Here is a 115,343-nt window from a genome sequence, read left to right as displayed (position 1 = left end):
GAACGAGCAGCTCAGCGAGCCGAGGCCGTTCGTGGTGCTCTCGCTCCGCGAAGTGTGCTCAGGGTCGAGCGGGCCGTACGCCTCTTCGAAGACGCTGAAGTCGAACGCGTCGCAGGCCTCGGACTTGAGCTCGGTGACTTGGGCGCCGCCGTCACCGTCGTCGCCGCCGTCGTCCCCGCCATCGTCGCCGCCGTCGTCCCCGGTGTTGTCGCCGCCTTCTTCGCCGGTCGTGGTCGTGCCGCCGCCGCCCTCGGTGCTGTTCGAGTTGTGAGTGCGCTGCACCACGAGCAGGATCACGGTCATGATGATGACGAGGACCGTGAGTACTGCCCCGCCGATCAGCCACAGGTTGTTCTGCTGCTGCGGCTGCGGGGACTGGCCGCCGTACTGCGGCGTCGGGTAGCCCGGCTGCGAGGGGTAGGTCATCTGGTCGGCTCCATGGGGATCGTTCGTGCGTCGCCCTCACTCTAACGCCGGTCGTCCAGGCCTGTTCGCCCGGAGTTTGCCAGCGGCGGCGGCCTCGATTCGGCCTCCGGTGCCTAGACTGGGCGCATATATGGCCCTTACAACCTCGATTGGTCCACTATGGCGAATGTCTTCCACGTGCACCTCAATGAGCTCAACGAGCTCCTGGTCGAGATGGCCCGCAGGGTCGGCGACGCGGTCGAGCAGGCCTCGGCGGCGCTGCTCGAGACCGACGTCGCCGCGGCCGAAGCCGTGGTGGCCGCGGACGACCAGGTGAACGCGCTGCAGTTCCGGGTGGACGACCGGATCGTGGAGCTGATGACCCAGTACGACCCGGTCGCGACGGACCTGCGGTTCGTGCTGGGGGCCGTGCGGATCTCGGTGGACCTGGAGCGGATGGGCGACCTGGCGAAGCACGTGGCGAAGTCGGTGCTGCTGCGCGCGCCCGTGCCGGTGATCCCCGATTCACTGCGGGCGGACTTCTCGGCGATGGGCGCGGCGGCCGTGCACCTCTCGCAGAAGCTGGTGACGGTCCTGGAAGAGCGCGACCACCTGCTGGCCTCGCAGATGGGCCTGGACGACGACGAGCTCGACGCGATCCAGCAGCGCATTCATGCGCAGCTCCCGAGCCTCGGCTACGGGCCGCAGACGGCGGTCGACGTCGCCCTGCTGGCGCGGTTCTTCGAGCGGTTCGGCGACCACGCGGTGCGCATCGCGCATCAGGTGGTGTACCTCGTGACAGGGGATGTTCACCTCGACCGTTCATAACGGTCCGGTCACAGGCTGGCCGACGTCCGATTAAACTCGCAGCTCACGGGCCTACGGTTTCCTGGAGTCGCGACATCGTTGCGAATCGCGCTCAGTCGTTCACCTTGAGTTCAACTACACGTCAGCGGGTGAACACCGGATGCCACTTACATAGGTCTCGAACAGTGAAGCAGTGACCCGGGCCGCGTCCGGGAGACGGAGTAGAGACCAGCTGTGAACATGAAACTGAACCGCCGGACGATTTTCGGCACGCTGACTGCGGGCGCCCTGGCCATGAGCATGGCGGCCTGTGGCGGCGGCAGCGATGACAACGGCGCCGACGGCGAGATGGTCTCTGGTGAGATCACCGGCTCTGGCGCCAGCTTCCCGGACGCGTTCTACGCGGCCGCCATCGAGGCCTACGCCGAGGTGAACCCCGATCTGATCGTGACCTACAACGCCGTCGGCTCCGGCACCGGCAAGTCCGAGTTCGGCGAGGGCCTGAACGACTTCGCGGGCAGCGACTCGCTGGTGAAGGATGACGACGGCCCCGAGGCCGGTTCGTTCCAGTACATCCCGACCGTGGCCGCCCCGATCACCGTGTCCTATAACCTGCCGGGCGTCGAAGGCCTGCAGTTGGACCAGGAGACGCTGGCGAACATCTTCCAGGGCGCCATCACCGCCTGGAACGACCCTGCGATCGCCGCCACGAACGAGGGCGTCACCCTGCCCGACACCGCGATCACGGTCGCGCACCGCTCGGACGGCTCCGGCACCACCTCGAACTTCACCAAGTTCCTCGACGAGGCCACCGACGCTTGGACGCTCGGCTCGGGTGACGAGGTCACCTGGCCCGAAGGCTCCATCGGCGGCGAGAAGAACACCGGTGTCGCCCAGGTCATCACCCAGACCGAGGGCGCGATCGGCTACGTCGACCTGGCCGACGCCACCGAGACGAAGCTGGTGACCGCCGCCATCGAGAACGCCGACGGCGCCTTCATCCAGCCGACCCTGGAGGCCACCACCGCGGCCCTCGACGGCGCCGAAGTGGCCGACGACCTGTCGTACAACCCGCTGAACGCGGCCGGGGCCGAGACCTACCCGATCGTCGCGCCGACCTACATCCTCCTCCGCACCGACTACGAGGACGAGGAGGTCGCCGCCGGCGTCAAGGAGTTCGTGAACTACCTGCTCACGGACGGCCAGGACATCGCGACCGACAACTACTTCGCGCCGCTGCCCGCAGGTCTGCAGGAGCAGGCCCTCGCCGCGCTGAACGAGACTATTGCGTAAGCATCCCGGATCCGATGACCCCAGCGGCCGCAACGCCGATGGGGTCTTCGGCCGTGCCGACGACGAAACCGGAGAGACGAACGTGACCGCTACGGCACCTCCCGAAGCGCCCCCCGAGATCGATCTCGGAGGCGAAGCCCGCTCCCGCCGCACCGACAGGGGATTCACCGGCCTGGTGGCCCTGGCCGGGCTCACCGTTCTCATCGTGCTGGGACTGATCCTGGTCACGACCTCGGTCCAGGCCTGGCCCGCCATCGCCGCAGACCCGATCGAGTTCCTCACCGGGACCACCTGGGATCCGAACGAAGAGATCTTCGGGACGCTCGGGTTCCTCTACGGCACCCTGGTGACCTCGCTCATCGCGATGATCATCGCGGTGCCGGTGTCGATCGGCATCGCGCTGTTCATCACCGAGGTGGCGCACCGCCGCAGCCGCAAGTACATCGTCACGATCGTCGACCTCCTCGCGACCGTCCCCTCGGTGGTGTTCGGCCTGGTGGGCAGCATCGTGCTGATTCCGTGGGTGCAGCCGATCTACCAGTGGTGGGCCGGCGTCGTGGCGCCCGTCCCGGGTCTGAACGTGATCTTCGACGAGACCAACACGGGCCGCAACTACTTCACCGCGGGGCTGATCCTCGCGGTCATGTGCATCCCGATCATCACCTCGATCTCGCGGGAGGTGTTCGCGACCGTCCCCGACATCGACAAGCAGGGCGCGTACGCGCTGGGCGCCACCCGCTGGGAGATGATCAAGGGCGCGATCCTCCCCCACTCGTTCGGTGGGCTCGTGGGCGCGTCGATGCTCGGCCTCGGCCGGGCCATGGGCGAGACGATCGCCGTGGCGCTGGTCATCGGCGGCGCGATCGGCGTCAACACCAACCTGTTCGCGCCCGGCAACACCATGGCCGCCGTCATCGCCCAGCAGTGGGGCGAGTCGGGCGGACTCCACACCGACGCGCTCATCGGGATCGGCGTCGTGCTGTTCGCCATCACCGTCCTGATCAACTTCCTGGCCCGCGTGGTGGTCCGCCGGGCGGAGATCCAGATGAAGGGTGCCCACTCATGACGACCCTCCAAAGCGGCGGCCCGACACCGCCCGACCTCTCCGGTCGCAACCTCTCGCTGCGGCGCTCGATCGCCGACCGCGGGGCCACGGTCCTCATCGGCTTGTGCGTCCTCATCGCCGCCCTGCCGCTGGCCCTGGTGGCCTGGCAGGTCGTCTCCCGGGGAGCCTCGTCGTGGAGCCTGGACTGGTTCATCGAGGAGATCCCGCGGAACTACCGCACGGCGGGCCCTGGCATGGGTCCGGCGATCCTCGGCACCCTCGCGATCACCGGCATGGCGGCGCTGCTTTCGATCCCGATCGGCGTGCTCGGCGCCGTCTACCTCAACGAGTACGGCAAGAACAAGCCGTTGGCGCGGTTCATCCGGACCATGGCGGACGTCATGACCGGAGTGCCGTCGATCATGATGGGCCTGTTCATCTACGTCGGCTACGTGATCGTCATCGGCGACAAGACCGGCTTCGGCGGGGCGCTCGCCCTGGCCTGCCTGATGCTGCCGATCGTGATCCGCTCGACCGAGGAGATGCTGCGACTCGTCCCCGACGAGCTTCGGCAGGCGTCTTCGGGCCTCGGCGCGCGCAAGTGGCGCACGGTCATGGGCGTGGTGCTCCCCGCGGCGTCGTCGGGCATCACCTCGGGTTCGCTCCTGGCGGTCGCTCGTGCGGCCGGTGAGACCGCACCGATCATCGTCACCGTGGGTCTGACGTACGTCTACAAGCCGGACCTGTTCGACGGTCAGAACACGACGCTCGCCGCGCAGATCTTCCGCAACGCGAGCCAGCCGTTCGCGGCCTCGCAGGACCGCGCCTGGGGTGCGGCCCTGACCCTGATCGCGATCGTCTTCCTGTTCACGATCGTGTCGCGCATCATCGCGTCGCGGTTCGCGATCGACAAGCGCTGATACCGCTCGGTCTCACTCCTCGGCCCCGCACCGGACGGTGCGGGGCCGTTCTACTCACTGCAAAGGCGAAGGGCCCCACCGTTCGGTGGGGCCCTTCGCGGTGTCCATCAGCCGAAACGGCCGGTGACGTAGTTCTCGGTGCGCTCGTCGGAGGGCGTGGTGAAGATCCGCTGGGTGTCGTCGAATTCGACGAGGACGCCGGTGCGGGTATCGCTCTGCTCGTTGACTTCGGTGGAGAAGAACGCGGTCTTGTCGGAGACGCGCGCGGCCTGCTGCATGTTGTGCGTGACGATCACGATCGTGAACTGCTTGGCCAGGTCGACCATGAGCTCTTCGATGCGGGCCGTGGCGATGGGGTCGAGGGCCGAGCAGGGCTCGTCCATGAGGACCACTTCGGGTGCCAGCGCGATGGTGCGGGCGATGCAGAGGCGCTGCTGCTGGCCGCCGGAGAGGGCGAGGGCGCTCTGCTTGAGCTTGTCCTTGACCTCGTCCCAGAGGGCGGCCTTCTTGAGGGAGTCCTCGACGATGGCCTCGCGTTCGGCGCGGGGGACGCCGTGGATCCTGGGGCCGTAGGCGACGTTGTCGAAGATGGACTTGGGGAAGGGGTTGGCCTTCTGGAAGACCATGCCGATGCGGCGGCGGACTTCGACGGGGTCGACGTCGGCGGCGTAGACGTCCTTGCCGTGGTAGGCGACCGTGCCTTCGACGCGGGCGCCGGGGATGAGGTCGTTCATCCGGTTGAGGGAGCGGAGCAGGGTGGACTTGCCGCAGCCCGAGGGGCCGATGAGCGCGGTGATCTCGTTCTTGGCGACGGTGAAGTCGACGTCTTTGACGGCGTTGTAGGCGCCGTAGTAGACGTTGACGCCGCGAATGTCGAAGACGGTGGGGGCGCCGTGGCCGGTCGGCGCGTGCTGGGCGGCGGGAGCGGTGTTCGCACCGATGCGACGGGGGTCGACGGTGCGGCCGAGCGCCGAGTACGACGGGTCGCTCATGGTCTCTCCTTCTGCGCGGGGCAGGTGTGGAAGCGAAGCGGGGGCTGCCGCGACTGTAGGCCGGGAGGGTGGCGTCGGGTTCGATCTTGGGTGAACCGGGGGTGAATCCGGGGGCCCGGGTCGGTCTCGCCGGTGTCGGGTGGTCTCTTCCCGTCTCGGCGGAAACTGGACGCGGGGTCGTTGCGGCGGCGATACTGGCCGGATGATGAGATTTCTGGTGCGTCTGGTCCTGACGGCGCTGGCGCTGTGGCTGGCGACCGCGATCGTCGGGGGCATTCACCTGTACGGCGATTCGGTGCTGGAGCGGTTCTTGTCGCTCGTGCTGGTGGCGTTGGTGTTCACGCTGGTGAACACGTTCGTGAAGCCGATCATCATGGCGGTCGGCTGCGCGTTGTACGTGTTGACGCTGGGCCTGTTCGGGCTGGTGGTGAACGCTTTGATGTTCTGGCTGACCGGCTGGGTCTCGGAGCAGCTGTCGCTGGGGTTCTTCGTGGACGGTTTCTGGCCGGCGTTCTGGGGCGCGATCATCGTGTCGCTGGCGATGTGGGTGATGGATCTGCTGTCGCCGCGGAAGCCGGTCGCGGAGTAGCGGGCACGAAGCACGGGGGCGGCCGTCGGCCGCCCCCGTGTTTCGTGCGTTTGAGTTAGAAGGGCAGTCCTGTGGACGGTCCTGTGGGGACGTCCCGGACGTTGTCGTCGCGCTTGGCGGCCTTGTTCGTGCCCGCGGTGTTGAAGGGCATGGGGCCCTGCGGTCCGGGGGCCTTGCCGAGGCGGCGGCGCATGATGTTCAGGTTGTGCAGGCCGGCGAGCGCGTAGGTGCGGATGCGCGCGAACTGCTTGGTCTTCTTGGCGGTCTTGAGTCGCTCGACCGCTTTGTAGTGGAGTTTCCTGGCGCGGTCGAGGGCCGCGGCGGCTTCGGTGTCGCCCACGGAGACGGGGGCGATCTTGAGCTGGCTGCCGAGGAGTTCGGTCCAGGCTTCGGCGTCGGCTTTGGCCCGGGCTTTTCGACGGCGCTTGGTCTCGATGGCGGATCGCAGGCCGAGGACGGCTGCGAAGACGAGGACGATCGCGACGATTGCGAAGAACGCGATGGTCGAGGTTTCAATGGCGTCTTTCATCGTCACCCCCGTGACCAGTGCTGATGATGTTGGTACGAATATTATTCCATTGCTGCCCCGCATTTGTGAAAGTCCCCCTGGTTCCGGCGTTTCTTTGGGCACCGCACGGAAATGCCGCGGATCGGGCACATCGCGCGACGGGTCTTCGACCCGGGTTGCCGTGGAACGCCGAGGCGAATCGGCCCCGTACCTTAATATGCAATAGTGCGCATGTTAGCATTCAAAGGCGGCGGGGATCCCACCGCCGAGGCCCGGATCGCCGCGCCGCCAGCAACGAAGGAGACCGCTCTCCATGGGCCACGACCACTCGCACGCAGGAGCCGCCTCACTCGGCGCGCGACACCGGAGCCGCCTCTGGCTCGCCCTCGGCCTCGCCCTCGCGGTGATGGCCGCCGAGGCGATCGCCTCCTGGTACACCCACTCGCTCGCGCTGCTCTCGGACGCCGGCCACGTCGCCGGCGACGCCCTGGGGATCGCCATGGCGCTGGCGGCGATCATCGCGGTGAGCCGCGCGGGCGGGCGGCCTCGCCGCACCTACGGGATGTACCGGCTGGAAGTGCTGGCGGCCCTGGCGAACACGGCGCTGCTGTTCGGTGTCGCCGGGTTCGTCATCGTGCAGGCCGTGCGCCGCCTCGGCGATCAGCCCGAGGTGCAGTCCGGCCCGATGCTCGCCGTCGCCGTCTTCGGCCTCGCCGCGAACGTCGCCTCCCTGCTCCTGCTCCGCTCGGCCGCCACCGAATCCATCAATGTGCGCGGCGCCTACGTCGAGGTCCTCGGCGACGCGATCGCCTCGCTCGGCGTCATCGCCGCCGCCACGGTCATCGCCCTCACCGACTGGTACGCGATCGACAGCGTGATCGCCGTCGGCGTGGGCCTGTTCATCCTGCCCCGCGCCTACCGGCTGGGACGCGACGCGCTGCGCATCCTCCTCCAGCACGCGCCCGTCGGCGTCGACCCGGGCGCGGTCGAACACGCGCTCGGCACACTCGATGGAGTGAAAGAAGTCCACGATCTCCATCTGTGGACTTTGACTTCGGGTATGGAGGTCGCGACCGTCCATCTCGCAGTCGACTCGGGCGCCGACCCCGGAATCGTCCTCGGCGACGCGCAGCGGACGCTGGCAGAACAATTCGACATCGCGCACGCGACGGTCCAAATCGAGCCCGGCAGCGCGGAGGCCTCCTGCGGCACACCGCATTGGTGAAGCACGGCAGTCGTACTGTCCGGAACCTGATACTGACGGATAGTCGACGTTCGCCTTGTTGCGCAATGGTTAAGCTCGACACCGTCCTGGGGACTCGAATGCTCCTTGGAAGGAGGAGATCCATGTTGACCCACACATGGAGGAAGAGCAGCAGGTCAGGCCCGAACGGGGCCTGTGTGGAGGCCAGGCTCGCGGAAGCGGCCGTGGAGATCAGGGACACCAAGCTGACGGTGAGCCCGATCCTGCGCGCCAGCCGAGCCGACTGGCGTTCGCTGCTGCGGACATCCGGCAGGTAAGAAGGACGGGTAAGGGGGCGGACGCGGCGACATGCCGCATCCGCCCCCTTGCGTCTGCAGGTATACGGGCCCTAGAGCGACTTGAGGTACTCGGCCTGCTGCTCGATGAACTCCAGACTCCGGCCCGGGTCGAGCGCCGCCGAGCGGAGGTAGCCGAAGATCTCGTGGAACGGCTGCACGTCGGCGCCCTCCTCGTAGACGTCGCCGTTGTGGCCCTCGATGTAGACCACGTCCGGGTGACGGTAGCCGGGGTCGACCTCGCCTTCGAGCGGCCCGAAGCCGAGGATCGTGAACGAGGAGAGCATCCCCGGGTAGGCGCCGCCCTCGAAGGGCAGCACCTGGAGGTGCACGTTCGGGAGCGAACCGAGGTCGAGCAGGTTCTGCAGCTGGGCGATCATGACCTCCGGCCCGCCGAGGACGCGGCGGATGGCGGCCTCGTCGATGACGTTCCAGATCTTCAGGTCGCCGCGCAGCCGCTGCTGGCGCTCCATGCGCAGCTCGATCCGCTCGCTCATGAACCGCTGCGACTGCTCCGGGACCATCCCGAAGGTGGCCTTCGCGTACTCGCGGGTCTGCAAGAGCCCGTTGATGATCAGGCCGTCGTACACGTTCAGGCTGGAGGCGTCCTGCTCCAGCCCGATGTAGGTGGCGTACGGCGGGGAGATGGTGTCGGAGTATCGGGCCCACCAGCCGCGCTTGCGGCCGTCGCGGGCCAGGCGCACGAGCTCGTCGACGAGATCGGAGTCCTCGACCCCGTAGACCTCGACCAGGGCCTGGACGTCGCGCGGCTTGATCCCGACCCGGCCGAGCTCCATCCGGTAGATCGTGGAGCTGGTGACCTCGAGGGCCGCGGCGGCGTCGTTGGCGTCCTTACCGGACTTCTCCCGCAGGTCACGGAGGATCTTCCCGGCGCGGCGGCGGCGGACGGTGGGGCTGCCCGTCGAAGGCATCGCCTTGCCTCCCAACTTCTTCGGCAGATCGCTCTCAGCGTTGTCGTTCGATGTACCCATTTGACACCCTGATCTCTCCGGATTCGGTGAGGACGCACCGGGAGGGGGAGGACTTCTGGGCCGCTCACCCGGTAACGTCAGCTGTTCTCAAGTGCGGCCCGCCGGCGTGGCCGAGACCGATCGTCCGAGTCTCGCCTGCGCGGCCGCGGGGCGGGAGGAATCGCCACCCGATCCGGTTATACCTCTTGCATCCAAATTCTGCATGTGCAATTCTACTGTACGGAGGGGCTATCCGCCTCCCCCGACTGTACCGATTCGACACCGCGACTCGGCATCGACCAGGTCACACTGGATCGTGACGCCCGAATACCAAGGGCCGCAATCGATTCCAACCCAACCGAAAGACTCGGAAAGGCAGCCCGCGTTGCGAAGTCCGTACACACTCGACAACCCCCCGCCGGATGAGCCCCCCAGCGACGTGCTGGTGCCCAGCCTCTGGCGGGTGCAGGCGCGCTGGTGGAAGCGCCACACCCCCGCCCTCGACCAGCGCGGCGCCAAGCACCCCGTGTGCGGGCACTGCGGACAGTCCTGGCCCTGCCACTCGTGGGCGTGCTGGGATGGCCAGCTCGGCCAGGCCGTCGGCAGTCCGGCCTCCGCCCGAGCGCTCACCGAGCCCGGCCGCGCGACTCCGGTCCGCGCCGTCGCCGCAGCCGTGAAGTCCTAGCGCCCGGCGCGTGCGTCCGCACGACGCCGAGAATCCTTCGATCGGGCCGAAGTTCGCCCGAGCCAACGCGTAGCCTCAGCCGCCGCCGTTCGTTAGACCCTGAGAACTGGTCCGACACATGACGAACTGATGGCTCGCAAGCTTCGCAAGCTGCGATTCCACAGCTCGCGAGCTTCGCCAAGGCTGCGAATCCGCGGCTTGCGAGCTTCGCCGAGAAGGGGAAAGCCGCCGGATGCTGAGCACTCGCAACCTCAAGGCAGGCGTTGTCCTGGACGGGCGGTACCGGCTTGAACGCCGTATCGGCGGGGGCGGCATGGGCGACGTCTGGGAGGGCGTCGACACCATCCTCTGGCGCACGGTCGCCATCAAGGTCCTCCTCGCCGACCTCGTCGACGACCGCGGCTTCCGTGAGCGTTTCCGCCGCGAGGCGCGCGCGATCGCCGTCATGCAGGGGCCCGGCGTCGTCGAGGTCTACGACTACGGCGAGATCGAGGATGAGGACGCGCAGCTCGCGTACCTGATCATGGAGTACGTGGACGGCAAGCCGCTCTCGCGGCTGCTCGGCCTGTGGGGCAAGCTGAGCCCGGCCGATTCGCTGCGGGTCATCGGCGGGGTCGCCGAGGCGCTGCAGGTGGCGCACACGGCCGGGATCGTGCACCGGGACATCAAGCCCGGCAACATCCTCGTGCGCTCGGACGGCTCGGTAGTCCTGGTGGACTTCGGGATCGCCCGCGTCAGCCACAACCTGACCCTCACGACCACCGGGGTCGTGCTCGGCACGGTAACCTACATGTCCCCTGAGCAGGCTGCGGGCGAGAACCTCACGGCCGCTTCGGATCTGTACTCGCTCGGGGTGGTCGCGCACCAGTGCCTCGCCGGGTCGCCCCCGTTCAAGGCCGACACCCCGCTCGGGGTGCTCTCGGCCCACTTGCGCAACGCGCCGCCGCCGCTGCCCACCGCGGTCCCGTACGAAGTCGCCGAGATCGTGCGGCGTTCGCTGCAGAAGGATCCGTCGGCACGCTGGAACGACGCGGCCGAGCTCGCCGAGGCCTGCCGCGAGACGCGTGCCGCGCTGCTCGCCAACCGCGCCCCGGCGATGGCCCGGACCCGGGTGCAGCCGCGGTCGATCGCGGCGGGCACGGCCGGGACCGGCGGTGTGGTCGGCTCGCCTTCGGGCGCGCACCGGCGGCCGGAAGCGGCGGGCGACACGGGTCCGCGTTCCGGACATCAGTCGGTGCATCAGACGGGGCCGCAACCGGTCCGGCGTGCGTTGCCGCAGTCGCCGCCCGAGCCGCACCCGTCCGCGCCTCCGACACCGCTCACGGACGGGCACACGCTGCCGCCGTTGACCGGTTCGCACACCGGGGCGCACCTGGCGACCCCGCCGTCCGGTCCGACGGGTTCGGCACCGGTTCGCGGGGACGAGGCCCCGCGCGCCCGGCCGCGTCGGCGCGGTCTGTGGCTCTCGCTCGCCGGAACCCTCGCGGCGGTGGCCGCGATCAGCGCGTTCGCGATCACCTGGCCGTGGAACGAGAACGAGCGGCCCACGACCCTGCCGACGGGCGAGACCCTCGCTGACGGCGCCGAGGTCCAGGGGCAGGACGGCGACGGCGGCTTCTGGGACGACGGCGGCCACGCCGAGGAGGAAGCGGAGTCGTCGGCCGATCCGAGCGAGACGACCTCGGACGCGGGGGCGTCCCGGCCCGAGGACGGTACGGCCTCAGCGGGTCCCTCGCTGACGCCGAGCGGGTCGCCGAGCGCCTCCGAGAGCCCGTCCCCGCCGCCCGCGACGACGGCGGTGCCGAACGTGGTCACGCAGTCAGAAGCCGACGCCCGCTCGCGGATCGAGGAGTCGGGCCTGACTCCCGCCGTGGAATACGAGGGCGAGGGCGAGGCCCGCTGCGGCGTGGTGCGCCAGTCCCCCGGCGCGGGCAGCGAAGTCGAGCAGGGATCCACGGTGCAGTTGACCGTGAAGCGCGCGGCGGACGCGGAATCGTGCAAGCCGGAGTCGGACCAGACGGAAACGCCCGTGGAAGTGCCCTGAGCGGTACGGCGTAAAAGGCGCAGCTCAGGCGGCGCGGGGCGGAACGCCGCCGCAACCGCCGTCCACAAACCCCCACCCACCACAAGAGGGGAAAGCAGGGTCCGCCGCGAATATCCCGCCCGGGTCCGACAAGAACCGGGGTCGCGGGAGCAGGTGTCACCCGAAAGAGGCACGAGCTTCAGGGCACCGAACGGATCACGAGCTGCGTGCGTTCGGGGGAGGCGAAAGGGCCATGAGACGAAACGGCGCCCGGCGACCGAATGGTCGCCGGGCGCTCTTCGCCGCACTTATGGGCACAGCGCTTGCGGGGCAGTGCCCTTACTGGCCCGCGGCCTCCCGCGCCGCGGCGAGCTCATCGAGCGCCGCCAGCAGCGCGTCCAAGGCCGCGCCCTCCTGCTCGTTCGAGCCGGAGGCCTGCGCCTCCTCGTAGGCCGCCTGCGCTTCGAGGACCTTCGTGATCGCGGCCTCGACCTCAGGCGGATCGGCCGGTGCCTCGGTCGTGGGCGTCTCGCTCGGCGTCTCCGACGGCGTCGTGGTCGGTTCCTCGCCGTCCGTCTCGCCCTCGTTCTGCTCGGCCTCGCTCGGCGCACCGGACACGTACTTCTCGACCACCATCTCCACGGCCTCTTCGAACGTCGGCGCGAAGCCCACGTACCCGCCGTAGCTGATCGCGACGTTCGTCAGCCGCGGCAGGTCCTCGCCCTGGCCGCCCGCCTGCCGACGCAGGTACATCGGTTCGAGGTAAAGGATGCCGTCGCCCACCGGCAGCGCGAGCAGGTTGCCCCACTCCACGGTGGTCCCGGCCTGCGTGGCGTCGCGGAGCGTCGTCACCACTTCCGATGTGGAGGTGATGATCTGGTGTATCTGCCGCACGGACTGGTCGTCGCCGCCCACCACGTCGTAGATCTGCAGCTTCGGATCGCCGTTCTCGTCGTAGTAGCCCGACATGAGGCTCGCCAGCGCGTTCTCGCGGTTTCTCGGCGTGAAGGTGCTGGTGAGCTGGAAGTACGGCTGGGTCTGCTCCGGGTAGGTCGCGTACACGTAGTAGGCCGGCTGGATGACCGGCGACTGCTGCGACGGGTCCTCGGGGGTCGCCCAGGCCTCGCTGCCCTCGATGAAGGTGCGCGACTCGTCGACGTGGTAGCGCTGGAGCAGGCTGCGCTGGATCTTGAACAGGTCCTGCGGGTAGCGGAAGTGCGCTTCGAGGGCCTCGGGGGTCTCGTCCTTCGGCGTGATGAGGTCGCCGCCGTAGATCTCGTTCCAGGCCTTGAGGATCGGGTCCTCCTCGTCGAACTCGTAGAGCTTGACCGAGCCGTCGTAGGCGTTGACCACGGCCTTGACCGAGGAGCGGATGTAGTTGATCTCCTCGGAGGACTGGTTCGCGACGCCCTGGCCGGAGTAGGTGTCGTTCGTCGCCTCGGCGAGGTTGACCCGGTCGGAGTAGGGGAAGTCGTTGGTGGTGGTGTAGCCGTCGACGATCCAGACGATCTCGCCGTCGACGACGGCCGGGTACGGGTCGGCCTCGACGGTGAGGAACGGGGCGACCTGCTGGACGCGGTCGCGCACGTTCCGGTTGTAGAGCAGCTGCGACTCGTCGTTGATCTGGTCGGAGAGCAGGAAGCGGGGCTCCTGGAACTCCCAGGCGTAGAGGAGTCGGCGGCTGATGGAGCCGATGGCGATGCCGCCTTCGCCTTCGAACGTGGTGTACCGGTCGGAGCCGATCTCCTCGGCGTCCTCTTCGGTGGAGTCCTCGTCGCTGACGGCGACGTCGATCGGCCGGTCGTACTCCCGGGGCGTCTCTTCTTCGGGGATGCCGACGATCGCGTACTCGTTGTTCAAGAGCCCGTAGTAGATCTGGGGCTTGTCGACGTCGATGATGTCGTTGCCGATCCGGCAGTTGCCCGGGTCGTCGGAGAGGACGCCGGAGGTGAAGCAGGGGGCGCCGCTGTCGCTCTCGGTGGTGGAGGCGGAGACGAAGCCCCAGCCGTGGGTGTAGACGGTGTGGGCGACGGTCCAGTCCTGCTGTTCGTCGGCGAGCTGGCTGGGGTTGAGTTCGCGCAGGCCCACCACGAAGTCCTGCGTGACTTCCTGGCCGTTCTCGTCGGTGTAGGTGTAGCGGTCGATGTCGAGCTTCTCGTTGAAGTCGTAGAAGCTTCGCGGCTGCTGGGCCTGGGTGAAGGCGTCGGAGACGACGAACGGGTCGATGAGGCGCACGAACGGGACCGTGGACTGGTCGGAGGCCATGGTCTCGGCGTTGGGTTGGGAGGCGACCGGGTAGGTGGTGGTCTCCAGGTTCTCCATGCCGAAGGCGTAGCGGGTGCCGTCGATGGTGTGCTGGGCGTAGGGCCCTTCGCGCTGGGGGCGGTTGGGCTCGACCTGGAAGTTGCGGACGACGGCGGGGTAGATGCCGCCGGCGGCGATCGCGGTGACCACGACGAGGCCGAGGGCCGCGGCGGGAAGGACGAGTGACCTTGTGAAGCCCCAGGAGAAGACGAGGATGACGACGGCCGCGATGAGGGAGACCCAGATGAGCGCGTTCTTGGCGTTCATGAGGGCGGTCATCTCGGTGTAGCCGCCGCCGACGATGCCGGTGACCTGGTTGTCCTGGGTGGTGAAGTCGAAGCGGTCGAAGTAGTAGGCGACGGCCTTGAGTCCCAGGAAGAGCGCCACGAGCACCGAGAGGTGGATGCGGGCGACGTTGGTCATCCGGTCGCCCTGGCCGGAGAAGCGCAGTGCGCCGTAGAGGTAGTAGGCGCTGAGGGAGGCGAGGATGCCGACGACGACGGCGGCGAAGCCGAAGCCGATGAGGAACTGCCAGAACGGGAGTTCGAAGACGTAGAAGCCGGCGTCCATGTGCAGGACGGGGTCCTTCTCGCCGAAGTCGCCGCCTTGGCGGAAGAGCAGCCAGGTCTCCCAGCGGCTCTGCGCGGACATGCCGGCGAAGATGCCGACGATGAGGGCGACGCCGCCGATCCACCATCCGGCCTTGGGCGAGATGAGTTCGCGGTAGCGCTCCAGGCCCTCTTGTTCGCTGGTGGCGGGCCACGTGTCGGGCCGGAACCGGTAGGCGAGATAGAGGTTGAGGCCTGTCCATGCGGCCATCGCCAGGGCGAAGACCCCGAAGAGGACCAGGCGGGTCCACATCATGGTCGCGAAGACCGAGGTGTAGCCGACCGAGTCGTACCAGAGGTAGTCGGTGCGCAGGCCGACGAGCCAGCCGAGCACCGACAGGAGGACTATCGCGCCCACCAGGAGTATCAGGACGTAGCGTCCTCGCCTGCTCATCCGTGGGGGGGTGGGCGTCCGGTTCGCCACTGCAGCAACTCCTTCAGGTCTTGCGGTGCGGGTTCGGCGCGGCTCATGTACGGCTTGCAAGCTTCGCCGAGGCTGCTCGGTCACTGCTCGCAAACGTCGCCGAGGCCGCTTGCGAGCCGTGGGTCGACAGGGTCAGCAGGTCGTGACTTCCCCGCCGGTCGCTAGGGACTCAAGCGCCGAGACCGCGTCTGCGAGCGTCTCGACTCTGACAATAGTCATGTCGTCATGGGGAACGGTGACGGCGTCCGAACAGTTCGCAGCCGGGGCGAGGAAGACCTCGGCACCGAGCTCGACTGAAGCGGTCACCTTCTGCTGGATGCCGCCGATGCCGCCGACGTTGCCTTCGGGGTCGATCTCACCGGTGCCGGCGATGACCATGCCGTCGGTCAGATCGCCCTCGGTGACCCGGTCGACGATGCCGAGCGCGAAGATCAGGCCGGCTGAGGGGCCGCCGATGTCGAGGGCTTCGGTGTCGATCTCGATGCCGTACGGATCGTCGTGGGTGGACTGGAGATCGGCGTCGCCGAGGACCACGCCGGGGACTGCTACGGGGGCTCCGGCTCGGGTCACGGTGACCGTGGTTTCGCTCTCGGCGTAATCGGCGAGGTCTTGGAGCGAGGTGACGGCGGTTCCGTCGATCGCGGTGACGACGTCGCCGGCGAGGAGGCCCCCGGAGTCGGCCACGACCTCGATCACGGCGGGCTCGCCGAGGTAGCCGAGGGCGGCCTGCTCGGCGTTCGACTGGGACTCGGCCCAGTCGGCCTCCTGCTCTTCGGCGATGTCCTCCTCGGATTCGCCGGGCGGGTAGACCAGGTCGCGCGGCACGATCGCGTACTCATTGGAGGTCCAGTAGCGCAGGGCCTGCACGAGGGTCACCGACTGCTTGACGCGCACGGTGGTGAGGCGCAGCTGGCCTTCCGAGGGGTATTCGGTGTCGGCGCTGATGATCTGGTGTTCGACGCCGTCGATCTCGTCGGCGCCGAGGACGTCCTCGGTGGGGCCGGGGCTGAAGACCACGTAGGCGACGTCCATCGTCAGCGCCTGCCAGGTCAGCAGCGCCACCAGGACCGCACCCAACAGGACGGTGATTCCTCGCCTTCGCATGCGCGGAAGCCTACATGCCCTAGCCCACAGGCGTGTTCGGCCCGCAGCGAACAGGGCGCCTCCAGTTCGGCGGGCCGTGGCCCGGGACCCCCACTCTGACGTACGGTTGGCCCATGGGCTCCGACATTCCATTCGGCTTCGGCAATCTGGGCGGCGACCTGCCCGACCCGAACGATCCGCGGGTGCAGCAGATGATGCAGCAGCTGCAGCAGATGATGGCGCAGTCGCTGTCGTCCGGTCCGGTCAACTGGCAGCTGGCCAAGCAGCTCGCCGAGTCTGAACTGCAGGCCGAGAACACGGTCGGCCCCGCCGAGCAGGCGCAGGTCGCCGAGGCCGTGCGCCTCGCCGATCTCTGGCTCGACTCCGCCGTGAACTGGCCTTCGGGCGTCACGGCCACCGACGCGTGGACCCGCAAGCAGTGGATCTCGCAGACCGAGGACTCCTGGAAGCAGCTCGCCGAGCCGCTCGCCGCCCAGATGGGCGAGGCGATGCAGACGCTCGTGCCCGAGGAGATGGCCGGGATGCTCGGCCCGATGGCCGACGTCATGAAGGGGGTCGGCTCGGCCCTGTTCGGGGCGCAGATGGGGCAGGCGCTCGCGAAGCTCGCCGGGGAGGTGCTGTCCTCCTCCGAGGTCGGTCTGCCGCTTGGCAAGACGGGCGTGGCCGCGCTGCTGCCGGGGAATCTCAACGCCTACGCGGAGGGCTTGGAGCTGCCCGTCGAGGAGGTGCGGCTGTACGTCGCGCTGCGCGAGGCCGCGACGCACCGGCTGTTCACGCACGCGCCGTGGCTGCGCTCGCACCTGCTGGGGGCGCTGGAGGCGTACGCGCGGGAGATCCGCATCGACGAGTCCGCGATCGAGGAGGCCATGTCGGGCATGGACCCGATGGACCCCGAGGCGGCGGCGACCCTGGACCTGAGCGAGGTCTTCAAGACCGAGGACACGGCGCAGCAGAAGGCGGCGCTGTCGCGGCTGGGCACGACGCTGGCGCTCATCGCCGGCTGGGTGAGCACGGTCGTGGCCGAGGCCGTGGGCGACCGGCTGCCGACGATCGACCGGCTCATGGAGGCCGCGCGGCGGCGCCGGGCCACCGGCGGTCCCGCCGAGCAGACCTTCGAGGCCTTGGTCGGTCTCGAACTCGACCCGGCGAAGGTGCGCGCGGCGACGCGGCTGTGGCGCTCGCTCACCGAGGCCCGCGGCATCGAGGGCCGCGAAGCGGTCTGGGCGCACCCCGACCTCATGCCGAGCGCGGGCGACCTGGAGCACCCCGAGGGCTTCGCGTCCGTCTCCGAGGCGCTCGAAGACCTCGACATGTCGATGTTCGACCAGCTCGCGGTCAACGACCCGAAGGACGAGGACGACGAGGAGCCCGGGGAGAAGTAACCCCCCGGTCTGCGACCGCCGATCGTTCGGCTACTGCCGTTCGCTCGCCTCGGCGTCCGCGATGCCCTCGAGATAGCCGCGGGCCCGCTCGGCTTTGGTGTAGCGGGCCACCATGTCCCAGAACGGGCGCGAATGGTCGGGGTGGACCAGGTGCGCGAGTTCGTGGAGCAGGACGTAGTCGATCACCCATGAGGGCATCATCATGATCCGGCGGGAGATCCGGATCGTGCCGTCCGAAGGCGTGCAGGAGCCCCAGCGGCGCTGCTGGTTGTCGACCCAGCGCACGCTTCTCGGGGTGGCGCATTCGGGGTGTTCGGGGTAAAACCGGCGGGCGAGCCTGATGGCCCGCTCTCGGAGTGCGGTGTCGGACGCACGGCCGTCTCGGGCCTCGCGACTCTTGAGCCTCGCGAGCATGTGGTCGATCCACTCGCGCTCCTCGGTCTCCGAGAAGGCGTCGGGGATCATGACGACCACGCGGCCTCGTTCTTCATAGGCCGCCACGGTTGCGCGTCGCCGGGGAGAGCGCCGCACTTCAACGGGGGGATGGACTTTGCGCGCCATGAACGCACACTAAACCCGAGGGGTGACAATCGCATAACGCGGATGTCGCGATTGCGCTGATAGCAATGGAATGCCAAGAAAATCCCCTCGCCGATGTCCCGCAGAATGGGATCAGACGAGGGGCTGGGGCCGTCCGGCCCCGAGGTCACGATTCCTTGCCGAGAATCCGGTTCATCTTGGTGCCGCACACCGGGCACGTGCCCTTCGCCATCCGGCGACCCGAGTCCGAGACCACCACGGTGCCCTCGAAGTCGCGCTTCTCGCGGCACTTGACGCAGTAGCCGGTGTAGGTCTTCGTCGCTTGAGCCACTGGTTTCCCCCTGTTGTGCGCGGGCCGGTCGTGCGGGCCCTGTTGCAACGATCACTCTGTGCGACCGTTCGGCCTCAGAATGCCACAGATTTCACGCCTGTAAGCCCCGCCGCGCCGCTTCACCCGTAGGGGTGACATAGGCGGGGTCAAGCCGCCGACAGGGGTAAGGGGCTTCCGGGCCCTTACGTGTCCTCCAGGCGGGGCCGACGACGGGCCGACATGGCGTGCCCGTGCCGTCGCCGACTACCGCTTCGCCGTGAGAGCATTGGGAACGTGAGCGACAGGCATGGACCCGCCCATTCGGGTGACGACCTCCCGCGCCGGGCGATCGTACGGGGAATGAAACTCGCCTCCCTGCCTTTGGGGCTGGCGGGCCGGGCGACCGTGGGGCTGGGCAAGCGCGTGACCGGGCTGGCCGACGAGATCCTGAGCGAGCAGGCGCAGCGGCGCACCGCCGAGCACGTGTTCAGCGTGCTCGGGCAGCTCAAGGGCGGCGCGATGAAGCTCGGCCAGGCGCTGTCGATCTTCGAGGCGGCCCTGCCCGAGCATCTGGCCGCGCCGTACCGGCAGGCGCTGACGAAACTCCAGAACGCCGCTCCCCCGCTGCCGGTGGCCAGCGTCCACGGGGTGCTCGAGCGCCAGATGGGCGCGGACTGGCGCGAACGCTTCCTCGAATTCGACGACGCCCCGTCAGCGGCGGCGAGCATCGGCCAGGTCCACCGCGCGGTGTGGAAGGACGGGCGGCAGGTCGCCGTCAAGATCCAGTACCCGGGCGCGGGCGACGCGCTCCGCTCCGACCTGCGGCACCTTTCGCGCATGGCCCCGATGTTCAAGGTGCTGCAACCGAACTTCGACGTCAAGAAGATCACCGTGGAGCTGCGCGAACGGCTGCTCGAGGAGCTCGACTACGAACTGGAGGCGGCGACGCAGCGGCAGTTCGCCGAGGCCTTCCGCGACGACCCGCTCATCGTGGTGCCCGAGGTGGTGCACGCGAGCGGCGAAGTGCTGGTCACCGAGTGGATCGCCGGCAGGCCCCTGTCGGAGGTCATCACCGAGGGCACGCAGGAGGAGCGCGACGCGGCCGGGCTGCGCCTGTGCACCCTGCACTTCTCGGCGCCCAAACGCGCCGGCCTGCTGCACGCCGACCCGCACCCGGGGAACTTCGCGATCGGCGATGACGGGCGCCTGATCGTGTACGACTTCGGCGCGGCCTCGCGCCTGCCGGGCGGGATGCCGGTGCAGGTGGGCCGCTTGACCCGGTTGACGTTGGACGGCAAAGCCGATGACGTGGTGGCGGGTCTGCGCGGCGAGGGCTTCGTGCCGCCGGGGCTGCAGATCGACGCGAAGGCGATGCTCGACCTGCTGCAGCCGATGCTCGAGCCGATCGCGGGCGAGGAGTTCCAGTTCTCGCGCGAGTGGCTCCGCAAGGAGAGCACGCGGCTGACGAGCCAGGGCTCGGAAGCGGCCAAGCTGAACAAGCAGCTGAGCTTCCCGCCCTCCTATCTGCTGATCCACCGCGTCACGATGGGCTCGATCGGCGTCCTGTGTCAACTCGGCGCGACGGCCGAGTGGCGCTCGATCCTGGAGGAGTGGCTCCCGGGCTTCGCCGACCCCGAAGGCACCGACCCGAGCCGCTGAGCCGAATCGGAGCACCGTTCGCGCTCGCGCATATTGCCGGACCCGCGAGACACGCTTGATTCGGGGCGCCCCAGAGTGTCCGAATTGCACGGACACTCCCGACCCCGCCTTTCTCGACCCTGCCCGGGCATCACAAAAGGGGCCCATCCCCACTCAGGGATGGACCCCTTCAGCCAACGCGGTTAGTGCGTCGTCAAAGTCGGCCCCGGCGGCGGTGCCGTCCGGTGTGTCGCGGCGTCCGGGCGTAGCCGGCTTCCTTCCACAGGCTCCGCATCCGGAGGCGTCCGATCCCGCTGAACAGCGAGTTCGTCTGCAGCGGTCGGGCCGCCTCGATCTCCCCGCCCATCAGCACCTCGAGATCCTTCACGCCGACGTCCTGCTTGAGATGGCGGCTCAGATGGTCGACCGTCATGACACCGTCACCCCCGCGAGCGCGAGTTCACGGGTCCGCTCGGCGAGCTCCTTCTGGGCGGCCTGCTCGATGAGCGCGGCGTCCTTCCGGGGCCGGCCGCGGGGCCGCTTGCGGGCGACGACGTTGCCCTTCTCGAAGATCTCGCCGCCCCACACGCCCCAGGGCTCGTGGCGCTCGAGGGCTCCGGCCAGGCAGGCCAGTCGCACCGGGCAGTCGGCGCACAGGGACTTGGCGAACTCCAGTTCGGTGGGCTGCTCCGAGAACCACAGGTCCGCGTCGTACTCGCGGCAGGCCAGGTCGCCGCCGGTCTCGCGGGCCTGGTCTCGCAGCTCGGGTCCGATGAGGGTGTCGGTCATGAACTCGGTCTCCTCTCTCATCTCGATGGTCTTCTCGACGTTCGGTCGCATCAGTGCTGTCTGAGGACGCAATTGCTTCGCAATCTGTCTCGTCTGTCTTCTACTGGTGGGCCGCGACCTTGCCGATTTCTGACTCGCCGTCGTGCTGACGGGCGTTTCAGCCATACAAAAAGGCCGCGATCCCTGGAGCGGGATTCGCGGCCTCGAGAGTTCCGAGCGGGCTTAGCTGTAAGCCCTTTCGATGTTCTCGAGGCGGTCTCCCGCGGGTGGCGCCGTGACGCTTCTCGGAGCCGTTGACCGGCTGCCAACCGAGGCCTGCGAATGCACGGCCGCGTCCGACAGTGGTGGTGCCGAGGACGGCATTGGCGCCCATATCGGTGTTGTCAATGGTCTTCACGGTGCTCAGCGTCGTGATCTGGACGGCGCCGGGCAGAGTGGTGCCACGAACCGGGGCGGAGACGGGCGCGATGTGCCGATAGACGGCGACCGGTTCATGCGTCGCGCCGAGCGGCGTGGTGCTCTGGGTTTCGCTGAGCAGCGTCATCGTCTGTCCCCTCCCTTCGGGTTTCGTGGTCAACATTGGTCTTCATCTCCTCGTGCCGTGCCAACTCACGGCTCGCAGGCCATGGCTGTCCTGAGGCGCACACCTCACTCCGGCTTGAGCAACGCTACGCCCGTCTCGCTCGGGAGCGCAACGTCTTTTTCTGCGAGTCTCGCGAGAAAGTTTTTGCCGTGAGATTTACCGGTCAAGTACCGGTCAGGACTCGCCCTTGCACATCGCGATGGCGTCCGTCACTTCCCCGCCGTTGACCAGGTGCAATACCGCCGGGCCGTATTTGTCGAGTTTGGACTTGCCGATGCCGTGGAGCGACGCGAGCTCACTGTCGGATCCTGGACAGCGCTCGGCAATAGCGATCAAGGTCACATCTGTGAAGACCGTGAAAGCCGGCTTGCCGTCCTGTTTGGCGACACTGACCCTCCACTCGCGCAGCCGCTCGAACAGACCCTCGTCCATAGTGGCTGGACAATCCTCGCAATGTCCCAGCTTGCGGTCCCGGGCGTCGGTGAGCGGCTTGCCGCAGCCGGAGCAGTCGAGGACCTTGGCCTTCTTGCGCTCGCGCGGCTTCGGCGCCGCCGCACCGGGATCGGACGGGCGCGGGAAGCCGCTGAGCCCGAGCGGCGCGAGGAATCGGCAGAGCCGCCGCTCACGCCCGCCCGCGTTGCGGGCGAGCCCGTAGGAGAGCTGCAGGCGCTCGCGCGCGCGGGTGATGCCGACGTACAGCAGGCGGCGCTCCTCCTCGAGCGCGGTCTCGGTGCGGGCGAACGTGGTCGGCAGCGTGCCGTCGGCCAGGCCGACCAGGAACACCGCGTCCCACTCCAGGCCCTTGGCCGCGTGGAGGCTCGCGAGGGTGACGCCCTCGACGGCCGGCGCGTGCTGCTCGGCGGCCCGCCGGGAGAGCTCGGCGCAGAACGCCTCGAGGTCCGGATCGGGGCCGTCCTCGTCCGGGTTGGCCCGGTGGTGCTCCAAGAACTGCTCCGAAAGCGCCGCGATCGCGGCGACCGCTTCGTAGGCTTCGCGTTGCGCGCCTCCGGAAGGCGCGGCGTCAGGACGCCAACCCACGGCCTCGAGGGCGGCGGGCACCGCCTCGGACAGCGGCATCGAGCCGATCTCGGTCTTCGCGGCCGAGCGCAGCGCGACCACGGCCTGGCGCACTTCGGGCCGGTCGAAGAAGCGCGCGGCGCCGGTGACCACCGTGGGCACCCCGTAGGAGGCCAGGGCCTCTTCATAGGCCTGCGACTGGGCGTTGGTGCGGTAGAGGACCGCGATCTCCGAAGGGCTCGTGCCGTCGGCGATGAGCTTGGAGCAGCGACGGGCGATCATGTCCGCCTCCTCGGCCTCGTCGGCGAAGACCTCGGCGGTGACGGCGGGGCCGTCGGGCCGCTGGCCGATGAGTTCGAGGCGCATCTTCGCCTCGCGCCCTTTGGATTCGCCGATGATCTGGTTGGCGAGGCCGACCACCTGCGGGGTGGAGCGGTAGTCACGCACGAGCCGCACGAGCGAGGCGTTCCGGTGGCGGCGGGTGAAGTCGAGCAGGTTCCGCGAGCTGGCGCCGGTGAAGGAGTAGATGGTCTGGCTGGCGTCGCCCACGACGGTGATGTCGTCGCGGTCGCCGAGCCAGGCGTCGAGCAGCCGCTGCTGGAGCGGGGTCACGTCCTGGTACTCGTCGACCACGAAGAACCGGTACTGGCTGCGGATCTGGTCGGCGGTCGCGGCGTGGTCGGTGATGAGGTCGGCCGTGTACGCGAGCACGTCGGCGAAGTCCATGACCCCGGCGCGGCGCTTGGCCTCGATGTAGGCGGCGTAGACCTTCGCCACGTCCTCGGGGGCGGCGGGCGCGTCGCGCCCGAGCGCGGCGATGGCGCTCACGTAGTCGTCGGGGCCGATGAGCGACGAAGCGGCCCATTCGATCTCGGTGGTGAGGTCGAAGTTCTTGGCCCGCGAGGTCTGCAGCCCCGCGCGGGCGGCGGCGATGGCCGTGAACTTCAAGGCCGAGTCGACGAGCTCGGGGAGCTGACCGCCGAAGCGGCGGGTGCCGAAGTAGCGGAGCTGGCGCAGCGCCGCGGAGTGGAAGGTGCGGGCGTTCACGCCGGAGACGCCGAGACCGCGGAGGCGGTCGCGCATCTCCCCCGCCGCACGGGCGGTGAAGGTGACGGCCGTGACGTGCTGGCCGCGCATGTCGCCGCGCAGCACCCGCCAGGCGATGCGGTGGGTCACCGCGCGGGTCTTGCCGGTGCCGGCGCCCGCGAGGATGCAGACCGGCCCGGGCGGCGCGGTCACCGCCTCGCGCTGTTCAGGGTCGAGTCCGGAGAGGAGCTGTTCGATGGCCTGATCGCGTGCGGTCATCCGACCAGTGTCCCAGAAGCGTCCGACGGGAACGGCCGGGCCGTTGCCCGGAAAGCGGTGAACGTGAGGACCGCCACCATGATCTGCGCCCGGAAGGAATGCCCCTGAGCGGTATCGCGTTAGTGTCGAGGACGAAGGAGGATCGATGATCACCATGTACAGCACCACTTGGTGCGGCTACTGCAAGCGGCTGAAGTTCGCGTTCGACCGCGAGGGTGTGCTCTTCAAGGAGGTCGACATCGAACAGGACCCCGAGGCCGCCGAGTTCGTCATGGGGGTCAACGGCGGCAACATGACCGTCCCGACCGTGCTCTTCGAGGACGGCAGCGCCCTCACCAATCCCTCTCTCGCGCAGGTGAAAGCGAAGATCGGCGCTTGACCTGTGCCACATACCGAGACTATGGTCACGTTTAGGACACAAAGCCGGTACGATGCCCTATAGTTGACTCGTCAAGCTTGCTTAGCGACTTCGAGGGGTGGTCGCTAAGCATTCAGGCCCGGGATGGATCCGTCCCGGGCCTTTTCTGTGCCCGGTCCTCTTGTGCGCTGTCGTGAGCAATGGAGCCCATATGTCGTCACCCCGCGCCGCCCTCGGCGTCACCCTCGTCCTGGCCGCTTCGCTGTTCTTCGGCGTATGCGGCCCCTTCGGCAAAGTCGTGATCCAGGCCGGACTCACCCCGATCCAGGTCACCTGGCTGCGCATCTGCGGCGTCGGGCTCATCGCGATCGCGGCCGCCGTCGTGCCGCTCCTGCGGCTGCGCGGCAAGGACGAACGCCTGCCGTGGGGCGGGCTGGTCCTGTTCGGCCTCACCGCCATCGCCGCGGTGCAGGCCTTCTACTTCATCGCGGTCGAGCGCCTGCCCGTCGGCATCGCGCTCCTGCTGGAGTTCATGGGCCCCATCGTGGTCGTCGCCTGGGTGCGCTTCGTGCGCCGCACCGTGCTGCCGCGCGCCGCCGTGATCGGCACCCTCCTGAGCATCGCGGGCCTGTGCATCGTGGTCGAGGCCTGGTCGGGTCTGCGGCTCGACGCGGTGGGCCTCGTCGCGGGCTCGGCCGCGGCCGCCTGCCAGGCCACGTACTTCCTCTCCGGCGAACGGCTCACCGCGAAGGTCGACGTGCGGGTGCTGCTCGCGATCGGCTTCGCGGTCGGCGCGATCGCCTTGGCGCCCTTCGCGGCCCCGTGGGCGCTGGACTGGGCGGCGCTGTCCTCTGAGGTCACGCTCGGCGGCGTGTCGACCACCGGCATGGTCAGCGTGATCCTGCTCATCGGCTGCACCGCGCTCGCCTACGGCCTGGGCCTCAGCGGCCTGCGGTTCATCACGGCCCCGGTCGCCGGCGGGATCGGGTACGCCGAGGTCGTGGTCGCCTCGCTCTCCGCCTGGGCGCTGCTCGGCGAGGCGCTGACGGTGCCGCAGATCATCGGCGGCGTCGTCGTCATCGCCGGCGTGTTCACCGCGCAGCGCGCCGTCGCGACCGAGACCGCCGCACTGGACGAGACCGCCGAAGCGGCCGTCGCTCGTCTGAACTTATGGCTCGCAAGCAGCCTCGGCGAAGCTTGCGCGCCGTACATGAGCGATGTCGAGGACGGTCTTATGCGGCGGCCAGCCAACCGTCGATGAGGAAGCGCGCGATGGAGATCCGCACGGCGCTCGGCGTCGAGTCCTCGGTCTCGACCCACATCCGCCGCACCTCGTCGCGGGTGAACCAGCGCGCGTCGGCGATCTCCTCGGCCTGCAGCACCAGCGGCTGCGCCGGGTCGGCGGTGGCGCGGTAGCCGAGCATGAGCGAACGCGGGTAGGGCCACGGCTGGCTCGACACGTACTCGAGCCGGTCGATCTTGATCCCGATCTCCTCGCCCACCTCGCGATGCACGGCGGCCTCCGCCGACTCCCCCGGCTCGACGAACCCGGCGATGCACGCGTAGCGGTTGCCTCTGGGCACCGCGGCGGGCCCGGTCTTCGGCGCGCCCGAGTAGCGGCGGTGCTGAGCGAGCAGCACGCGGTCGGCGCCGTCGTCGATGAGGACGATCACGGCCGGGTCGGTGCGCGGGAACACCGGGCGGCCCGACACGGCCTCCAACTCCCAGCCCCCTTGACGGGACTGCAGCGGCTCGCCCGTCGTCGGGTGGAACCGGTAGGTCGCGTGCCAGTGGCCTATCGCGATGGCCTGCACGGCGATCGCGAGGTCCCGGCGGTCCCAGTCCGGTTTGATCCAGCGCCCCGGCAGGCCGTCGGGCAGGTCGGCGAGGACGGTGAACACGGGCGGGTGCTCGCCGCCGAGGTAGACGCGCAGGCCCTCCGGCGCGGTGTCCGCGTCGAAGTAGTGCAGGCCGTCCTCGTCCGCCGCGATGCGCTCGTTCACCGGGTCGCAGACGACGACCTGCGCCTGTTCCCAAGCGGCCGTGAGCCATTCGTCGTCGCTACGGCGGTCCCCGAACCGGTCGAGCACGTCGATCGCCAAGGGCGGGTGGCTCATGCGGACTCGATCTCCCCGAACCCGGCGAGCGTCTCACGGATCGCCCCGCCATCGCCGAGGACGACCGTGACGGCGCGCCCGGGGTCGAGCCGCTGCGCCGCGACCCGCTGGATGTCGGCGGGCGTGACCTCGCGGAGGCGTTCGGAGTGCTCCGCGAGCCACGCGAGCGGGAGGCCCGCGGCGGCGAGCACGGAGATGTAGTTGGCGACCCCGGCCTGGGTGGCGGTGGCGAGCTTGACGGAGCCGAGCGCGTAGCGGCGGGCCAGGTCGAGTTCCTCCGCGGTGGGCGGGCGCTCGGACATGCCGCGCAGTTCGGCGCGAACCTCTTCGAGCGCGGGGCCGGTGACCTCGGTGGCGACGTCGACGGCGGCGAGCTGGATCGAGCCGGCCGGAGCGTGGTCCACTCTGGAGCGCGGTGAGTAGCCGTAGCCCTTGGTCTCGCGCAGGTTCATCACCAGGCGCGAGGAGAAGTAGCCGCCGAAGACCAGGTTCGCGAGGTGCTGCGCGGCGTTGTCCGGGTGGGTGCGCTCGACCGCCGGGTAGGCGACGCGGATCGCGGACTGGACCGAGCCGGGCCGGTCCACGAGGACGAGCGGCCCCGAGACGAGCGCGGGCAGCGGCTCCATGTGGCGCGGTTCGCCGGCGCCGTTCCAGTCGCCGAGGGCCTTCTCGACGGCGGCGAACGCCGAGTCGGTGTCGATGTCCCCCACGATGATCAGCCGCGCGCCGACCGGGTGGACGCGGGCGGCGTGCAGCGCCAGGACCGCGTCGCGTTCGACGGCCGCGACCTCGGCCGCGGTGGGCTGCTGGTGGCCGTACGGGTGGTCGCCCCACAGGCGCGCGTCGAGGACGCGGTTGACCTGGAAGTCGGGCTGCTGCTCGGCCACCGAGAGGCCGTCGATGATGCGGGAGCGCTCGACCGCGAGCGGGCCCTCCGGGTACTCGGCGGCCTTGAGGAGGTCGCCGAGGACCTCCAGGAGTTCGGGCAGGCCGGTCGCGAGGCTGTTGCCGGACACGGCGATCCGGTCCGGGTCGGCCCCGGCGCCGAGCGCGCCGCCGACGCCCTGGAGGCGCTGGGCGATCTCGGTCATCGAATTGGTCTCGGTCCCGGAGAACAGCGCGGAGGAGAGCAGGTCGGCCGCGGCGAGGTCGGCGTGCGCGGCCGGGATCGACAGGCGCACCTCGGCGAGCGGGACGCCGGGACGGCGCGTGAGCAGCACCCGGAGCCCGTTCGGGAGGGTCCGCTCGACCGGGACCGGCAGGGACAGCGGGACTTCCGGCGCGAGACCGGGAATGACGTTGCTCACTGGGCTCCTCCGGGAATGACTTCGAGAACGGCGCGGCGGTTCGGCGTCAGGGCGGCCGCCGCCTGCGCGACGGCCTCGGCGGTGACCTCGCCGAGCAGGGCCGGGAAGCGCACGGACATCGACGCGTCGCCGTGGAAGATCTCGGCGGTCGCGAAGCGGCGCGAGCGTCCCATCACCGAGTCGTCGCCGCGCAGCAGCTGGGCGGCGACGCGGGCCTTGACGCGGTCGAGTTCGGCCTCGTCGACGCCTTCGGCGATGCGCGCCAGCTCTTCCTGCACGGTGTCGAGCACCGTGTCCACGACGGTGCCGGGCGGCAGGAACGACTGCACGAGCATCACCGTCGGTCCGCGCGAGGCGAAGGGCTCGGCCATGAACGTGGTGTGCGCGGCGACCGCGGTGGCGGTCTGGTCGGTGTGGATGAGCCGCTCGACCAGGCGCGAGGCGTCGCCGTCGGTGAGCAGTTCGCCGAGGACCACGTACGGCAGGAAGTCGTCGAGCTGCGTCACGGGATCGGGGACGCGCCAGGCGACCGCGACGGCCGGGAGGGTCGCGCGCTCGTCGGTGTAAGCGACGCGGCGTTCAGCGCTCAGGTCGGGTTCGTCGAACGACGGGTGCACCGGCGCGGGCCGGGCCTCGACGCTGCCGAAGTGGCGCTCGACGAGCTCGCGGGCCTCGGCCAGGTCGAAGTCGCCCGCGACCGAGAGGACCGCGTTCGAGGCCGGGTAGTAGGCGTTGAAGAACGACTTTGCGTCTTCCACGGTGGCGGCGTCGAGGTCGACGAACGAGCCGTAGCCGTCATGCGCGTTCGGGAAGGTGTCGAACATGACCGGCGGGAGCTTGATCCAGGGGAAGCCGCCGTAGGGGCGGTTGAGGACGTTGACCCGGATCTCCTCCTTCACCACGGAGACCTGGTTCGCAAGGTTCTCCTCGGTGATCGCCGGGCCGCGCATGCGGTCGGCCTCGAGGAACAGCGCGAGCTCCAGGCCGTTCGAGGGCAGGAGGTTGAAGTAGTCGGTGTAGTCGATGTGGGTCGAGCCGTTGAAGGTGCCGCCCGCGGACTGCACGTGCCGCATGTGCTCGGCCTTGCCGACGTTGTGGGAGCCCTGGAACATCATGTGCTCGAACAGGTGGGCGAAGCCGGTCCGGCCCTCGGGCTCGGAGCGCATCCCGACGTCGTACACCACGGCGACGCCGACCACGGGAGCCCCGGGGTCCGGCGCGAGGACCACCCGCAGCCCGTTGGCGAGCTTGAACCGCTCGATCGCGAACGCCGGAGCGGGAATCGTCGCAACTGTCATGGCCGAACCCTATCTCAGCGACGGGCAATCACTGTGCCAGCGACGGTCCGCGAACTTCACCGCGACCGTCGCGGCGTTCGTCACAGATCGTTGGCGTTCCGGAGTTCACCTGCTTGACTTGCCGCTTGTGAACGGCCAGCACCAGGACATCATCAGCGACGCGACCCGCGCCGCGATGCCGTGCTGCCGAATGTGCGCCTGCTGAGGGTCCCTGCAGCGCCGCGCCCCGAAGCGGCGAACTCCCACAGCGAAAGCGATCTTCCCTCCTCATGGAACCAAGACCCGGTATCCGCCTGTCCGGCGTGACCAAGAACTTCGGTGACCTGGTCGCCCTCGACGGCGTGGACCTCGACGTCGCCCCCGGCGAGATCTTCGGCATCCTCGGCCGCTCCGGCGCCGGCAAGTCGACGCTCCTGCGCACCGTCAACCTCCTCACCAGGCCCGACTCGGGCACGGTCGAAGTCGACGGCATCGAGCTCACTTCGCTGCGCGGACGTGAGCTGCGGGCCTCGCGGGCCAAGACCGCGATGATCTTCCAGCACTTCAACCTCCTGTCCAACCGCAATGCGGCGTCCAATGTGGCCTTGCCATTGAGGTTCCGCGGGGTTCCCCGCGCCGTGCGGCGCGAACGCGCACTCGAACTGCTCGACCTCGTGGGCCTCTCCGACAAGGCGAAGGCCTACCCCGGGCAGCTCTCCGGCGGCCAGCGCCAGCGCCTCGCGATCGCCCGCGCATTGTCAGCCGCTCCTGCCGTGCTCCTTTCCGACGAGGCCACCAGCGCACTCGACACCGACACCACGGACGAGATTCTGGACCTGCTCGCGCGGCTCAACCGCGAACTCGGGCTCACGATCCTGCTCATCACGCACGAACTTGAGGTGATCACGCGCATCTGCCACCGTGCCGCGGTGATGGAGGAGGGCCGGTTCGTCGAGATCGGCGCCGTTCCCGAACTCCTCGCGGACCCGGACTCGCGCCTCGGCGGCCAGGCCCGGCGTCTCGCGGCCCGCCTGCTCGGCGAAGAGGTGGCCCGATGACGGACCGGCTCGTCGAACTCCTGACCGAGGCGTTCTGGGAGACGCTGCACATCGTGGCGGCCTCGGGCGCGTGGACGCTGCTGGGCGGGCTGCTGCTGGGGACGGTCCTCTACATCACGTCCAAGCCCGGCCCGAAGCCGATCGCGGCGGTGAACGCGCCGATCGGCCTGATCGTGAACATCGGGCGGAGCGCGCCGTTCGTGCTGCTCATGGTCGCTGTAGTACCCCTCACCCGCCTCATCACGGGCACGAGCATCGGCACCGAGGCGGCGATCGTGCCGCTCACGGTCGCGTCGATCCCGTTCTTCGCGCGCCTCGTCGAAGGCGCGCTCCTCGAAGTCCAGCCGGGCCTCATCGAGGCGGCCCGCTCGATGGGCGCGGGGACTCCCGCGCTCGTGTGGCGGGTCGTGCTCCCCGAGGCAACGCCGGGGTTGATCCGGGGCTTCACCGTGACGCTCGTCGCGATCGTCTCGTACTCCGCGATGGCGGGGATCGTGGGCGGCGGCGGTCTGGGCGACCTCGCCTACCGCTACGGCTACCAGCGCTTCGAGACCGAGTACATGATCTGGCCGCTGGTCATCCTCGTCGTGCTCGTGCAGCTCTTCCAGATCCTCGGCGACCGGTGCGCCCGCACCCTCGACCGCCGCTGAAGTTATTTCCCTACCTTCCTTAGGAGAACACCATGTTCAATCGCCGTGCCCTCGTGGGCGCATCCGTAGCGACCGCAGCCGCTTTGACCCTGGCCGCTTGCGGCAACGACGGCGGCTCGGAGGCCACTGAGACCGACGGCACGGTCGTCGTCGCCGCGACCTCCGTCCCGCACGCCCAGATCCTGCAGTTCGTGCAGGACGAGCTGGCCGAGGACGCGGGGTTGACGATCGAGATCGAGGAGTTCAGCGACTACCTCCAGATCAACCCGTCGACCGCCGACGGCTCGACCGACGCGAACTTCTTCCAGCACCTGCCGTATCTGGAGGAGGACAACGCGGCGAAGGGCACCGACCTGGTCGAGATCGCCCCCGTCCACATCGAGCCGCTGGCCCTGTACGCCAACACCGCGACCTCGGTCGAGGAGATCGGCGACGGCGCCCAGATCGCGATTCCGGCCGACCCGTCCAACGGCGGCCGCGCGCTGGCGCTGCTGCAGGACGCGGGTCTGATCACCCTCGCCGACGGGGTCGACGTCACCACCGCTACGGAGGACGACATCGCCGACAACCCGCGTGACCTGGAGTTCGTAGCCGTCGAAGCGGCTCAGCTCCCCCGCACCCTCGAGGACGTCGACGCCGCCGTCATCAACGGCAACTATGCCCTCGAAGCGGAACTGAGCCCGGCGGAGGACGCCATCGCGAGCGAGTCCGCCAAGAACAACCCGTACGCGAACTACCTGGTCACCACGGCCGCGAACGCGGGCAACGAGGACATCAAGAAGCTCGGCGAGCTCCTGCAGTCTGACGAGGTCAAGCAGTACATCCTCGACACCTGGACCGACGGCTCCGTCATCCCGGCCTCCTAACCTGCGACAACACCGCCGTCCACCCGGTTGCACCGGCCGATCCGCAACACGTAAGATAGTTGCGGCCAGGCCGGGCAACCGGACGGGCGAAGGAGTGTGGCGCAATTGGTAGCGCATCGGTCTCCAAAACCGAGGGTTGCAGGTTCGAGTCCTGTCACTCCTGCAAGATCATTACCAGCGGATACAGTCCCTGACCTGCATCAAGACAGGTCAGGGACTGTTCTTTTTGGACGTCCGGCCATGTCCCGCCAGAGCTGCCAAATCCGGCTAAATCCGGCTGGTTTTTCCAAATACGTTCCAAAGTTCTCCTGACTTCCGCGCGCAGAAGCTCCTGCCTGATCCATTGACAGCGATGTTCGTCACATACCCCTGATGTACCCGGATCTGTCCCGTTGGTTCGAAGGTCTTCGCATCGGACACAGCGATAGGCGCCGCCGTCTTGCTTTCAGCACCTGAGGATCAGCGCTTCTCGCCTGGACCAGATCCGGTTCGGCTGGTGTCCAGGAGCCATTGCAGGGTTTGGCGGGTGTCGAGGTACAGCTCGTTCGATCTGGCTCGGACGAGCGCTCGGAGCTCGTTGCGGAGTTCATCGTCCAGGGGTGCGCTGACGGAAGCGAGCTGGTAACGGCACAGGTAGTCCAGGCTCGTCAGGCCCTCGATCGACATCCATTGGTCAGCGTCGCGGTACAGGACCAGGCCCACCCAGATGCGATGCCAGACCCCGTGCGCGCGGAGCAGTGCCACCGCCGACCGACGGACGTGAGGCGGATGCGGGCCCTGGATGAGTTCACGCAAGACCGCGACCGGGGGCAGCATGCGTCGATCCGAAAGGTAGTGGGCCACGGCGCGGGTCACCACTGGCGCGGAATCGTCGAGGAGCCGGGATAGGTCACGGTCGGTGCCCAGACTCCTGAGCGCTTCTACCGCGGCAGCTCGGGTCTTCGGTCGTGGGTCGACGAGGAAGGGTTCAACGAGGTCGGCATCGGCTGCCTGGCCGCAGTCTCCCAATCCCTGGATCGCTGTTCTGGGCGCGGGCATCGGGCGTTGGAGCAGCGCTCGGTAGTAAGAGGCGGGATCGCGGCCGGCGCGGCGCAAACCCCACTGCGCAGTGGCGCGCACGGGCGCACTGCGATCGGTCAGGAACTCCTCGAGCCCGTGGAACTGCGCGAGCCTGACCAGTCCGGTGAGCGCGGCAGTCCGGACACGTCCCGATGGCGCTTTGGCCAAGGGCTGCAGCAGATCGGGGCGGTCACGTGTCAAGGCGCGGGCCGCCAGGGCGTCGGCGCATAGCTCCTGCAGGCGATCGTCGAACCGCCCAAGCGCGATGGCCGCCAGCAACGGCACCGCCAAGCGATCTCGCTCGATCAGTGTCTTCGCCGTCCAACGGGCTGATCGCCCATCGGCCGCTGCGAGGGCAGCCAGGAGTTCCTCGTCCGAGGCGCTACCGAGTTTGTCCAGAACCAGGTCGAGCATCGGTTCGGCATGTCTGCGTTCCCGGAGACGATAGGAGACGGTGAGCACCGCCCCGAAGATCTCGTGATCATGGGCTGAGATGAGACGGGCGAGCAGGCCGAGGGCGATCTTGCGGATCGGTTCCACATGGTCGACCGCCCGGACGAGCACCAGCGGATACAACTGCGGATAGGCCGCGACGCTCGAGTGGCGTAGTGCTTCGGCGCGCCGATGTCCGTCTCCCGAGGCCATCGCGAGCGCGAACCCGAGCGCCGTCTCGGGAAGTGGCACACCAACCTTGGCGATGTCAATGCCGGTGTTTCGGTACCGCGTCCAGGTCCGGGTCGCGTCATCGAATGCCAGCCATGACCGTGGGTCTGGAACGAGAAGGTCGTCGAGCGTAGCCTGAGCGCTGTCCGCCGCAGCGGCGGCCTCGAAGAGCTGGGCCATCGTAGGTGCTGTGAACCGATTCCGCACACCGCCGGGTAGGCCTATAGAGGGCACGAATGCCGCGAGCGCCTTCGTGTCACGACCAGACCGGTCCATCGCGGCTGGCCAACCCGACGGAGTTCTAGGGCGAGGCGAGGCCACTCCATTGACAGCAAATACCAAAGTGATGACCACCGCAACCACGAAGTGAAAGCCACTGGCAAGTCCAGAGGCGGTAAGTCCGATCACGGCCGAGACGACCAACGCTGCGACAAACAAGGAGGCCACACCGAACCGCCGCTTCTTCTGGCCAGAGCTCGTTCGTGAGCGCGGCAGCCCGAATCGCCTGGATACAGATGAGAAGGGCATCGACACGGCTCCGGGAAGTCATTAGTGGCTCGGTCGTTGTCTTGCTGCGGCTGATGAACTCACGGTTGATACGCGCAGGCACTCGCCGAAGCAGCGGTACGTCACTTACTTCGCGAGCCGCATTTGGATCGGCAACTTCTTCCAACTCGCCGTCCCAAGGTCTCTCGACGCGACCGTCACAGCGCAGACGCTCACAAGACCGAATCTTGCCATGAATCAGACAGACATCAACAATTTAGTCACGAGGAAGTCAATTCGCTCCACGGCACACCAGCCATAGTCGCTCATTCGATCACTAGGTGCGCCATCACTTACTCGAAATACCTCAATAACAACAAGGTCAGCCGATATATTTGTCATTCCCGAAATTCATGGATCATTTTGTCATTCGGGTCAGCAAGGCTGAAAGTAAGCCTCTCGACGCTCGGAAGAACGCTACGATCTTCAGCGAAGTCCGTGTATTCAATACCGGATATATACCCTGCGCTCAATATGATCCAAACAATCCCTAGCAACTGCCCATCTTCACCTATCTCGTCAATATTCACAGGCATAATTCCATCACGCAACGATATTATTGGCAGGTTCCCCACGACCCGCAATCCAATATCGGCATACGATGGATCGTAATCCACCTCGACTGCGTCGATCTGCAAACAGAAATGATCAAGATCGGGAAGCCCATCAACCGCCGCCCCACGGAGGATCGCTCTCTCATTTTCAGTGAGAGGCCTTGCGGCATCCGTCATCGCACACCCCTAACTGCATCCCAAGCCCCACTGATCCTTGGAACTCCGTTCACCATCATACCCGTGATCCGAATCCGTTGGCCCAAAATCATTCGGTCGACTTGGAAGAATCCCCTAGAGTCGGTCGAGATACTACCTCTATACAATGCACTAGTTATGCGTCCAATTGCCCGGCGCTCCCCGCCTGCCCTGCTAATAAACGATTCGAGATAATGCTTACTCCTTTTGGAGCCATACAAAATATGCCGAATCTTATTCGGCTGTAGCGCATCCTTAAGCGTAGTTGAAATTCTTGAGCCATTGATCGCGCTCGTAGAACCAGATGACGTACCGGAAGTGCCGCCACTGCGAGGCGAGCTAGAACCGTCGGGGAGGAGGTCGTCGGCGGCTTGGCCGGCTTTGCTTGCGATTGCTCGCTCGATGAGTGCTCCGGCGCCGTAGCCGACTCCTCCTGCAAGGCCGCCCATGACGGTGTCTCTTGCGACGGTCTCGGCGTCGTTGCCGTTTTCGGATGACGTGTATGCGGCGCCAAGCGCTCCTGCGCCGACCGCGCAAATTGCCGCACCAACCCCGACGGTTGCAACGCCGATTGCGACGCATCCGGTGATGACCGCCGCAGTGACGAGGATGCCGCCAATTTCGGCGTTGTACTCCCCATCTTTGAGGTTAGAACCGAACTCCTTGGTTGCTTCCCAGAAGTCGCCAGCGGCTTCCTTAACTCCGCCGAAGGGATTAGCAAGCGCATCAAAGTTGGGTTCGAGACCCCAGAGGAGTCCGGTGGGGTCGGCGAGGGTAATGGGGTTGTTGGCGGCGTAGACGTAGCCGGTGAGTTGCTGTTTGTCGTTGGCGTCAAGGAGCGGATCGACCTTGATGAAGCGCCCGAAGAGCGGGTCGTAGGTGCGGGCACCCATTTGGAGGAGGCCGGTGGGGTCTTCGGTGGCGCCGACATAGCTTTGCTGGCCGTACCATTCGCCGGAGCGTTCGCCTCGGGTGAGGCCGAAGGGGTCGAAGTAGCGGACGTTCTCACCGGAGTGCGAGACGGCGTTGACGGAGTGGGTGGCAGTGCCGTGGGGGTCTGCGCCGACCCATCGCCACAGGCTCATCGAGGTGCCCTTGCAGGTGGCGATGACGTCACCGGCGTGGCTGATGTAGCGGGTGGTGTCGAGGGTGTTCGCCTGCTTGTTCCAGACGATTTCGGTGTCGGGCAGGTAGAGGGTGGCTTTGTCGCCGTCGTCGCGGACGATGCGGCTGCCCTCTGCGTCGTAGACCATGCGGGTTTGCAGGTCGCCTTGACTGATGGCGGTGTTGTGGCCTTCGGCGTTCCACTCGAAAAGGGTGATGGATCCGCCGACGTCGCGCGAAAGCAGGTTCCCGGCGTCGTCGTAGGTGAAGAAGCTGTTGGTGCCGTCTTCGGATTGGACCTTGGTCGGCGCGTGCGCCTGGTCACTGCCCGCGGTCGGGTAGGTGTAGGTACGAGTCTCGCCGCCGTGGCCCGCCAGTAGCAGCGAGTCGGTGGCGCGGTTGCCGGCGGCATCGTAGCCGTAGGTGTTGTGGTACATCGCAGGGCCGCCGAGAACCGTGGTCTCACCGGTGGCGTTACAGGCACTATCGCCTGCTTGGGCCCAGGCTTCGGTCAGGCGCTGCTGGCCGTCGTAGTTGAAACACTGGGTCTCCCACCGGTTGGGGTTGTCGGCGGGGAGATCGGCAACGGATTGGATGTTTCCGGCGTCGTCGTAGGTGTAGCGGACGTCGGCGACGGTGGGGGCAGTGGTCTGGTGGTCGAAGGTGAACCGCTGGAGGCGGCGGGTGGTCTCCTCGTACTGATAGCCCTGGTAGGCAAATTTGTTGTTGTAGCTGGAGTTGAGACGTCGAGTCTGGATCTCGCCGTAGGGGGTGTAGGTCGCGGCGTCGACCACGGCGACCGAGTCGCCGCCGATGTCAGACAAGAGCGAAGTCTGGTTGCCGACGTTGTCGTAGTAATAGGACAGCTGCTGGGTACCGATCGAGCCCATCGCGTCGTAGCCGCGCCCCGAGACTTGGCCGTTGTCGTGGTAGGCCTGGTAGACGTAGTAGGTGCCCGCGAGTGCGCCTTCGCTCTCGGGGATGGTGATCTCGGTTTCCCCGGCCCGGCCGCCCTCGTCGTAGTAGGTGATGGTCTCTGAGTAGGTGTCGTCGCCGACGTGACGGGTGGTGGTGGCGGGGAGTCCGATCCCTTCGTAGGCGGTGTCGTAGGTCCAGGAGGCGAGGAGCGCGCCGGTGCCATCGCGGCGTTCCGTCAGTCGGCCGAGGTTGTCGTAGGCGAGCGTTACGGATTGGGTGCGGGCGTCGGTGATCGCGGTGATCTGTCCGGCGTCGTTGTAGTCGATGTGGGTGGTGCCGGAGTCGGGGTGGGTGGAGGTGGTGGTGCGTCCTTGGAGGTCGTACTGCCATGACCACGTGTTGCCGACGCCGTCGCCGACTTGGGTGATCTTGCCGAGCGGGCTGTAGGTGTAGGTCAGGGTGTCGAAGTCGCCGGAGGGGGCGCCGGAGTGGAAGGTGCGGATTTCGGCGGTGCGGTCGAAGGCGTCTTCGATGGTCGCGGTCGCGGTGCCGCCCTCGGGTGGGGTAACGCTGATCTGGTAGCCAGCGGTGGAGCCTCCGTAGGCGGTGGCGGTGCGCCACAGTTCATCCTGGCCGCGGAACTGGACTTGGAGCGTGGTGCGCCCGGCGGCGTCGAATGTCGATTCGACACGATTGGTCGAGGCGCCGCGTTCGACGACGGCGAGGACGTTGGAGGGGGTGCCGCTGACGTAGTCGGGGCCGCGGGTTTCTTCAACTCGGCCGTGTGTGTCGTAGCGGTTGAGGCTGACCAGGCGGCCGCCGTTGATCGTGTCGGTCTGGGTCTGGCGAGGACGCAGCAGCGAGTCATACAACTCGATCGTGGTGATGTAGTTGCCGTTCGCGCCGAGTTCCTTGGTGGTGACCGTGGACGGTGCGGTGGCCGAGAGGTTGTAGGCGAAGGTGCGGGAGGCGGATTCCGTGGCCCGGGTCCGGCCGGGCTCCCACACCGAGACCGTGCGTCCGAGCGCGTCGTAGGCGATTTCGGTAACGCGGTTGTTGGGGTCGACGATCTTCGTCTGGACACCCCAAGCGGGGTCGAGCGTGGTGACGGTGGCGTGTCCGGCGTTGTTCGTGGTGGTCTGCTGCGTGACCGGGCCAGCCCCTGTCGGGGTGTAGGCGGTCGCCGTGACATGTCCGGCGGGGTCGACGGTGCGGGTGACGCGGCCGATCGCGTCGTAGGTGTTCTGTGTGGTGTTGACGTAGCGGGCGGTACCGCCGACCGGCCAGGACTCCAGGATGGCAGTGCGGGTCAGCTGTCCCTTGGTGGGGTCGTCGTCGAGCCCGGTGTGGTAGTCGTAGTAGTAGCGGTTGGCGCCGAGAATGTCGCTGGCGCTGCTCGTAGTGGTGTCGCAGAGATGGTCGACGGTTTCGTCGCGGGAGGGCAGGTTGTAGATGTCGGCCGCAGCCGAGTCGGTGTACCAGGTGCGTTGGCAGGTCTCGTCGCCGCTCTTGGCGGTGTCGCCGTGGCTGGAGACGGCCGTGGGGCGGCCGAGGGTGTCGTAGGTGGTGTCGGTACGGGTGCGCTGCCACGTGGTGCCGGTCAGCCACCGGCGAGTCTCCTCCCGGGAGGGACCGGTTCGCCAGGCGTCGTAGGAGCCGCCGTCGTGGCTTTGGCTGGCGGGCTTGGCGGTCCAGTACCGGGTGAGTGCGCCTTGGAGGATCTGGGTGCCGTTGTAGGTGACCTCTTCGAACACCTCGCCCGAGAGCGCCTCATGGTCAGTGACCGCGGTGCCTTCGGTGCTGGTGAGCGTGACCGACCGCGTTCCGCTGTTGGGCAGCGGCTGGCCATCGAGGCCCCGGTAGTAGCGGGACTGAGCTACCTCTTGAGCTCCAGCGACAGCGTCGCCGACGCGGGTGGTGACCTGGGCGTAGCCGCGCCACTGGTTGTAGGTGCGTTCCGGTTTGCGGGTGTGGGCCGAGTCGTCCCACGCCCACAACACGCCGGTGCTGGAACCGGTGGTGGCGTAGTCGTAGAAGGTCGAGACCGATGGGGATTCGGTGATCGGGTCGGTCTGGGTGACTTCGGTGACGACGTACTTGTGGAACCAGTCTTCGACGGTCTCGGCCTGGCCTCTTGGTTTGGACAGGACCGGGAAGCACCGGCGCGTGTTCTCGGTCTTTGACGGCAGGCTCGCGCAGTCGGGTGCGGAGTAGCCGATGGAGATGACTGCGCCGGACTCGGTCTTGATCGAGGACATTCTCCAGCGCCACAGCTGGATCCGACCTGCGGCCTCGACCCGGTTTTCGAGGGCGTAGCCGCCGAATTCGATCTTGGGCAGGGCGATGTCGGTGCCGGTCTTGCCGGTCTGCTGGATCGACTTGAGCCACAGGACGACCTGGTTCTCCGACCCGTAGGTCTTGAACTCGTAGTCGAGGGTCCACTGGTCGACGTCGCGCCAGGTGGTGCCGGTGCGGACTTGCGTGGTGATGCCGGTGAGCCGCTTGGTGTCGAAGAAGACCGGGGCGAACTGCGTGGTGCAGGGCGCGGTGTGGCAGTTGAGGTCCCAGGGGGTCTCGGGCCAGGCGGTCTCGACCGGTTTGCTGTTGGCGTCGTAGCAGCCGGAGTTGCACCGGTCCGTGACGGTGAAGTTGATGCGGCCCGTGGCAAGGACCGAGGTGTCGCCTTCGCGCAGCCCGTATTCGATGCGGGAGAGGTAGGCCTCGCGGCCGTAGGAGGTGCGGTTGGCTTCGTCGCCGGCAGCGCCGTAGAAGCCGGTCTTGGTGGTGTAGGTGTAGCGGGCCATGTTGCCGGTGGTGTCGACGGCTTTGTCGATCAGCCACCGGTAGGCCTGGGCGCAGTCGGAGTCTTTGAACGCGGTGGCGTGGCAAGCTTCACCGGTGTGGTTGCCGAACACCGGGACAGTCAGGCGTGAGGCTGCGGCCGACCCGAAGTAGTAGGCGCTGCCGTCTTCGGTGGTGATCTTCCACGACTCGCTGGTTGCGGTCGAGGCGGTTGCGGTGGTGCCGAGCGGCTCGATCTTCCATGCCTGCCCGGAGTCGACGTACCACTTGCCTGAGGCGTCGTCCTTCAACAGGGTGGCGTTGACGCCGTTGAGGGAGACGGTGATGTGGTTGGACTTGCCGTCCCAGCACTGGTCGGCGGTGAAGTCGTTCTCGCCGTTGTTCGCGCCCGAGCCGAGGTCGTCGTAGCAGGCGGTGTAGGTGCGTTCGATGTAGCCCGGCTCGTAGGTCCAGCCGTCGCCGACCCAGGAGGCCTGGTTGTTCTTGCCCGAGGTGCGTCCGTCGTGCAGGGCGGAACTGTAGTTGAGCGCGATCTCGGGGACCGGGCCCGCGGTAGGTGGCACGCTGATCGGGACGGAGTAGGTGAACGCCCCGGTGTTCGACCCGGCTTCCCAGGAGCCGATCGATTCCAGCTTCGTGGCCGAGAAGTCCCCTGCGGAAGTGTCGGAGGCGGAGGTCGCAGCGACGGCCAGCAGCATCGGCTCGGCCGTGCTCACGGTCGCATCAGATGTGCCTGCGGCCCTTTTCAGGTCGACCGTGACGGTGTCGGCTTCGGGGTCGATATCGGACTCGATGACCTCGGTATCCAAACACCCGTCTGTGCCGGGGGTGGTGATGGCACAGGCGGGCAGGCGGATCACGGCTGCCCGGGTGTCCCAACCAGGTCCGAAGGCGGCCTCGGCATCGGCATAGTCCACGGCGAGCGCGCCGTTGGTACCGGTGTCGGTGACCGCTATGAGGAACCCGCTGATGCCGATGGCTTCGGCAGCAGCATCTTGGAGTACCGCGGCCGCACCCCCACCAGTGGTATCCAGCTTGACTGACGCGGCCACCTGGTCCGTGCCTTCGGCAGGTTCCCACCGCTGCCCGGCCGACGGGTCGGTCCATTCGGTCTCGCCCGGCTCCCAGTCCTCGGCGGCGACGGGGTCGTCACCGTCGATCTCAGCGGTCGGCGACCCGAAGTCGGGCATCAGCGGCGCCACAGCGAGCAAGCCCGCGCCAAGGGCACCGATCGCGGTGAACGCGATCGCCGATTGGGTAATCAGCCGCAGGCTCGGGCGCGGGGTGTGCAGCCAGGAACCGTCAGAGGCCAGGGAAGGCCGGGAGGCAGTCATTGCGAATAACTCCAGAATGGGGTGGGGGTCAGGAGCCGTTGGTGCGGGACATGTCGCCGATGCGGTCAGGATCGACCGTGGACGTCCACACTTGGACGTCGTCGATCCGTCCCCTGAGCTGCTGGGCTGGGGCGACGTTCACTCGCCCATGTGCACCAAGGTAGAACGGGCCTGTGGCGTTCCAGGGCGTGGAGGTGCCCGTACCGGTAGCGGCCTTGTCACCATCGATGTACATCGTCATGGTCCCTGCGGGGATGTCGACAACCACGGCGACGTGGTACCACTGCCCGGTCACGATCGGCACGGACGCTTCGACCTTGTGCCAGGTCACCGTGCTCCCCGTGTCCACCGAGGGCATTGCGAACTGGAAGCGCCGCTCACCGGTCGCGGCGTAGTAGTGCGAGTTCAGGTTGAACCCGACCCGGTCATTGCCGGCTTGCGACATGATCGTCTGCCACTCAGGTTCAGGGTCGGTGGCTTTTCTCGCGTCGATCCACACCCGGGTCGCGATGGTGAACGACGCGTCCGTGCGCACTACCGGCCCTGTGGTTTGGGCCCATGCGTTGTCGCTCATGAGCTGGAGCGAGCAGGTGGAGCAGCCGTATTTGTTCTGGCCCCACCGGTAGTCGGTGTTGCGGGTGCCGTTCACCGTAAGGTTGTGGCCACCTTCGGAATCAATTGTTCCCATGTTTCGGTCGAACGGCCAGTTCCCTTGCCGGTCGGCCGCGGGGTTGCCGCCGTATGCTTCGGCAACTTGTTCAGCAGTAATAGCGCCACGCCACAGCTGTGCTGTCGAGATCGCGCCATCGAAGTAGCCGCCTCCCGCGCTCCCCGAAGCGTTGCCGCGGCAGCCGATATTGAGCTTCCCGAACCCGTCCCAAGGCGTGAAGGTGACCGTCCGAGAGGCGACGGAGACGCCGTTGACGAAGAGGTTCATGGTGGAGTTCACCGCGTCGTACACGGCGGCCAGATGCGTCCATTCGCCGAGCGTGGCGACCGTCGGCGCGGTGACGTTCTGGGTGCCGGTACCGGTGGGCCCGGTGCCCAAGCTGACACCCCACTTGCCGTCAGTCCACATGCGCAGCTTGAACTTGTAGTACTCGCCGCCACCTTCACCGAAGACGATCTGCTCGCTCGTCGTGTTCACTGTGTCGGGACGCACCCATGCGGCTACCGAGAACGAAGCGTCAGAGTGGTTCTGTGCGGCGTCGCCTGCGGTGACGCAGGAGGTGCCGTCAAGGTTGATCGCCGAGTTCTTGCGACCCCACTGGTCGTCCTGGCTCCAGTCGGCGCCCGCGGGGACGGTCAAGTGGTTGGCCTGCATGGAGGAATCGTCGGCGTCACCGCGCATGAGCCACTCCCCGGCGAGGCCCGCCGGGAGGTCGCCGGCCATGACTGTCTTCACGTTCGCGTCGGTGAGCAGCCCGGTCCAGATGCCGACGTGCTGGATCGCGCCCTTGAAGTGCCCATTCTGGTAATTGGTGTCGGTGCGACTGTTGCAGCCGATATTGACCGGGCCGGTGGCGTTCCACGCCTCATGTTCGAAGGACCGGGTTGCCTGGAGGGCGCCGTCGACCCACAACTGGATCACTTTCGAACCGGGGTCGACGGTCGCCGCCAAGTGCGTCCAGTCGCCCAGGACCGGGGCCGTGGTCGAGGAAGCGCGCACGACCGAGCTGGTGTCGGCGGTGTCGCTCGGGTTGAGCATCAGGTCCCACTGCTGCGAGGCACCGCGGTAGCGGAGCGCGAACCCCGTCATGTGCTCACCGGACTGCGACAGGATCGTGCGGATGTTCGTATCGGTGGTGTCGGTCCGCACCCAGGCGGCCACGGTGTACGGCGTGCTGGTGTCGATGACCGCGCCTTCAGTGGATACGCAGTCGGTACCGCCGAAGAGCATCGCCTGGCCCGGAGGGGTCTCGGCACCCGAGTCGACCCACCCTGAGGTGCGGCCCATGTTCAGGTCGTGGTTGGTACCTGAGTCGGTGCCGGTGTTGTCGCCCAAGACCCAGGCGTCGTCGAATCCGTCGCCATCGAGGCGCCAGGCCGCGGCGGGCGCGGGCGCGACCGTGCGGGGGGCATAGAAGTCGGCTTGGGTGCGCTGTGCTTTGTTCCCGGCTTTGTCCTCGGCCCACACGTACAGCCAGACACGGCCGCCACTTGCGGGTGCGGTCACCTTGATGGTCGCCGAACCGTTGCTGGCGGGCTCATATTTTGCGGGGACTTCGGCGTCGAGCCCGTAGCGGAAGCCGGCAAGGCCCGAATGGGCGTCACGGGAGGTGACTTTGAATGTCACTTCCTGGCCAGCCTGCGGGTTGGCGGGGCTGACCAGCTCTACCGTCGCGGGGACCGGGGAGGTCGTGTCGATCCGGAAGTAGCACCAGTAGTCGGTGTAGTTGTCCGATCCGGACGCGTAATTGTCGAGCGACTGCATCCGCCACCGGTATTCGCCGGACGGCAGCGCTTGGTTCTTCGGCACAACCCAGGTCTGGCGGGCCCCGTCGGTTTGGTTGCGGGTGGTCGACCATGTCCGGACGTTGTTGGTCGATCCTTTCTGACGGATTTCGATCCGCGCGCCGACCTTCCCGTCGGCGTCATGCGGGATACCCGAGAGTGAAGGATGGATCTCCGTCGTCCAAGGTGCGCTCGTGTAGCCGGCGGTGTTGCAGTCTTTCCCGTTGGTTTTCAGGCTCGTCGGGTTCCCTGCATGGGTGTTGTAGGTGACCTGCAGTTCGACGGATTTGATGTCGATGCGCCGCCACGCGTACGGATCGCCCTCATCGGAGGATCGCACCATGAACGACATCCAAGAAGTGCCGGCGTTCACCCGCGATTGCAGCCGCGACTTGATCTCACCGGTGTCGAAGTTAATGTCCCGGTCAGGGTAGTTCGTCGAGCATCCCGTCGCATTCGAGGAGGCGACCGACTTCGTCTGCAAATGCTCCTGCGATGCAGAGGTGATCGAGTTCCACGTGGTCCCGTTGGAGAGCTTCCGGTTGACGTCGTAGAGCGCCAGGTCCGCCGAGCCGCAACCGCCGGAGTGCGTCTGCGTCATCGCGACCTTCGCGGTCAGGATGTCCTTGTTGTCGAGCTTGTCGATGTCGAACCGGACCGCGGAACGCCACAGCCCGCACGCGTCAGGGGCGCACGAGGCCCAGATGTTCAAGCCGACGCGCATGCCACCCTGCCGAGGCCAGTCTTTGTCATTGGTCCACGACGAGGACGGCCTGCTCTTGAAGATGTTCGCCCACGCCAGACGGCTGCCGACGAACGGCGGGTCGATGGTGATCGGGAACTGCGCGTCCGGGTCTGACAAGACCGCAGGGTCGGGAGTAACCGTGAGCGTCCCGTCGGTCAGGGCCACATCGACATCGGCGTACAGGCCCGGCATCGCGTCATCCGGTCCCAGCTCACTGACCGGTTCGCTCTCAGCGGCTGCGGCGAAGGCCTCGGGTGCAGCACCGTCGGGGTCGAGCGAGGCGTCCCACATGAACGCGCCCGGCGCGGTGAACACCGTCTCGCCAGCGGCGTCGGTCGCGACGACCGCGCCGTTCGCGTCCTGTGCCACGGTCAGTCCCTCGGAGCTGATGCCGATGTCGATCGACGCCAAGGCAGGGTTATCCCGGGCTTCGGCGTTCTTGACGATCAACGCGTAGGTGAAGCCGTCGACGTTTGAGGTCACCTGCAGGTCGACCCCCGCGAGCACTTCCGCGTAGGTGGCGGTGTCTCCGGCGATGACCGGCACGGGAAGCGTTCCCGGCCAGGTCAGAGCCACGGTGCCGCCCTCGGGTGAGGTGGCGGTCACGAACGGGCCGTCGCCTCCTGTGGAAACGGTGATGTCGGAGACCGCGGCGACGGTCGTGATCGCGCCCTCGGCGGTCTCGGTGAAACTGGTGTCGACCTCGACCCAGTCCCCTGAAGCGTCGGGCGCCCATGCCGGTACGGTCTCGACCTCGGCGGTCAAGAACCCTGCCGGATCGGCAGTGACCTGGGTGTCGTAGTCGGCCATGCCGGTCACCGTGACGGGCACACCGCAGGCCTCGGCCAGCAACAGCGCCCCGCCCTCGCTGAAGGACTCGGGCACCTCGCCAGCAGCCAAGTCGTACGGGCACTCCAACGAGGTCGTCGCGACGGTCTCGAGCGTATCCATAGTCGAGTCGACTTCGAACGCACACCATGTCGTATAACGTGCCGACACGCCGTCCGTGGTGTTGGCTCGGGCGCGAACCTCGTAGACACCGTCCGTGAGTTCGGTCTCCGCCTGCCATTCGTACGGCATGCCCGAGGGAACCGTGGTGGGGCTGATGTGCTCGGCGACCGTGGTTCCGGCTGCGTTCCTCACCCAGAAGCTCATGTTCGCTTCGCCGTCACTGGAAGTCGGCACCGCCGAGAACGTCGGCAGCGTCCCCGAGACCCGGGCACCGGCGGGGGCGAGGCAGTTCGTCCCGTTGACTGTCAGATCCGAGGGGACCGCCATCGTCGGCTGGTAGGACAACGTCAGATGCGCTGTCGCGACGTCGGCGCGAACCCATTGCTCCCGGTTGGCCTCATCGGCCGTTTTGAGGCCCAGCGTGATCGACTGGTACGGGACGTTCGCGTGCCGGTTGACATGGTAGGTGAGGTCCTCAGAAGCGAAGTTCACCTCGCGGGTCGGGTTGACCACGGAACAACCGCCAGCGGCATTCGCGCTCGCGACCGTCTTCGTGTCCAGCGGGGCGCCGTGCAGCCACTTGCCGGCGGTGGAGTTCCAAGAGGTCGGCGTGGTGCCCTTGCTGATGATGTTGGTCTGCCACAACTCCAGCGGGTAGGAATCGCAGCCACCGGTGTGTTTGAGGGTGAGCGACATGGTAGCGGCGCTGACCGTAGCGTAGTTGAGCTTCGATAGGTCGAAGCGGATCATGGAGCGCCAGACGCCGTAGCCTTCCTCACCGGGGGCCGCCCAGCCGTTGAAGCCCATGCGCAGCCCGCCCGAACGCGGCCAGGCCGCGTCGTCCCACCAGGTCGAGTCCGCGTACTGGCCACTGCCGACCGTCGCCCAGGCGTTGATCGTGGATTCGAAGGACGGGTCGATGACGATCGGGAACACCGTCGCCGGATCGGTCAGCATCCCCGCATCAGGGGTGATCGCCAGGGTCTTGCCGTCCAAGCGGACGTCCATTTCCTCAACCCGGCCTGGGTCTCCAGGGTCGATGTCCGAACCCGTGTCCGTCTCCGCCAACGCCGCAGCGAAGCCCTGGGTGGGTCCTGCAGCAGGGATGTCCGCGGAGGCCGGAATCGAGGAGTCCCACATGAGGGCGTTGTTCGCCGCCAACACCACTTCGCCGGTGGCGGGATCGATCGCCGCAAGCGCATCAGTGGCCGCGTCCTGGGTGACTTCGAGAGTGCCACCGAGTTCGACGTCAATCTGGGCCAGCTCGGGGTTGCCAGCAGCCTCGGGGGTCTTGACCTCGAGTTGGTAGGCAAACCCGGTCGCACTGGCCTCGACCAGGAGGTCCACCCCGTCGAAGACCTCGCCGTAGCGGGCGAGGGCGCCGTCCAGGACCGGTTCGGGCAGCGGCTGAGGCCACCACAGATCCAGCGTTCCCCCGTCTTCGGTCGTTAGGCTGGCCAGAGGCTGCGCGTCTCCGCCCGAGGACACGGTCACGCCTCCAGGTACCGCGGCGGCGCTGATGAGGCCGTTCTCGTCGGTGATCAATCCTGGGTTGATGTCAACCCACGTACCCGCATCATCGGTAGTCCACTGCGGCGTCGCATACACCGCGGCAGTGACAGTGCCGTCAACCTCGGCGGTGAACTTCGCGTCTGCCTCCCGCAGCGCGTCAACTTCAACACCGCGGCCGCATTCCGCCGCCAGATCCAGCCCTGTGGTCTCGGAATCGACCACGAAGGCGGGGTCATCGATGGCCGCGCAATCGACGCCGTCAGATGATGGCTCCTCCGCTTCCGCCCGACCGGCCAAACCCACGGAGGCCGCTACCGCGGCAACGAGCGCGAACACGCCCGCGTGACGCGACCGCGTACGAAGCGCGCTGTGCAACGATCGATCAAAGAGGAAACGAGGGGTATGGAGCATGTGGACATCACATTCAGTTAGACAGCCGGGAAGCTGATCACGTACACGAAGCGGGACGAGACCGAGCGTCACGCTAACGAACCCGAGTCACCCTCGTCAACCGTCTGCAATCGATCCACAACTAACTGAAGAGACAATTTGGACTTCTAGCCGACTCCAAACCGGATTGCCCCTCTAGCGAATCTTAGAAGATTCCATGGCAACCGCATGCAAACCCACAGTAAGGGCACGATACGCGGGCCGGATGTTCGAGACTCCGATCGTCCATTTGTCTACAATGCTTCCACCGAGATCACAGTTTCATAACCATTCGAACTCTGAGGTGGGTCCTCCAGATGGACCACGCGCTCGGACTCTCGAGGGGCGGCTGGACCACCGGTATCCGCTTCGATGCCTATGCCGACCGTGCTCAACCTCAAGCTCACCGCCGGGCAGCGGCGCGACTCGCCACAGTTCGCTCTGGTCCTAGACCAGATCAGTGTGCCCCGGCTCGGACCCGACCGCCACAAATCCAGTCCACGGAAGGTCTTGGCCGACAAGCCCTCGCGCCACTGGCCGTGAATGAAGCACTTTGAGCTATTCAGGGCGGTCGATCCCAAGCAGCTTGATGCGGGTCGGCCTCCCGAACATCCGGACCTCCCGCTCCTCCCCTATGGCCATGTCGATCACGAAGATTCCCGGAGAATTGACGATGGAGATCCGGTGATGGTTGTCCTCGCCCCGCTCGTCGCGGACGAGGCGGGGACGGATGACCGAGCCGTTCGGGAGTTCCAGGGCGACCGTGTCGCCGGCTTGCGGGCGCATTGCCTTCTCAGGTGCGGCTTTCGGCTCGGATTCGCTCTCGGCTTGCCATGGGAACCGGAAAGCGGAGCCTCGAGGCTGCGGTTTGGGAGCGGGTTCGGCCCGGTACGTTGGTGCTCTTGGGGTAGCAGTAGAACACCTGCGTCCCTGCCACCAGGGGCCAAGCCCACCGTGGGCCAGGCCCCCGAGACGGCGTCGGCGCTTGGGCCGCTTCTATCGTTTGACCTGCCTCGACCTTTTGCCCCTGCAGATCAGGTGGAGGGCATCTCCGGCGCGCCGGAGATGCCCTCCACTTTTTATTGTCGAGTACCGCGACCAGGCTCGGAGCAGTGGTGCCCCGCCCCGCGGCGCTGTAGACGAATCTCTTGTTGCAGTAACAGATTCGCCGAATCCATAACCGTGGTTTCGCCGGAACTCGAACCTCGGGCGCTGGCGAATGTCGGCGCCCACAGGCCATCGATGTGCTGTCGGGGGTCAAATCGCCACGCCGACGACGGAGTCGCCGGTCCGCGTGACCGAGTATTCGAGGATCTCGCCGCTCCAGAAGTGGAACGTCAAGATGACCTCCTCGCCCTCGCGGACGTCTTGGAAGAACCGCGGCTTGAGCCAGATGTCGCCGTCGGCGTAGTCGGGCGAGAAGGCCTCCTCGAACTCCTTGAACGAGGTCCAATCGTGCGGACCAGCGTTCCCGCCCTCGGCGTACACGGCCTCCATGGTGGCCAGTTGGTCGCCGTTGAACGCCGTCGGGATACGGAAGTCCTCAGTGGCGCCCTCCAGGTCGTCGAGGACCGGTACCTCGAAGGTGATGACGTGGAACTTCCACGGCACGCCCTTCGAGAATCGCGCTTGGATGACGGCCTGCTCGCCGTGCCCGCCGCCGGCGACGAGCCCTTCAAGGAACGCGGCTGAGAACGTCAGTTGATCGCCGCTGAGGGTGTAGTCCCTGCCCGCCTTGAGCTTCTTGCCGTCGAGACGGAGGTCCTTGAACTTGAGACCGTTGTGGTTGAGCGTGACGGTCTGCGCGGTCACCGGCTCGTCCGAACGGATGTAGATCTGGTCGGACGAGGCCGTGCCGGACCGAGTGGTCCAGCTCGAGGCGATGTGCGCGAACAGGTCCGGGTCGTTCCACTCGAAGGTGCTGCGGTTGAAGTGCTGGCCGTTGTCCCACCACATGGTGGTGATCTGCTTCTGCTGCGCGTAGTAGTTGAAGTGCTCGAAGAACTTCAGCTTCTCGCCCTGCTGGACGGTGCCGGTGTGGCGGTCGAAGCCGAGCAGGCCGTACTCGCCGAGGATGACCGGGATGCCGCGCGCGATGAAGGTGTCGTGGACGCGGTCGAAGTTGTCCTCGGTCCACTGGCGCACCTCGTCGTCGAAGCGGGTGAACCCGGCGACGTTGACGCTGAACGGCCAGAACCCGTAGTCGTGGACCGTGGCGACGAGGTTCGGGTCGTCGAGTCCGAGGATGGTCTCCAGCACCGGGTCCATGCGCTCGGAGGTGGAGCTGGTGTGCATCGTGGGAATGACGAGGGCGCGATCGCCGTTGTTGCCGCCGGAGGCGCGGACGATCTCGTGGAACGACACGTTGAGCTCGTGTAGGGCCGCGGCCTGCGCCTCGAAGTCGACGTTGCGGAACTGCGGCTCGTTGATGCTCTCGAACAGCAGCTGGTGCGGGTGGTCTTTGAACCGCTCGGCGATCTGGGTCCAGATGGCGTCGTACTCGGCGCGGACGTTCTCGGGGTCGGTGCCCATGTCCCAGATCCACATCCACGAGTCGTGGTGGGTGTTGAGCAGGACGTACAGGTCCTCCTCGAGCGACCAGTCGACGATCTCCTCGACGCGGTCCATATAGGCGGGATCGATGTCGTACGGCGCGGTTCCGTCGGTGCCGCGCCCGCGCCAGGTTACCGGGATGCGGATGCTGTTGAAGCCCTGGTCCTTGATGAACGCGATCTGTTCGCGCGTCACCATCGGGTTGCCCCAGGCGGTCTCGTCGTCGCCGAGGGCGTCGAGGGTGTTGCCGAGATTCCAGCCCGGATGCATGGCGGCGACGGTGGCCTGGACGGGTGTCAGTGCGGGCGGCTTCGGTTCCGGAGCGGCGTCGGCGGCGGCGGGAACGGCCGTCGCCACGATCACGACCGCCAACGCGGCGAGGAGTTTCGTTTTCAGACGGTGCAAAGCAGATTGCCCTTCTTCATCGCGCAGCGCGTTCTCGAGCGCGTTTCGGCACGGCGTGTGCTGCGGTGTCGGACGGGCGCCGGTGGAGGGATGCACCCCCGGCGCTTCCTGACCAGGATCGCCGACGCGATCGGCTCATGTCAATAGTTGCTTGAGAAAACAAACTAACTTCCTGCTGGTAAACGCCTTCACGACGCCCGATCCTTCATGCGGCTACGAACGAAGATGCCAGCCGGGTCGTCTCGGCTGTAGCGACCGCAATCGGGCCGCGCAGACCGCCCGCCGTCACCGTCAGGCCTTCAACGCATCGGCGGGCGAGTTCATTGCCGGGGTTCGGTAAGGCCGAGGTCGTCGGCTTGTGCAGTGACGCCGTCGATGACCTGGGCGCCGCCGGTCAGGGCCGGGTCGTTGTGGCTGTAAGCCTCGACTTCTATGAGGGTGACCTGGACTCCGGTGGCCTGCGCGGTTTCGGCGACTGCCTTGCTTTGGCCTGCGGGGATGATCTCGTCATATTCGCTGTAGATCACGGTCACCGGCGCGCGGTTGGAGGCGAGGTCGTCGATGATGGGGAAGCGGTCTCGGAGCAGGAGCCTCACTGGTAGTAGCGGATAGTGCTCTTGGCCGACGTCGGCGAGGCTCGTGAACGGTGAGCGCAGTATGAGGCCGGCAGGATCGATCTCTGTGGAGAGTCCGGTGACGACGCCTGCTCCGATGCTCTCGCCGAAGAGGAGGATGCGGCCCGGCTCGAAGCGGTCGTTCAGGTGGTCCCAAGCGGCCCGGGCGTCGGCGTAGAGGCCCGTTTCGCTCGGCGAACCGGGGTTGCCGCCGTAGCCGCGGTAGTCGAGGAGCAGGACGGTGAAGCCTTCGGCGGCCAGTGCGGTGGCGAGCGGTGTGCGCCCGGCGCGGTTGCCGGCGTTGCCGGGTGCCACGAGGACGGCCGCGTCGCGGTCAGTGGTGGGGTCGGGGGCGAACTCCCAGGCCGTCAGGTCGAGGCCGTCGGCGGTGCGCAGCTCGATTGCAACGGCCCCATGAGGAACGGAGGGTTGGGCGGTGTCGGGGAAGTAGATCAACTCCCGCTGCCAGATCCAGACCGCGAGGATCACCAGGGCTCCTGCGATCACGATGATGATGCAGACGCGGAGCAGCCCGGTCCAAGACATACGAGCATTATGCAGGGAAACGGCGGCTCTCACGTCGCTCGCCTAATTGTTGTCCGTCCTCGCGGGGATCACGCTGGTTTCCAGGCCGTCCAGGAGCGTCTTCAGCGCGAAGTCGAACAGCGCGTCGAAGTCGACGACCATCGACTCCGGTCCGAAGTGCTCGGACAGGAACGGGAAGTCGCCCAGGAGGTCTGCGAGTTCCTCTCCCCTGTGCGACCACCATTCCTCCATGGTCTGGCCGGTGGCGGCGCGCTCGGTCTCCTCGGCTGCGGGGAGCAGGGCGAGGCCCTGGACGAGACCGGAGACCGCCAGGTACACCGACAGCAGTCGTTCCGGGCCGACGCCGGGCTGTTCGATGCCCGTGAGGATGCGTTCGGCGGCCGAAAGGAGCCCCCGGCCGATCGGCGGGCGACTGCTGGCGATCGCGGGCAGTACCCAGGGGTGACGCCGGTAAAGACCCCATTCCTCACGGGCCTCGTGCTCCAGCCGGGATCGCCAGTCGGCCAGGTGGCCGCCGGGAGGTTCGACCTCATCGAGGACGGCATCGGTCATGGCGACGACGAGCGCGTCCCGGGAAGGGAAGTGGCGGTAGAGACTCATGGTGGCGATGCCGAGTTCGGTGGCCAGGCGGCGCATGGTGAGTCCCGCGAACCCGGTGCGGTCGGCCAGCGCGATCGCGGCGGTGGCGATGCGGCCGGAGGTGAGCGTTCGGGGCCGGGCGACGCGTTCCACCGGTGGGGCGGCGGCGCGGGCGCGGTAGGCGCGCGCCTGGCAGGAGCGGGAGCAGTAGCGGCGGCGGCGCCCGCGCTCTGGCTGGTCGATCTCGGTGCCGCATTGGGAGCAGCGGTCCACGGCGGTTCCATTTCGTCACAAGGCTCATCGTGTGACGAAATCATAGACCTTCCTGGCAGCGAGGGATAGTTTCGTGATGTCGATACGACGTACATTTTCGAGGAGGCATCATGAGTGCGATCACGATCCGCAGGGCCGGCGGAGCCGACTTGGAGGCCCTGGTGCCCGCTTACGCGGCGGCGACCGCCGACGAAGCGACCAATGCGTGGGTGGCGTCGGCCGGGCCGGTACCGGAGGACGCGTATGCGCAGTACCTGACCGAGTCACTTCGGGACCACCTGACCGACGACGAGGTGTGGGTCGCCGAGCGGGACGGGGACATCGCGGGCATCTCGGTGTGGCGGCAGGTGGTCTCGGCCGATCAGCTCAAGCTCGAGGCCGACCGGGCCGCGGCTCTGGCCGAGTCTACCGGCTTGGCGGTCCTGCGCCGGGCCGAGACGGCGTTGCGCGCCACCGGCGCGGCGCATCCCGACCGGTTCCCGCACCTGTACCTGTACCTGATCGCCGTGGCGCCCGAGCATCGCGGGGCCGGCGCGGGCGGGGCGATGCTCCGCGAGCGGCTGGCGGTGGCCGACCGCGAGCGGACGCCCGCATATCTGGAGGCGAGCACCGAGGACTCGGCGCGCCTGTACAAGCGGTGCGGGTTCGAGGAGACCGGCGAGCGCATCCAGCTGCCCGAGAGCGGACCTCGGCTGATTCCGATGTGGCGTGAGCCTGCCGGATCGTGAGAGCGCGGACCGGGCGTGCCCGTCATCGACCTTGAGCTTGGGGTACCGCTTGCGGCGAGGTTCGGTAGACGCTCGGCCGGGATCTCCCGGCCGAGCGTATCGCCTGGAGTACCTCGGCGGTGCCCCGGCCGACGAGCCGGTTGCACGTCTTGGCCACCGGTACACCCGCCGTCTCCTCGTTCCCTCGGTTCGACGCGCCGGATCGCAGCAACGGCGGGTGCGCTCCTTGCCGCTGCGTTGGGACTCCAGCGCTCTCAGCGTCGGCGCTTCGGGCGCTTCTTCTTGCGCTTCAGGTGCTTGGCCCGGTTGCGGGCATCCTCCAGGCCGGCCCGGCGGCGCGCTCCCGGACCGGCCATGAGCGGCACGATCTCCGCAGCGAACAAGTCGACCAGCCATTGGTCGGGGTGGCCGCTCTCGGCGATCAGTCGCGCCATTCCCTCCCGCGCTTCGCGCGGCATGTCCTCCATAGACTCGACGTACCCCTCCGGCCCGAGGGTTTCGACCATTTCCAGGATCTGCTCGGCGATGCCGAGCGCCGACTGGGCACGCTCGGCCTCGGTTCCCGCCATCAGCGCTTCAAGATCGACGCGTCCCCGGAGACCGTTGAGCATCAGTGCGATCGGCGCCAGACGACGGTCCTGTCCTGCGCGGTCGAGCAGCTCCGGGCCGACCGCGTCCGCGGCGGCGCCCAACATGGCGCTCTGGCGGGAGCGGAACGGGTTCGCGGCGATCCCTTCCAGCAGTGGGGCCGGATCGTCGCCGTTCGCGGCGAGCCAGCGTCGGATCTCCTCGACGCCGGTGTCCTCGTCGTAGTAATCGACGACGTTCACCAGCATCACCGCCGCCGGGCACCCGGTCAACTCCCCTACGACCGGGGCGGTCAGACCAGCCTCGCGCCATTTGGCCCACACCAGGGCGCGACCGAGTTCGGTGAGCCGGACCGACACCTCCTCGTCCGGGTCGGTGAGGCCGAACTCGTCGGGTGCCCATTCCCCGTCGAATCCGACCGCGCCGAGCCGGTGCACCACGGTGAGAACGTGGTCGATCTCCGGGTGGAGTGTCAATGAAACGGCCAGGCGGCGGAGACCGTCGGGACCGTCGTCGCCGCCGGAGGCTGCCGCACCGATCCGTTCCTTCACCTCGGCGACCGGAAGCGCCACGTTCGTCCCGAGCAGCGCTTCGATGAGCATTCGGAGGAAGGAATAGTGCTCTTCCGAACGCGACGGCGCGAGCAGGCCAGGTTGCCGGGGCCGCCACAGCGGCTCGGCCTCCCATGCCGCCAGCAGCAGCGCGTGCGGGTCGCGGGCGAGCCGCGCGTTCTTGGCGACGGGCACGAGACGCTGCTTGACGCGCCGTACCAGACCGGTGCCGAGCAGGAGTTCCACGTACCAGTTCAGGACCGGCAGGTCCGTTGCGCTGGTGAAACTCTCGGTGTCGTCGCCGGTGCCGATGAGCTGGACGAGCGCGACCGCGTCCGCCTTGCGGAGGTTGCCGCGCTGGGTGATGGCTCGGCCTTCGCCGAGCCAGTCGAGGAAGGCCGCCGCGCCGCGGACGGCTGCGGCGTCGCCCGCGAGCGCGGGAATTCGTTGAGGCTCAGGCAGTTCGGCCGCGGGAAGTGCGGGCATGCGTTCGTTGCGGACCTGCCGGGCGGCCTGCCGGGCTATGGCGGTTGCGCTCGCTACGCGGTCGTAGCGGACGTTCTCGTCCATCATGAAGGCGTTGAACCGCTCGAAACCGCCTGGCGAGGCCGGGTCGATGCCGGACCTGAGCGCGGCTTCCGCCGCGATCCGCGCCGGTCCCCAGTTGCCGGGGTCGGTGAACGCGGACGGGAAGTCTTCGGCGCATTCGTCCACGGCCGCTTCCAGAGCGTCCGCGCTCGACCCGAGCGGGTGGAGCGCGGCGGCGTATTCGAGGAACCGCAGCCAGGTGCGCAGCGCCTCGGGGACGTGCGCGTAGTGCTCGATGCCGCCGGTGAAGCGCTCGGGGACGATCTCGGTCAGGAACTCCCGCACCAGGTCCGGGGTCCAGTACCCGAGGCGGCCGTCGCGGCTCTCGTGGCGGAATTTGAGCGCCTCCCGCGTCATACCCGGGTCGAAGACGCGGCCGTTGGCATCTGCCCAGACCTCGGCCCGTCTGAGGCGCATCTCGATCGTCTGCTCGAACTCGTCGGCGTCGCCACCGGGGTAGTACCACTGCATGGGCCCAGTATCGCGCTTCCGCGAGCCCCGGCCAGGTCGGTACCCCGGGGTTGGACCGGGCGAGACGCTCCTACCCGGAGACCGGCCGCGAGACCGCTTCGAGGGACGGACGTAGCATGAGGACAGAGAGCACCGGAAGCCGAAAGGTTGGCTCGTGATCGACCCCTCGACAAGCAATGTCCTGATCCCGGCCCGCGACGACGACAGCGTTCGCGCGGTCGGCCGTGCCTACATCGACCTCGGCTTCGGCCAAGGGGAGTCGCTGTTTGCCCCAGGTAGACCGCTGTGGAACCTCCGTACGGTCAGCGAACTCCACCGCTGCTACAACCAGCGGCCCGACGAAGGCAGCGACAGGTTCCACGAGAAACTCGAACGCCAGCTCGCCGATGCTTCGGACGACGCCAAGCTCCTCATGGCGGAACTGCTGGCGCTGCAAGCGCTGCCGCTGAGCAAGGGCAACCTCAAACCGAGCAGCAAGGTCGACCGAGTGGAGCCGGTGCTCCGCTGGATGCACAACCGTGTCGAGCTGCCCGACCAGGTCTTGGCGGCATTCCAAGAGGGGACTTGGAACGGCGGCACCGGAGCGCACACGATGCTCTGGAAGTGGCTGTCCGACGCAGTGGAACTGCTCATGGGCTGGTTTCAGCTGCCAGAGGATCAGCGGTTGCACATCATCGCAGATCCTTGGGAGTGGCGCGATTGGGTTCGTACCGCCGGAGGCATGCCCTCCCTGACCGAAGCGTTGCTCTATCTCGGCTTCCCTGAGCAGTTCCTCCCGATCGTCAACGTCGAGCACAAACGGAAGATCCGCGCCGCCTTCAATCGCCTGCTCCCCGACGAGGTGGCAACCGAAGATCTCGACCGAGACCTCTTCGCGATCACGCTGCGACTGCAACAGCAGTACGGGGATCGGATCGACTTCTACAAGCGCCCGTTCAAGGACGATTGGCGGACGGCGATACGTCCCAGCGGGGAACGGCGAGCCTGGTTCCTACGTCCACCCCAGGGCAGCGACACGGAACCTTCGCGTTGGACGGACCAGGGCATAGTCACCCTCCCTGGCGGCCGCCTCGGTCCACTTCAGATGACAACGGACCGGGCGGTGATCAGGAACGCGGTCGAAAGCGGCTACGGCCACCTCGACTACGCGGAGCGCGCCGCGCTGACCACGGAGATCCATTCGTTCTGGTCGCTGATGCAACCGGACGACTTGGTGGCGACCGCCGTCGGCGACCAGGTCTGGATCGGTGTGCTCAAGAGCGATCCGACGATCGACACCGGGTCTGGCTCGGAGCTGCGGCGCGAGGTCGACTGGTACAGCAAGAAGCCGACCGCATTGCCCAACCTCCCGCAATCGCTGCGGGTCGAGCTCCAACGCTCGGACAGGATCGCCGACATCTCAGGTGAGCTGACCGAGCTGTCGCAGCTGCTGGGTGTCGAAGCCGACTCGGCAGAGGAGGAGCAGGAGAAGACACCGGAGGTCGACCCTCTCGATCCTCAACTGCTGCAACGGCTTTCCGGACGCCTTCATTTCGATGCGGCGTGGCTGCGGGACCTGATTTCACTGCTCCAGAGCCGCAAGCAGGTCGTGCTCTACGGACCGCCGGGGACCGGCAAGACCTTTCTCGCTCAGGAACTGGCCGAGCATCTCACCGATCGTGACGCGGTGACACTGGTCCAGTTCCACCCCTCCTATGCCTATGAGGACTTCGTCGAAGGCTTCCGGCCGGCTCCTGCCGAGGAGGGATCGGTCGGGTTCGTCCTGACTCCCGGCCCGCTTCGCGACCTGGTCCGCAAGGCCCGCAATGACCCGCGTCCGCACGTGCTCATCATCGACGAGATGAACCGCGCCCATCTGGCCAAGGTGTTCGGGGAGCTCTATTTCCTGCTGGAGTACCGGGACCGCTCGGTCCGCCTCCAGTATTCGCCCGGTGAGTCTTTCTCGCTGCCGGAGAACATCTACGTCATCGGCACCATGAACACCGCCGACCGGTCGATCGCACTGCTCGACGCCGCGATCCGGCGACGGTTTGCGTTCGAGGAGATGCACCCCGAAGTGCCGCCCGTACGGGAGCTGCTCAGTCGATGGCTGGGACCGAACGGTTCCGGAGATCCCCGTCCCGCGCTGTTGCAGGCCCTGAATGCGGCGATCCCCGAGTCGGACCACGATTTCAAGATCGGTCCTTCGTATCTCATGCGCTCCGATGCCGGAACCGACGCCGGGCTCGAGAGGATATGGCGGCATGATCTGCTGCCGCTGCTGGAGGAGCATTTCCACGGCAGGTTCAGCCGCGCCGACATTCACGACCGGTTCGGGCTCGAAACCATCAGGCGAACAGCCGGTGTGGCGGTGCGCCCCGACGCGGCCGAGGAGCGTCCTTCGACGTGACCGAACCCGTGGTGCTGGGCGAATTCCAGAAGGAGCCCGTGGTCCGCGCCATCGATCACGGCACCGCTGCCGCGCTTTCGGCAACCGGACTCGTCAAGATCGCACCCGAGTCGGGTGGACGGTGGCGGCTGAGCGGCACCGGCAAGGTGGGCGCGGTTCGCATCGGCGACCTGGACGTCCAAGTGAAGCCGAAGATGGGCATCTCGCGGCTGCTGTTCCTGCTCGGGTACGCCAAGAACCCAAATTTCCTTCCCGAGGACGCACCCGGCACTGCTGAGGACGATCTCTGGCCTGCACTGGCCGAGTCGCTGGTCCGGTACTCGGAGCGCGCGCTGGCTCGCGGACCGATCCGGGGCTATGCGGCCGTCGACTCCACATTGCCGCTGGTCCGGGGCCGCCTGAGGGTGGCCGACCAGATCGCCGCCCGTCCCGGGCAGTCGTTCCCCTTGGAAGTGCGACACGACGAGTACTCGACCGACGTGTTCGAGAATCGGTTGCTCAAGACCGCGTTGCGGAGCATGGCCCGCGTCCCGAGGCTTCCCGACGGGATTCCGGCGCGGATCGCCCGTCTCGATGCGCGCCTTCGTGAGGCCAGCTACCTGGCCGGCGTGACGTCGGACCAGGCCTGGTCGCCCACGCGACTCAACGCCCATTACACCGATGCGCTCCGGATCGCGGAAATCGTGCTTCGCCACCAATCCTCAGAGACCAGCTCGGGCGGTTTGAACGTGGCGTCGTTCGTGGTCCCGGTGCACCAGGTCTTCGAGGAGTTCGTGACCGTAGCGCTGCGAGAGTCGTTCGCTCGCTTCCGAGGTCGGGTCGACGACCAGTTCAACGGCCACCTCGATGATCAGCGGACCGTCCGAATCAGAGCTGACATGGTCGTCTCCGTCGACGGAGCACCGAATGCGGTCGTCGACGCCAAGTACAAGTTCCAGGACAGGCGAGGAACGAACGGCGATCACTTCCAGATCGTGTCGTACTGCACCGCGCTCGGTGCGACGACCGGTTGCCTGGTGTACGCCCACGGCTTGCAGGATCCCGAATGGCTGAGCATCCGGAACTCCCCCATCCGCATCTTCCGGTTCCCGCTCGATCTCGCCGCCCCGCCGACAGCGATCCTTCGAACGATCGCCCAGCTCGCCGTGGAACTGCTCGACCGTTCCTCAAGGGCCGCTTCCACCACCAGGGCAAACGCTAGAGCATCCGGTGTCTTATTGGTCCGGAAGGATCTCGAGCGCGGGAAGCGCGTCGACGATCTTCATGGTCTCCAGGCTCACGGTCACTATCCTTTTGAGCAGGTCGATGATGTAGCGCGGATCCTCGGACCAGTCGTTGGGGTCGTTGACGATGCCGCTCGCCTTGTCGGTCCGGACGTAGTAGCGGTCCATGATCCACTCGACGGCCGAACGCGAGCCGATCTGGTAGCGGTAAGCGGCTTCCGGGATGTCGGCAAGTGTGACGTGGGAGTTGTAGACGATCCGGGTGCGATCCTGCCTGGACGCGAATCGCATCTTGCGGTCGACGCGATAGAGGTCCCCAGGGTCGACCGTGGCGGTCGCACTTACGATCTCCCGGATGCGAGAGCACGGTTCGACCGTCTCGTAAGCGAGGTGCAGCCTCATGAGCCGACTGCCCAAGCGGGCGAACTCGTGGAACCGCATGACTTTGGGAATTCTGGGCAGCGACTTTCGAAGGTCCGCTTCGAACTCCGACCGGTAGCTCGGCGAGTGCAGGATGCCGTAGACGTAGTGGAAGATGTCGTCCTTCGAGATCGAAACGTCTCGGTAGGTCTCCCGGTAGTCCCTGAGAGCGGCATCGGTGATGTTGTCCGTCCGCACGTGACCCTCGCAGCTATCGGCAAGTATCAGGGTGTCGGGATCTACACGGTGATAGGTGTAGCGGGCGAAGAGAGGGCCGACGCTCTTGGTCCCCACCGCATGAAGATCTGGGACTGCATCGACGGCAAGTACCGAGAACGGCTCCTCAGAGCCTGCGCCGGTGATGTAGAAGCCGCAATTCTGGTGCGAAATGCCCGGGAACACTTGCGGCAGCTGTCCGACTCGATGGTTGAGGTCGTGGTTGAAGTAGACGACCTGCCTGTTGAACGGACGGTAGATCCCCACGTTAACGTTTCTTGAGTCAAACTCGAGTCCTTTTCCCTGCACCGCCTTTGTGAGCAGGCTGGAAGACCAGCTGATTCGTCTGGAATTCCCGTCGACCAGATCAGCGGCTCGCGGCGCCCGTTCTGCCGTCGAATCGTCATGCGTAGGCATAAGATTCGTAAGTCTTGTGGTTTCGCTGTTGTAGAAGTCAATCATCGATCGAACGTTTTCTACGATCTTCCCTTCGGAGTAGCCGTATACCCATGAGTCTCGGTTTGTCTGCAGCCCCGGAGTGATCGTTTGGAAGATAGGTGTCGCGTCTTCCACGGCGGCCCTGCTTCCGGCAGGCCGGAATGTCCGGAACCGCTTATCCCTCTGATTGATCCAGTCACCGACCTCGTCTGCTTCGATTAGTTGCCAATCCAGCGCGTCCAGCCCTCTGTAGCTGAGACGGGTGACCTCGTGTTCGAGTATCTCAAGCTTCCGACCTCGACTGTGGTAGTCGCCCACGTCCCTGTAGAAGATGCGGCACGCTTCGCCTTCAGCCGCACTGCCGCCTTTGACGAGCAGGAGCACCGCGATTCCCGCCCGGCTGCTCGAACCGAAGATCTTGCCGCCCTCCTTCTTCGAGAGCTCGCCGGCGGTCCGCTGATTTCCTCGGAGGTTGAAGCAGTAGATCGCGTCGAACTCCTCGGTGAGGGTGCGGCGCAGCCCTGCGGCGGTGTTCCCGTCGATGAACCCGTTGTTCAGGACGAGGCAGATCACGCCGTCGTCCTCGATCCGGTCGCTCGCCCAGCGCAGCGCGCGCACGTACGAGTCATAGAGCGAGTTCTTGTTGGTGGCGGTCGACCTGGCCACGTATGTCTCGCGGATGCGCCGGTCGAGCTCGGGGTACTTCAGGTTCTGGTTGCGGTCGTTCTGGTTGTTCTGGCCGACGGAGTACGGCGGATTGCCGATGACGACGATGATGCGGACGCTCTGCTGGCGCACCGCGCGTTCGGTGTTGCCGCCGAGCACACCCTCCGCAGCCTCAGGCCGGCTCTCGTAGAGCTGGAACGTGTCGGTCAAGACCATGCCGTCGAACGGCCGGTACCCCGCTTCCGCGGACCTGCTGTGGAACGCCTCCTCGATGTTGACGGCGGCGATGTAGTAGGCGAGCAGGACGATCTCGTTCGCGTGCAGTTCACTGCCGTACTTCCTGACGAGATCCTCGGGGCGGACGAGCCCCGACTGGAGCAGCCTGACGAGGAATGAGCCGGTGCCCGCGAACGGATCGATGACCTGGACCCCTTCGTCGCTCAGTGAGGCGCCGAGGTACTTCCGCAGGGCTTGATCGGTGAGGTGGAGGATGAAATCCACGACTTCGACCGGGGTGTAGACGATGCCGAGTCGATCGGACACCTCCGGCATGGCGCTCTTGAAGAACTGCTCGTAGAGCTCCAGCAGGATCTTCTGACGCCCCTCAGGGTTGTTGATGCCTTCGATGCGAGCCCGGACTTGCTCGTAGAACCTTTTGAGCGTGTCGCGCTCGGAGTCCAGGGCCTGGTCGTCCAAAGCTTCGAGCACGGTCTCCATGGCCGCGGAGACCGGGTTGTGGGCTGCGAACTCGTACTGGTCGAAAAGGGCGTCGAAGACCGGTTTCGTGATCAGATGCTGAGCCAGCATTTCGATTGCATCAAGCTCTGAGATGGAGGGGTTGAGGTTCGAGCGCAGTGCTGCGACGAACGAGTCGAACACCCCTCGCTTGCCCGGGAGGTCGAGGGCGTTTCGGATGCGGGTCATGTGGCTGCCCGCGATGGCCGCTATGTCCTTGGCCCATTCCTTCCAATATGCCCGCGTGCCGACCTTCTGCACGATTCGCGCGTAGATGGCGTTGCGCCACTCTTCGACCGACGGGATGCCGTCCCGGGCCACCCGCACGAGATTCCCGAGGTCGCCCGAGTCGTGGTCGTCGGCGATGTGGCCGATCTTGATCCGATCGGAACGGGACTTGCCGAGTCCGATCCGGTTGACTTCGGCGTTGAATCGATCGTCATGGGAGCGAAGGGCGTTGAGAACTTGCCACACGGTCCGGTAGCGCTCGTTGTCGTCGAGGGCCTCGTTCGGAGGAATGCCTTCCGGAACGGCGACGGGGAGGATGATGTAGCCGTACTCCTTCCCTGAAGCTCGCCTCATGACGCGGCCCACGGCCTGGATGATATCGATGACCGAGTTGCGCGGGTGTAGGAACAGGACCGCGTCGAGCGCCGGGACGTCCACTCCTTCGGACAGGCATCGGGCGTTGGAGAGGATCCGGGCGGTCCCCTCGCCGGGGTCGGACTTCAGCCATTCGAGTGCCCTACCGCGTTCCAGGGCGTTCATCGTTCCGTCGACATGCTCGATTTCGCAACGCAGACCGCCCTCGGGCGACGCGCCGAGCCGCTCGGTCACCTGCGGGAAGACTTCGGTCAGGTGCTTCGACGCGGCGATGTTCCGCGCGAAGGCGACGGCGCGCCGCATGGGCGCCTCGCCGGGTCGGAACCCGTTCTCCTCGATCGAGGGTCCGAGGCGCTTGCGCAGGCCGTTCCAGACTCCGATGATCTTGGCGGCGTCGGCGACGTTGAGTTCCATGTTGTCGTCCGCGAGCTCCGCCTGCATGGTCCTGGCCGCGTAGCCCGCATCGACGCCCAGCACCAGGACCTTGTAGTCCGCGAGGAGTCCGGCTTCGACCGCTTCCCCGAAGCCCAGCTTGTGGAACTCGGGTCCGAATCTCGCCTCGTCGTCCATCGAGCAGAGCTCGGCGCTCCTCCGTTGGGCCTCGACTTTGGCGGGCTCCGTGTAGATCCGCGGTGTAGCGGTCATGTAGAGGCGCCGTTCGGCCGCGATGTAGGCCGGATCGTGGATTCGGATGAAGTTGGATTCGTCCCGATCGGTCAGGGCGGCACCGGTGGTGCGGTGCGCCTCGTCGCAGACGACGAGGTCGAACGCGTCAAATCCGGCGGCTTGGGCTGCGGCGATGGTCGGCAGGGACTGGTAGGTGCAGAAGACCGCTGTCATGCCGGGCCCGTAATCGCCGCCGCGGATCCGATCGACGAGCTTCGCGGCGCTCGTCGTGGCAGGCAGGGCGAGGTCGTGCACCGACTGGTCTCCGGAGTCGGTCTGCTTGGCGTGCTTGGAGACCTTCGGGTCCGAGCAGACCGCGAACGGCCGCAGGGCGGTCTCGGCCTCGGAGACCCATTCACGGATGCTCTGGGACAGCAGGGAGATCGAGGGCACCAGGACCAGCACGCTGAGCGGCTCCTCCTGCGTGGAGGCGAGTCGTTCGGCGATCTTGAGCGCGGTCAGTGTCTTGCCGGTGCCGCAGGCCATGGTGAGTCGGCCACGGTCGTGCGTCTCGAACCCGCTGAGAACTGCTTCGATCGCCTCCTCTTGATGCGGCATGGGCGCTTTCTTGGCGTGCAGGTACTGCGGGCCGAGGCGCGCTCCCTCGGCCCATGCGTACTCGGAGGCGACCTTGTCCCAGTCGATCGGGCTCGTGTCGAGCTGGGACATCCCGACTCTGGTCACCTCGATCTGCTGGTCCACAAGAGCGGCTTCGGCGTTCGGGCCCCACTTGTCGGTGCTCGAGACGATGATGCGGCGGTTGATACCCCTCTTTCCCGAGGCGGTGAAGAAGGAGTCGAGGTCGGCCTTGCGGATGACCTTGTCCGGTCCGTAGAACTTGCACTGGATCGCGCAGTACGCTTCGGATCCCGCTTCGCGGGCGACGAGGTCGATACCGGTGTCGGTGGCGTTGTGCTCGGCGAGAGGGGAATCGGCCCACATCCACACTTCGGAGAACTGCTGTCTCCATTGCGGATCAGTACGGAAGAAGGCGAGCATGAGCTGCTCGAATCGACGGCCGCGCTCCGCGTTGCTCTGCGAGGTCTCGCGAATGTTGTCGAGGATGTCTCGGACGGTTCCGGCCATGGCGCTGCCTCCCAGGGGAAGGAACGGCGTCAGACTTGCCCACCACTTTGCGTAACGCCTTCAATACATGAGGGACGTTAGCGTATTGCGCTTCTGTCTACAACCCTCAAACTCGGAGCCGAACTGCCAAGGGGCGGTGGACGAGCCCGCGCTACACCGGCCGGGGAACCGCTCGACCGAATCCGCATGTGATCAGCCCTCGCAGTCACGGAACAGGCGCTCTTTCCTGCGCCACAGGTCGATCGCGTGATCCAGGACGGCTCGGGTGCGGACCGGGTCGTCTTGACCCAGCCAGGCGAGGTTGTCGGGGGCGGCGGCCAAGCGCGGGAGGCAGTCGAGGTGGGTGACGTGGCCGATGAGGGGCGGGTCATCCTCGGTGAAGGTCACGCGGAGCACCGGTTCATGCCAGTTCCAGACGAAGGTCAGGGATCGGTTGTCAAGTTCGAGGTAGCCGAGGACGGGGAGGCCGTCGATGAAGCGGAGGGTCATCCTTCGACCTCCGCTTCGTGGCGGGCGGCGTGGTGCCAGATCGCGGTGGCCTTTTCCTTGGCGACTCGGCGGAGCGCGGCGGGCCATTCTGCCCGGTAGAGGTGGAGGCGGGCGAACGGGGAGCCGATGCGGTTGATATAGCCGAGGTCGACGGCCGGTTCGGGTGCGATGCGCCGCAGGCGAACGGAGGTGGTGGAGCCTCCGGCGAGTTGGTAGACCTCGATGCGGCGGTGTTCGAGGGTGAAGCGGCCCAGGACGATGCGTTCGGGGTTCATGCCGCACCGCCCCAGGAGAAGCCGATGAGGGTGGTGAGCACGTCGCGGAGCGAGTCGGAGTTGATGTTCGCGGCGAGCAACTTGACCGCGCTGCGGCGTTTGGGGCATCCGTGGGCGCCCCACTTGTGGTGGCACCATTCGCACCGCAGGCGGCCGAGACCGAACCAGGTGCGGTACGGCTTGTGGAGTTCGAGGTCGATTTTGACCGAGGCTGGGACCGGGTCATAGCGTAGGCTGGAGCGGACCACGGGAGGTTTCCTCTCTGGTAAGGGGCGGGCCGCCGGATTTCTGCCAAGGCCTCAGGCGGCCCGCCGCGTTTCTATTCAGTTGGTTCTCTGGGACGCGTGATACACGCGTGCTGAAACTGTTCCACGTCCTTTCGTCGTTTTCAAGGCACGACACGCCGTCTAGACGAAAGCGTCTAGTTCGGGCGGTCGTAATACGCCTGACGGAGCTCCTTCTCCGCCAACGCAGTAGGCGGAATCACACTCGCAAGCCGTTGAGGAGCGAGCTCGTGTCGCCGCTGCGGACGAGCACGAGCCGACCGCGAGCCCTTGCGGCGGAGCCGAACAGAAGCGATCGCGCCCGCTGTTCCTCACGGGCGCAGGGTCGCCTTGTCATCACTCGGCCGGACACGGGTATAGAGCGGGGAGTGCTCGGCTTCGAGTCCGGAGCGGCGCCTACTCCGCGTTTATGAACGCCGCGAACGCGGTCCAATCGCCGTACTCCGCGGCGATGTCATCAGGCGCTCCAGTAGGAGGTGACCAGATCGGTTCAAGGTGGCGCATCCAGAGCCCGTATGCGCGTGCCATGGCCGAGGCGGTTCGATCGATCGCTGCGAGCGCCTCCACGACTTGGCCTGTATTGCCGACACTGGCGGCCCATCTGAGATGGCCGCCCTGGTCCTCAAGGTAGGACAGCTGATTCTCAAGGACGTGGTGGCACCTGCCAACCCGATCCCTGCAGACTTCGTCAGGGTCGCGTTCCTCCTCGGTGATCTCGTCGATCCCTTCGAAGGGGTATTCCTTCTCGAGCTCTGCGAGCGTCAGCACCGGGGCTTCAACGATGTTCGAGTCCGCTGATCCGACACCATCGCGCAGGGCGACCAGCTCGGCCCAGGCAATTGCGCGTGCGTGGAAGTCGATCGTCGCGAGTGATTCGACCCAGCTGATCCACTCGCCTACGATGGCGGGCTTCTGTTCGGACAGGTAGTCGCCAAGAGTCCAGGCGTTGATCGTCCAGCCATAGGATTCGGTCGCAGCTTCGAGCGCCCTCTTGATGTCATCTTCAGCGAATGCGATCGCATCATCAATGCGCTCAGCCAGGTCGGGTTCGTTCGTGGGGTTCATGAGGATGTCCGTTCTCGGTGGGGTACAGCGCCCAGGGGCACAACGTTCGAATCGGGCAGATCATCGACATTGTATGTGGTGCAATGCTTTTGCGGGAAACTCTCGAAGGAGGCCGCTCCTCAGGACGTGGGGTCGGTCGACCATTCGTTGGCGAAGTGCTCCATCTGGCGCAGCACCAGCTTGATCGCGTCCTCGGACTGCTCGGGCGGGTAGCCGTGGCGGGCGAGGAGGCGCTTGATGGTCGAGCGGAGGTTGGCGCGGATCGGTTCGCGGGAGATCCAGTCCGGCTTGAGGTTCTTTCGGACCTGGACGACCAGGTCCCGGGCGATACCTGAGAGGACTTCGTCGCCCATCAGTTCTCGGGCGCTGCCGAGATCGGCGACGGCGTCGTAGAAGGCGAGTTCGTCATTGCTCAGCGGCGGGGTCAACTGCTCGCCGCGGCGGGCGTCCTCGGCGATCTGCTTCGCCATCTCGACTAGGCCGGCGATGATCTCGGCGCTGGTGAGCTGCTGGCGCATGTATACAACGGGCCCATGCGTGAGGTGCCGGCTGATCGACTCGTCCAGGATGCGGCTGCTCTCGAACAGTTGCTTCGCTGACGGCGGCCGGACCGGAACGCGGAACCCGTCGTTCAGCGCCACGTCACGGAGTTACCAGGGCGCGTGCGAACCGTCGGGCAGCAGGCATGATCCGTGATCGGCGGGGCCGAGTCGCTCGATGAGGTCGACCACGCCGGGGATCGCCTCCTCCAGCGGGGTGGCCTTCTCGGCATGGCCTGTCATATCGGTCTGCAGGTAGCCGGGCCACAGGGCCGCCACGATCGGTCCGGTGTCGGCCACTTCGACGGCGATCATCTTCGTCAGCGCGTTGAGCGCGTATCGGCTGGCGACGAACGCGTGGTTCTCCGTGCGGGTGAGGCTGCCGATCGGTCTGGTGGGCATCGTGAGGTTCACCAGCCGAGCGTCCGGGCGCAGCAGGTCGAGGAACCGCTGGGCCATCAGCATCGGCCCGACCGTGTTGACGCGCAACACTTCGAGCATCCGCGGCCCGTCGACTTCGGCGAGCCCGGAGCTCGGCTCGAAAACCCCTGCGTTGTTGACGAGGCGATCGAGTCCGCCGTGGGACGCGATGACATCCGCGGCGTCCTCGATGTCTCGCTGTGACCGGACGTCGAGAGGCACGATCACGAGTTCGTCTGCGGCCAAGGCGTGCAAGGCCGACGCGTTCTCGGGGTCACGGACACCCGCGAATACTCGAGCACCCCGCTTCAGATACTCGCGGGTCAGCGCAAATCCGATACCGCGGCTCGCTCCGGTGATCAGAACATCGGCCACAACGGCATGTTATGTGCTCAATGCTCGCCTGCGTCCGCCCGCGTTTCGTCCCGCCGATCGGCTGAGATGCGGCAGGCCGCCGAGCGGACCGCTTATCGGGTCGGCCATCCACCATAGGGGACGGTGATCAGCTCCAGGTTGTGGCCATTGGGATCGAGGAAGTACACGCCGCGGCCGCCGTCGTTGCGGTTGATCTCGCCTTCGCGCCGGTGCCCCGGGTCGGCCCAGTAGGTGATGCCCCGCTCCCTGATCTTGACGAAGGCTACGTCGAACTCCTCGTCGGAGACCAGGAAGGCGTAGTGCTGCGGGGCGATGCCGCCCTTCGGCGCGGTCGCGAAGACGGCTCTTCCACAGGATAGGCGCCATCCCTGCGTGACCAAGCCGGAAGCGGCCCGGCCAGGGGAAGCCTGTGTGACCATGTCCAGATGAACAGGCAGGCAGCAGGGCGAGGCACCGTCGTCATGCGGTTGATCGGCTGACGGCCATGGGTGCGTGGTTCAGCGACCGGATCATCGACGCAGGGCGACTGCCGTTGTTCTGCTTCTTCTCCGGCATCGTGGTCGGGTTCCTGTTCATCCGCCTGTCGGTCCGCATGATCAGGGCCGACGTGCGCTGGTGGCCGGGCAATGTCACGCCCGGAGGCATGCACCTCCACCATATGGTGTTCGGACTCGGATTCATGGTCGTCGGCGGAGTCGCCGGGCTGGCCGTCCCCGACGAGCTCGAGGGATGGACGGCGGCCGCCGCCGCGCTCTTCGGCATAGGCACCGCGCTCGTGATCGACGAGTTCGCCCTGATCCTCCATCTCGACGATGTCTACTGGTCCGAACAGGGCCGGATCTCGGTGGACGCCGTGTTCGGGATCATCGCGGTCACCGCGTTGCTGCTCTTGGGCCTGCATCCGTTCTTCGGGTTCGAACCCGACGAGAACCTCTCGGGCGTCTGGCAGGCGTGGCCCCTGCTGATCGGGCTCGGCCTGGCCGTGATCACCGTGCTCAAGGGCAAGATCTGGACCGCGGTGTTCGGTGTGTTCCTGCTGCTGCCGCTGCTGCTGGGCGCGATCCGGCTGGCGCGGCCGCAGTCGCCTTGGGCGCGATGGCGCTACCGGGCCGACAGGCCGCGCGGGGCCCGCAAGTCCGAGCGGGCGTTCAAGCGCGAGAACCGACTGCATCGGCCGGTCGCTCAGCTCAAGAACCGCCTCCAAGACCTGGTCGCGGGGCGCCTCCGCCAGTGAACCGGTCAGCGGTGTGCGAGCGGCCGCTGCTACCGTTGTTGAGGTCGCTTCCATTCCGTGACCGGAAGACTTCGCAGTGACCGACTCCCCTACGTACGCTTTCGGGCTGGACGCGGTCGGGCTCGACGACCGCATGCGGCTGTTCAGCTTCATCACCGCCCCTGAACGGCACGACTACCTTTGGGTGCTGCGCGCCATCGACCGGGCCCGCGCTAACTACCAGGTCGTGCTGTCGACCGAGGCGGTCTCACAGGCGCTCGACGAGCTCGCCGAGCGGGACAGCAGCTGCCCCGGCGGCGGCGAGGTCGATCTGGCCGCCCGCTTGGACGCGCTCGACGACTGGGGCGTACTCGACCGGACCCAGGACGCGGCTCGGGCCGCCACGATCGCCGAGTACCGGCGCCGCCACTCGGTCTACCAGTTCACCGAGGCCGGCCACCGGGCCTTCACCGCGGTGGAGTCGGTGCTCGGGGCGACGATGGAGGAGACGTCCTTGTCCCGCATCGTGTTCCGGGACCTGCTGGAGGACCTCGAACAGCTTGCGACGGCCAATCGAAGCGGCGACGGCGACACGGGTTCGCGAGCGTCTCGGCGACCTCCTCCATGTCCTCGAAGGACTTCGCGGCATCGACGACGATTTTCGTCGATCGGGCGCAATCCCTCCGACAGCCGGCTCCTTGGAGCCGCAAGCACGGCGCGGCTCCTTCGGAGGGCCGACTTCGACTGGGCGGGCCTTCGCATCGTCAAGCGCGGGCTCGAGCGGTTCGCCAACGCCGAACCATGGCGCATGTCGGCTGAGGACTACCGCTCTGGCGCCAAAGACATCGCCCTTCGCGGAAGCGGCGTCGAGACCCCTTGGGATCATCGGCTGGGCGAGTGCATGGCCGCCGAGGGGCGAGCGGTGATGGAGGAGAGTCTGATCGGCCTCCTGCTGCAGGATCTTCGCCGAGGTTGAACCCGGGCGGCTGCGCCGGCGATCGACGCACGAGCGACCAAGTCCACGAAGTGGATCTGGTCGAGTGCCCTGCCCGACAGCGCACCGGAAGCTCAGGCGTGTTGCTCCAATGCCTCGCGGCGTCCTTCTTCGCGGGCCTGCTCGAGTTTGCCCTCCAGCCGCGCTCGCGACCGGCGGCGGCCCCGCAGGCTCGAACCGATCAGCAGCGCGATGCCGGCCAGAACGAACAGCTGCGGCCACGGGACGGCCCAGAATCCGGCGTCCGCCTTCACGGGTTCGATCACGGTGTCCTCGCCTTCGCCGACCACGGTCGGCGTGACCGTGACCGAACCGGGCACGAACACCAGCGGCCACACGTCGTCGACCGTCACCGTGAACGCCCGCCGGTCCCCCGGCAGCAGTTCCTGGTCGATCTCGTCCGGCCCTGGGAAGGCGACCTCCCGCCCGCCGGCCGCCACGACCCCGGTCACCAGGAGGCGGGCGTTGCCGGTGTTCACGACCTCGAACGACACCTGCGCCGCGCCGGGCGCGAGCGGATTCCACGACAGGTCGTATGAGGACGCCACCGCCTCGACCGACGCGGCGGGCGCCAGCTCGCCGGTCACACGGGTCATCACGCGGAACCCCACCCGGGACTCCACACCGACCGTCGCGCCGTCCTCCCCCACCTGCTGCGACAGGACCGACGCCGCGATCCCCGCGGCATGGTCGCCCGGAGTCGCGTTCTCCGGCACCGTGGTCGTGAACGGCACGGTCACGGTCTCGTCCGCGCCGACCGTGACCTCGTCCTGCACCTCGATCCACAGCCCCGCGTCCACGGACTCCTCGTCGGAGGGCAGCATGCTGAAGCGGCCGTTGTCCTGGAAGTAGCCGTCCGCCGCGGAGAGGCGGAACGTCACGTCCTGGTCGGACAGATTGCGGACCGCCAGGTATTCGGTCGCGGTCTCGCCCGGGTCGAGTTCCTGCTCCACCCAGGACCGGCCGTCCTCGCCCGCCTCGTCCGCCGGACGCACCGACCAGGTCACCGTGCCCGAGTCCTCACCCGGCGTTTGCGCGGCGGCGGGAACCGCGGGTCCCGAGGCGACCAGGAACACCGCGGCGGCGGCGCACAGACCGCGCACCGCGTGGGAGGAGAACGAGGGAACCATCATCGGCCTTTCCGGAGATCAGGAGGCGGCCCGAACGCGGGCGTTCGCTGAGGGGCGGGTGCCGCGAAGGGCCGGCACCCGCCCGACGGGCCTCATTCGAACAGCGAGAGCGTGATGTTCGAGGTGTACGAGCCGGGCTCGACGTCCGCCGGAACCTGCAGCGTCAGCAGTGCGCTCGCCTCCCACGATCCGATCGCCTCCTCGCTCGTGAGCGCCATCGCCAGCAGTTCGCGACCCTGAAGGCCGACGTTGTTCGGGGCCCCGTCGGTGTCCAGTGCCGGAGCGACGTCCGGGCCCACGGCGACGGCACCGGAGCCGTCGTCCACGAGCGACGGCGACCAGCCCAGGTTCTCGGCCCCGATCGGCGCCTGTCCCGCATCGCCCACGAAGCTCGAGGCCGTGCCCTCGACCCACCAGAACGCACCGTCCGGGATCTCCTCCGCGGTCCGCGTGTCCGTCACGGTCACCGTCGGCAGCTCGCCCGTGAACTGACGCACCGTCTCCGTCGACCCGTTCTCGGCCAGCGTCGTCGTCGTACCCGCCACGCTCATCGCCAGCACACCCGGTTCGGTGTCTTCGATGGTCACGTTCACATCCACATCAGAACCGGTGCCGACCTGCTCCTCCGCGAACGCCGCACCCGCTACCCCCGCGAGCATCACGCCGCCGAACGCGGCGACCGACACCCGCTTCACCATTCCACGATTCATTTCGAGAGACCTCTCTTGGACTTGCGTGGGCGACCGTCGCCCTCCAGACCGGACGACGCTCGCGTCATCCGGGAATGCCCCGCCGGACTCGGCGCCGACGGGGCCGGGCGGCGGCCAGGGGCCGCCGCCCTGCCCCCTCAGCCGCAGTTCGCGGCAGGGAAGGCGACTTCCTGCAGTGCGGCGGCGCCGTCCGCCGCCGTCGCGGTCACGGTCACCGTGCCCGCCTCGATCTGCGCCGCCCGGGTCGTGAACCCGCTCGTCGCCGTGCGGCCCGCGGACACCGACGCGATCGTCTTGTCGCCGTAAGGCGTCGACACCACGAGCGACACCGGTCCCTCGCTCTGGTTCATGACCGACACGGTCAGCACGACCTTGCCCGCGATGCACCGCGATCCCATCGCCACCGCGAACTCCGGCCCCGGCGAGGGCACGGTCTGCGGCTCGACGCTCGAAAGGGTCGGGGTGACGGTCTGGAACAGGCCGTCCTCGCCGATCTCGAGCCTGTCGATGGTCGTCTCGCGGTGGGTCCCGTCGCCGCCCGAGAGCGCGAACCGGTGGTAGGCGATGTACCAGTCGTCCGTGCCGGGCACGTTGATGATCGAGCTGTGGCCCGTCCCCTTGATGCCGAGCGACGTGTCCTTCTGGAGGATCACGCCGCGGTACGTCCACGGTCCGTCGATGCTCGTCGACGTCGCGTAGCCGACGCGGTAGTTCTCCGAGCCGGTGTCGTCGATCGAGTAGGTCAGGTGGTACAGGCCGTCGCGGTAGTTGAGGAACACGCCCTCGCGGAAGTCGGTCAGGCCCGAGATCCGCTGGTAGGTGCCGGCTTTGATCGACACCATGTCGTCGTTCAGCTCCGCGATGACGGGGCTGCCGTTGCCCCAGGCGAGGTAGTACTTCCCGGAGACCGGGTCGTGGAAGGCCGCGGGGTCGATCGCCTGGCCCGAGGTGACGGCCTCGTTGTTGAGGATCATCGCCGTCGGCTGCGCCGTGAACGGCCCCTCGGGGCTGTCGGCGACCGCGACGCCGATGGTCTTGCGGTTCAGGGCCGTGTTGTGGCCGCTGAAGTAGAAGTAGTACTTCCCGTCCCGCTCGATGATCGTCGGCGCCCACGCGTTGCCGCTCGCCCAGGGGACGTCGCCGTTCGCGCCGTCCAGGGTCAGGAAGGGCTCATCGGAGCGCGTCCAGTCGACGAGGTTCTTCGAGGACCACACGTAGAAGTCCTTGCCGCCCCAGCCGGGGTACCCGTCGGTGGTCGCGTAGATGTAGTAGGTGTCGCCGAACACCGCGATGTTCGGGTCGGCGTAGAGCCCCGGCAGCACCGGGCTGTTCACGATCTGGGCGGAGAACGTCCACGTCGTGGTCGCCGCGCCGGCCGTGACCGTGTACTCGACGGGCGCGGACAGGTCCACGACCGTGCCCGACGGAGGCGAGACCGTGGCGCCGGTCGCCGAGCTGAAGATCGGCGCGAGTGCCGAGACGTCGGTGCCCTTCACTACCGGGAGGACGACGGTGTGCGCCTGGGCGTCGACGAGCGGCGCGGTCGCGAGCGCCGCGGCGTCGGTGAGCGACACGTCGGTGATCGCGCCCGTCGCGCCCGCGGCGTCGAGCACCTCGGCCGAGCTCAGCGCGCGGTCGTAGATCGCGAACGACCGGAACTTGCCCTTGAAGCGGGCGTCCTGCTCGTACAGCGAGCGACCGAGGTAGTTCGCCCAGGTCTCGCCGCCCGAGATGTCGCCGGGATCGATCGTCACGCCGTCCTTCACAGCGACGAGCACGCCGTCGAGGTACAGGCGGGCCGTCTCCCCCTGGAGCGTGTAGGTGAGGTGCGCCCAGCGTCCGCGCGGCAACGCCGAACCCGAACTCGCCGTCTGCTCCGAGGAGTACGTGCTCGCCGTGATGCTCGTGCGGTACGAGCCGTTGCCGGTCGTGAAGAGGTACCCTCGTCCGGCGCCCGCGGCGTCGGTGTTGCCGAGCCCCCAGATGAAGTAGCTGCCCGACTGCGTCGTGTCGACCCAGACGTCGGCGTCGACCGAGATGTCGGTGAGGCCGGCCATGAGGTCGTCCGGCAGGTCGACGTAGTCGTCCGTGCCGTCGAAGGCGAGGGCGCCGTCGGACCAGGTCGCCCCGTTGATCGTGGCGTCCCGTCCGTTGCCCGACACGTCCGTGAGCGTCGTCCCCGCGCCGTCGGAGAAGTCGTAGCGCACGACCTCGCCGTTCTCGTTCGAGGAGATCGGCTCCCGGCCCTCGTAGAGGCCCGCCAGTTCCGCGGCGGTCACGGGGATGACGGTGCCGTGGCGCGGGCTCGCGGGGAGGTCGTATGCAGAGGCGACGGTCCATCCGCCGGTCGCGATGTCGTCGGTGACGAGCGGGATGTAGCCGCGTCCGCCGTACTCGTCGACGAACAGGTAGTGCTTGCCGCCGCCGTTCACGTCGCCGGGGTTGGACTGGAAGATCGAGGGTCCCTCGACCGCGCTCGTGCCGGCGTCGCGGCCGATGCACGAGTCGATCATGGTCCACTCGGGAAGCGGGGCGCGCAGGGAGGCCGAGGACTCCTGGATGATGTCAGAGCATCCGGTCGTTCCCGCGCCCTCGTCCTTCGTGAAGCGGTAGTAGACGCCGTCGTGCAGCGTGACGGTGGAGTCGATGCGCGACTTGCCGTCCTGCCAGATCTGCGGCTCACTGAACGTGACGAAGTCGCGCGTCGTGGCGTACAGCATGCGGTTGTAGGTGCTGCCGGTGTGCCCGGGGTCGCTCTCCGCGTACAGCTTCGAGGCCCAGAACACGACGTAGGCGCCGAGGCCTTCGTCGTAGAACGCCTCGGGCGCCCACGTGTTGCCGGCCGTCTCGGGCGAGACGAGCACGTGCCGCTGCGCCGACCAGTTCACGAGGTCGTGCGACTCCCACACCTCGAGGTACCGGCTGCCTTGGCGCTGGGAGGTGTCCCACGACGTGCCGGAGCCGATCGAGAGGTCGGTCGCGATGAGGTAGAACTTGTCGCCCTCGGGCGAGCGGATGATGAAGGGGTCGCGCAGGCCCTGCTCGCCGTATTGCGAGGACAGGACGGGGAGTCCGCCGTTCAGCTCGTTCCAGGCGAGGGCGTTGTTCCCCTCGCTCGCGGCGAAGTGGATGTTCTCGCCCGCCACGCTGCTCGCGGTGAAGTAGGCGAAGGCGTAGCCCTCGTACTCCTCCTGCGTGTGGGCCGCCCGCACCGTGAGGGCGAACTCGCGGGTCAGGCCGCCGACGGTCGCCGTGAGGACGACGTTCTGGTCGGTGGCGCCGCGGGTGACGACGCCGGGAGCGATCTCGCCGTCGGCCACAGTGGACACGACGCCTTGGGGGGACGCGGTCCAGGTGATGGCGCTCCCGGTCACCGCGCCGGTGGCGGGGAGTGTGATGTTGCCGCGGATGTCGTCGGCGTTCGGAATGGCGATGGCGTCGAGATCGGCCTGGAGATCGGCCTCGCCCGTCGCGGGCACCGTGGCGACGAAGGCGCGCGTCATCGTCGCGGAGCCCTTCACGGCCGTCGCGGTGAGCGTGACCTCGGCGGTGCCGCTCGCGGGTCGCGTCACTCGGCCGCTGGTCGAGATGACGGCCTCGTCGCTGGAGGCCCAAGTGATCGTCGAGCCGTTCGGCGCCGCCGTCGGCAGCGTGAGGTCGGCGGTCACGTTCGAGAGGTCGCCGAGCGCGATCGCGTCGAGGTCGCGCTGCACCTTCGTCTCATCGGACGGCTGGAGCGCGGCGACCTCGGACGCCGAGAGCGCCACGTCGTAGATGCGGAAGTCGCGGACGCTGCCGGAGAGGTGCTTGTCGGCGGCGTAGTTCGAACGTCCGATGTAGTTCGACGTCGTGGTGCCGCCGCCGATCTGCGCCGGAGTGACCGTGACGCCGGTGTTCTGCGCGACCTGGACGCCGTCGAGGTAGAGGGTCGCGGTGTCGGTCGCGTCGTCCAGCGTGTAGGTGATGGTCTTCCACACGCCGCGAGCGAGGTTCGCACCGCTCGAGGTGTTCTGCTCGCCCGACCAGTTGCCCGTCGTGATGGCGGCGCGGTAGGCGTTGCCCGTCGAGAACAGGTAGCCGGTGCCCGAGCTCGAGGTGGCGGGATTGCCCAGACCGTAGATGAAATAGGGCGTGCCCTGTTCCGGGCGCACGAGCACCTCGGTGCTCACCGTGATCGAGGTGAGCCCGGCGAGGATGTTGTCGGGCAGCTTGACGTGATCGTCGGCGCCGTCGAGGCGGACGCCCTCGCCGCCGGTGAGCGTCGCGCCTCCGGCGATCTGGGCGTCGCGGCCGTTGCCGGAGCTGTCGACGGCGACGGTGCCGGTGGTCTCGTCGAGCGCGTAGTGCGCCACGAGGTGGTCGTCGGCCGCGGCCTGCGCCGGGCCGGCGCCCGCGACCGCGAGGCCGAATGCCGTTGCGGCGGCGAGGAATCGGGGTATCAAGCGGCTCGCACGGGATGGGAGGTCCATGCGCTCTCCTTCGAGGGGACGTGGCAACGACGTTGTTACCGGTATCAGATACTAACGGGAGTGAAGCTCAGGAGGCAAGGGCAGCGGCCCGGCCTCGGCATCCGAGGCCGGGTCGCTGCTCAGCCGCAGTTCGCGGCCGGGTAGGCGGCTTCGAGCGAGGCGCCGTCCGCGGTCGCGAGGACCGCTCCGGCGGGAATGGCGGCCTGCCGCGTCGAGAACACGACCGACGAGGTCGCGCCGGCGTCCAGATCGGCGATGGCCCTCGCCCCGAAGTCGGACGTGAGCACGACGTCCACGCCGGCGTCGCCGACGTTCGTCGTCTTGACGACCACGGCCGCCCTGCCGGCGAGGCACCGCACGGACGCGACGACCGTGAGCGGAGCGGTCACGGTGACCTGGGCCGTGACGGGAGCGCGCGAGTCGTCCTGCGCGACACCGGCGACCGTGAAGGTGCCGGGCTGCGCGTACTGTGACGCGTCGATCGCGTCCCACACGACGGCGACGTCCTGCTCCGAGCCGTCGGCCTTGGTGAGGTGCGCGCCGGGCAGGACCGGAACCGTGCCGGCCTTCGTGGTGACGGCGATGTCGGCGGCGCCGGTCACCGCGATGTCCGGCGCGAAGGCCGCGAGCACGGCCTCGTACTCGGCGCGCGTCACCGGGATGACGGTGCCGTGGCGGGGCTTGCCGCCGTCGGCGTTCTGCGGCAGGTTCTCGCGCAGGGTCGCACCGACCGGCTCCCACGCGTCGCCGTCGGCGATGTCGTCGGTCGCGAACGGGATGTAATAGTTCGGTCCGGCGTGGTACGAGGGCTGGTCGATGAAGAGGTACCACTCGTGGCCGTTCACATCGCCTTCGTTGGCGGGGAAGATGCTCGGGCCCTCGCCCTGGGTGAAGGTACCGCCCGGCTCCCCGTTAGGGAGCCCCGTGGCGACCCGGTCCTTCACCAGCGTCCACTCGTCGGCGGCGCCGGTCGTGCCCGGGAGCGTGCCGGTGACGGTCGCGAGCAGGTCGTCCGACCGCTCCTGGCGGATGGTCATCGACGCCTCGTCCTTGATGAACCGGTAGAAGGTGTCGTCGACGCGCGCGATGGTCGCGTCGATGGTGCCGCGGCCGGTGCCGCGCTTGACGTCGACCCAGGGCTTCGCCTCGGAGAAGGTCACGAAGTCGTCGGTCGTCGCGTACATCATCCGGTTGTAGGTGACGGCCGTTCGCGACGACGCGTCGGTCGTGTCGTAGAGGTTCGAGGCCCAGTAGACGACGTACGTGTCGAGCTCCTCGTCCCAGTACGCCTCGGGCGCCCAGGTGTTGCCGGCGAAGTCGCTCGACACCTTGACGTGGCGCTGCTCGGACCAGTGCACGAGGTCGTTGGACTCCCAGACCTCCATGTACAGCGACCCGGTGCGCTGGGCGGCGTCGAAGCCGCCCGCGAGACCGGCGATCTTGAGGTCGGTCGCGAGCATGTAGAAGCGGTCGCCCTCCGCCGAGCGGATGATGAAGGGGTCGCGCAGGCCCTGGGTGCCCAGGGTCGAGGTGAAGAGCGGCTCTCCGTCGTTGAGGGTGTTCCAGCTGAGGGCGTCGTTGCCGCGCGATGCCGCGAGGCTCACCTGCTCGGCGCCGTCGCCTTCACCGGTGAAGAACGCCCAGACGTAGGCCTCCTCCTCGACTCCTGCGGCGGGCAGGGGCTGGAGGGCCAGCGTGATGTCGCGCGTGCGGACGGCGTCGCCGATGCGCGCCGTCGCGGTGACGACCACGGACACCGCGTCCTCGCCCGCCGCGGGGCGGTCGACCACGAGCGTCTGCGTGCCGTCGGCGGCCCCGCTGCGGAGGGTGATGGGCGCGCCCGCGGGGACGGTCCATTCGATGGCCGCGCCGTTCGCGCCGGAGGTCGGCACCGAGACGTTGGTGCGCACGTCGTCGGCCGTCGCGATCGCGATCGCCGCGAGATCGGCGTCGGCCTTCTCGGCGTCGGTCAGGTCCTCGGGGACGATCACCGTGTACGACCCGGTCCGCGTCTCGCCGAGCGCCGTGAACGTCGCCGTCAGCGTGACCGTCGCGTCGCCGGAGCCGGGAGCGGGCCGGACCACCGACGCCGCGCCGCCGTCGACGGCGATGGCGGCGTCGTCCGAGGTCCACGTGATCGCCGCTCCGTAGGCCGAAGTGGGGAGATCGAAGTCCGTGTCCGCGGTGCCCGGCACCGACACGGAGGCGACGGCGCGGTCGAGCGCCCCGTCGGCGTAGAGCGCCTGCGCGTCGGCGGCGGTGAGCGCCGAGCCGTAGACCGTGAGCTCGTCGAAGTCGCCCGCGAAGAACGCGTCGTTGTACGTCGAGCGCCCGAGGTACGCGACGAGGTTGCCGCCGAAGCTCGAGAGGTTCCGGGCGATCGCGTGCTCGGTGGTCTTCACTCCGTTGACGTAGAGGGTGAGCAGACCGTTGGTGCCGTCGATGACGGTGGTGTAGAGCGCCGTTCCGGCAGGGGTCCGCACGCCCGCCGTCGGCGTCGCGGTCGAGCCGGCGCCCACCTCGGTGCCCCAGGGCGCCGAGGCGTTCGTCGAGTTCGTGACGACCGACTTCACGTATCCGCTCGGGTTCGAGGGGTTGAGCAGCCAGTACCCGCTCGAGAAGGACTCGCCCGACGCGACGGGCGCGCCGACGAAGGCGGCCGCGACGTTGGCGGCGCCGGAGCGGCTGGAGACCCAGGTGGACACGGTGACATCGTTGAGCCCGACGAGGTCGGCGGTCGGGATCTCGACGTACGCCGCGGCGCTCGTCGACGAGCCGCCGGGGAGCGACAGCACGCCGTCCGCGACCACGGCGCCCGACTGGCGCACGACGCCGTCGTTGCCGTTGCCGGATTCGTCCGCGATCGTGACGCCGTCCGCGGGCACCTGGTCGAAGGAGTAGTGGATGAGGGGCGCCGCATCGACGGCGTACGCGGGGACCGCCGTCGCGGCGAGCCCGACGGTCAGGGCGGCGACGCCGGCGGCGGCCAGACGGAGCATGCTTCTCAAGGGATTTCGCCTCTCGTCATTGAGATGAACGCTTTGGTGTTGCGGATGGGGGTCCCGCCGGCGCCTCGCTCGGAGCCGGGTCGGTGAGGTGCCGGCGGGCTGGGGGCTACTCGCGGCGTCGTGCCAGGACGGCGCGCTGGAGCAGGACGAACACCAGGAGGATGCCCCCGGTGATGATGGTGGTCGCCTCGGGCGGGATGCCGCCGTCGCGCGTGATGAGGACGTTCATGAGACCGAGGACGAGGGCGCCGACGACCGAGCCGAGGACGAAGCCGGCGCCGCCGGTGAGCAGCGTGCCGCCGATGACGGTCGCGGCGATCGCGTCGAGCTCCCAGCCGATGCCGGTGATGTTCTGGGCGCTGCCGAGGCGGGCCGTGTAGACGACCGCGGCCAGGCCGGAGAGGGTGCCGCTGATGATGTAGACCCACATCTTCGTGGCCGCGACGGGCAGCCCCATCAGCGCCGCCGACTGCTCGGAACCGCCGATCGCGTAGACCGTGCGGCCCATGCGCGTGCGGTGGAGGACGAAGAACGCCGCCACGACCACGACGGCCGCGATGATCACGCCGGGCGTGAGGACGACGTCGTTGACCTTCGGCCCGTCGTAGACCTTGATCTGCGCGCCCAGCGAGCGGACCGGGGAGTCGTCGGCGAGCCGTTCGGGCACCGTGCTGAGGATCGACGCGAGACCGCGCCCCAGGAACATCATCGCGAGGGTCGCGATGAACGGCTGCACGTGGAAGTGCTGGACGAGCACGCCCGAGGCGGCGCCGAACGCCGTGCCGATGAGCACCATGAGGAGCACCGCGAGCCACGGGTTCCAGCCCGCGTTCATGAGCATGACGCCCGCGACGCTGCTGAAGGCGATGACCGCGCCGACCGAGAGGTCGATGCCGCCGGTGAGGATCACGAACGTCAGGCCCACGGCCAGGATGATGAGGTGCGCGTTGTTGATGAGCAGGTTCGACAGCGTGTTGAACTGCACGATGCGCCCGTACGCGGCCTCGCCGTAGACGATCATGCCGATGAAGATCGCGACCGCCGCCGCGGTGGGCAGCGTGTCCAGGTGCAGCGACAGGCGCTTCGCGAGGGCGCGCGCGCCCGTGGGCTCCGTCCGGGTGGTGGTGAGCGTGCTCATGCGGCGACCTTCTCTCGCTCGGCCGGGCGGACGGCGACCGCGGAGCGGCGCTTGCGGAATGCGCGCCGCACCCGCTCCGACTGCAGGAGGCAGAGCGCGACGATGACGACGGCTTTGAAGGCGGGCGTCGCCGACGACGAGACGCCGAGGAAGACGACCGTCTTGTCGAGCGTGGCGATGAGGATCGCGCCGATGACGGCCCCCGTGATGTTGAACTTGCCGCCCGCGAGCGAGGTGCCGCCGATGACGACGGCGAGGATCGCGTCGAGTTCGAGCTGGTACCCCGTGCGCGAGACGTCCACGGTCATCACGCTCGCCGTCGCGAACACGCCCGCGAAGCCCGCCAGCACGCCGCTGAGGATGTAGACGGTGAACAGGAGCGCGCGGCGGTTGACGCCCGCGAGCCGGGCCGCTTTGGCGTCCATCCCGAGCGCTTCGAGCATGAGCCCGAGCGCGCTGCGCCGCACGAGGAGCCCCATGGCGACGGCGAGGAGCAGCGCGAGGAGGAACACGGCGGGGAGTCCGAGGACGTGGCCGTTCGCGGTCCACCGGAACATCTCGTTCGTGGCGGTCGTGTTCTGCCCGCCGGTGATGACCTTGGCGAGGCCGCGGCCGGCGAGCATGATGACGAGGGTGCTGATGAAGGGCTGGAGCCCCACCACCGACACGAGCATGCCGTTGACCGCGCCGAGCGCCGCGCTCACGACGACGACGAGGCCGATCGCGGCGAGGCCGGAGCCGACCGTGTCGGGCGCTCCCTTGAGGAACTCCATCGAGACGGCCCCGGCCACGACCATGACCGAACCGACCGAGAGGTCGATGCCGCGGGTGGCCACGACGAGGCACATGCCGACGGAGATCAGGATGATGGGCGCCGCGGCGCGCAGGATGTCGATGACGTTGCCGACGAGGTTGCCGGACGAGCCGACGGAGACGGCCAGGTAGCCGGGGTCCTTGGCCAGGTTGACGAGGAGCAGCAGCGCGATGGCCACGATGCCCCAGAAGTACTGGCGCCGGACGAGGCCCTTGAGCGCCTCGAACGGGCCGTGCGCGTTCGCGCTCATGTGGTGACCTCCTCGCGGACCGCAGTGTCCGCGCTCGGGTCGCCGAGACCGTCCTCGGCGATGACATTGACGATGGATTCGGCGGACACGCCTTGCCCGCCTTCGAGTTCGGCGATCTTCCGGTGGTCCTTGAGGACGACGATGCGGTCGCTCTGCCGGACGACCTCCTCGATCTCGGAGGAGATGAAGAGGACCGAGAGGCCGTCGTCGGCCAGACCCGCGACGTACTCCTGGATCTCGGCCTTCGCCCCGATGTCGATGCCTCGCGTCGGCTCGTCGAGGATGAGGATGTCGGGCTCGGTGGCGAGCCAGCGGCCGAGGAGGACCTTCTGCTGGTTGCCGCCCGAGAGCAGGCGGATGGGCCGCTCGGGGTCGGCGGGTCGCACGCCGAGCGCCGAGACGTACTTCTCGACGATGGCGTCCTGCTCGCGGCGGGGCAGCGGACGCGCCCAGCCGCGGCGGGCCTGGACGGCCAGGATCAGGTTCTCGCGGACGCTGAGGTCGCGGATGATGCCCTCGTCCCGGCGGTTCTCGCTCGAGAAGGCGATGCGCCGGGCGAGTGCCTTCGCGGGGGACGTGATCTCGGCCTTCTCGTCGTTCATGGTCACCTCGCCCGTGTCGGGGCGGTCGGCGCCGTAGATGAGGCGCGCGAGCTCGGTGCGCCCGGAGCCGAGGAGCCCGGCGAGGCCGACGACCTCGCCGCGGTGGAGGTCGATGTCGATCTCCTCGATCGCGCCCTTGCGGCCGATGCCCTTCGCGGAGTACAGCGGCGCGGCGTCCGAGCGCACGCGGCGGGCGCCCTTCGCGTCGAGGGACTTGAGGGCGTCGACGTCCTTGCCGATCATCTTGGAGATGAGCTGGGCCCGGTCGAGTTCATGGGTGCGGTACTCGCCTTCGAACCGGCCGTTGCGCAGCACGGTGAGGCGGTCGCTGATCGCGTACACCTGGTCGAGGAAGTGCGAGACGAAGAGGATGGCGACACCCTGGTCCCGCAGACTCCGGATGACGGTGAAGAGCTGCTCGACCTCGTTGGCGTCGAGGCTGGAGGTCGGTTCGTCGAGGATGAGCACCTTGCACTGCGCCACCATCGAGCGGCTGATCGCGACGAGCTGCTGGACGGCCAGCGGCAGCGTCGCGAGCGCCTGCTTGGGGTTGAGGTGGCCGAGCCCGAGCTTCTCGAGGGTCTCACCGGCCGCGCGGTGCGTCGCCCGCCAGTTGATGCCCGCCGCTCCCCTGACCTCGTGGCCGAGCATGACGTTCTCGCCGATGGTGAGGTTGGAGCAGAGGTTGACCTCCTGGTAGACGGTCGAGATGCCCGCGTGCTGCGCGTCGGCCGTGCCGCCGAGGAGCCGCGGCTCGCCCGAGATCCGGATCTCGCCCTCGTCGATCCTGTAGACGCCGGTGAGCGCCTTGATGAGCGTCGACTTCCCGGCGCCGTTCTCGCCCATGAGGGTGTGCACCTCGCCGGGGAAGAGCCGGAGCCCCACCTCGTCGAGCGCCTTCACGCCGGGGAACGAGATCGAGATGCCGGCCATCTCGACGATCGGAAGCGATTCTGACATCGCGTGCTCCACATGCTGTCGCCGCGGCCGCGCCGCGGGGGTGGTCTGAGCGGCGCGGGGTCCGGTGGGGACCCCGCGCCGGGAGGTGTCGCCGCTTAGAACTTGCGGTCGGGCAGGGCCGTCTCGGCCGCCTCGGGCGAGTCGAAGGTCGCGCTCGGCACGACGATGCTCGACTCGACCTCGTCGCCGGCGAGGACCTTCTCGACGACGTCGAGGGCGGTCTCGCCGAAGAGCGGGTTGTACTCGGCGACGAAGCTCAGTTCGCCGGCCGCGAGGGCGGTGAGGGCGTTCTTGGTGCCGTCGATCGTGGCGATCTTGACGTCGACGCCGGGGGTGAGTCCGGCCTCCTGGACGGCCTGGACGGCGCCGAGACCCATCTCGTCGTTCTGGGCGAAGATGAACTGGATGTCGTTGCCGTTGGACTTGAGGACGGTCTCGACGACGCCCTTGGCCTCTTCGGTGGACCAGTTGGCGGTCTGAGCGCCGACCTTCACCAGGCTCGGCTGCGCGCCGGCGACGGCGTCGAAGCCCTCGTTGCGCTCGTTGACGACCGAGACGCCCGCGGGGCCCTCGAGCACGAAGTAGTTGGCGCCGTCAGGGAAGGCCGAGACGGCCCAGTCGGCGACGGCGGTGGAGACCTCGATGTTGTCGGGGGCGATGCGCGTGACGTAGAGGTCGGTGTCGTCGGGCTCGATGCCGCGGTCGAGGAGGATCACGGGGATCTCCGCCTCCTGCGCGCGCTTGAGCGAGTCCTCCCAGCCGGTGGCCTCGGTGGCCGAGAGCAGGATGACGTCGACGCCTTCGTCGACGAACGACGTGAACGCGTCGATCTGCGACTTCTGGTCGAGGTTGGTCGCGGGGGCGTACTTGAGCTCGTACCCCGCCTCCTCGGTGAAGGTGTCCTGGATGTTGGTCTCGTTCGCCTCTCGCCAGGCGCCCTCGGGGCCGACCGCGACGAAGCCGATCGTCGTCAGGTCGTCGCCGCCGGATTCGTCGCCGGAGCAGGCGGTGAGGCCGAGCGAGAGGGCGCCGACGGTCGCGATACCGACCACCTGGGCAAGGCGCTGCTTTGCAGACATGGTTCTCCTCCTTGAGATGTCGGACGCAGGGAAGTCCGACGGCCGGACCCGGACGGGTCCGCTGCCGATCGCAGTGGCGCAGGGGATGCGCCGCGATTTATGTTACCGGGAACAAAATCAGGAACACAAGACCCGTGTCACAATCGTGACCGACTCACTCCTCAATCGCTCCGTCGAGGTCCGCCGCGATCATCTCGACGATCGTGTCGACGGTGACTCCGGGACCGTTGCTGAGCTCGCCGATCTTCTCCCGGTCCTTGAGCACCACGATCCGGTCGCTCAGGCGCACGACCTCCTCCAACTGCGAGGAGATGAACACGACGGCGACGCCCTCTCCCGCCAGCCGCGCCACGCGCCGCTGGATGTCGAGCTTGGCGCCGATGTCGATGCCGCGCGTCGGCTCGTCGAGGATGAGCACGTGGGGCCGCGTCGCGAGGAGGCGCGCGAGCAGCACCTTCTGCTGCGTGCCGCCCGACAGCTCCTCGACGGGACGGTCGATGTCGTCAGGCGAGAGATGCAGCGCGTCCAGGTACGTCTCGATGAGCCCGGCCCGCTCGCCGCCCGACAGCGGGCGCGACCATCCGCGCATCGCCTGCAGCGCGAGCACGATGTTCTCCCGGGCCGTGAGCCCGCGGATGATCCCCTCGTCGCGGAGGTTCTCGGTCGACAGCGCGACGCGGCGGCGCAACGCCGCCCCGGGACTGCGAAGCTGCACGCGGGCGCCGTCCATCCAGATCTCGCCGCTGTCGGCCCGCTCGGCGCCGCCCATGAGGCGCGCGAGCTCGGACCTTCCCGAACCGTTCAGCCCCGCGAAGCCGACGATCTCGCCGCGGGAGAGCTCGATGTCGGTCGGATCCAGCGTGCCGCGCCGACCGAGCTCGGAGGCCCGCAGCGTCGGCTCGCCCGAGGCCGAGTAGTGGTGCGCCAGCCGCTCCGACCGCAGCGCCTTGAGCGCCTCGATGTCCTCGCCGATCATCTTCGAGATGAGTTCGGCGCGATCGAGCTCGTCGGCCAGGAACTCCCCCACGAAGCGGCCGCCCCGCAGCACGGTCATCCGGTCGGCGACCTCGAAGACCTGCTCGATGAAGTGCGAGACGAAGAGGACGGCGACACCGTGGTCGCGCAGGCCGCGCACGACGCGCAGGAGGGTGCGCACCTCGGCCGCATCGAGACTCGACGTCGGCTCGTCGAGGATGAGCACGCGCGGCTCCACCACGAGCGCCCGCGCCACGGCCACGAGCTGCTTCACCGCCGGCGACAGCGCCGACAGAGGGCTGCGCGGGTCGAGGTCGTCCAGGCCCAGGCGGGCGAGCACTTCGGCGGCATGCGCGCGGTTCGCCTTCCAGTCGATGCCGAACGGCCCGCGCACCTCGTTGCCGATCATCACGTTCTCGGCGACCGTGAGGTGCGGGCTCAGGTGCGTCTCCTGGAACACCGTCGCGATGCCCTCGGCGCGGCTGCGCGCCACGCCCGCGGGCATCCGCTCCTCGCCTTCGATGCGCACCTCGCCGGAGAGGATCGGGACCGTGCCGGTCAGCGCGCCGATGAGCGTCGACTTCCCGGCGCCGTTCTCCCCCATGAGCGCGTGGACCTCGCCCGCGTACAGCGTGAGGTCGACGTCGTCGAGCACCCGCACTCCGGAGTAATCGACCGTTATCGCCGACATCTCCACCACTGGCCGAGTCGCGGTCATGAATCCTCCCCCCTGGGCGCGGCTGTCGACGACCGTACCAGCAGCTCGGCGGGAATCTTCGTCACGCGCGGGATCTCTCGCTCCTCGATGGCCGCGCGGAGCAGGTCCACGATCGCGACGCCCAGCGCCCGGAAGTTCTGCCGCACGGTCGTGAGCGGCGGCAGCACGTGCGCGGCCAGGGGCACGTCGTCGAAACCCACGACGCTGAGGTCGCCGGGCACTTCGATGCCGCGCTCGTGCAGGCCGTGGATGAGCCCCACCGCCATGTCGTCGTTGGCGACGAAGACCGCCGTGTAGTCGGGACGATCCCTGATGCCCTTGGCGAAGTCGTAGGCGAAATCGGCGCTCCAGTCGCCCACGACGATCGGCCGCTCGCGGACCCCCCACGACTTCGCGCGCGCGTGGAACGCGCGCTCGCGGGCCCGTGCGTCGAGCCAGTCGAGGGGGCCCGCGAGATGGAGGATGTCGCGGTGCCCGAGGGAGACGAGATGGTCGACGGCGAGCGTCGTCCCCTCCTTCTGGTCGAGCGAGACGGTGAGGAACGACGGATCCTTGTCGGGCTTGACGACCAGGACGGGGATGTTGATCGAGATCTTGCGGAGGGCCGCGATCGACGACGAGCGCGGAGCGACGACGCAGAGCGCGTCGACGCCCTGGGTCGTGAGGTTGTCGACGGCCTCCTGCGGCGAGATCCGGTGGCCGTCTTCGAGAGCGATCGAGCTGACGGCGTAGCCCGTCCCGCGCGCTGTGGCCTCCAGCGCGCGGAGCGTGCTCGTCGGGCCGAACTCGACGGCGCTCTCGACGATGACGCCGATGCGCTGGCTCTTCTGGGTCGCGAGTGCGCGCGCGGCCATGTTGGGGCGGTAGTCGAGCTCTTCGATGACTTCCAGGACGCGGCGCCTCGTCGCCTCCTTGATGTGCGGGTACTCGTTGAGCACCCGCGACACGGTCATGTGGGAGACTCCGGCGAGCCGCGCGACCTGCCGGATGTTCGGCTTGTCAGCGCTCGTGTTCGCCACGCACGTCCTCCAAAGGGCTCTTCTCCATCGGGTCCGTCCTCTTCGCGAGCCGGGGAGCCGCGTAGGGTGCTGCGCGACTCCTCAAGCCTACCGATCCGGACTCTGGTAGCGGGAACATCATCCGCATGGCACAGCGGCTGGTCAGCCGCAGGAAGCGGCGGCGTACGACACGGCGAGTTCGGTCGCGCCCCTGGCGTCGGTTCCCGTCACGGTCGCGGTGCCGGCGGCGATCGAGGTCGCCCGCGTCGTGAAGACGGCCGAGACGCTGCCCCCGGGTGCCACGGCCGCAAGGGTCTTCGTGCCGTAGGCCGTCGCGACGACGACGTCCGCCGCGGTGTCGCCGTCGTTCCGCACGGATGCCGCGAGCAGGACTTTGCCTGCCGCGCACCGCGTCGAAACGGTCGCGTCGAGTTCGGGGCCCGCGTCGGGGTCCTCGCCGACGCCGGCGTAGTGGTACATGACGCGTTCGTACTCGCGCTGCGTGATCGGCAGGATGGCGCCGTGGCGCTTCTTCAAGACGCCGAAGTCCACATCGGTCGCCTTGCTCCAGTCAGCGGTCGAAGTCGACCCCGGGTCGGTCGTGCGGAACGGCAGGTAGCCCTTACCGGCCGCGTACTGGTCGGCCATGAGGCCGTACAGTTCCTGTGCGGCGCCCCTGTCGTCGTCGTTGTAGCGGAAGAACTCCGGACCTTCAAGGCAGCCTCCCGAGTAGTTGCGGCCGGTGCCGCAGGACTCGGTGGTGCCGCCCAGGATGGACTGGAGCGTGCCGACGAGCACCCACTGTTGCTCCGAGCCCGTCGCGGGGGCGGTCGCCGAGACCGTCGGGACGTCGATGGCCTTCGACTTCTCGATCGTGATCTGGCCGTCGCCCGAGGCGCGGTAGTACCAGTCGCCGACCTTGAACATCGTCGTGTCGATGATGGACGTCTGCCGGTCGATCCAGACGTGCGGCTCCGAGAAGGTGACGAAGTCGCGCGTGGTGGCGATGTACATGTTCACGGGGTCGCCGAACGTGTTCTGCTCGACGGACCTGGTCGCCCAGTAGAGGTAGTACTGCTGGGTCGTCTCGTCCCAGAAAGCCTCAGGCGCCCACATCATCCCGGCGCCGGGGATCGATCCGGCGAGGTCGGGCAGGCGCGGCTCGCTCCAGTTGACAAGGTCGTGGGACTCCCAGACGACGATCTTCGTCGAGCCGGTCGTCGTCGCCTGCGCGGCGCCCCAGCCACCGCGGTGGTAGATGCTGAGGTCGGTGGCGATGAGGTAGAAGCGGTCGCCTTCCGGGGAGCGCACGAGGAACGGGTCGCGGACGCCGCCGTCGCCCTCGTCGGGGGCGAGGGAGAGCACCGGGGAGCCGTTCGGTCTCGTGTCGGTGAACGTCGCGCCGTCCTGGCTGGTCGCGAAGTAGATCTGCTCGTCGGTGTGGCCGCCCTCAGTGCCGGTGAAGTGCGCGAAGAGGTAGTCGGTCGTCTCGGGCATGTCGTAGGCCCCGCGCACGAGCAGTTCGATCTCGCGCGTCTCGACGGCGGCGCCGTTCGTCGCGGTCGCGGTGAGCGTCACGGGTGTGTCGGCGGCGGGCCGGGTCACCACGCCGGCTGCGACGCCGCCGTCACCGTCGACATCGATGATCTCGGGTCGGTCGGTCGACCAGGTGAGCACCGATCCGTACCGCGAACCCGTCTCGGGAAGGGCGATGCTGCCGCGGATGTCGTCCGAGCCGGGGATGACGACGGCGGCGAGGTCCTTCTGCGCCTGCTCCATCGCGCTCGGCGCGTGCAGCACGGTGACGTCGAAGGTGCGTGAGGCGGTCTGCCCGCGCACCTCTGCTGTGGCGGTGAGCGTCACGTCGGTGTCGGTCGCAGGCTGCGTGACGGTGCCGTCGGCGGCGATGACACCCGCGGGCTCGGCCGTCCAGGTCACGCCGCCCGCTGCGGGCAGCACCAGGTCCGATTCGATCCGCGCGAGGTCCTGCTCGTTGACGGCGTCGAGGTCGACGCCCGCGACCGTCTCGGCGGCGGACGCCGGGGCGTCGGCGGCGGCGATGTCGCCGAGTTGCGTTGCCGTGAGCGCCGTGTCGTAGATGCGGAACGCCGATACCTTGCCGCGGTAGAGCGCGTCGGCCGTGTAGGCGCTCTTGCCGATGGAGTTGAGGGTGTGGGTCGCGAGGTCCGCGAGGTTGACCGTCGAGCCGGTCTTCTCCGCCCACAGTTCACCGTCGACATAGAGGCGGAGGGTGGAGGTCGCTCCGGTGCCGTTGCGCGAGATGGTGGCGGCGATCGACTGCCATCGGTCCTGCGCGAGCTTGCGCGTCGCGAGCGCCGTCTGCTCCCCCGACCAGTTCGTCTTCGAGATCGACAGCCGCGGCGCGACGGGCTGGACGAAGAACTGGCCGGTGCCGGCGTTGCCCGAGCCGCCGAGGTTCCACAGGAACTGCGGCCCGGTGAGGTTTTCGGGACTCGTCTCGATGACGATCGTGGCGGCTTCCTGACCTTGCAGGATGCCGTCGGGCAGCTTCACGTGGTTGGCCCCGTCGAACTGCATGTACCCCGCGTGCCAGTCCTCACCGCCGACGACGGTCGCGTCGCGTCCCGCTCCGGAGCCGTCGCGCAGCACCGTTCCCGATGTCTCCGAGAAGTCATACGAAGCGAGCAGGCCCGTCGTCGGCACCTCCGCCGTGGCGGGGGAACCCGCGAGCAGTGCCCCGAGGACGGCCAGGCCCGTGACTCCGGCCAGTATCCTCCCGCGGGCAATCCGATCACCCATGTCGATCTCCTTTGATCATCGCCGCAGCGGCCACCGGCGGACGGACCGCGATGGGCCGAGGCCAGCATATGTTACCGGGAACAATTCAGTTCGGTCAAGACCCGAACCCGTAGGTCGTACGGACGGCCCGGCCGGTCGCCGAGAGCGCCCGGCGGCCGGTTGGTACAGATCCGAATGCGACGGTTACGCCGCCGCTGCCGAATGCGGTGTCCGCCGGCGGCAGCGGATGCGGTTCGCATGTTCGGGGCTCGTGCGCCCCGCGCGCGTGCGAGGCTCGTTCGGGGGCGGGACGCCGCGCCCGATGGCGTTGCGAGTTGGGAGTCGACGACGTGACAGGAGTGAACGAGCCGCGAGCGGACATCACGGCGCCGAGCGGTGCCGAGCCGCTGTATCGCTGGACGCCCGCCGGCGCGGATACGACCGCGCCGCTGGTGCTGCTGCTCGGTGCCACCGGGTACATCGGCGGGCGGCTGCTGCCGCGGCTGCTCAACGCCGGGTACCGGGTCCGTCTGCTCACCAGGCGGCCGGAGCGGGCGCGCGATTTCGCGAGGTCCGACGGCGTTGAGGTGGTCATAGGCGACGCCACCGACGCGGACGCGGTGCGGCGCGCGATGGAGGGCGTCACGTTCGCGTACCACCTGGTCCACTCGATGACCGGCAGCCGTGATTTCCGGCGTATCGACCGCGCCATCGCAGGGATCGTCGCCGTTGCCGCCAAGGCGGCCGGCGTGCGGCGGCTGGTGTACCTCGGGGGCCTCTCCCCGCGATCGGGGCCGCTCTCCGCGCATCTGGCGTCGCGGCGTGAGGTGGGCGAGATCCTTCGTAGCTCGCGGGTGCCCACGCTGGTGCTCCAAGCGGGCGTGGTGATCGGTTCGGGGTCGGCCTCGTTCGAGATGATCCGGCATCTGACCGAGGTGCTGCCGGTGATGACCGCGCCCCGATGGGTTCGCAACCGCATCCAGCCGATCGCGATTCGCGACGTCCTGCACTACCTGCTGTGCGCGCTGAAAGTGGGCGACGACGCGAACGGCGCGTTCGACATCGGCGGTCCCGACGTGCTGCGCTACGACCAGATGATGAACCGGTACGCGCGGCTCGCCGGCCTGCCGCGCCGCCGTATCTTGGCGCTGCCGGTGCTGACGCCTCGCCTCGCGTCGCACTGGGTCGGTCTCGTGACGCCGGTGCCGCGCAACCTCGCCCGGCCGCTCGTGGAATCCCTGCAGCACGACTGCGTCATGCACGACCACCGCATCGACGGGCTCATCCCGCCGCCGCCCGGCGGACTCACCTCGTATGACGACGCGTTGCGACTCGCGCTGGGGAGCATCGAGGTCGACCAGGTCGAGACGAGCTGGGCCGACGCGACGGTGGCGCAGGCGCCGAGCGACCCGCTGCCGAGCGACCCCGAGTGGGCCGGGCGGGTGGTCTACACCGATGTCCGCGCAGTCGAGACGACGGCGAGCCCGGAGGCACTGTGGAGGGTGATCGAGGGTATCGGCGGAGAGAACGGCTGGTATTCGACACCGCTGCTGTGGGCGCTTCGGGGGTGGAGCGACCGCGTGTTCGGCGGGGTGGGGCTCAAGCGGGGGCGCCGGAGCCGCTCAGGGCTGCGGGTCGGCGACGTGATCGATTTCTGGCGGGTCGAGGTGTGCGAGCCGGGTCGGCTGCTGCGGCTGCGCGCCGAGATGCGGCTCCCCGGCCTCGCCTGGCTGGATCTCTCGTGCGAGACGAACGCGCGCACGCGGTACCGCCAACGGGCGGTCTTCTTCCCGCGCGGGCTCTCGGGCCGGCTCTACTGGCTCGCGGTGATGCCGTTCCACGGCCTGGTGTTCTCCGGCATGGCGCGCCGGATCGTGGCGATCGCCGAAAGCGAGGACGGCACCGCGGCGCTCGGCCGGGGTTGAAACAGGCGGGGTGCCAGAACCGCCGTGCGGCGCGGAGGGCCGACTCGTACTGGCCGCGTTCGCATGCGAAGGGGCCGAGCACGGTCAGGACCCGGGCTCGGACGGTGTCCGTTCGCGAACCCGCGCCGGGCCGCGGACGACGCCGTCCCTGCGGCTTGGCTTGCAGCGCAACGCATATCTGACGAAACGGCGGGACTGACAGCGCATCGCCGGGCAGGTAGCATCGGCATCTCTGATCATCGTTGTTCGGCAACCGAACGGAACCCCTGCCGTGCTCACGCGCCGATTCGCCCCATTCATTGCCCTTGCCCTGCTGACCGCCGCCGCTTGTGGCGAGGGCACCCGACCTGAGGCCGCGGATCCGACGCCGCCCCTGGACGAAATCGAGCAGCTCGACCAACTCTGGGCGGACGTCGCGTCAGCGCAGTTGGAACTGCGAGTCGCCGAAACCGAAGCCGTCATCGAATGCTTGGCGGGCGAAGGCTTCACCGCCCACAACGTCGAGGCGATGACCAGTGGATGGAACATGCAGGGTCCTTCGCCGAGTGCGACGCTCGCGAGCATCGAGGGCCCGGTCGGGCTCCCCGACACGGCGGAGGCCGCGACTCGCGCGCTCGGTCACTGGCTCGACTTCGCCGACGCCTACGGCGACCAGGACGGCATCGACCTGCAGGAAACGGAACTCGCCGCTGCCTCCGATGCGGACGAGACGGAGATGACCGCGGTCAACGTGCCCGAGCTCGAAGCCGCGGGCGAAGGCTGGGAGGGCCTTCCCGCTGTCGAACAGATGCGATGGGAGATCGCCTACCGCGGGGTGGACTGGGCCGTCACCAGCAAGACGGCGAGCATCCTCAACGCTGACGACTGGGAGGCCGCGGGCATGCCAGGCGGCGAATGGGCGCCGGCCGGCACTGTGAAGCGTCCCCCTGAAGGCTGCCAGGGCGCGACGCTCACCGAGCTGCACGGCGAACCGCGCGAAGTCGACGACGTGTTCACCGGGTCGCGTTGGGTCTGGGGACCAGTGCTGGAACTCGGCGAGAGCTCCGCGCCGTTCACGGTCGACCCTGCACCTGAAGCCGACGAGTTCCTCACCTGTCTCGCCGACGCCGGCTACGGCGACTGGACGCTTTCCCAATCCGGCGGCCTCGACATGTACGACCACTGGCAGCAGCAGTACCTGCCCGAGGCCGCCCAGCAGACCTCGGACGGCGTTACCGAATACTCCCATTCGGACATCACCGATGCCGACCGTGAACGGTACGAGACGGCGAAGGCCGCCGAGTTCGAGGCCGCCGCCGCGGTCACCGCATGCGACGAAGCCGTCGGCTACACCGCAGCGGCGAGCGCGCAGTGGGAGCAGGCCGTTGTCGAGTCGATCATGAACACCGCCCCGGCGCAGCGGGCCTACTTGGAGGAACTCGAAGCGGCACTGGCGGACGTCGGCGAGTGAGACACGGCCGACCGCCTCGTCAAGAGGTGGCGCCTACTGCGCACACTTCGCTGTGACCCGCGCCGGGCCTTCGCGGAGCAGCGTCACGACAAGCGCCGGAACGCCAGCCGACCGCTGGCTCCACCTCGTGACCGAGTGGGCATCAACCCGAAGCCGAACGGGGGAAGGCGTCCCGGCCTGTGGAACCCCGCGTCGGTCCCGCCGTCGTTACGATCGACCCATGGACGCCACTCCACGGAACCGCTTCGGTCGGGCGCTCCGCCTGGTCGCCGACGCCGCCGCACTCCCGGTGGCGAGCGTCGCGCTCGTTCTCGCACCGAATGCCGCATTGCCGCGCCGCGTCTTCGGGATCGGTGAGGGGCCTCCACCGAAGCGGGCCTCCGTGTGGGGGCACGCGCTGATCGGACTGGGCCTGGGCCTCGCGGCATGGATCCTGCTGGGTTTCGTCGTCCTCACCTTCGCGCGCGGGGCGCTCTATGGACTGTTCGATCGCGGACCCTACGACGACGCTTGGGGCGGACCGAGTCTCGCCGGGGCCTGGGCGGTGCACTTCGCGACTTCGACGGTCTTCCAGCTCGCGGTCCTGGCAGTCGTCATCGGCATCGGCGCGCTCAACCGGAGACTCTCGGCGTCATTCGGTGGCGGGAGGAACCCGTGGTGGGCATGGCTCGTCGCCGTGGTGGCCTGCGCGGCGACCGGATTGTTCGTGGTCGCCTGGAGCGCCCAGATCTGACGAAGCCCGCTGGCTCTTTCCTCTTGCGCCAGGTGATGCAGTTGCGCAGCGGCAGGCGGTGGACGATGCACGCCAAGGTTTGGAGCTCCATGTGAGGACATCGGCCCTTACCTCGATCTATTTACATACCTAGACCCTCCTGGCTATGCTGTGTGGACGATTCGTCATTTTCGTGGACCAGACCGAAAATTTCGACGTGTGGGCGATCAACGACAACATTGCCAGGGACAGCGCTCGCCGCGGCCGCCCACCGTTGTCACTCCTGAACGGAGGTTCGACCGATGAGACGACTGCTCCGCGCCGCTCTGGCGGCGGCGCTGCTGCTCCCTCTCGCCATCAGTGCCGTGCTCCTCACCGCCTCCCCGGCACAGGCGGCCACGCTGAACCGGGTGACCGATTTCGGCGCCAACCCGACCGGCCTCAACATGTACGTGTACGTGCCGGACAACGTTGCGCCCCAACCCGCCCTGCTGGTGCTCGTCCACTATTGCAGCGGCTCGGCCGACGGCGTCTTCTACGGTGTCGGACACGACTACGTGACGGCGGCCGACCGCTACGGGTACATCATCGTGGTTCCCGAGGCCACCCGCGAAGGGCATTGCTTCGACGTCTCCACGCGGCAGGCCCTCACCCGCGACGGCGGCGGCGACTCCACCGGCATCATGTCGATGGTGGCCTGGACCCGACAGCGCTATGCCGTCGATCCGGACCGCATCGTGGTCAGCGGGTTCTCCTCCGGGGCGATGATGACGAACGTCCTCGCCGCCGAATACCCGGACGTCTTCTCCGCCGCCTCCGCCTTCTCGGGGGTCGCGGCCGGATGCTTCGCGACCGACAACGGTTCACTGTGGAACAGCCAGTGCTCGAGCGGGAACCTCATCAAGACACCGCAGCAATGGGGCGACCAGGTGCACGCCATGTATCCGGGCTATGCCGGCTCCTATCCCCGGATGCAGCTGTGGCACGGCACCACCGACGACATCCTCAGATACCCGAACTTCGGAGAGGAGATCAAGGAGTGGACCTACCTGCACGGGCTGAACCAGACGCCCGCCTCGACCGAGAATCTCGCGGGAGGCTGGGTCCGGACCCGCTACGGCGGCACCGGGAACCAGGCCCCGGTGGAGGGCATGAGCATCGAGGGCTACGGCCACTCGCTGCCCCTGAGCGGCATGCTGGCCAACGCCGTCACCTTCCTCGGCCTCGATGATGGCGGCGGCTCGGGCGGCGACGCCGGCCAGTTGCGCGGCGCGGGCTCGGGCCGGTGCCTGGACGTGCCGGACCAGTCGACCACGAACGGCACCCAGGTGCAGATCTACGACTGCTGGAACGGGACCAACCAGCAGTGGACCTACACTGCCGCAGGAGAACTGAGCGTCTATTCGGGCGCTTCGCGCAAGTGCCTGGACGCCTCGGGCGGCGGCACCGCCAACGGCACCGCCGCGATCATCTGGTCATGTCACGGCGGCGCCAACCAGCAATGGGACCTGCGTTCGGACGGCTCGATCGTGAACCGCCAGTCCGGCTTGTGCCTGGACGTGTCCGGAGCCGCGACCGCCAACGGCTCCAAGGTCCAGCTCTGGTCCTGCCACGGCGGTTCGAACCAGAGGTGGACCCTGGCCTGACCGCTATGTCGGCCATCCGCCGTAGGGGACGGTGATCAGCTCCAGATTGTGGCCGCTCGGATCGAGGAAGTACACGCCGCGGCCGCCGTCGTTGCGGTTGATCTCGCCCTCGCGCCGGTGGTGCGGATCGGCCCAGTAGGTCAGGCCCTGCGCCTTGATCCTGTCGAAGGCCGCGTCGAACTCCTCGTCGGAGACCAGGAAGGCGTAGTGCTGCGGGGTTATGCGGCCTTTCGGGGCGGTCGCATAGTCGAGACCGACGCCGTTGGCGGTGGTGATCTGTACGAACGGTCCGAACGTCGAAGTGCCGAGTCCCAGCAGACCGGCCAGGAACTCCGCGGAGGCCCACTTGTCCTCGGCGTAGACGATCGTGTGGTTCAGCTCGATGCTCATCCGGTTCCTCGCAGTCGAATCCCGTGCGCTCGACTCCGATGCGCCCGCGGGAAGCCGACGCGGCGAAAACGGCACTGCTACAGGATATGCATCGCCGCTGCGCGACCGAGCTGGAACGCAGAGGCCTCGGCGTGTCCGGTGAGCGGCAGGATCGGCGCGGTCAGGGCCTCGTCGCGGTCGCATACGAGGCGGCCGTCGACGATATGGGCACGGGCGACCTGGAGCGATGTGCGGCGGTGCTCGTAGCGGTCGTCGCCGGGCTCGCCGGGGACACGGCCGGGGTGGGTGAAGTAGAAGACGAACGCGTCGTCGCCGACGGCGACCACGTCGGCGTGGAGCCCGTTGCCGCCGTCGTCCTCACCCGCACCGGATTCGGCGAGGATGCAGTCGTGGGTCTCCCAGGTGCGCAGGTCGTCTGAGCGGTGCACGCGAAGGCCGCACCATTCGTCGGTGAGCATCCAGTAGGCGCCGCCGAGGGCGAAGACGTTGGGGCCCTCGTGCGGCGCGTTCTCGACTGCGGCGCCGCCGGTGGTCCACTCGTAGAGGTCGGGGCTGTCGGCGGTGTAGGTGTGGGTGCCGTGGTCGTCGTCCTTGAACCACATGCGCCAGCCGCCTTCGGGGAGCGGGAGGACGCACGCGTCGATGACGTGCTCCGAGTCGAGGTCGAGTGTGGACTGATAGTCCCAGTGCGCGAGGTCGGCGCTCGTGTAGTGCCGGATCTCCGCCGGTGCGCCCCAGTCCGCGTGCACGCCTTCGATGAAGCTCACGTACATGTGGTAGGTCTCGCCGTCGTCGATGACCTCCGGCGCCCAGAAGGTGTCTCGGCCCCAACCGGTCTCGAGGCCCTGCGCGATGCCGCGGTAGGCCCAGGTCGCGCCGCCGTCGGCCGTGGTGGCGATGCCGATGTCGGTGCCGAAGACCCACGAGACGTCGTCGAGCGGGGGCGCCGTGACGCGGCGGTTGGTGTAGAACATCCACCACTCCCCCGCCTCGCGGTTCCAGATCACGGTGGGGTCGGCGGCTCCGTCGTGGATCGGGTCGCGGAACAGGGGTTTGGGGATGGCGGTCATCGTCGGCCTTTCGGGTCAGCGGATGAGGCGGACGATGGTGATCGCGGGGGTCGGGCGGCCGTCGCGTGCTTCGAATTCGAGGTCGAGCGGCGAGGTGAGCCCTTCGGGCAGGTGGTAGTCGAAGTCGAAGTCGCCTTCGGCCGCGTCCCAGCGCTCCTCCGCCAGGAGCACGCCGCCCAGGCGCACCGCGACTGCGGCGGGCTCGCCGCCGAGTCGGTAGCCGATGCGGAGCCGGCGGCCTTCGTTGTCGGCGTCGTTCAGGACGACGGACATGGCGGCCGTGGTCTTCCTCGCGCGCCTGCCGTTGGCGTCCATGGTGACCTCGGTGGCCTCGCCCTGGAAGCGGTGGTCGGTTTCGGGCTGCTGCTCGCCGAACGCGACCTTGTCGACGGTCATCGCGTCGAGCGGCAGGTCGCGGTCGATCGCGATCAGTGCCTCGCGGCGCTCCGCGATCTCGTCTTCGGAAGCGACCGGCCAGTAGAGGGTGTAACGGGTGTCGTGCACTTCGTAGAACGGGACCAGTTCCACGGTGTCGTCCGGGTCGGCGGTGGCGAGCCGGTAGCGAAGCGGCCCTTCACTGGTGAGGACGTCGTCGGCGGGGCGGTCGGCGACGATGGGCACGTCGGCGAAGCCGCGCAGCGGGCCCCAGGCGACGTGGCCCATGCGACTGTCGTCGGCGATGAGCCCGGTCAGGTGTTCCGCGCCGTCGCGGGCGGCGAGGAGGATCGGGCCGGCGAAGTAGGCCTGCCACGGCGAGCCGTCGGGCAGGCGCTCGGCCCGGAGGCGCAGCGGGAGGCGGAACGCGACGGTGTCACCCGGCCGCCAGGTCCGTCCGATGAGGACCGCTCCCGGGAGGATTTCGGCTTCCACCGGTTCGCCGTTGACCTCGAGATCGGCGAGCGCGTCGGTCCAGCCGGGGACTCGCAGGCGCAGCGTGAACTCGCTCGGCCCGTCCAGGTCGAGGATCAATTGGACGTGTTCGCTCGCGGGGAAGGCGGTCTCGATACGAATCCGGCCGCCGAACTCGGGGGTTTCGAGCTGCGCCGGGACGTACAGGTTCACCGCCAGGGCGCCCTCGTGCTCGCCGAAGACCCATTCGGTGTACTTCGCCTGCGCCTCGATGCCGGTGCCGACGCAGCACCACATGCCCAGGTGCGGCTGCGAGTAGACCCGGTAATGGCGCGGCCGCATCGGAGTGAAGTAGACGAACCCGCCGCGTTCGGGATGCTGGGAAGGCAACTGGTGGTTCAGGATCGCCCGCTCGACGTAGTCCAAGTGGGCCGGTTCCAGCTCGGCCTCGGCGAGGAGCTTCGTCAGCTTGAGCATGTTGTAGGTGTTGCAGGTCTCGGGGCCCTCACGGTCCTCGATCATGGGCGAGAAGTCGTCCACGGCGTGGAAGTGCTCGCGGACGCTGTTGCCGCCGATCGCGACCGAGCGCTTTTCGACCACCTCGTGCCAGAAGAACCGGGCCGCCGCCTCGAGGTCCTTGTCGCCTCGGACTGCGGCGGTGGCCGCGTAGCCGATGGCCTTGGGGATCAGCGTGTTCGCGTGCTGGCCGGTGAGGGCGTCGCGCCGCTCCAGCAGCGGGTCGAGGACGGCCTTGTGGGAGAAGCGGACCGCCATGTCGGCGTAGTCCTCGCGCCCGGTGAGCGCGGCGAGGTCGGCGTACGCCTCGTTCATGCCGCCGAACTCGGTGTCCAGCATGGTCTCGAACGCCTCGTCGTCCATCCCCGCGGCGATGCCGAGCCACCAGTCGGCGAGGCGGGTCACCATGGCCAGCGCGCGCTCGTCGCCGATGAGTCGGTGGACGTCGATGAGCCCGGCGAAGGTCTTGTGCACGTTGTACCAGGGCACCCAGTTGCCGCCCGCCCATCCCAGCTCGCGGGCGGCCTGGGCGCCGCCCTCGCGCAGGTTCTCGAAGAGGGCCGCGCCGCCGGGCACGCCGCCGATGTAGCCGGTGCCCAAAGCGTCTTGGGCGCGTTCGAGTTCGGTGAGCATGTGGTCGAGCCGCCGCCGCGGCTGGGGCTCACCGGTGACGACCGCGAGGAGGGCCAGCGCGGAGAGGTAGTGGCCGCCGATGTGGCCGTCGAGGCCGGTGTCCTCCCAGTTGCCGTAGCCGGCGGCGCGGGGTTCGAGCCCGGCTTCGCGCAGGAACGGGGCGAGCAGCCGGTCGGGGTCCATCGCGAGGACGTACTCGAGGTCGGTGCGTGCGGCGCGGGCGAGCGGCCCGTCGAGGAGGGTGACGCGGTCGAGCGGGAATTGCTTCATGGAGCGGTCCTTGCGAGGTCGACGTGTCGGACCGGAGGGTGTCATCGATCCGCCCCAGGATGATAGCGGTAACTTTGCCGCTTCGCCATCGAGCCGCGAGCAAGGCGGACGGCCCGGACCTTCGGGTCCGGGCCGTCCGTCGTAGGGGCTATTGGAGGTTCTCGATCACGAACGGGGCGTGGCCGTGCAGGTGGTCGTCCCAGCCGCCGGTGACGGGTGCACCGGCGGAGAGGAGGTTGGTCGAGTCGTTGCCGACGTCGAGTTTCCAAGCGGTCCAGGAGATCCCGTTGGTCTCCATCCAGTCGACCCACCGCTGCGCCTCGTCGAGGCAGACGCGGCCGTCGAGCCCGCCGTCGGCGTGGCTGGCGCCCCATTCGGTGACGAAGAGGGGGAGTCCCGCGTTGATGGCGGCGTCGGCTTTGTCGCGGTTCCACTGGGCGTGGGTGCACGAGTAGAAGTGCAGCGTGTACATGAGGTTCGTGCCGGAGACCGGGTCGCCGGCGGCGACGTCGACGTCCTGGGACCAGCTCGGGGTGCCGAGGACGACGATGTTGTCGGGGTCGTGCTGGCGGATCGCGGCGACGACGGCCTGGTGGTACGGCTTGACGGTGCCGCTCCAGGAGACCTGCAGAGGCTCGTTGTAGGGCTCCCAGATGACGTTCGGCAGGTGGCCGTAGCGTTCGGCCAGGTCGCTGAAGAACGCGACCGCCTCGGCCTGGTGCAGGTGCGCTTCGTGCGCGTGGAAGTCGACGATCACGTAGGTGCCCGCGGCGGCCGCGTTGTTGATCGCAGTCTCCACTTCGGCCTTCCAGCCTGCGGGGTCGGAGAGGTAGGCGCCTTCGGGCTCGACGCCCATGGCGACGCGGAAGACCTCGAGGTTCCAGTTGTCGCGCATCCATTCGAGCGCCTGCAGGTTCTGCGCGTAGGGCTGGGTCTGCCAGTGCAGCCACATGCTCGAGACGCCCTTGAGTTGGACGGGGGCGTCGGATTCGTCGCACATCCGGGCGCCGCAGACGTGGAGTTTCCCGTGTGCTTCGACCGGGGTGCCCTCGGGTGCGGGGTCGGTGGGCTCCTCGGTGGGTTCGGCGGTGGTGGGTTCGGGTTCGGTGGTCTGCTCGCCGCCGCCTTCGCCGCAGAGGACGCCGTTGAGCTCGGCGTTCTCGATGTCGCCGGGGGTGCCGCTGGCGGTGAACCCGAAGACCTCGCGGGTCTGGCCGGCCGCGATGGCGGCGTTCCAGCCTGCGTCGGAGGCGGTGAAGTGGGAGCCGCTGAGGTCGGCGTCGGTGACGTTCCAGGCGCTGATGCCGGAGACAGCGCTGGTGAAGTCCCATTCGACGGTCCAGTCGTCGATTCGTGAGTCGCTGGTGATGCTGATGTTGGCTTGGAAGCCCGAGCTCCAGCTGCTGACGACGTTGTAGTCGACCTCGCAGCCTGCCGCCGCGTTCGCGCCTTGGGACGCGGCGATCGTGATGGCGCCGGCGGTGAGCGCGGCTGCGGCCGCGCCGATGATCGCGATGGGCTTTCTTCTTCGGTCGAGTCGCATGTGCTGCCTTTCGTCGATCCGCTTGGGAAGCGCTCCCAAGTACTACATCGGAGTTTGTCAATGTATTGGCCTGCGGTCAAGAGGCCGGGCGTCGCCACGGCGGCCGGTTTGCCGTGATCGGGCCGGGGGAACTATGGAGGGATGTTTCGGAAGACGCTCGCCACCGCATGTGGCCTGGTAGTGCCCTGCGGAGCCGCGGCCTGCGGGACCGGCCAGCGGGAGTCCGGAGCTTCGGCCGTGGCCGAGGAGTTCACCACGGCGGTCGGGCGCGGGGACGCGGCTCCGCGTGCGCCGCGCTCGCACCGGAGACCGTGGAGGCGATCCTCGCCTCCGAAGGCGAGCCGTGCGAGGCGTCGCTGGGCTCGCGGGAGCTGGCGAGCGGCGCGGTCGGGGAAGTCCAGGTGTGGGGCGATCGCGCCCTGGCCCGCACCGAAGACGACTTGCTGTTCCTCGTCGAGCTCGAGGAGGGCTGGAAGGTGGCCACCGCCGGATGCCGTTCGCAGGGCGGCAGGCGGCTCTCGCTGCTCCAGTACGTGGCCTCGAGCGATTTCGCCGTGAACGTCGCGGAGAACTGGCAGTCGGAGTTCCTGGCCGTGGGCTCGCTCGCCGTGCTGAGCGTGTACCTGCGCCAGCGCGGCTCACCCGAGTCCAAGCCGGTGGTGGGCACCTCGCACGCGACCACCGAGAAGTCCGGCTGAGGTCAGGTGGCGGTGGCGTCGAAGCGGGTGGCCTTCATGAACATGGTCCAGACGGATCGGAACGGCGCCCGCTGGAGGTTCGTGAGCCCGGGCCGGCCGGCCACCGCGTCGAAGGGCGCGTCGCGGAAGTCGTAGATCCGCAGGCGGCCGCCGCTGCGCAGGACGCGGACGATCTCGGCGGCCCCGGCGTCGGGGTCCTCCCAGTGATGGGAGCTGAAGGTGGCGACGACGAGGTCGAAGCGGCCGTCTTCGAACGGCAGGGCGGCGACGTCGGCGGCGAGCAGGTCCGGTGGGGTCGAGAGCCCGGCGAGGTTGTGCTTCGCGTGCTCGATCATGTCGGCGGCGATGTCGATGCCGGTGAGCCGCAGATCGGGCCGGGCCTGGCCGAGCATCCTGAGAAGGATGCCGGGGCCGGTGCCGACGTCGAGGACCGCGGCGTCCCGAGGCGCGAGCGCGGCGATGTCCCTGGCCATCCGGCGGTAGAACGGCCTCGCGAACAGGCGGGCGATCGTGTCGTAGTGGTCGCTGTGGCGCCCCTCGATGGCGCCGCTGCCATGCTGGTGCTGGTGTGAGCGGTGCGGCATGACGGCCTCCAATAGTTGCGCTCTACAACCTTCAGATCAGTCTACGATGCATGGTTGCAGCACACAACCCTGCGATTCGGGAGGAGCGGCGATGAAGGCCGATGCCGAGCACCTGCACCACCTGCTCATGGACCTCGTCCGGACCGCCGAGTTCGCGCTGCTCGAAGCAGTGTTCCCCGGACGGGCCCTTTCCATGTCGCAGCTGTTCGCGCTGCATGAACTCGACCACCGGTCCGGGATCTCCCAGCGCGAGCTCGCCGAGCGCCTCGGCTTGGAGAAGAGCAGCGTCAGCCGTCTGGTGGCCGACCTGGAATCGGACGGCCTGCTCACACGCGAGCGCGACCCGGAGAATCGGCGGCTCTACCGGCTCGAGATCACCGAGGAGGGACGGCGACTCCACCGCGGCGCCGCCGGTGTGCTGCACGAGCGCTACGAACGCTGGACCGCCGCGATGACGCCGGCCGAACGCGACGGACTCACCGCCGGGCTCCCTGCCCTGCTCCGCGCCATGCACGCCGACAGCGCCATGGGCAACGGCAGTGCCCTGGACAACGGCAGCGGCGGCGACTGAACCGCCGAGATTCAGCTGGAGGCGGCGGCCCGTTCCAGGGCCGCCTCGGTGCGGGCCTGGATGTCGTTGCAGGCCTCGCAGACCGAGTCGGGGATGAGCCCGACGCGGGTGAGCAGGGCGAAGATCTTGCAGCCCAGGCAGAACGCGAAGAACGCCTCGAGCGAGGCGGCCACGGTCAGCGCGCCGAGCACGAACCAGCCGGCCACGGGAAGGTCGAAGACGAGCAGCAGGAGCGCGGCGGTGACGGAGAAGACCGCGCCGATGCCCTGGGCGAAGCGCTTGGGCGGGCCGGGGACCATCTTCGGGGCGGCCGGGAGGCGGGGTGTGACGACCCTGGTCACGAGCTGGCCGAGGACGCTGAGGCTCGGGCCGGACGCGACGCGGGCGATGAAGCCGAGCGCGATCACGGCGACCAGCCATTCGAGCTGGAACGCGAGCGCGGCCGCGCTCATGGCGACCACGCCCCCGGCGACGAGTCGGGCCGAGACCTCGTTCACGGGGTTGGGGAAGCTGAACAGGCGTCGCATGCGGTGTGTCCTCCGGGCGGGAAATCGGGGCAAGACCGCCAATGCTAGCGCCGTCGCGGCAGGCGTCCCAGATGGCGGATGCGGGGTGCCCAGGGGCGGGATACCATCGGTGCCCGATCGACTACGGGGGCGTGTGTGAGGGAAGCGACGGAGAAGGTCGTGCTGCTCGGCGAGGACGGCGCGCCGATCGGAAGCGAACGCAAGGACCGGGTGCACGGGGCGGCGACGCCGCTGCATCTCGCGTTCTCCTGTTACGGGTTCGACCCCGAGGGGCGGCTGCTGGTGACCCGGCGGGCGCTGGGGAAGCGGGCGTTCCCGGGGGTGTGGACGAACACATGCTGCGGGCATCCCGGGCCCGGCGAGTTCATGGAGGCGGCCGTCGGCCGGCGACTGCGCTCGGAGCTCGGGATCGAGGCCCGCGACCTGGTGTGCGCGCTGCCGACCTTCCGGTACCGGGCCGAGTCGAACGGCGTGGTCGAGAACGAGATCTGCCCGGTCTACCTGTGCCGCGTCGCGGGCGAGCCCGCCCTGGACGCCGAGGAGGTCGCCGAGCACGAGTGGGTCGACTGGCCCGCGTACGTCGACCGGGCGACGCGAGCGGACTCCGACCTGTCGCCCTGGTCGCGGCTCCAGGTCGCGCAGCTGCAGCAGTGGGGGCTCGTCGAGCGGTACCTGCAGCGTTGAGGGCACCGCGACCGGGTCGCGGCGCCCCTCTGCTCATCTCCCGTTGAACGACGCCTCCCGCTTCTCCTTGAAGGCGCGCATCCCTTCCTTCTGGTCCTCCGTTGCGAAGAGCGCGTGGAACGCCCTGCGCTCGTAGCGGATCCCCTCGGCGAGACCCGTCTCGAGGGCCCGGTCGACGCAGTCGCGGGCCGCCATCGCGGCGAGCTTGCCGTACCGAGCGATCTGCTTGGCGATCGCATCCGTCTCGGCCGCAAGGCGATCGGCGGGGACGACCCGGGAGACGAGGCCGATGCGCTCGGCCTCGTGCGCGTCGATGAGGCGGCCGGTGAGGATCATGTCCATCGCCTTGGCCTTCCCGACGAGCCGCGTCAGCCGCTGCGTGCCGCCGATACCGGGGATCACGCCGAGGGTGATCTCCGGCTGCCCGAACGTCGCGTTGTCGGCCGCGATGATCATGTCGCACATCATCGCCAGTTCGCAGCCGCCGCCGAGCGCGTACCCGGCGACGGCGGCGAGCTTCGGGGTTCGCAAGGCCGCGAAGGACTCCCAGCCCGCGAAGTAGTCCTCGGCAATCATGTCCGCCGCGGACTTCTCGGACATCTCGGTGATGTCCGCGCCCGCCGCGAAGGCGCGATCGGACCCGGTGATCACGAAGCAGCCGACCCCGGGATCGGTGTCGAGCGGGGCCAGCGCCTCGCACAGCTCGGTCATGAGCGCGGCGTCGAGGGCGTTGAGGACCTCGGGCCGGTGCAGGCGGACCCGCACGACCCGGCCGATGCGTTCGATTTTCAGTCGCACGATGTCTGCCTTCCTCAGGAGTCCCAGATGGCGCCGTACGCGGGGATGCCCCTGCGTTCGAGCCCGTGGACGACCTGCCAGGTGAGTTTCTTGTTCGAGATGCAGATGACCGCCTCGGCGCCGAAATCGCGGTAGGCCGCGCAGGCCAGGCGGACCATGTCGGGTTTGCCGTGCTGCGCGGTGTCCCAGATCCGCGCTTCGGGCTGGACGGCGAGGATCTCGTCGACCAGCTCGTCGCCGAACGTGTCGCGCGGCGCGCGCGTCGACCAGACCAGCAGCGCCGGGACCTCCTGGGCCAGCAGGTGCGGCAGGCACGGGCCGATGCCGCTGCCCGTGGCCACGTAGACGACCTTGCGGAACAGAACCTCGATGTTCGCCACGCCCGCGGTCGTGATGCCCTTGACCCACACGTGCGACGGCAGGTCGTCGATGAACCGGCCCGTCCAGTCCCCCGCGCGGGAGATCGTCAACCGGAAGCCGTGCTCGCCGGGCGAGGGGATGTTCGCGAACGAATGCCATTCCAGCAGCGGCGAACGGCTGATCGCGGTCGAGGAGCCGGCGAAGGGCTTGCGGCCGTGTGTGAACCGCGCGATCGCCACATGCGACGACGGCCGCTTGATGTCCACCGGGACGCGGCGCAGCCGCGTCCACGGAGCGATGATCGCGGCGGAGACGACCGCCAGCACCCAGAATTCCAATGTGGAGAGCAGCGGCGCGCCGCTGTGCCCGACCTGCACGAGCTGGAGGGCCCACAGCAGCACCAGCGACAGCCAGCCGCCGAATCGGTGGACCAGCTCGAACCGGTTGTGGTGCCTGGCCCGCAGCTTCGGGACCGTGGTCACCACCATGGCGGCGAAGATCCCTACCAGCAGATACGCCAGCACCAGCGCATCAGTTGGTGCACCTTCCACTGTGGCCAGTGCGACGAACGCGCCGAACCACAGCGAGCCCGCGAGCGCTCCGCCGACGTGCATGCCGCCGAAGTGATACACCTTCGCCAGCGTCCAGCGCACCTTGAGCGGCCACGTGACCGGCGCGGCGGTCGCCATCCGGAACAGCAGGTTGATGAGGCGCTGGCGGCGGACGAGCACCGCGAAGGCGAAGTTGCACAGCGCAGCGCGCGAGGCGAACTCGGCCGTGACGCCCTCGGGGACGACTGCGATCAGGACCGCCAGGTTCACCGCGATCACGATGGCGGCCAACCGGTTGAAGTGCATGAGCGCCGGATGTTTGAAGGCGCGCCGCGCGAGCGGGAGGAGCGGCGGGAGTTCGACGTCGTCGACGATTTCGTTCTTCAGCTGCGTCATGCCGTCGCCTCCCGTCCGAGCCGGGCGAGTCGCAGCAGACGCGGCTTGTCGATCTTGCCGCGATCCGTCAACGGGAGCGCTTCCATCGGGTGAACGGACTCAGGGACGCAGTAGTACGGCAGGGCCTCGGCCACGATCTTCCGTGCGAGCACCGGATCGACGGTGGCGGGCTGGACGAACGACGCCAGCGAGCGGTCGTCGAGTCTGACCGTGGCCGCCCGGACGCATCCGGGCACGCCCTCCAGCACCGCGGACACGGCGTCGAGCTCGACCCGGAAGCCGCGGATCTTCACCTGGTCGTCAGTGCGCCCGAAGTGCTCGAGCTCGCCGTCCAGGGTCCATCGCCCCAGGTCGCGGGTGCGGAACATGCTCCTGCCACCGCCGAGGAACGGATCGGGCGCATACCGTTCGGCGTTCAGCACGGGGTTGGCGAGGTAGCCCGCGGAAACGCCGTCGCCGCCCGCCCACATCTCGCCGACCTCGCCGATCGGGCACGGATTGCGATGCTCGTCGAGGATGTAGACGGTGTTGTTGGGCGTCGGCCTGCCGATCGTGAGAGGCGCGTTCGGGCGGTGGCGCTGCATCGTGTTCACGATGGTGGTCTCCGTCGGGCCGCAGCCGTTGTAGAACGTGCACCGCCGCGCCCATCGGTCGGCGAGCGCCCGGGGACACGGCTCACCGGCGACGGCCACGGTCCGCACCCGTTCGCATGAGTCGGGATCGATCCGGGACAGGATCGTCGGCGTCGCGATCAGGACTTCGACCCTGCTCGCCGTCTCGCCGATGTCGTCGCCGCGGATGACCAGCGTGCCGCCGTGCGAGAGGCAGCCGAGGATCTCCCACGCGGCCATGTCGAACGCGATGTTGAGGATCTGGCCGACCGTCGTTCCCGGCCTGATGCCGAGGTCGCCCGGTTCGGTCAGGAGCAGGTTCGCAAGGTTCGCGTGGGTCACCGCGACCCCGTTGGGGCAACCCGTGGTGCCCGAGGTGAACAGGACGTAGCAGGCCCGCCCGGGGTCGGCGTCGATGCGCGGGGCCGGGACATCGGTGCCTTCGGCGCAGGCCTCGTCGATGTCGATGCCCAGGATCCCGGCCGGAATGGCAATGGGCGCATCGGATTGCGTGAGCACGATCGTGCTGCGCGTGGTGCTGAGTATGTGCCGGAGTACCGGGTTCCGGATCATCTTGGCGTCTTGCGGTACGTACGCGGCGCCGGCTTTGAGGATCGCGAGGATGCCGACCACCATCGGGATCCCTCGCCGCACGACGAGCGCGACGCGGTCGCCGGGGCGGACGCCCTCCTTGACGAGGCGGGCGGCGAGCCGGTTGGCGTGCCGCTCGAGCTCGCCGTAGGTGATCCGTTCGCCGCGGTGCTCGGCGGCCGTCGCCGAAGGCGCTGCGGCCGCTTGTGTCTCGATCATCTCGTGGATCGCGACTCGGGGAACGGCCCGAGCGGGGCCCCATCCGAACTGGCGGAAGAGCCGCCGATCCCGTGCGTCCAATGCGGCTGTCGCAGGATCTTGCCCGCCGCTCCTCGTTCTGTAGTTGATGAGTTTCGGTGTGTAGTCAACTTCGGGCATAGGTCACCCTCCAGTCCGCTGCTTCTTGCTTGAATCCCAACCCTTTCGAACAGTGCACACGCCCGTTGTGGTAGCGCTCACACGAGAGAAAGTATAGATTTCAATCAATATCAAGTCAATGCGCCGAACTCAGGCGTTGGCGAAGTCCGTGATCAGGCGGTCTCCTGCTTCGATCTCGGCGGCGACGCGGACGGCGAAGGCTTCGACGGCGGCGGTGTGTTCGTCCGAGCGCCAGGCGAGGCCGTAGCGGACGGGCGGGGCGTCGAGGATCTGGACGTAGGCGATGCCGGTCCGCGGCTGGTGAGCCGCGGTGTGGGCGCCGGTGAGGAGCGCGCCTTTGCCTGCGGCCGTGAGCATCAGGGCCTCCTGGAGACTGGTGGCGCCGGGCCCGGCGGGGATGGGGCGGCCGTCCGGGGTGCGCACGGGGGCGCGGCGGTAGTCGGGGAGGTCGCCTTCGATCGCGAGGAGGGCGGTCTCGGCGAGGTCGTCCATGGTGAGGAAGGGGCGGCTCGCGAGCGGGTGGCCGGTGGCGACGGCCAGGACGCGGGCCTCGGTGAGGAGGGTCGGGCCTTTGGCGAGGTCGTCCTCGCGGACGGGGAACTCCATGAACTGGACGTCGTAGTAGCGGTCGCGCAGCTGCGCGAACGGGTCGGTGAACGAGGTCTCGCAGATCTCCACGGCCAGTTCGGGGTGGTCGGCGCGCAGCCGGTCGACGGCGCGGATGGCGATCTCGCCGGTGAGGGAGTTCACGAAGCCGACGCGGAGGGTCCCACCGAGGCCGCGGCGGTGCGGGCGAGGGCGCGTTCGATGGCGCGGTGGTGCGGTTCGACCTCCTCGCGGAAGCCCGCGCCGAGTTCGGTGAGGCGCACATTGCGGCTGGTGCGTTCGAAGAGGGGCGCGCCGAGGCGGCGTTCGAGGCGCTGGACGAGCTGGGAGACGCGGGCGCGGGAGAGCCGCATCCGCACTGCCGTGCGGCCGAAGTGCAATTCCTCGGCCAGGATCAAGAAGCATTCGAGTTCGTCGCGTTCCATCGGGCTCCTCCGCATCGGTAAGTCTGACTTACCGAACGTTGCTTTCTTCGCCGTTGTTCCCGCGCGCGGGCGGATCGATGATTGCCGGGCTACGGAAATTTCCACTTCCCAAGGAGTCACCTGTGAAAGCCCGTGAATGGGGTGTGCTGCTCGTCCTTTCAGGAGCGATTTTCCTGGAGGGCATCGACGTCGCCATGCTCAACATCGCCCTGCCCTCGATCCGCACCGAACTCGGCCTCTCGACCGGGTCGCTGCAGTGGGTCGTGAGCGCCTACGTCCTCGGCTACGGCGGCTTCATGCTGCTGGGCGGCCGGGCCGCCGATCTCCTCGGCCGCCGCCAGGTGTTCCTGGTCGCGCTGCTCGTGTTCCTGCTGTTCTCCGGCCTCGGCGGGCTCGCCGAGAACGGGGCGACGCTCGTCGCGGCCCGGTTCATCACCGGCCTCGCCGCCGCGTTCATGACCCCCGCCGGCCTGTCCATCATCACCACCGGCTTCGACGAAGGGCCGAAACGCGATCGGGCCCTGACGGTCTACGGCGCGATCGGCGCGGGCGGATTCACGCTCGGCATGGTCATCGGCGGGCTGCTGACCTCGCTCGACTGGCGGTGGGTGTTCTTCATGCCGGTGGGACTGTCGCTGGTGCTGCTGGTCGCGGCGCTCGTGCTCATCCCGAAGTCGCCGCGCCCGGAACGGGACGGCCAGCGCTTCGACGTGCTCGGCGGCCTGACGATCACGGCGGCGGTGGTGCTGCTCGTGCTCGGAGTCGAGCGCGCCTCCCATGTGGGTCTGGAATGGACGGCCGGGACGGTCGCGGCGAGCCTCGCGCTGTTCGCGCTGTTCATTGCGATCGAACGGCGGCACCCGGCTCCGCTGGTGCGCCTCGGGATCCTCAAGTCCGGTTCACTGGTGCGCGCCAACCTGATCGGGATGCTGTTCATGTCCGGGTTCTTCGGCTTCCAGTTCCTGGTGGTGCTGTACCTGCAGGAACTGCGCGGCTGGTCGACGATCGAGGCGAGCCTGGCGATGCTGGTCATCGGCGTCGACGTGGCGCTCGCCCCGACGCTGACGCCGAAGCTGATGCGGCGCTTCGGTAATGCCCCGGTGCTCCTGGCCGGGCTCGGGTTCGCGGCGCTCGCGTTCGCGCTGTTCCAGACCGCCGGTGCGGACACCTCCTACTGGGCGATGCTGCCGAGCCTGGTGTCGATGGGCCTGGCGTTCACGCTCGCATACGGCCCGCTGACCATCATCGCCACCAACGGGATCGAGGAGTCGGAGCAGGGGCTCGCCGGAGGTCTCCTGTACACCTCGTTCCAGTTCGGAGCGGCGATCGGACTCGCGGGCGTCGCAGCGGTGAACGTCGCCGCGACCGCTTCGAGCGAGCCCGGCGCACTGCTCGACGGCTACCGGGCCGCGCTCCTGGTCCCGCTCGCGGCCGCCGTCATCGCGGTGGCCATCGGGGCGTTCAACCTCCGGCGCAAGGACCGCGGTGCAGTCGCGGCGCAAGAGGAACCGGCGCTCACGGGCGTCTGACCGCGCGGGCGGCGCTCAGAGTCGGACGACGAGCAAGGCGATGTCGTCCCTAGCGCCCTCGGCCACGCTGAGGTCGGCCAGCACGTCGTCGGCGAGCAGTTCCGGGCTCTCGGTGACGTGGCGGCCGAGGGTGTCGACCAGGCGGGCCAGCCCCGCGTCGATGTCCTCGCCGCGGCGCTCGAAGAGCCCGTCGGTGTACAGCACGAGCGTGTCGCCGCGGTCATAGGCCAACCCGGCCTGGGGGTGCGGCACGTTCTGGGGGCGGGCGCCCAAGGGCGGATAGGCGGCCTGGTCGAGCATGGTGCAGGAGCCGTCCGGGTGCACCAGGATCGGCGGCGGATGGCCGGCGCTGCTGTAGACGATGAGGTTGCTGCGGGGGTCGACCATGGCCCACACGACGGTGGTGTTCTGCGCGCCTTCGATCGAGCGGGCGTACAGGTTCAGGACGTCGAGCGCCTGGGCGGGCCGCTCCAGGGACCGGATGGTGGCGCTCAGGGCGCTGCGCAGCATCCCCATGACGGCGGCGGCCTTCAGACCGTGGCCGACCACGTCGCCGACCGCCACCCCGAAGCGGCCGTCCGGCAGGTCGACCATGTCGAACCAGTCGCCGCACACGGACAGGGAACCGGCGGCGGGCAGGTACCGCAGCGCGACGTTGTCGTGGAGGGCGAGGTCCGGTGCCTGCAGCATGGCCTCCTGAAGGGTGAGGGCCACCTGGCGTTCGCGGGTGTGGGCCAGGCGCAGCTCCTCGTTGAGGCGCTGCAGTTCGCGGGCCCGCGTGTAGAGCTCGGCGACCACGGCCTCCCGGTCGACGGCCCCTCGGGCCGGGGGCCAGCCGCCGGAGGCGAGGGCCTTGAGGAACGGGGTCACGTCCTCGACCCGGTGGATGATCAGGTCGACCGTGCCGTCCGGGCCGAGGACGGGCGCGTTGATCGGCGACCACCAGCGCTCCTCGAACTCCCCCGGTCGACCCGCGATGGGGATGTCGTACTTCTGGATGGCCATCGCGTCCTTCCGCCGCAGTTCGAGGACGCGCTGCAGCGAGGCGTTCAGATTGCGCACGCCGTCGGCGGCGGTGTCGGCCGGATTGTCGGGGAACGCGACGAAGATGTGCTTCCCGATGAGGTCTTCGCGGGTGCGGGCGGTGGCGGCGAGATAGGCCTGGTTGACCTCCACGATGACGAGGTCCGGATCGATGATCAGATACGGACTGGGTGCGGCCGCGAACAGCGCCTCGTAATCGAGGTCCACCATCGCCGATCACCCTTGCGTCTTCGGTTCGCATAACCAAGCTCCAACCCCTCCCGCACCGACACTACCTCCCGTTTCACCCGGGTACGGGCGCAATCGGGAGGCTGAGGACGGTGACGGTCAGCGGTTGCGCGCGGCCAGGTGCGCCGCGACGTGCACGGTGGTGGCGGCCGCGGCTCCGAGGCGGTCCTTCGCGGCGGCCCGCCGGGGCTTGCGGTGTTCGTTCTAGGGCAGCGGGTCGCCCGGCCTGACCAGCCCGGTCTGGTAGGCGATGACGACGAGTTGGGCGCGGTCGCGGGCGCCGAGTTTGGTCATGGCCCGGTTGACGTGCGTCTTGGCGGTCAACGGCGAGACGTAGAGCTTCGCGGCGATGTCGTCGTTGGAGAGGCCGTGGGCGGCGAGGGCGAGGACCTCGCGTTCGCGTTCGGTCAGGGCCGCAAGGGGTTCGGGGGTCGGGATCGGGCCCGGTTCGTTCTGGCTGAGGAACCGGCCGATCATGCTGCGGGTCGCTTTCGGCGAGAGGAGGGCCTCGCCCCCGGCGACGACCCGGATGGCGCGCACGAGATCGGCGGGTTCGACGCCTTTGCCGAGGAAGCCGCTCGCGCCCGCGCGGAGGGCGAGGACGACGTTGTCGTCGTTCTCGAACGTGGTGAGGACGAGGATGCGCACGCCCGCGAGGTCCTCGTCGGCGGCGATCCGCTCGGTGGCCTCGATGCCGTCGACCTCGGGCATGCGGAGGTCCATGAGGACCACGTCGGCGCGTTCGGAGCGGGCCAGTTCGACCGCTTCGCGGCCGTTCGTGGCCTCGCCGACGATCTCCAGGTCGGCTTCGGAGCCGATGATCATGGCGAAGCCCGCACGGATGAGCGCCTGGTCGTCGGCCAGCAGGACTCGGATGGTCACGACGTCTCCTTCACGGTGGCGGGCAGTTCGGCGTGGACGTCGAAACGGCCGTCCACGGCTCCGGCGGTGACGGTGCCGCCCGTGGCAGCAGCGCGTTCGCGCATCCCGACCAGTCCGTAGCCTGAACCGTTCGTCTTGGCGCCCTCGTCGATCGCGTTGCCCACGTCGATCCTGATCGACTCCGGCGCGTACGTGATCGCCAGCTGCGCCCGGCCGGTGCCGTACTTCTGGGCGTTCGTCAGCGACTCCTGCACGATCCTGTACGCGGCCAGATCGACCACCGCGGGCAGGTCGCGCGCGGTGCCGCTCTGACGGTGCTCGACCTGGAGCCCGGCGGCGGCGAAGGAGTCCAGCAACTCGGCGAGACGGGCGAGGCCCCGGGTCGGCTCGGTGGGCTCGTCGAGCTCGTCCTCGCCTCGGAGCACCCCGACCACCGAACCCAGCTCCTGCATCACCGTGTCCGCCGCGCGCCGGATGTGGGCCAGCGCCGGGCCGACCGCCTCCGGACGCGTCCGCAGCACGTGTGCGGCCGCCCCGGCCTGCACGTTGATCACCGCGATGTGATGGGCCACAACGTCATGGAGTTCACGGGCGATGCGCAGCCGCTCCTCGGCGACCCGGCGGCGGGCCTCCTCCTCACGGGTCGCCTCCGCACGACGGGCGCGCTCCTCGACCGAGTCGATATAGGCGCGGCGGCTGCGGGTGGCGTCGCCGATCGCCACGACGGCGATCGACCACGCGGCGACGCCGAAGTTGTCCGGAGCGAGCCATCCGCCGGCGCCGAACACCCCCGCCGCCAGGTACATGGCCGCGATGCAAACGCCCGCGACCAGCCAGGCCCGGCCCCGATTGGTGCGCCGCGCGAACGTGTAGGCGACGATCAGCCAGGCCACGATCAGCAGCGGATGGCGGTACCCGGTGGCGGCCATGACGCCGACCGAGACCGCGGTGTCGAGGATGAGCAGCCGCTCGGGCCAGCGCCGCCGCATCGCCAGAACGAACAGCGCCGTCGCGCCCGCGATGACGTGCACCGGAGCCGAGTCGGCGACGGCGAATCCCGGACCGGGCCCGGGCCCGGGGCCGTGGTCCTTGTCGCCGAAGAAATAGCCCATGAAGAACAGGCCCACGAACAGGACCGCGAAGACCGCGTCGATGACCGCCGCGTGCCTGCGCGCCCACGCCCGAGCCTTCCCCCATGCCATGCCGAAATCGTACGCGCGCACGTGTTCCCAGGTCATCGTCCACGCGCAGTAGCAGTGCACGGCGCGTCTACCGCAACTGCGGTAGTTCGACGGCCCGCGCCTGGAGGACGACGATTACGGCCGCCGGATCCGAGACTTGACCGCATGATCGAAGTACACGACCTCACCAAGCGCTACGGCGACCAGACCGCCGTCGACGGTCTCACCTTCACCGTCAAGCCCGGCATCGTCACCGGCTTCCTCGGCCCCAACGGCGCCGGCAAGTCCACCACCATGCGGATGATCCTCGGCCTCGACCGGCCCACCGCCGGAACCGCCACCGTCAACGGGCGGCCCTACGAGGACCACCCGGACCCGCTCCACCAGGCCGGCGCACTGCTCGACGCGAAGGCCGTCCACACCGGGCGCTCCGCGTACCGGCACCTGCACGCGCTCGCGGCCACCACCGGCATCCCGAAGTCACGCGTCGACGAGGTGATCGACATCGTCGGCCTCCACCAGGTCGCCCGCAAGCGGGTCGGCGGGTTCTCGCTCGGCATGGGCCAGCGCCTCGGGATCGCCTCCGCGCTCCTGGGCGACCCCGACGTCGTCATCCTCGACGAGCCGACGAACGGACTCGACCCCGAAGGCGTGCTCTGGATCCGCAACCTCATGCGTGACCTCGCCTCGCAAGGACGCACCGTCTTCGTCTCTTCGCACCTGATGAGCGAGATGGCTTTGACCGCCGAGCACCTCATCGTCATCGGCAAGGGCCGCATGATCGCCGACACCTCCGTGAGCGGCTTCATCGAGACCGCCGCGAACGAGAGCGTCCGCGTGCGCTCGCCCCACGCCAACGCCCTGCACGACCTCATCACCGGCCCCGGTACCACCGTCCTCAGCGTCGACCGCGGCCTGTTCGAGGTCACCGGCATGAGCGCCGAGGACATCGGCGACCGCGCCGCCGCCGCCGGGATCCCCATCCACGAACTCACCGTGGTGCGGCCGTCCCTTGAGGAGGCGTTCATGGAGCTCACCAAGGACGCCGTCGAATACCAGTCCACGCTGATCGGAGAAGCACGATGACCACGGCAACGCTCGAACCGGTCGCGACCGCCCGGCCCCGCAAGCGGGTCGACCAGGCCCGGGTCATCAGGAGCGAATGGATCAAGTTCTGGTCCGTGCGCTCCACCGTGATCACCCTGCTCGTCGCCGTCGTCCTCCTCATCGGCTTCGGCCTCCTCGCCTCCTCCATGTTCGGCGACGGCTCCGAACCGGGCGGGCCTCCCGGCAACGAACCGACCGATCCGATCTCCGCGAGCCTCACCGGAACGAACTTCGCGCTGCTCGCCTTCGGCACACTCGGCGTCCTGTTCATGGCCGGCGAGTACAGCACCGGCATGATCCGCTCCTCACTCGCGGCCGTGCCGAAGCGACTGCCCATGCTGTGGGCGAAGATCGCGGTCTTCACCGTCGTGGTCTTCACGGTCGCGCTGGCCGCGTCGGCCATCGTCTTCACTGCGGGCCAAGCGATCATCGGCGACGGCGGCGCGTCCTGGTCCGACCCGGGCGTGACACGCGCGGTCGTCGGCACCGCGGGCCTGCTCACCGGTTCGGGGCTCCTCGGCCTCGGTCTCGGCGCGCTCCTGCGCTCCACGCCGGGCGCGATCACCACACTGTTCGGCGTCATGTTCCTGCTCGCGATGGTCGCCGCGCTGCTGATCCCGGAGAGCTGGAGCGACGCCGTCCAGTACCTGCCTTCCGAGGCCGGCAACGCGTTCACCGCTGTGACGCAGGCGGATGGGACGCTCTCGCCGCTGGCCGGACTCGCGGTGTTCGGCGGCTACATCGCCGCGACCGTCGGAGCGGCGGCCTGGCGCATCAAGCGATCCGACGTCTGACCACCACCAGGAAACCGTCGGCCCCGGACCACGCAGGTCCGGGGCCGACGCCCTGCCCGCTGGGCGGCGGCTCCTATCCTCGAATGTCGTGGACGAACCTCTCACCCTCCGCTGCCGCGCGGCGCTCGCGCGGAAGCTCATCGCCGTCGTCCTGCTCGGCTACATGTCCATCGCCGTGCCGGTGTTCCTCATCATCGGAGGCAACGACGAGGGCATCATCGAGACGCTGCTGGGCGGCTGCCTCTACCTGGTCATCGTCGCCGCAGCCATCGGGAACGCCTTCGGCCTGCGCTGCAAGATGATCCTCGATGACGAAGGCGTCACCTTCGTCCAACCGATGAGCGAGATCCGCCTGGCCTGGAACGACATCACGGCGATCGAAGTCGGCGGCGACTCCCGCACCTGGGACGTCGAAATCCGCACCACGAGCGGCAACCATCGGCCCAGCGCCCTGAAATGCCTGCGCTGGCTCGGCCAGCCGAGATCGCTGCGGCAGACGGTCGAGACCCTGGAACGCTATCGCCAGGCAGCCCGCGCCGAGGACGAGTGAGGTGCAGACGCCTTCTCCCAAACCGAACGAGACTTCCAAGTGGGACCGACATGCTCCGGAGGAGTGAAGGCCGCACCGGCATTGAGGACCAAGACGCGTCGGATCGGATCAAGCTAGGCCTTCATCGGCGCTTCTCGCGAAGACGGTTGCAGCGCAGCCTACCCAGGCCCTCCTGCGCCGTCTTGGTTGAGGTTCAGGCGGGCGGCGACAAAAGGGTCTCGTGGTGGTGGGGTGTGCGGTGCGGCTGCCCGGCAGCGCGGGGGGAGGGGCGGCGGAGGTTCATATGACCCCTGGTTTGCATTGCGCCCCAGGTGGAGTGACGGCCTGGCGCGAGTGTCCCTCATGGAATGTTCACCCGGTTGGGTGATGACACCGGCACAGCATTCTGTCATCATTGAACTACGAACAAGGAACCGAAAACTGGCAGGACATTCGAGAACAGGGAAGGGAGGCGAAGGAACCATGAGCCACTGCACCAGCACCACCACCACCCCGAGCCCCCTCACCGGCTCCCGCCCCGACCGCCGCTCCCAAGCTGCGGCGATCCGCTCGACCCTCGATGAGGCCGCCGCAGGCATCAACGCCTTTCACGCCCGGGTCCTGTCTGCGGTGATCGCGATGAAGGAGGCGAACCTGCACCGCTCCGAGTTCGGGTTCTCCGCCCTCCGCGACCTGCTCCTGTCCCAGTTCGACTTCACCTTCAACACCGCCAGCGCGATCGCCGCCATCGCCCGGCTCTCAGGGAAGTTCCGTCTCTTGGCCCAGGCGGCGGTGTCGGGGAGGGCCCGGATTGACCAGGTCGCTTACGCCGTCCGCCAGCTTGACCAGACCCCGGCCATGCGCCTGTTCGCCCGCACCCCCTTCCAGGCCCCGGTCCCCTCCCCCTTCGACCCCGAGACCCTCTGCGCGACGCCGGAGGCGATGGTGGTCGAGTACTGCGCTCATGCTTCCTTCAAGGACC

Annotated in this window: 88 protein-coding genes, 1 tRNA gene and 4 pseudogenes (1 of these 93 running past the window's edge); 36 read left to right on the top strand and 57 right to left on the bottom strand. The window is 68.2% G+C overall.

From position 1 onward, the window contains the following. On the bottom strand, positions 1 to 426 hold the 5' portion of the coding sequence (locus JHY01_RS19820) for a hypothetical protein (RefSeq protein WP_205327409.1). Its footprint begins 333 nt before the window's first position; 426 of the gene's 759 nt are visible here — the first part of the coding sequence; its start codon is at positions 424 to 426; its stop codon lies off the left edge, out of view. Positions 427 to 585: 159 nt separating this feature from the next. Here JHY01_RS19820 and phoU point away from each other — a divergent pair, with 159 nt between their 5' ends. From phoU to pstA, 4 genes are all read left to right on the top strand, one after another. Beyond that, a complete protein-coding gene (gene phoU / locus JHY01_RS19815) occupies positions 586 to 1,233 on the top strand; it encodes a phosphate signaling complex protein PhoU (RefSeq protein WP_205327408.1) in 648 nt (215 codons plus the stop codon). A 219-nt stretch (positions 1,234 to 1,452) separates the two neighbouring features. Then, positions 1,453 to 2,505, top strand: a complete 1,053-nt coding sequence (gene pstS, locus JHY01_RS19810) for a phosphate ABC transporter substrate-binding protein PstS (RefSeq protein WP_205327420.1) — start codon at positions 1,453 to 1,455, stop codon at positions 2,503 to 2,505. An 82-nt stretch (positions 2,506 to 2,587) separates the two neighbouring features. Beyond that, entirely contained in the window at positions 2,588 to 3,571 is a 984-nt protein-coding gene (gene pstC, locus JHY01_RS19805; RefSeq protein WP_307814504.1) for a phosphate ABC transporter permease subunit PstC, read from the top strand. Then, on the top strand, positions 3,568 to 4,470 hold the full coding sequence (pstA, locus tag JHY01_RS19800; RefSeq protein ID WP_205327407.1) for a phosphate ABC transporter permease PstA: 903 nt from the start codon (positions 3,568 to 3,570) through the stop codon (positions 4,468 to 4,470). Before pstC ends, pstA begins: the two co-directional genes overlap by 4 nt. 107 nt (positions 4,471 to 4,577) lie before the next feature. Here pstA and pstB read toward each other — a convergent pair whose 3' ends face one another. Then, on the bottom strand, positions 4,578 to 5,462 hold the full coding sequence (gene pstB, locus JHY01_RS19795; protein ID WP_205327406.1) for a phosphate ABC transporter ATP-binding protein PstB: 885 nt from the start codon (positions 5,460 to 5,462) through the stop codon (positions 4,578 to 4,580). A 202-nt stretch (positions 5,463 to 5,664) separates the two neighbouring features. Here pstB and JHY01_RS19790 point away from each other — a divergent pair, with 202 nt between their 5' ends. Further along, positions 5,665 to 6,051 carry a phage holin family protein gene (locus JHY01_RS19790; RefSeq protein WP_240193006.1) on the top strand — a complete coding sequence of 129 codons (387 nt, stop codon included), beginning with the start codon at positions 5,665 to 5,667 and terminating at the stop codon, positions 6,049 to 6,051. 55 nt (positions 6,052 to 6,106) lie between these two features. Here the strand turns inward: JHY01_RS19790 and JHY01_RS19785 are convergent, their stop codons facing one another. Next, on the bottom strand, positions 6,107 to 6,580 hold the full coding sequence (locus JHY01_RS19785) for a hypothetical protein (RefSeq protein WP_205327404.1): 474 nt from the start codon (positions 6,578 to 6,580) through the stop codon (positions 6,107 to 6,109). A 292-nt stretch (positions 6,581 to 6,872) separates the two neighbouring features. Between JHY01_RS19785 and JHY01_RS19780 the strand changes: the two genes are divergently transcribed. Next, positions 6,873 to 7,784, top strand: a complete 912-nt coding sequence (locus tag JHY01_RS19780; RefSeq protein WP_205327403.1) for a cation diffusion facilitator family transporter — start codon at positions 6,873 to 6,875, stop codon at positions 7,782 to 7,784. A gap of 122 nt (positions 7,785 to 7,906) precedes the next feature. Then, entirely contained in the window at positions 7,907 to 8,080 is a 174-nt protein-coding gene (locus JHY01_RS19775) for a DUF397 domain-containing protein (RefSeq protein WP_205327402.1), read from the top strand. 71 nt (positions 8,081 to 8,151) lie between these two features. Here JHY01_RS19775 and JHY01_RS19770 read toward each other — a convergent pair whose 3' ends face one another. Then, a complete protein-coding gene (locus JHY01_RS19770) occupies positions 8,152 to 9,090 on the bottom strand; it encodes a helix-turn-helix transcriptional regulator (protein ID WP_205327401.1) in 939 nt (312 codons plus the stop codon). A gap of 364 nt (positions 9,091 to 9,454) precedes the next feature. On the opposite strand from JHY01_RS19770, the gene JHY01_RS19765 reads away from it, so the two are divergent. Next, positions 9,455 to 9,754 (top strand): hypothetical protein, encoded by a 300-nt coding sequence (locus JHY01_RS19765; protein ID WP_205327400.1) that lies wholly within the window; start codon positions 9,455 to 9,457, stop codon positions 9,752 to 9,754. A 232-nt stretch (positions 9,755 to 9,986) separates the two neighbouring features. Further along, on the top strand, positions 9,987 to 11,798 hold the full coding sequence (locus JHY01_RS19760; RefSeq protein WP_205327399.1) for a serine/threonine-protein kinase: 1,812 nt from the start codon (positions 9,987 to 9,989) through the stop codon (positions 11,796 to 11,798). 318 nt (positions 11,799 to 12,116) lie between these two features. On the opposite strand, the gene JHY01_RS19755 is transcribed toward JHY01_RS19760, so the two are convergent. Then, on the bottom strand, positions 12,117 to 15,083 hold the full coding sequence (locus JHY01_RS19755) for a UPF0182 family protein (protein ID WP_205327398.1): 2,967 nt from the start codon (positions 15,081 to 15,083) through the stop codon (positions 12,117 to 12,119). Positions 15,084 to 15,245: 162 nt separating this feature from the next. Further along, positions 15,246 to 16,217 (bottom strand): PDZ domain-containing protein, encoded by a 972-nt coding sequence (locus JHY01_RS19750; RefSeq protein ID WP_205327397.1) that lies wholly within the window; start codon positions 16,215 to 16,217, stop codon positions 15,246 to 15,248. Between the two features lie 113 nt (positions 16,218 to 16,330). Between JHY01_RS19750 and JHY01_RS19745 the strand changes: the two genes are divergently transcribed. Further along, a complete protein-coding gene (locus tag JHY01_RS19745; protein ID WP_240193005.1) occupies positions 16,331 to 17,599 on the top strand; it encodes a zinc-dependent metalloprotease in 1,269 nt (422 codons plus the stop codon). Between the two features lie 30 nt (positions 17,600 to 17,629). On the opposite strand, the gene JHY01_RS19740 is transcribed toward JHY01_RS19745, so the two are convergent. Together JHY01_RS19740 and JHY01_RS19735 are read right to left on the bottom strand one after the other, a co-directional pair. Next, complete coding sequence (locus JHY01_RS19740) at positions 17,630 to 18,160, bottom strand: M48 family metallopeptidase (RefSeq protein WP_205327396.1); 531 nt, start codon at positions 18,158 to 18,160, stop codon at positions 17,630 to 17,632. 145 nt (positions 18,161 to 18,305) lie between these two features. Beyond that, positions 18,306 to 18,470, bottom strand: a complete 165-nt coding sequence (locus JHY01_RS19735; RefSeq protein WP_205327395.1) for a DUF5679 domain-containing protein — start codon at positions 18,468 to 18,470, stop codon at positions 18,306 to 18,308. A gap of 339 nt (positions 18,471 to 18,809) precedes the next feature. Between JHY01_RS19735 and JHY01_RS19730 the strand changes: the two genes are divergently transcribed. Beyond that, entirely contained in the window at positions 18,810 to 20,108 is a 1,299-nt protein-coding gene (locus tag JHY01_RS19730) for an AarF/ABC1/UbiB kinase family protein (protein ID WP_240193004.1), read from the top strand. Between the two features lie 193 nt (positions 20,109 to 20,301). Here JHY01_RS19730 and JHY01_RS19725 read toward each other — a convergent pair whose 3' ends face one another. The 4 genes from JHY01_RS19725 to JHY01_RS19710 form a co-directional block, all read right to left on the bottom strand. Continuing rightward, positions 20,302 to 20,520, bottom strand: coding sequence for a hypothetical protein (locus JHY01_RS19725; RefSeq protein WP_205327393.1), 219 nt, complete (start codon positions 20,518 to 20,520; stop codon positions 20,302 to 20,304). Beyond that, a complete protein-coding gene (locus JHY01_RS19720; protein ID WP_205327415.1) occupies positions 20,517 to 20,876 on the bottom strand; it encodes a WhiB family transcriptional regulator in 360 nt (119 codons plus the stop codon). The genes JHY01_RS19725 and JHY01_RS19720 overlap by 4 nt, the downstream gene beginning before the upstream one ends. 157 nt (positions 20,877 to 21,033) lie before the next feature. Further along, the gene (locus tag JHY01_RS19715; RefSeq protein ID WP_205327392.1) at positions 21,034 to 21,420 is read right to left on the bottom strand and encodes a hypothetical protein; all 387 of its coding nucleotides are present in this window, start codon (positions 21,418 to 21,420) and stop codon (positions 21,034 to 21,036) included. A 213-nt stretch (positions 21,421 to 21,633) separates the two neighbouring features. Further along, positions 21,634 to 23,781 (bottom strand): ATP-dependent DNA helicase UvrD2, encoded by a 2,148-nt coding sequence (locus JHY01_RS19710; protein ID WP_205327391.1) that lies wholly within the window; start codon positions 23,779 to 23,781, stop codon positions 21,634 to 21,636. Between the two features lie 145 nt (positions 23,782 to 23,926). Between JHY01_RS19710 and JHY01_RS19705 the strand changes: the two genes are divergently transcribed. Both JHY01_RS19705 and JHY01_RS19700 read left to right on the top strand, forming a co-directional pair. Further along, positions 23,927 to 24,160, top strand: a complete 234-nt coding sequence (locus tag JHY01_RS19705; protein WP_205327390.1) for a mycoredoxin — start codon at positions 23,927 to 23,929, stop codon at positions 24,158 to 24,160. 190 nt (positions 24,161 to 24,350) lie between these two features. Beyond that, complete coding sequence (locus JHY01_RS19700) at positions 24,351 to 25,400, top strand: DMT family transporter (RefSeq protein WP_205327389.1); 1,050 nt, start codon at positions 24,351 to 24,353, stop codon at positions 25,398 to 25,400. Here JHY01_RS19700 and nudC read toward each other — a convergent pair. The 3 genes from nudC to JHY01_RS19685 are packed head-to-tail and all read right to left on the bottom strand — an operon-like array spanning position 25,372 to position 28,861. Beyond that, positions 25,372 to 26,256, bottom strand: a complete 885-nt coding sequence (gene nudC, locus JHY01_RS19695; RefSeq protein ID WP_205327388.1) for an NAD(+) diphosphatase — start codon at positions 26,254 to 26,256, stop codon at positions 25,372 to 25,374. The genes JHY01_RS19700 and nudC overlap by 29 nt on opposite strands. Then, positions 26,253 to 27,563 (bottom strand): pitrilysin family protein, encoded by a 1,311-nt coding sequence (locus tag JHY01_RS19690; protein WP_205327387.1) that lies wholly within the window; start codon positions 27,561 to 27,563, stop codon positions 26,253 to 26,255. Before JHY01_RS19690 ends, nudC begins: the two co-directional genes overlap by 4 nt. Further along, positions 27,560 to 28,861 (bottom strand): pitrilysin family protein, encoded by a 1,302-nt coding sequence (locus JHY01_RS19685; protein WP_205327386.1) that lies wholly within the window; start codon positions 28,859 to 28,861, stop codon positions 27,560 to 27,562. Before JHY01_RS19685 ends, JHY01_RS19690 begins: the two co-directional genes overlap by 4 nt. Here JHY01_RS19685 and JHY01_RS19680 point away from each other — a divergent pair. The 5 genes and pseudogenes from JHY01_RS19680 to JHY01_RS19660 all read left to right on the top strand — a co-directional run bounded on the left by JHY01_RS19680 (position 28,860) and on the right by JHY01_RS19660 (position 31,577). Beyond that, the gene (locus JHY01_RS19680) at positions 28,860 to 29,066 is read left to right on the top strand and encodes a hypothetical protein (protein WP_205327385.1); all 207 of its coding nucleotides are present in this window, start codon (positions 28,860 to 28,862) and stop codon (positions 29,064 to 29,066) included. The genes JHY01_RS19685 and JHY01_RS19680 overlap by 2 nt on opposite strands. 64 nt (positions 29,067 to 29,130) lie before the next feature. Then, positions 29,131 to 29,841, top strand: a pseudogene (locus JHY01_RS19675) (methionine ABC transporter ATP-binding protein); the annotation flags it as partial. Between the two features lie 53 nt (positions 29,842 to 29,894). Continuing rightward, the gene (locus JHY01_RS19670) at positions 29,895 to 30,548 is read left to right on the top strand and encodes a methionine ABC transporter permease (protein WP_205327383.1); all 654 of its coding nucleotides are present in this window, start codon (positions 29,895 to 29,897) and stop codon (positions 30,546 to 30,548) included. A gap of 32 nt (positions 30,549 to 30,580) precedes the next feature. Beyond that, complete coding sequence (locus tag JHY01_RS19665) at positions 30,581 to 31,414, top strand: MetQ/NlpA family ABC transporter substrate-binding protein (RefSeq protein ID WP_205327382.1); 834 nt, start codon at positions 30,581 to 30,583, stop codon at positions 31,412 to 31,414. Positions 31,415 to 31,504: 90 nt separating this feature from the next. Next, positions 31,505 to 31,577 (top strand) — tRNA-Trp (locus tag JHY01_RS19660). 296 nt (positions 31,578 to 31,873) lie between these two features. Here JHY01_RS19660 and JHY01_RS19655 read toward each other — a convergent pair. The 4 genes from JHY01_RS19655 to JHY01_RS19640 all read right to left on the bottom strand — a co-directional run bounded on the left by JHY01_RS19655 (position 31,874) and on the right by JHY01_RS19640 (position 46,284). Continuing rightward, positions 31,874 to 33,316 (bottom strand): HEAT repeat domain-containing protein, encoded by a 1,443-nt coding sequence (locus JHY01_RS19655; RefSeq protein ID WP_205327381.1) that lies wholly within the window; start codon positions 33,314 to 33,316, stop codon positions 31,874 to 31,876. 704 nt (positions 33,317 to 34,020) lie between these two features. Further along, positions 34,021 to 34,413 carry a hypothetical protein gene (locus JHY01_RS19650; protein ID WP_205327380.1) on the bottom strand — a complete coding sequence of 131 codons (393 nt, stop codon included), beginning with the start codon at positions 34,411 to 34,413 and terminating at the stop codon, positions 34,021 to 34,023. Then, the gene (locus tag JHY01_RS19645; protein ID WP_205327379.1) at positions 34,410 to 40,589 is read right to left on the bottom strand and encodes an RHS repeat-associated core domain-containing protein; all 6,180 of its coding nucleotides are present in this window, start codon (positions 40,587 to 40,589) and stop codon (positions 34,410 to 34,412) included. Before JHY01_RS19645 ends, JHY01_RS19650 begins: the two co-directional genes overlap by 4 nt. A 28-nt stretch (positions 40,590 to 40,617) precedes the next feature. Further along, positions 40,618 to 46,284, bottom strand: a complete 5,667-nt coding sequence (locus JHY01_RS19640) for a LamG domain-containing protein (RefSeq protein WP_205327378.1) — start codon at positions 46,282 to 46,284, stop codon at positions 40,618 to 40,620. A 768-nt stretch (positions 46,285 to 47,052) separates the two neighbouring features. Here JHY01_RS19640 and JHY01_RS19635 point away from each other — a divergent pair. Continuing rightward, a complete protein-coding gene (locus JHY01_RS19635) occupies positions 47,053 to 47,223 on the top strand; it encodes a hypothetical protein (protein WP_205327377.1) in 171 nt (56 codons plus the stop codon). Between the two features lie 15 nt (positions 47,224 to 47,238). On the opposite strand, the gene JHY01_RS19630 is transcribed toward JHY01_RS19635, so the two are convergent. The 4 genes from JHY01_RS19630 to JHY01_RS27870 all read right to left on the bottom strand — a co-directional run bounded on the left by JHY01_RS19630 (position 47,239) and on the right by JHY01_RS27870 (position 51,650). After that, positions 47,239 to 47,466 carry a hypothetical protein gene (locus JHY01_RS19630; RefSeq protein ID WP_205327376.1) on the bottom strand — a complete coding sequence of 76 codons (228 nt, stop codon included), beginning with the start codon at positions 47,464 to 47,466 and terminating at the stop codon, positions 47,239 to 47,241. Positions 47,467 to 47,937: 471 nt separating this feature from the next. Then, positions 47,938 to 49,638: a cellulase family glycosylhydrolase gene (locus tag JHY01_RS19625; RefSeq protein ID WP_205327375.1), complete on the bottom strand. Its 1,701-nt coding sequence runs from the start codon at positions 49,636 to 49,638 to the stop codon at positions 47,938 to 47,940. Between the two features lie 320 nt (positions 49,639 to 49,958). Further along, the gene (locus JHY01_RS19620; protein ID WP_205327374.1) at positions 49,959 to 50,798 is read right to left on the bottom strand and encodes an alpha/beta hydrolase; all 840 of its coding nucleotides are present in this window, start codon (positions 50,796 to 50,798) and stop codon (positions 49,959 to 49,961) included. A gap of 42 nt (positions 50,799 to 50,840) precedes the next feature. Continuing rightward, entirely contained in the window at positions 50,841 to 51,650 is an 810-nt protein-coding gene (locus JHY01_RS27870; RefSeq protein WP_205327373.1) for a TetR/AcrR family transcriptional regulator, read from the bottom strand. A gap of 110 nt (positions 51,651 to 51,760) precedes the next feature. Between JHY01_RS27870 and JHY01_RS19610 the strand changes: the two genes are divergently transcribed. After that, positions 51,761 to 52,378 carry a GNAT family N-acetyltransferase gene (locus JHY01_RS19610; protein WP_205327372.1) on the top strand — a complete coding sequence of 206 codons (618 nt, stop codon included), beginning with the start codon at positions 51,761 to 51,763 and terminating at the stop codon, positions 52,376 to 52,378. A gap of 254 nt (positions 52,379 to 52,632) precedes the next feature. Here JHY01_RS19610 and JHY01_RS19605 read toward each other — a convergent pair whose 3' ends face one another. Beyond that, positions 52,633 to 54,576 (bottom strand): hypothetical protein, encoded by a 1,944-nt coding sequence (locus tag JHY01_RS19605; RefSeq protein ID WP_205327371.1) that lies wholly within the window; start codon positions 54,574 to 54,576, stop codon positions 52,633 to 52,635. A gap of 154 nt (positions 54,577 to 54,730) precedes the next feature. On the opposite strand from JHY01_RS19605, the gene JHY01_RS27865 reads away from it, so the two are divergent. Together JHY01_RS27865 and JHY01_RS28180 are read left to right on the top strand one after the other, a co-directional pair. Next, positions 54,731 to 56,965, top strand: coding sequence for an AAA family ATPase (locus JHY01_RS27865; protein ID WP_205327370.1), 2,235 nt, complete (start codon positions 54,731 to 54,733; stop codon positions 56,963 to 56,965). 194 nt (positions 56,966 to 57,159) lie between these two features. Further along, positions 57,160 to 57,930 (top strand): annotated as a pseudogene (locus JHY01_RS28180) (McrC family protein); the annotation flags it as partial. A gap of 249 nt (positions 57,931 to 58,179) precedes the next feature. On the opposite strand, the gene JHY01_RS19590 reads toward JHY01_RS28180, so the two are convergent. The 8 genes and pseudogenes from JHY01_RS19590 to JHY01_RS19555 all read right to left on the bottom strand — a co-directional run. Beyond that, positions 58,180 to 63,018: a type ISP restriction/modification enzyme gene (locus tag JHY01_RS19590; RefSeq protein WP_205327369.1), complete on the bottom strand. Its 4,839-nt coding sequence runs from the start codon at positions 63,016 to 63,018 to the stop codon at positions 58,180 to 58,182. A gap of 192 nt (positions 63,019 to 63,210) precedes the next feature. Next, positions 63,211 to 63,507 carry a hypothetical protein gene (locus tag JHY01_RS19585; RefSeq protein ID WP_205327368.1) on the bottom strand — a complete coding sequence of 99 codons (297 nt, stop codon included), beginning with the start codon at positions 63,505 to 63,507 and terminating at the stop codon, positions 63,211 to 63,213. After that, positions 63,504 to 63,782 carry a hypothetical protein gene (locus tag JHY01_RS19580; RefSeq protein WP_205327367.1) on the bottom strand — a complete coding sequence of 93 codons (279 nt, stop codon included), beginning with the start codon at positions 63,780 to 63,782 and terminating at the stop codon, positions 63,504 to 63,506. The genes JHY01_RS19585 and JHY01_RS19580 overlap by 4 nt, the downstream gene beginning before the upstream one ends. Further along, on the bottom strand, positions 63,779 to 64,030 hold the full coding sequence (locus JHY01_RS19575; protein ID WP_205327366.1) for a hypothetical protein: 252 nt from the start codon (positions 64,028 to 64,030) through the stop codon (positions 63,779 to 63,781). Before JHY01_RS19575 ends, JHY01_RS19580 begins: the two co-directional genes overlap by 4 nt. Before the next feature lie 432 nt (positions 64,031 to 64,462). Continuing rightward, positions 64,463 to 65,131, bottom strand: a complete 669-nt coding sequence (locus tag JHY01_RS19570; protein WP_205327365.1) for a hypothetical protein — start codon at positions 65,129 to 65,131, stop codon at positions 64,463 to 64,465. Positions 65,132 to 65,250: 119 nt separating this feature from the next. Then, positions 65,251 to 65,652: pseudogene (locus tag JHY01_RS19565) on the bottom strand (type I restriction enzyme endonuclease domain-containing protein); the annotation flags it as partial. 129 nt (positions 65,653 to 65,781) lie between these two features. Beyond that, positions 65,782 to 66,465 (bottom strand): SDR family NAD(P)-dependent oxidoreductase, encoded by a 684-nt coding sequence (locus tag JHY01_RS19560; protein WP_205327363.1) that lies wholly within the window; start codon positions 66,463 to 66,465, stop codon positions 65,782 to 65,784. Between the two features lie 92 nt (positions 66,466 to 66,557). Continuing rightward, positions 66,558 to 66,803: pseudogene (locus JHY01_RS19555) on the bottom strand (VOC family protein); the annotation flags it as partial. 146 nt (positions 66,804 to 66,949) lie between these two features. Here JHY01_RS19555 and JHY01_RS19550 point away from each other — a divergent pair. Together JHY01_RS19550 and JHY01_RS19545 are read left to right on the top strand one after the other, a co-directional pair. After that, on the top strand, positions 66,950 to 67,699 hold the full coding sequence (locus JHY01_RS19550; RefSeq protein ID WP_205327361.1) for a hypothetical protein: 750 nt from the start codon (positions 66,950 to 66,952) through the stop codon (positions 67,697 to 67,699). Between the two features lie 76 nt (positions 67,700 to 67,775). Further along, complete coding sequence (locus tag JHY01_RS19545) at positions 67,776 to 68,654, top strand: DUF2397 family protein (protein ID WP_205327360.1); 879 nt, start codon at positions 67,776 to 67,778, stop codon at positions 68,652 to 68,654. A 92-nt stretch (positions 68,655 to 68,746) separates the two neighbouring features. Here JHY01_RS19545 and JHY01_RS19540 read toward each other — a convergent pair whose 3' ends face one another. The 11 genes from JHY01_RS19540 to JHY01_RS19490 form a co-directional block, all read right to left on the bottom strand. Then, positions 68,747 to 69,805, bottom strand: a complete 1,059-nt coding sequence (locus tag JHY01_RS19540) for a WxL protein peptidoglycan domain-containing protein (protein WP_205327359.1) — start codon at positions 69,803 to 69,805, stop codon at positions 68,747 to 68,749. 89 nt (positions 69,806 to 69,894) lie between these two features. Then, positions 69,895 to 70,500: a hypothetical protein gene (locus JHY01_RS19535; protein WP_205327358.1), complete on the bottom strand. Its 606-nt coding sequence runs from the start codon at positions 70,498 to 70,500 to the stop codon at positions 69,895 to 69,897. Between the two features lie 149 nt (positions 70,501 to 70,649). Next, entirely contained in the window at positions 70,650 to 74,981 is a 4,332-nt protein-coding gene (locus JHY01_RS19530) for a family 43 glycosylhydrolase (protein WP_205327357.1), read from the bottom strand. Between the two features lie 119 nt (positions 74,982 to 75,100). Then, positions 75,101 to 77,980, bottom strand: a complete 2,880-nt coding sequence (locus tag JHY01_RS19525; RefSeq protein ID WP_240193015.1) for an immunoglobulin-like domain-containing protein — start codon at positions 77,978 to 77,980, stop codon at positions 75,101 to 75,103. 115 nt (positions 77,981 to 78,095) lie between these two features. Beyond that, positions 78,096 to 79,127 (bottom strand): hypothetical protein, encoded by a 1,032-nt coding sequence (locus tag JHY01_RS19520; protein ID WP_205327355.1) that lies wholly within the window; start codon positions 79,125 to 79,127, stop codon positions 78,096 to 78,098. Then, positions 79,124 to 80,191 (bottom strand): ABC transporter permease, encoded by a 1,068-nt coding sequence (locus JHY01_RS19515; RefSeq protein WP_205327354.1) that lies wholly within the window; start codon positions 80,189 to 80,191, stop codon positions 79,124 to 79,126. Before JHY01_RS19515 ends, JHY01_RS19520 begins: the two co-directional genes overlap by 4 nt. Continuing rightward, a complete protein-coding gene (locus tag JHY01_RS19510; RefSeq protein WP_205327353.1) occupies positions 80,188 to 81,753 on the bottom strand; it encodes a sugar ABC transporter ATP-binding protein in 1,566 nt (521 codons plus the stop codon). Before JHY01_RS19510 ends, JHY01_RS19515 begins: the two co-directional genes overlap by 4 nt. Positions 81,754 to 81,848: 95 nt before the next feature. Next, complete coding sequence (locus JHY01_RS19505) at positions 81,849 to 82,832, bottom strand: ABC transporter substrate-binding protein (RefSeq protein WP_205327352.1); 984 nt, start codon at positions 82,830 to 82,832, stop codon at positions 81,849 to 81,851. A gap of 154 nt (positions 82,833 to 82,986) precedes the next feature. Continuing rightward, positions 82,987 to 84,525, bottom strand: coding sequence for a sugar ABC transporter ATP-binding protein (locus tag JHY01_RS19500; RefSeq protein ID WP_205327351.1), 1,539 nt, complete (start codon positions 84,523 to 84,525; stop codon positions 82,987 to 82,989). Beyond that, on the bottom strand, positions 84,522 to 85,544 hold the full coding sequence (locus JHY01_RS19495; protein WP_205327350.1) for a LacI family DNA-binding transcriptional regulator: 1,023 nt from the start codon (positions 85,542 to 85,544) through the stop codon (positions 84,522 to 84,524). Before JHY01_RS19495 ends, JHY01_RS19500 begins: the two co-directional genes overlap by 4 nt. Before the next feature lie 141 nt (positions 85,545 to 85,685). Then, a complete protein-coding gene (locus tag JHY01_RS19490; protein WP_205327349.1) occupies positions 85,686 to 88,304 on the bottom strand; it encodes an immunoglobulin-like domain-containing protein in 2,619 nt (872 codons plus the stop codon). 329 nt (positions 88,305 to 88,633) lie between these two features. On the opposite strand from JHY01_RS19490, the gene JHY01_RS19485 reads away from it, so the two are divergent. The 4 genes from JHY01_RS19485 to JHY01_RS19470 all read left to right on the top strand — a co-directional run bounded on the left by JHY01_RS19485 (position 88,634) and on the right by JHY01_RS19470 (position 94,016). Further along, a complete protein-coding gene (locus JHY01_RS19485; RefSeq protein WP_205327348.1) occupies positions 88,634 to 90,208 on the top strand; it encodes an SDR family oxidoreductase in 1,575 nt (524 codons plus the stop codon). Positions 90,209 to 90,479: 271 nt separating this feature from the next. Beyond that, positions 90,480 to 91,658 carry a hypothetical protein gene (locus JHY01_RS19480; RefSeq protein WP_205327347.1) on the top strand — a complete coding sequence of 393 codons (1,179 nt, stop codon included), beginning with the start codon at positions 90,480 to 90,482 and terminating at the stop codon, positions 91,656 to 91,658. A gap of 220 nt (positions 91,659 to 91,878) precedes the next feature. Then, positions 91,879 to 92,391 carry a hypothetical protein gene (locus tag JHY01_RS19475; protein ID WP_205327346.1) on the top strand — a complete coding sequence of 171 codons (513 nt, stop codon included), beginning with the start codon at positions 91,879 to 91,881 and terminating at the stop codon, positions 92,389 to 92,391. A gap of 281 nt (positions 92,392 to 92,672) precedes the next feature. Then, a complete protein-coding gene (locus JHY01_RS19470) occupies positions 92,673 to 94,016 on the top strand; it encodes a PHB depolymerase family esterase (protein ID WP_205327345.1) in 1,344 nt (447 codons plus the stop codon). A gap of 3 nt (positions 94,017 to 94,019) precedes the next feature. Here JHY01_RS19470 and JHY01_RS19465 read toward each other — a convergent pair whose 3' ends face one another. The 4 genes from JHY01_RS19465 to JHY01_RS19450 form a co-directional block, all read right to left on the bottom strand. Further along, entirely contained in the window at positions 94,020 to 94,406 is a 387-nt protein-coding gene (locus tag JHY01_RS19465; protein ID WP_205327344.1) for a VOC family protein, read from the bottom strand. 77 nt (positions 94,407 to 94,483) lie between these two features. Further along, positions 94,484 to 95,476, bottom strand: coding sequence for a hypothetical protein (locus JHY01_RS19460; protein WP_205327343.1), 993 nt, complete (start codon positions 95,474 to 95,476; stop codon positions 94,484 to 94,486). A gap of 15 nt (positions 95,477 to 95,491) precedes the next feature. Continuing rightward, positions 95,492 to 97,744: a beta-L-arabinofuranosidase domain-containing protein gene (locus tag JHY01_RS19455; RefSeq protein WP_205327342.1), complete on the bottom strand. Its 2,253-nt coding sequence runs from the start codon at positions 97,742 to 97,744 to the stop codon at positions 95,492 to 95,494. A gap of 148 nt (positions 97,745 to 97,892) precedes the next feature. After that, entirely contained in the window at positions 97,893 to 99,287 is a 1,395-nt protein-coding gene (locus JHY01_RS19450) for a cellulase family glycosylhydrolase (protein ID WP_205327341.1), read from the bottom strand. A 311-nt stretch (positions 99,288 to 99,598) separates the two neighbouring features. Between JHY01_RS19450 and JHY01_RS19445 the strand changes: the two genes are divergently transcribed. Next, entirely contained in the window at positions 99,599 to 99,985 is a 387-nt protein-coding gene (locus tag JHY01_RS19445) for a DUF6766 family protein (protein WP_205327340.1), read from the top strand. A 2-nt stretch (positions 99,986 to 99,987) separates the two neighbouring features. Here JHY01_RS19445 and JHY01_RS19440 read toward each other — a convergent pair whose 3' ends face one another. Continuing rightward, entirely contained in the window at positions 99,988 to 100,569 is a 582-nt protein-coding gene (locus tag JHY01_RS19440; RefSeq protein WP_205327339.1) for a class I SAM-dependent methyltransferase, read from the bottom strand. A 91-nt stretch (positions 100,570 to 100,660) separates the two neighbouring features. On the opposite strand from JHY01_RS19440, the gene JHY01_RS19435 reads away from it, so the two are divergent. After that, complete coding sequence (locus JHY01_RS19435) at positions 100,661 to 101,140, top strand: MarR family winged helix-turn-helix transcriptional regulator (protein ID WP_205327338.1); 480 nt, start codon at positions 100,661 to 100,663, stop codon at positions 101,138 to 101,140. A gap of 11 nt (positions 101,141 to 101,151) precedes the next feature. Here the strand turns inward: JHY01_RS19435 and JHY01_RS19430 are convergent, their stop codons facing one another. Continuing rightward, positions 101,152 to 101,667, bottom strand: a complete 516-nt coding sequence (locus tag JHY01_RS19430; RefSeq protein WP_205327337.1) for a DUF4395 domain-containing protein — start codon at positions 101,665 to 101,667, stop codon at positions 101,152 to 101,154. 135 nt (positions 101,668 to 101,802) lie between these two features. On the opposite strand from JHY01_RS19430, the gene idi reads away from it, so the two are divergent. Beyond that, the gene (gene idi / locus JHY01_RS19425) at positions 101,803 to 102,351 is read left to right on the top strand and encodes an isopentenyl-diphosphate Delta-isomerase (RefSeq protein WP_307814503.1); all 549 of its coding nucleotides are present in this window, start codon (positions 101,803 to 101,805) and stop codon (positions 102,349 to 102,351) included. 33 nt (positions 102,352 to 102,384) lie between these two features. On the opposite strand, the gene JHY01_RS26875 is transcribed toward idi, so the two are convergent. From JHY01_RS26875 to JHY01_RS19405, 5 genes are all read right to left on the bottom strand, one after another. Further along, positions 102,385 to 103,149, bottom strand: coding sequence for an enoyl-CoA hydratase-related protein (locus JHY01_RS26875; protein WP_307814502.1), 765 nt, complete (start codon positions 103,147 to 103,149; stop codon positions 102,385 to 102,387). Between the two features lie 14 nt (positions 103,150 to 103,163). Further along, positions 103,164 to 104,456 (bottom strand): hypothetical protein, encoded by a 1,293-nt coding sequence (locus tag JHY01_RS26870; protein ID WP_240193000.1) that lies wholly within the window; start codon positions 104,454 to 104,456, stop codon positions 103,164 to 103,166. Next, positions 104,453 to 105,877, bottom strand: coding sequence for an amino acid adenylation domain-containing protein (locus tag JHY01_RS19415; protein ID WP_205327335.1), 1,425 nt, complete (start codon positions 105,875 to 105,877; stop codon positions 104,453 to 104,455). The genes JHY01_RS26870 and JHY01_RS19415 overlap by 4 nt, the downstream gene beginning before the upstream one ends. A 288-nt stretch (positions 105,878 to 106,165) precedes the next feature. Then, positions 106,166 to 106,786: a LysR substrate-binding domain-containing protein gene (locus JHY01_RS19410; protein ID WP_205327334.1), complete on the bottom strand. Its 621-nt coding sequence runs from the start codon at positions 106,784 to 106,786 to the stop codon at positions 106,166 to 106,168. Beyond that, the gene (locus JHY01_RS19405) at positions 106,783 to 107,067 is read right to left on the bottom strand and encodes a LysR family transcriptional regulator (RefSeq protein ID WP_205327333.1); all 285 of its coding nucleotides are present in this window, start codon (positions 107,065 to 107,067) and stop codon (positions 106,783 to 106,785) included. The genes JHY01_RS19410 and JHY01_RS19405 overlap by 4 nt, the downstream gene beginning before the upstream one ends. A 122-nt stretch (positions 107,068 to 107,189) precedes the next feature. Between JHY01_RS19405 and JHY01_RS19400 the strand changes: the two genes are divergently transcribed. Next, a complete protein-coding gene (locus JHY01_RS19400; RefSeq protein WP_205327332.1) occupies positions 107,190 to 108,596 on the top strand; it encodes an MFS transporter in 1,407 nt (468 codons plus the stop codon). Positions 108,597 to 108,611: 15 nt separating this feature from the next. Here JHY01_RS19400 and JHY01_RS19395 read toward each other — a convergent pair whose 3' ends face one another. The 3 genes from JHY01_RS19395 to JHY01_RS19385 form a co-directional block, all read right to left on the bottom strand. Continuing rightward, the gene (locus JHY01_RS19395; protein ID WP_205327331.1) at positions 108,612 to 109,850 is read right to left on the bottom strand and encodes a PP2C family protein-serine/threonine phosphatase; all 1,239 of its coding nucleotides are present in this window, start codon (positions 109,848 to 109,850) and stop codon (positions 108,612 to 108,614) included. A gap of 222 nt (positions 109,851 to 110,072) precedes the next feature. Next, positions 110,073 to 110,750: a response regulator transcription factor gene (locus JHY01_RS19390; RefSeq protein WP_205327330.1), complete on the bottom strand. Its 678-nt coding sequence runs from the start codon at positions 110,748 to 110,750 to the stop codon at positions 110,073 to 110,075. After that, positions 110,747 to 111,952 (bottom strand): sensor histidine kinase, encoded by a 1,206-nt coding sequence (locus JHY01_RS19385; protein ID WP_205327329.1) that lies wholly within the window; start codon positions 111,950 to 111,952, stop codon positions 110,747 to 110,749. Before JHY01_RS19385 ends, JHY01_RS19390 begins: the two co-directional genes overlap by 4 nt. A 144-nt stretch (positions 111,953 to 112,096) precedes the next feature. Between JHY01_RS19385 and JHY01_RS19380 the strand changes: the two genes are divergently transcribed. From JHY01_RS19380 to JHY01_RS19365, 4 genes are all read left to right on the top strand, one after another. After that, positions 112,097 to 113,017, top strand: coding sequence for an ATP-binding cassette domain-containing protein (locus tag JHY01_RS19380; RefSeq protein ID WP_205327328.1), 921 nt, complete (start codon positions 112,097 to 112,099; stop codon positions 113,015 to 113,017). After that, complete coding sequence (locus JHY01_RS19375; protein WP_205327327.1) at positions 113,014 to 113,832, top strand: hypothetical protein; 819 nt, start codon at positions 113,014 to 113,016, stop codon at positions 113,830 to 113,832. The genes JHY01_RS19380 and JHY01_RS19375 overlap by 4 nt, the downstream gene beginning before the upstream one ends. Before the next feature lie 88 nt (positions 113,833 to 113,920). Then, entirely contained in the window at positions 113,921 to 114,382 is a 462-nt protein-coding gene (locus JHY01_RS27860; protein WP_205327326.1) for a PH domain-containing protein, read from the top strand. Positions 114,383 to 114,844: 462 nt separating this feature from the next. Continuing rightward, on the top strand, positions 114,845 to 115,343 hold a 499-nt coding region (locus JHY01_RS19365; RefSeq protein WP_205327325.1), incomplete at its 3' end, for a hypothetical protein.

This window comes from Glycomyces sp. YM15 (assembly GCF_016918015.1).
Taxonomy (GTDB): Bacteria; Actinomycetota; Actinomycetes; order Mycobacteriales; family Micromonosporaceae; genus Glycomyces.
Note: the sequence above shows the minus strand (reverse complement) of the source record. Positions and strands in the feature narration are given on the sequence as shown.

What these genes read in the sequence shown, in the direction of transcription:
- JHY01_RS19605 (WP_205327371.1), bottom strand. Translation starts at nt 54,576, where the DNA reads ATGCAGTGGTACTACCCCGGTGGCGACGCCGACGAGTTCGAGCAGACG.
- JHY01_RS19725 (WP_205327393.1), bottom strand. Translation starts at nt 20,520, where the DNA reads ATGACGGTCGACCATCTGAGCCGCCATCTCAAGCAGGACGTCGGCGTG.
- JHY01_RS19760 (WP_205327399.1), top strand. Translation starts at nt 9,987, where the DNA reads ATGCTGAGCACTCGCAACCTCAAGGCAGGCGTTGTCCTGGACGGGCGG.
- JHY01_RS19650 (WP_205327380.1), bottom strand. Translation starts at nt 34,413, where the DNA reads ATGACGGATGCCGCAAGGCCTCTCACTGAAAATGAGAGAGCGATCCTC.
- JHY01_RS19475 (WP_205327346.1), top strand. Translation starts at nt 91,879, where the DNA reads ATGGACGCCACTCCACGGAACCGCTTCGGTCGGGCGCTCCGCCTGGTC.
- JHY01_RS19685 (WP_205327386.1), bottom strand. Translation starts at nt 28,861, where the DNA reads ATGACAGTTGCGACGATTCCCGCTCCGGCGTTCGCGATCGAGCGGTTC.
- pstA (WP_205327407.1), top strand. Translation starts at nt 3,568, where the DNA reads ATGACGACCCTCCAAAGCGGCGGCCCGACACCGCCCGACCTCTCCGGT.
- JHY01_RS19520 (WP_205327355.1), bottom strand. Translation starts at nt 79,127, where the DNA reads ATGAGCACGCTCACCACCACCCGGACGGAGCCCACGGGCGCGCGCGCC.
- JHY01_RS19680 (WP_205327385.1), top strand. Translation starts at nt 28,860, where the DNA reads ATGGCCGAACCCTATCTCAGCGACGGGCAATCACTGTGCCAGCGACGG.
- JHY01_RS19785 (WP_205327404.1), bottom strand. Translation starts at nt 6,580, where the DNA reads ATGAAAGACGCCATTGAAACCTCGACCATCGCGTTCTTCGCAATCGTC.
- JHY01_RS19385 (WP_205327329.1), bottom strand. Translation starts at nt 111,952, where the DNA reads ATGGCATGGGGGAAGGCTCGGGCGTGGGCGCGCAGGCACGCGGCGGTC.
- JHY01_RS19500 (WP_205327351.1), bottom strand. Translation starts at nt 84,525, where the DNA reads ATGACCGCGACTCGGCCAGTGGTGGAGATGTCGGCGATAACGGTCGAT.
- pstS (WP_205327420.1), top strand. Translation starts at nt 1,453, where the DNA reads ATGAAACTGAACCGCCGGACGATTTTCGGCACGCTGACTGCGGGCGCC.
- JHY01_RS19655 (WP_205327381.1), bottom strand. Translation starts at nt 33,316, where the DNA reads ATGGCCCAGCTCTTCGAGGCCGCCGCTGCGGCGGACAGCGCTCAGGCT.
- pstB (WP_205327406.1), bottom strand. Translation starts at nt 5,462, where the DNA reads ATGAGCGACCCGTCGTACTCGGCGCTCGGCCGCACCGTCGACCCCCGT.
- JHY01_RS19505 (WP_205327352.1), bottom strand. Translation starts at nt 82,832, where the DNA reads ATGTCTGCAAAGCAGCGCCTTGCCCAGGTGGTCGGTATCGCGACCGTC.
- JHY01_RS19700 (WP_205327389.1), top strand. Translation starts at nt 24,351, where the DNA reads ATGTCGTCACCCCGCGCCGCCCTCGGCGTCACCCTCGTCCTGGCCGCT.
- JHY01_RS19585 (WP_205327368.1), bottom strand. Translation starts at nt 63,507, where the DNA reads ATGACCCTCCGCTTCATCGACGGCCTCCCCGTCCTCGGCTACCTCGAA.
- JHY01_RS19720 (WP_205327415.1), bottom strand. Translation starts at nt 20,876, where the DNA reads ATGACCGACACCCTCATCGGACCCGAGCTGCGAGACCAGGCCCGCGAG.
- JHY01_RS19740 (WP_205327396.1), bottom strand. Translation starts at nt 18,160, where the DNA reads ATGGCGCGCAAAGTCCATCCCCCCGTTGAAGTGCGGCGCTCTCCCCGG.
- JHY01_RS19580 (WP_205327367.1), bottom strand. Translation starts at nt 63,782, where the DNA reads ATGAACCCCGAACGCATCGTCCTGGGCCGCTTCACCCTCGAACACCGC.
- JHY01_RS19705 (WP_205327390.1), top strand. Translation starts at nt 23,927, where the DNA reads ATGATCACCATGTACAGCACCACTTGGTGCGGCTACTGCAAGCGGCTG.
- JHY01_RS19455 (WP_205327342.1), bottom strand. Translation starts at nt 97,744, where the DNA reads ATGAAGCAATTCCCGCTCGACCGCGTCACCCTCCTCGACGGGCCGCTC.
- JHY01_RS19550 (WP_205327361.1), top strand. Translation starts at nt 66,950, where the DNA reads ATGGGTGCGTGGTTCAGCGACCGGATCATCGACGCAGGGCGACTGCCG.
- JHY01_RS19620 (WP_205327374.1), bottom strand. Translation starts at nt 50,798, where the DNA reads ATGTCTTGGACCGGGCTGCTCCGCGTCTGCATCATCATCGTGATCGCA.
- JHY01_RS19450 (WP_205327341.1), bottom strand. Translation starts at nt 99,287, where the DNA reads ATGCGACTCGACCGAAGAAGAAAGCCCATCGCGATCATCGGCGCGGCC.
- JHY01_RS19440 (WP_205327339.1), bottom strand. Translation starts at nt 100,569, where the DNA reads ATGCCGCACCGCTCACACCAGCACCAGCATGGCAGCGGCGCCATCGAG.
- JHY01_RS19610 (WP_205327372.1), top strand. Translation starts at nt 51,761, where the DNA reads ATGAGTGCGATCACGATCCGCAGGGCCGGCGGAGCCGACTTGGAGGCC.
- JHY01_RS19405 (WP_205327333.1), bottom strand. Translation starts at nt 107,067, where the DNA reads ATGGAACGCGACGAACTCGAATGCTTCTTGATCCTGGCCGAGGAATTG.
- JHY01_RS19635 (WP_205327377.1), top strand. Translation starts at nt 47,053, where the DNA reads ATGCCTATGCCGACCGTGCTCAACCTCAAGCTCACCGCCGGGCAGCGG.
- JHY01_RS19665 (WP_205327382.1), top strand. Translation starts at nt 30,581, where the DNA reads ATGTTCAATCGCCGTGCCCTCGTGGGCGCATCCGTAGCGACCGCAGCC.
- JHY01_RS19510 (WP_205327353.1), bottom strand. Translation starts at nt 81,753, where the DNA reads ATGTCAGAATCGCTTCCGATCGTCGAGATGGCCGGCATCTCGATCTCG.
- JHY01_RS19790 (WP_240193006.1), top strand. Translation starts at nt 5,665, where the DNA reads ATGATGAGATTTCTGGTGCGTCTGGTCCTGACGGCGCTGGCGCTGTGG.
- JHY01_RS19770 (WP_205327401.1), bottom strand. Translation starts at nt 9,090, where the DNA reads ATGGGTACATCGAACGACAACGCTGAGAGCGATCTGCCGAAGAAGTTG.
- JHY01_RS19530 (WP_205327357.1), bottom strand. Translation starts at nt 74,981, where the DNA reads ATGGACCTCCCATCCCGTGCGAGCCGCTTGATACCCCGATTCCTCGCC.
- JHY01_RS19380 (WP_205327328.1), top strand. Translation starts at nt 112,097, where the DNA reads ATGATCGAAGTACACGACCTCACCAAGCGCTACGGCGACCAGACCGCC.
- JHY01_RS19460 (WP_205327343.1), bottom strand. Translation starts at nt 95,476, where the DNA reads ATGACCGCCATCCCCAAACCCCTGTTCCGCGACCCGATCCACGACGGA.
- JHY01_RS19715 (WP_205327392.1), bottom strand. Translation starts at nt 21,420, where the DNA reads ATGACGCTGCTCAGCGAAACCCAGAGCACCACGCCGCTCGGCGCGACG.
- JHY01_RS19730 (WP_240193004.1), top strand. Translation starts at nt 18,810, where the DNA reads ATGAAACTCGCCTCCCTGCCTTTGGGGCTGGCGGGCCGGGCGACCGTG.
- JHY01_RS19590 (WP_205327369.1), bottom strand. Translation starts at nt 63,018, where the DNA reads ATGGCCGGAACCGTCCGAGACATCCTCGACAACATTCGCGAGACCTCG.
- JHY01_RS19630 (WP_205327376.1), bottom strand. Translation starts at nt 47,466, where the DNA reads ATGCGCCCGCAAGCCGGCGACACGGTCGCCCTGGAACTCCCGAACGGC.
- JHY01_RS26870 (WP_240193000.1), bottom strand. Translation starts at nt 104,456, where the DNA reads ATGACGCAGCTGAAGAACGAAATCGTCGACGACGTCGAACTCCCGCCG.
- JHY01_RS19670 (WP_205327383.1), top strand. Translation starts at nt 29,895, where the DNA reads ATGACGGACCGGCTCGTCGAACTCCTGACCGAGGCGTTCTGGGAGACG.
- JHY01_RS19435 (WP_205327338.1), top strand. Translation starts at nt 100,661, where the DNA reads ATGAAGGCCGATGCCGAGCACCTGCACCACCTGCTCATGGACCTCGTC.
- JHY01_RS19750 (WP_205327397.1), bottom strand. Translation starts at nt 16,217, where the DNA reads ATGCGAAGGCGAGGAATCACCGTCCTGTTGGGTGCGGTCCTGGTGGCG.
- JHY01_RS19525 (WP_240193015.1), bottom strand. Translation starts at nt 77,980, where the DNA reads ATGCTCCGTCTGGCCGCCGCCGGCGTCGCCGCCCTGACCGTCGGGCTC.
- JHY01_RS19465 (WP_205327344.1), bottom strand. Translation starts at nt 94,406, where the DNA reads ATGAGCATCGAGCTGAACCACACGATCGTCTACGCCGAGGACAAGTGG.
- JHY01_RS19775 (WP_205327402.1), top strand. Translation starts at nt 7,907, where the DNA reads ATGTTGACCCACACATGGAGGAAGAGCAGCAGGTCAGGCCCGAACGGG.
- JHY01_RS19780 (WP_205327403.1), top strand. Translation starts at nt 6,873, where the DNA reads ATGGGCCACGACCACTCGCACGCAGGAGCCGCCTCACTCGGCGCGCGA.
- JHY01_RS19570 (WP_205327365.1), bottom strand. Translation starts at nt 65,131, where the DNA reads ATGAACCCCACGAACGAACCCGACCTGGCTGAGCGCATTGATGATGCG.
- JHY01_RS19430 (WP_205327337.1), bottom strand. Translation starts at nt 101,667, where the DNA reads ATGCGACGCCTGTTCAGCTTCCCCAACCCCGTGAACGAGGTCTCGGCC.
- JHY01_RS19535 (WP_205327358.1), bottom strand. Translation starts at nt 70,500, where the DNA reads ATGGTGAAGCGGGTGTCGGTCGCCGCGTTCGGCGGCGTGATGCTCGCG.
- JHY01_RS19755 (WP_205327398.1), bottom strand. Translation starts at nt 15,083, where the DNA reads ATGAGCAGGCGAGGACGCTACGTCCTGATACTCCTGGTGGGCGCGATA.
- JHY01_RS19375 (WP_205327327.1), top strand. Translation starts at nt 113,014, where the DNA reads ATGACCACGGCAACGCTCGAACCGGTCGCGACCGCCCGGCCCCGCAAG.
- JHY01_RS19490 (WP_205327349.1), bottom strand. Translation starts at nt 88,304, where the DNA reads ATGGGTGATCGGATTGCCCGCGGGAGGATACTGGCCGGAGTCACGGGC.
- JHY01_RS19540 (WP_205327359.1), bottom strand. Translation starts at nt 69,805, where the DNA reads ATGATGGTTCCCTCGTTCTCCTCCCACGCGGTGCGCGGTCTGTGCGCC.
- JHY01_RS19515 (WP_205327354.1), bottom strand. Translation starts at nt 80,191, where the DNA reads ATGAGCGCGAACGCGCACGGCCCGTTCGAGGCGCTCAAGGGCCTCGTC.
- JHY01_RS19470 (WP_205327345.1), top strand. Translation starts at nt 92,673, where the DNA reads ATGAGACGACTGCTCCGCGCCGCTCTGGCGGCGGCGCTGCTGCTCCCT.
- JHY01_RS19395 (WP_205327331.1), bottom strand. Translation starts at nt 109,850, where the DNA reads ATGGTGGACCTCGATTACGAGGCGCTGTTCGCGGCCGCACCCAGTCCG.
- phoU (WP_205327408.1), top strand. Translation starts at nt 586, where the DNA reads ATGGCGAATGTCTTCCACGTGCACCTCAATGAGCTCAACGAGCTCCTG.
- JHY01_RS19645 (WP_205327379.1), bottom strand. Translation starts at nt 40,589, where the DNA reads ATGACTGCCTCCCGGCCTTCCCTGGCCTCTGACGGTTCCTGGCTGCAC.
- nudC (WP_205327388.1), bottom strand. Translation starts at nt 26,256, where the DNA reads ATGAGCCACCCGCCCTTGGCGATCGACGTGCTCGACCGGTTCGGGGAC.
- JHY01_RS19415 (WP_205327335.1), bottom strand. Translation starts at nt 105,877, where the DNA reads ATGATCGAGACACAAGCGGCCGCAGCGCCTTCGGCGACGGCCGCCGAG.
- JHY01_RS19745 (WP_240193005.1), top strand. Translation starts at nt 16,331, where the DNA reads ATGGGCTCCGACATTCCATTCGGCTTCGGCAATCTGGGCGGCGACCTG.
- JHY01_RS19710 (WP_205327391.1), bottom strand. Translation starts at nt 23,781, where the DNA reads ATGACCGCACGCGATCAGGCCATCGAACAGCTCCTCTCCGGACTCGAC.